General features: G+C 75.0%; 111 protein-coding genes and 1 pseudogene (2 of these 112 only partly in view). 62 read left to right on the top strand and 50 right to left on the bottom strand.

Annotated elements, in window-relative coordinates; translation table 11 throughout:
- The 3 genes from ACZ58X_RS01775 to ACZ58X_RS01765 all read left to right on the top strand — a co-directional run.
- On the top strand, positions 1-917 hold the 3' portion of the coding sequence (locus ACZ58X_RS01775; protein ID WP_470331670.1) for a beta-propeller fold lactonase family protein. It extends 733 nt beyond the left edge of the window; only the last 917 of its 1,650 coding nucleotides appear in the window; its start codon lies beyond the left edge, outside the window; the stop codon is at positions 915-917.
- A gap of 145 nt (positions 918-1,062) precedes the next feature.
- The gene (locus ACZ58X_RS01770) at positions 1,063-1,707 is read left to right on the top strand and encodes a helix-turn-helix transcriptional regulator (protein ID WP_470331669.1); all 645 of its coding nucleotides are present in this window, start codon (positions 1,063-1,065) and stop codon (positions 1,705-1,707) included.
- Positions 1,708-1,717: 10 nt separating this feature from the next.
- The gene (locus tag ACZ58X_RS01765; protein WP_470331668.1) at positions 1,718-2,848 is read left to right on the top strand and encodes an aminotransferase class I/II-fold pyridoxal phosphate-dependent enzyme; all 1,131 of its coding nucleotides are present in this window, start codon (positions 1,718-1,720) and stop codon (positions 2,846-2,848) included.
- 171 nt (positions 2,849-3,019) lie between these two features.
- On the opposite strand, the gene nagB is transcribed toward ACZ58X_RS01765, so the two are convergent.
- The gene (gene nagB, locus ACZ58X_RS01760) at positions 3,020-3,802 is read right to left on the bottom strand and encodes a glucosamine-6-phosphate deaminase (RefSeq protein WP_470331667.1); all 783 of its coding nucleotides are present in this window, start codon (positions 3,800-3,802) and stop codon (positions 3,020-3,022) included.
- A gap of 295 nt (positions 3,803-4,097) precedes the next feature.
- Positions 4,098-4,505 (bottom strand): hypothetical protein, encoded by a 408-nt coding sequence (locus tag ACZ58X_RS01755; RefSeq protein ID WP_470331666.1) that lies wholly within the window; start codon positions 4,503-4,505, stop codon positions 4,098-4,100.
- A gap of 513 nt (positions 4,506-5,018) precedes the next feature.
- Between ACZ58X_RS01755 and ACZ58X_RS01750 the strand changes: the two genes are divergently transcribed.
- From ACZ58X_RS01750 to ACZ58X_RS01740, 3 genes are all read left to right on the top strand, one after another.
- The gene (locus ACZ58X_RS01750; protein ID WP_470331665.1) at positions 5,019-5,780 is read left to right on the top strand and encodes a serine/threonine protein kinase; all 762 of its coding nucleotides are present in this window, start codon (positions 5,019-5,021) and stop codon (positions 5,778-5,780) included.
- Positions 5,777-7,378 carry a serine/threonine-protein kinase gene (locus ACZ58X_RS01745; RefSeq protein ID WP_470331664.1) on the top strand — a complete coding sequence of 534 codons (1,602 nt, stop codon included), beginning with the start codon at positions 5,777-5,779 and terminating at the stop codon, positions 7,376-7,378. The genes ACZ58X_RS01750 and ACZ58X_RS01745 overlap by 4 nt, the downstream gene beginning before the upstream one ends.
- 90 nt (positions 7,379-7,468) lie before the next feature.
- Entirely contained in the window at positions 7,469-8,578 is a 1,110-nt protein-coding gene (locus ACZ58X_RS01740; protein ID WP_470331663.1) for a calcium:cation antiporter, read from the top strand.
- A gap of 263 nt (positions 8,579-8,841) precedes the next feature.
- Here ACZ58X_RS01740 and ACZ58X_RS01735 read toward each other — a convergent pair whose 3' ends face one another.
- Entirely contained in the window at positions 8,842-9,885 is a 1,044-nt protein-coding gene (locus tag ACZ58X_RS01735) for an LPXTG cell wall anchor domain-containing protein (protein ID WP_470331662.1), read from the bottom strand.
- A gap of 496 nt (positions 9,886-10,381) precedes the next feature.
- Here ACZ58X_RS01735 and ACZ58X_RS01730 point away from each other — a divergent pair, with 496 nt between their 5' ends.
- The 4 genes from ACZ58X_RS01730 to ACZ58X_RS01715 all read left to right on the top strand — a co-directional run bounded on the left by ACZ58X_RS01730 (position 10,382) and on the right by ACZ58X_RS01715 (position 13,912).
- The gene (locus ACZ58X_RS01730; protein WP_470331661.1) at positions 10,382-11,695 is read left to right on the top strand and encodes a geranylgeranyl reductase family protein; all 1,314 of its coding nucleotides are present in this window, start codon (positions 10,382-10,384) and stop codon (positions 11,693-11,695) included.
- 213 nt (positions 11,696-11,908) lie between these two features.
- Positions 11,909-12,562 (top strand): TNT domain-containing protein, encoded by a 654-nt coding sequence (locus tag ACZ58X_RS01725; RefSeq protein ID WP_470331660.1) that lies wholly within the window; start codon positions 11,909-11,911, stop codon positions 12,560-12,562.
- A gap of 127 nt (positions 12,563-12,689) precedes the next feature.
- Positions 12,690-13,301 carry a GNAT family N-acetyltransferase gene (locus ACZ58X_RS01720; RefSeq protein WP_470331659.1) on the top strand — a complete coding sequence of 204 codons (612 nt, stop codon included), beginning with the start codon at positions 12,690-12,692 and terminating at the stop codon, positions 13,299-13,301.
- 68 nt (positions 13,302-13,369) lie between these two features.
- Positions 13,370-13,912: a DUF6896 domain-containing protein gene (locus tag ACZ58X_RS01715; RefSeq protein ID WP_470331658.1), complete on the top strand. Its 543-nt coding sequence runs from the start codon at positions 13,370-13,372 to the stop codon at positions 13,910-13,912.
- Here ACZ58X_RS01715 and ACZ58X_RS01710 read toward each other — a convergent pair.
- Together ACZ58X_RS01710 and ACZ58X_RS01705 are read right to left on the bottom strand one after the other, a co-directional pair.
- Positions 13,884-14,273, bottom strand: a complete 390-nt coding sequence (locus ACZ58X_RS01710) for a VOC family protein (protein ID WP_470331657.1) — start codon at positions 14,271-14,273, stop codon at positions 13,884-13,886. The two genes, ACZ58X_RS01715 and ACZ58X_RS01710, sit on opposite strands and share 29 nt — an antisense overlap.
- A 13-nt stretch (positions 14,274-14,286) precedes the next feature.
- Positions 14,287-15,309 (bottom strand): hypothetical protein, encoded by a 1,023-nt coding sequence (locus tag ACZ58X_RS01705; RefSeq protein WP_470331656.1) that lies wholly within the window; start codon positions 15,307-15,309, stop codon positions 14,287-14,289.
- Positions 15,310-15,509: 200 nt separating this feature from the next.
- On the opposite strand from ACZ58X_RS01705, the gene ACZ58X_RS01700 reads away from it, so the two are divergent.
- From ACZ58X_RS01700 to ACZ58X_RS01685, 4 genes are all read left to right on the top strand, one after another.
- On the top strand, positions 15,510-15,953 hold the full coding sequence (locus ACZ58X_RS01700) for an HAD family hydrolase (RefSeq protein ID WP_470331655.1): 444 nt from the start codon (positions 15,510-15,512) through the stop codon (positions 15,951-15,953).
- Positions 15,954-16,019: 66 nt separating this feature from the next.
- Complete coding sequence (locus ACZ58X_RS01695; protein WP_470331654.1) at positions 16,020-16,466, top strand: hypothetical protein; 447 nt, start codon at positions 16,020-16,022, stop codon at positions 16,464-16,466.
- Positions 16,467-16,516: 50 nt separating this feature from the next.
- Entirely contained in the window at positions 16,517-16,813 is a 297-nt protein-coding gene (locus ACZ58X_RS01690) for a PRC-barrel domain containing protein (protein ID WP_470331653.1), read from the top strand.
- A 17-nt stretch (positions 16,814-16,830) separates the two neighbouring features.
- Complete coding sequence (locus tag ACZ58X_RS01685; RefSeq protein WP_470331652.1) at positions 16,831-17,415, top strand: type 1 glutamine amidotransferase domain-containing protein; 585 nt, start codon at positions 16,831-16,833, stop codon at positions 17,413-17,415.
- A 214-nt stretch (positions 17,416-17,629) separates the two neighbouring features.
- Here the strand turns inward: ACZ58X_RS01685 and ACZ58X_RS01680 are convergent, their stop codons facing one another.
- The 5 genes and pseudogenes from ACZ58X_RS01680 to ACZ58X_RS01660 all read right to left on the bottom strand — a co-directional run bounded on the left by ACZ58X_RS01680 (position 17,630) and on the right by ACZ58X_RS01660 (position 21,305).
- Positions 17,630-18,484, bottom strand: coding sequence for an ATP-dependent DNA ligase (locus ACZ58X_RS01680; RefSeq protein ID WP_470331879.1), 855 nt, complete (start codon positions 18,482-18,484; stop codon positions 17,630-17,632).
- 111 nt (positions 18,485-18,595) lie between these two features.
- Positions 18,596-19,474 (bottom strand): annotated as a pseudogene (ligD, locus tag ACZ58X_RS01675) (non-homologous end-joining DNA ligase); the annotation flags it as partial.
- 115 nt (positions 19,475-19,589) lie between these two features.
- On the bottom strand, positions 19,590-19,976 hold the full coding sequence (locus tag ACZ58X_RS01670) for an MmcQ/YjbR family DNA-binding protein (RefSeq protein WP_470331651.1): 387 nt from the start codon (positions 19,974-19,976) through the stop codon (positions 19,590-19,592).
- Positions 19,973-20,395 (bottom strand): VOC family protein, encoded by a 423-nt coding sequence (locus ACZ58X_RS01665; protein ID WP_470331650.1) that lies wholly within the window; start codon positions 20,393-20,395, stop codon positions 19,973-19,975. The genes ACZ58X_RS01670 and ACZ58X_RS01665 overlap by 4 nt, the downstream gene beginning before the upstream one ends.
- 25 nt (positions 20,396-20,420) lie before the next feature.
- On the bottom strand, positions 20,421-21,305 hold the full coding sequence (locus ACZ58X_RS01660; RefSeq protein ID WP_470331649.1) for a helix-turn-helix domain-containing protein: 885 nt from the start codon (positions 21,303-21,305) through the stop codon (positions 20,421-20,423).
- A gap of 133 nt (positions 21,306-21,438) precedes the next feature.
- On the opposite strand from ACZ58X_RS01660, the gene ACZ58X_RS01655 reads away from it, so the two are divergent.
- Positions 21,439-21,873, top strand: a complete 435-nt coding sequence (locus ACZ58X_RS01655) for a CBS domain-containing protein (protein ID WP_470331648.1) — start codon at positions 21,439-21,441, stop codon at positions 21,871-21,873.
- A 137-nt stretch (positions 21,874-22,010) separates the two neighbouring features.
- Positions 22,011-22,613 (top strand): pyridoxamine 5'-phosphate oxidase family protein, encoded by a 603-nt coding sequence (locus ACZ58X_RS01650; protein ID WP_470331647.1) that lies wholly within the window; start codon positions 22,011-22,013, stop codon positions 22,611-22,613.
- A gap of 118 nt (positions 22,614-22,731) precedes the next feature.
- Here the strand turns inward: ACZ58X_RS01650 and ACZ58X_RS01645 are convergent, their stop codons facing one another.
- A complete protein-coding gene (locus tag ACZ58X_RS01645; protein ID WP_470331646.1) occupies positions 22,732-23,127 on the bottom strand; it encodes a transglycosylase family protein in 396 nt (131 codons plus the stop codon).
- A 476-nt stretch (positions 23,128-23,603) separates the two neighbouring features.
- On the opposite strand from ACZ58X_RS01645, the gene ACZ58X_RS01640 reads away from it, so the two are divergent.
- The 7 genes from ACZ58X_RS01640 (at position 23,604) to ACZ58X_RS01610 (ending at position 30,777) form a co-directional block, all read left to right on the top strand.
- The gene (locus tag ACZ58X_RS01640; protein ID WP_470331645.1) at positions 23,604-24,149 is read left to right on the top strand and encodes a universal stress protein; all 546 of its coding nucleotides are present in this window, start codon (positions 23,604-23,606) and stop codon (positions 24,147-24,149) included.
- Between the two features lie 95 nt (positions 24,150-24,244).
- A complete protein-coding gene (gene pdxR / locus ACZ58X_RS01635; RefSeq protein ID WP_470331644.1) occupies positions 24,245-25,699 on the top strand; it encodes a MocR-like pyridoxine biosynthesis transcription factor PdxR in 1,455 nt (484 codons plus the stop codon).
- A gap of 204 nt (positions 25,700-25,903) precedes the next feature.
- Positions 25,904-26,416 carry a hypothetical protein gene (locus ACZ58X_RS01630; protein WP_470331643.1) on the top strand — a complete coding sequence of 171 codons (513 nt, stop codon included), beginning with the start codon at positions 25,904-25,906 and terminating at the stop codon, positions 26,414-26,416.
- 128 nt (positions 26,417-26,544) lie between these two features.
- Positions 26,545-26,841 carry a hypothetical protein gene (locus ACZ58X_RS01625; RefSeq protein WP_470331642.1) on the top strand — a complete coding sequence of 99 codons (297 nt, stop codon included), beginning with the start codon at positions 26,545-26,547 and terminating at the stop codon, positions 26,839-26,841.
- Between the two features lie 300 nt (positions 26,842-27,141).
- Complete coding sequence (locus ACZ58X_RS01620) at positions 27,142-28,551, top strand: family 2B encapsulin nanocompartment shell protein (protein ID WP_470331641.1); 1,410 nt, start codon at positions 27,142-27,144, stop codon at positions 28,549-28,551.
- Positions 28,552-28,780: 229 nt separating this feature from the next.
- Positions 28,781-29,911 (top strand): hypothetical protein, encoded by a 1,131-nt coding sequence (locus ACZ58X_RS01615; RefSeq protein ID WP_470331640.1) that lies wholly within the window; start codon positions 28,781-28,783, stop codon positions 29,909-29,911.
- A gap of 95 nt (positions 29,912-30,006) precedes the next feature.
- A complete protein-coding gene (locus ACZ58X_RS01610; protein WP_470331639.1) occupies positions 30,007-30,777 on the top strand; it encodes a bestrophin-like domain in 771 nt (256 codons plus the stop codon).
- Positions 30,778-30,852: 75 nt separating this feature from the next.
- Here ACZ58X_RS01610 and ACZ58X_RS01605 read toward each other — a convergent pair whose 3' ends face one another.
- Positions 30,853-33,240, bottom strand: a complete 2,388-nt coding sequence (locus ACZ58X_RS01605) for a glycosyl hydrolase family 18 protein (protein WP_470331638.1) — start codon at positions 33,238-33,240, stop codon at positions 30,853-30,855.
- 250 nt (positions 33,241-33,490) lie between these two features.
- Between ACZ58X_RS01605 and ACZ58X_RS01600 the strand changes: the two genes are divergently transcribed.
- The 3 genes from ACZ58X_RS01600 (at position 33,491) to ACZ58X_RS01590 (ending at position 35,542) form a co-directional block, all read left to right on the top strand.
- Positions 33,491-34,126, top strand: a complete 636-nt coding sequence (locus ACZ58X_RS01600) for a class I SAM-dependent methyltransferase (protein WP_470331637.1) — start codon at positions 33,491-33,493, stop codon at positions 34,124-34,126.
- Positions 34,123-34,776: a hypothetical protein gene (locus ACZ58X_RS01595; protein WP_470331636.1), complete on the top strand. Its 654-nt coding sequence runs from the start codon at positions 34,123-34,125 to the stop codon at positions 34,774-34,776. Before ACZ58X_RS01600 ends, ACZ58X_RS01595 begins: the two co-directional genes overlap by 4 nt.
- A gap of 178 nt (positions 34,777-34,954) precedes the next feature.
- Entirely contained in the window at positions 34,955-35,542 is a 588-nt protein-coding gene (locus ACZ58X_RS01590; protein WP_470331635.1) for a TerD family protein, read from the top strand.
- 22 nt (positions 35,543-35,564) lie between these two features.
- Here ACZ58X_RS01590 and ACZ58X_RS01585 read toward each other — a convergent pair whose 3' ends face one another.
- Positions 35,565-37,226: an ABC transporter permease gene (locus ACZ58X_RS01585; protein ID WP_470331634.1), complete on the bottom strand. Its 1,662-nt coding sequence runs from the start codon at positions 37,224-37,226 to the stop codon at positions 35,565-35,567.
- The gene (locus ACZ58X_RS01580) at positions 37,223-38,149 is read right to left on the bottom strand and encodes an ABC transporter ATP-binding protein (RefSeq protein WP_470331633.1); all 927 of its coding nucleotides are present in this window, start codon (positions 38,147-38,149) and stop codon (positions 37,223-37,225) included. Before ACZ58X_RS01580 ends, ACZ58X_RS01585 begins: the two co-directional genes overlap by 4 nt.
- 95 nt (positions 38,150-38,244) lie before the next feature.
- Between ACZ58X_RS01580 and ACZ58X_RS01575 the strand changes: the two genes are divergently transcribed.
- Positions 38,245-38,814 (top strand): GbsR/MarR family transcriptional regulator, encoded by a 570-nt coding sequence (locus ACZ58X_RS01575; protein WP_470331632.1) that lies wholly within the window; start codon positions 38,245-38,247, stop codon positions 38,812-38,814.
- 133 nt (positions 38,815-38,947) lie between these two features.
- On the opposite strand, the gene ACZ58X_RS01570 is transcribed toward ACZ58X_RS01575, so the two are convergent.
- On the bottom strand, positions 38,948-40,468 hold the full coding sequence (locus tag ACZ58X_RS01570) for a lytic transglycosylase domain-containing protein (protein ID WP_470331631.1): 1,521 nt from the start codon (positions 40,466-40,468) through the stop codon (positions 38,948-38,950).
- 495 nt (positions 40,469-40,963) lie between these two features.
- Here ACZ58X_RS01570 and ACZ58X_RS01565 point away from each other — a divergent pair, with 495 nt between their 5' ends.
- Both ACZ58X_RS01565 and ACZ58X_RS01560 read left to right on the top strand, forming a co-directional pair.
- Positions 40,964-41,350, top strand: a complete 387-nt coding sequence (locus ACZ58X_RS01565; protein ID WP_470331630.1) for a hypothetical protein — start codon at positions 40,964-40,966, stop codon at positions 41,348-41,350.
- 18 nt (positions 41,351-41,368) lie between these two features.
- Positions 41,369-41,701, top strand: coding sequence for a hypothetical protein (locus tag ACZ58X_RS01560; protein WP_470331629.1), 333 nt, complete (start codon positions 41,369-41,371; stop codon positions 41,699-41,701).
- Between the two features lie 54 nt (positions 41,702-41,755).
- Here the strand turns inward: ACZ58X_RS01560 and ACZ58X_RS01555 are convergent, their stop codons facing one another.
- The 3 genes from ACZ58X_RS01555 to ACZ58X_RS01545 all read right to left on the bottom strand — a co-directional run bounded on the left by ACZ58X_RS01555 (position 41,756) and on the right by ACZ58X_RS01545 (position 45,178).
- The gene (locus ACZ58X_RS01555; RefSeq protein WP_470331628.1) at positions 41,756-43,294 is read right to left on the bottom strand and encodes an alpha/beta hydrolase; all 1,539 of its coding nucleotides are present in this window, start codon (positions 43,292-43,294) and stop codon (positions 41,756-41,758) included.
- Between the two features lie 186 nt (positions 43,295-43,480).
- Complete coding sequence (locus tag ACZ58X_RS01550; RefSeq protein WP_470331627.1) at positions 43,481-44,119, bottom strand: NAD(P)-dependent oxidoreductase; 639 nt, start codon at positions 44,117-44,119, stop codon at positions 43,481-43,483.
- 135 nt (positions 44,120-44,254) lie between these two features.
- Positions 44,255-45,178: an EamA family transporter gene (locus tag ACZ58X_RS01545; protein ID WP_470331626.1), complete on the bottom strand. Its 924-nt coding sequence runs from the start codon at positions 45,176-45,178 to the stop codon at positions 44,255-44,257.
- Positions 45,179-45,289: 111 nt separating this feature from the next.
- Here ACZ58X_RS01545 and ACZ58X_RS01540 point away from each other — a divergent pair, with 111 nt between their 5' ends.
- Together ACZ58X_RS01540 and ACZ58X_RS01535 are read left to right on the top strand one after the other, a co-directional pair.
- A complete protein-coding gene (locus ACZ58X_RS01540; protein WP_470331625.1) occupies positions 45,290-45,790 on the top strand; it encodes a MarR family winged helix-turn-helix transcriptional regulator in 501 nt (166 codons plus the stop codon).
- 88 nt (positions 45,791-45,878) lie between these two features.
- The gene (locus ACZ58X_RS01535) at positions 45,879-46,178 is read left to right on the top strand and encodes a hypothetical protein (RefSeq protein WP_470331624.1); all 300 of its coding nucleotides are present in this window, start codon (positions 45,879-45,881) and stop codon (positions 46,176-46,178) included.
- Here ACZ58X_RS01535 and ACZ58X_RS01530 read toward each other — a convergent pair.
- Both ACZ58X_RS01530 and ACZ58X_RS01525 read right to left on the bottom strand, forming a co-directional pair.
- Entirely contained in the window at positions 46,156-46,740 is a 585-nt protein-coding gene (locus tag ACZ58X_RS01530; RefSeq protein ID WP_470331623.1) for a hypothetical protein, read from the bottom strand. The genes ACZ58X_RS01535 and ACZ58X_RS01530 overlap by 23 nt on opposite strands.
- A gap of 71 nt (positions 46,741-46,811) precedes the next feature.
- Complete coding sequence (locus ACZ58X_RS01525) at positions 46,812-47,648, bottom strand: L-histidine N(alpha)-methyltransferase (protein ID WP_470331622.1); 837 nt, start codon at positions 47,646-47,648, stop codon at positions 46,812-46,814.
- On the opposite strand from ACZ58X_RS01525, the gene pdxR (ACZ58X_RS01520) reads away from it, so the two are divergent.
- Positions 47,647-49,215, top strand: a complete 1,569-nt coding sequence (gene pdxR / locus ACZ58X_RS01520) for a MocR-like pyridoxine biosynthesis transcription factor PdxR (protein ID WP_470331621.1) — start codon at positions 47,647-47,649, stop codon at positions 49,213-49,215. The genes ACZ58X_RS01525 and pdxR (ACZ58X_RS01520) overlap by 2 nt on opposite strands.
- Positions 49,216-49,651: 436 nt before the next feature.
- Here pdxR (ACZ58X_RS01520) and ACZ58X_RS01515 read toward each other — a convergent pair whose 3' ends face one another.
- Complete coding sequence (locus tag ACZ58X_RS01515; protein WP_470331620.1) at positions 49,652-50,044, bottom strand: hypothetical protein; 393 nt, start codon at positions 50,042-50,044, stop codon at positions 49,652-49,654.
- Between the two features lie 113 nt (positions 50,045-50,157).
- Between ACZ58X_RS01515 and ACZ58X_RS01510 the strand changes: the two genes are divergently transcribed.
- The 4 genes from ACZ58X_RS01510 to ACZ58X_RS01495 all read left to right on the top strand — a co-directional run bounded on the left by ACZ58X_RS01510 (position 50,158) and on the right by ACZ58X_RS01495 (position 52,989).
- Positions 50,158-51,330 carry a glycoside hydrolase family 3 N-terminal domain-containing protein gene (locus ACZ58X_RS01510; protein ID WP_470331619.1) on the top strand — a complete coding sequence of 391 codons (1,173 nt, stop codon included), beginning with the start codon at positions 50,158-50,160 and terminating at the stop codon, positions 51,328-51,330.
- A 336-nt stretch (positions 51,331-51,666) separates the two neighbouring features.
- Positions 51,667-52,140 carry a hypothetical protein gene (locus ACZ58X_RS01505; RefSeq protein ID WP_470331618.1) on the top strand — a complete coding sequence of 158 codons (474 nt, stop codon included), beginning with the start codon at positions 51,667-51,669 and terminating at the stop codon, positions 52,138-52,140.
- Between the two features lie 239 nt (positions 52,141-52,379).
- A complete protein-coding gene (locus ACZ58X_RS01500) occupies positions 52,380-52,724 on the top strand; it encodes an ArsR/SmtB family transcription factor (RefSeq protein WP_360240416.1) in 345 nt (114 codons plus the stop codon).
- A 124-nt stretch (positions 52,725-52,848) separates the two neighbouring features.
- Entirely contained in the window at positions 52,849-52,989 is a 141-nt protein-coding gene (locus ACZ58X_RS01495; protein ID WP_470331617.1) for a DUF6126 family protein, read from the top strand.
- A 25-nt stretch (positions 52,990-53,014) separates the two neighbouring features.
- On the opposite strand, the gene ACZ58X_RS01490 is transcribed toward ACZ58X_RS01495, so the two are convergent.
- Positions 53,015-55,582, bottom strand: a complete 2,568-nt coding sequence (locus ACZ58X_RS01490; protein ID WP_470331616.1) for a cytochrome P450 — start codon at positions 55,580-55,582, stop codon at positions 53,015-53,017.
- A 405-nt stretch (positions 55,583-55,987) separates the two neighbouring features.
- Here ACZ58X_RS01490 and ACZ58X_RS01485 point away from each other — a divergent pair, with 405 nt between their 5' ends.
- From ACZ58X_RS01485 to galE, 5 genes are all read left to right on the top strand, one after another.
- Complete coding sequence (locus ACZ58X_RS01485; protein ID WP_470331615.1) at positions 55,988-56,752, top strand: sigma 54 modulation/S30EA ribosomal C-terminal domain-containing protein; 765 nt, start codon at positions 55,988-55,990, stop codon at positions 56,750-56,752.
- Between the two features lie 110 nt (positions 56,753-56,862).
- Positions 56,863-57,339 carry a hypothetical protein gene (locus ACZ58X_RS01480; protein WP_470331614.1) on the top strand — a complete coding sequence of 159 codons (477 nt, stop codon included), beginning with the start codon at positions 56,863-56,865 and terminating at the stop codon, positions 57,337-57,339.
- A gap of 456 nt (positions 57,340-57,795) precedes the next feature.
- Positions 57,796-59,997, top strand: a complete 2,202-nt coding sequence (locus ACZ58X_RS01475) for an RICIN domain-containing protein (protein WP_470331613.1) — start codon at positions 57,796-57,798, stop codon at positions 59,995-59,997.
- 144 nt (positions 59,998-60,141) lie between these two features.
- Positions 60,142-60,798 (top strand): hypothetical protein, encoded by a 657-nt coding sequence (locus ACZ58X_RS01470; RefSeq protein ID WP_470331612.1) that lies wholly within the window; start codon positions 60,142-60,144, stop codon positions 60,796-60,798.
- Between the two features lie 148 nt (positions 60,799-60,946).
- Positions 60,947-61,963, top strand: a complete 1,017-nt coding sequence (galE, locus tag ACZ58X_RS01465; protein WP_470331611.1) for a UDP-glucose 4-epimerase GalE — start codon at positions 60,947-60,949, stop codon at positions 61,961-61,963.
- A 7-nt stretch (positions 61,964-61,970) separates the two neighbouring features.
- Here the strand turns inward: galE and ACZ58X_RS01460 are convergent, their stop codons facing one another.
- Both ACZ58X_RS01460 and ACZ58X_RS01455 read right to left on the bottom strand, forming a co-directional pair.
- Positions 61,971-62,681 (bottom strand): lytic transglycosylase domain-containing protein, encoded by a 711-nt coding sequence (locus ACZ58X_RS01460; RefSeq protein ID WP_470331610.1) that lies wholly within the window; start codon positions 62,679-62,681, stop codon positions 61,971-61,973.
- A gap of 82 nt (positions 62,682-62,763) precedes the next feature.
- Positions 62,764-62,970 carry an antitoxin gene (locus ACZ58X_RS01455; RefSeq protein ID WP_360240392.1) on the bottom strand — a complete coding sequence of 69 codons (207 nt, stop codon included), beginning with the start codon at positions 62,968-62,970 and terminating at the stop codon, positions 62,764-62,766.
- Positions 62,971-63,227: 257 nt separating this feature from the next.
- On the opposite strand from ACZ58X_RS01455, the gene ACZ58X_RS01450 reads away from it, so the two are divergent.
- Together ACZ58X_RS01450 and ACZ58X_RS01445 are read left to right on the top strand one after the other, a co-directional pair.
- Positions 63,228-63,800 (top strand): DUF6542 domain-containing protein, encoded by a 573-nt coding sequence (locus tag ACZ58X_RS01450; RefSeq protein ID WP_470331609.1) that lies wholly within the window; start codon positions 63,228-63,230, stop codon positions 63,798-63,800.
- On the top strand, positions 63,793-65,409 hold the full coding sequence (locus ACZ58X_RS01445; RefSeq protein ID WP_470331608.1) for an LCP family protein: 1,617 nt from the start codon (positions 63,793-63,795) through the stop codon (positions 65,407-65,409). The genes ACZ58X_RS01450 and ACZ58X_RS01445 overlap by 8 nt, the downstream gene beginning before the upstream one ends.
- Positions 65,410-65,568: 159 nt before the next feature.
- Here the strand turns inward: ACZ58X_RS01445 and ACZ58X_RS01440 are convergent, their stop codons facing one another.
- A complete protein-coding gene (locus ACZ58X_RS01440) occupies positions 65,569-66,375 on the bottom strand; it encodes a nucleotidyltransferase (RefSeq protein WP_470331607.1) in 807 nt (268 codons plus the stop codon).
- A 113-nt stretch (positions 66,376-66,488) separates the two neighbouring features.
- On the opposite strand from ACZ58X_RS01440, the gene ACZ58X_RS01435 reads away from it, so the two are divergent.
- On the top strand, positions 66,489-66,926 hold the full coding sequence (locus ACZ58X_RS01435; protein WP_470331606.1) for a DUF4259 domain-containing protein: 438 nt from the start codon (positions 66,489-66,491) through the stop codon (positions 66,924-66,926).
- A 13-nt stretch (positions 66,927-66,939) separates the two neighbouring features.
- Here the strand turns inward: ACZ58X_RS01435 and ACZ58X_RS01430 are convergent, their stop codons facing one another.
- The gene (locus tag ACZ58X_RS01430; protein WP_470331605.1) at positions 66,940-68,163 is read right to left on the bottom strand and encodes an MFS transporter; all 1,224 of its coding nucleotides are present in this window, start codon (positions 68,161-68,163) and stop codon (positions 66,940-66,942) included.
- A 131-nt stretch (positions 68,164-68,294) separates the two neighbouring features.
- On the opposite strand from ACZ58X_RS01430, the gene ACZ58X_RS01425 reads away from it, so the two are divergent.
- Positions 68,295-68,738 carry a winged helix-turn-helix transcriptional regulator gene (locus ACZ58X_RS01425; RefSeq protein WP_470331604.1) on the top strand — a complete coding sequence of 148 codons (444 nt, stop codon included), beginning with the start codon at positions 68,295-68,297 and terminating at the stop codon, positions 68,736-68,738.
- 63 nt (positions 68,739-68,801) lie between these two features.
- Here ACZ58X_RS01425 and ACZ58X_RS01420 read toward each other — a convergent pair whose 3' ends face one another.
- Complete coding sequence (locus ACZ58X_RS01420; RefSeq protein ID WP_470331603.1) at positions 68,802-70,127, bottom strand: DUF6777 domain-containing protein; 1,326 nt, start codon at positions 70,125-70,127, stop codon at positions 68,802-68,804.
- A 408-nt stretch (positions 70,128-70,535) separates the two neighbouring features.
- On the opposite strand from ACZ58X_RS01420, the gene ACZ58X_RS01415 reads away from it, so the two are divergent.
- Positions 70,536-71,906 (top strand): streptophobe family protein, encoded by a 1,371-nt coding sequence (locus ACZ58X_RS01415; RefSeq protein ID WP_470331602.1) that lies wholly within the window; start codon positions 70,536-70,538, stop codon positions 71,904-71,906.
- Positions 71,907-71,943: 37 nt separating this feature from the next.
- Here the strand turns inward: ACZ58X_RS01415 and ACZ58X_RS01410 are convergent, their stop codons facing one another.
- From ACZ58X_RS01410 to ACZ58X_RS01395, 4 genes are all read right to left on the bottom strand, one after another.
- Positions 71,944-72,318, bottom strand: a complete 375-nt coding sequence (locus ACZ58X_RS01410; protein ID WP_380398094.1) for a DUF1304 family protein — start codon at positions 72,316-72,318, stop codon at positions 71,944-71,946.
- 22 nt (positions 72,319-72,340) lie between these two features.
- Positions 72,341-73,330 (bottom strand): serine/threonine-protein kinase, encoded by a 990-nt coding sequence (locus ACZ58X_RS01405; RefSeq protein ID WP_470331878.1) that lies wholly within the window; start codon positions 73,328-73,330, stop codon positions 72,341-72,343.
- 95 nt (positions 73,331-73,425) lie between these two features.
- Positions 73,426-74,058, bottom strand: a complete 633-nt coding sequence (locus ACZ58X_RS01400; RefSeq protein ID WP_470331601.1) for a hypothetical protein — start codon at positions 74,056-74,058, stop codon at positions 73,426-73,428.
- 109 nt (positions 74,059-74,167) lie between these two features.
- The gene (locus ACZ58X_RS01395; protein WP_470331600.1) at positions 74,168-76,552 is read right to left on the bottom strand and encodes an ABC transporter ATP-binding protein/permease; all 2,385 of its coding nucleotides are present in this window, start codon (positions 76,550-76,552) and stop codon (positions 74,168-74,170) included.
- A gap of 125 nt (positions 76,553-76,677) precedes the next feature.
- On the opposite strand from ACZ58X_RS01395, the gene ACZ58X_RS01390 reads away from it, so the two are divergent.
- Complete coding sequence (locus ACZ58X_RS01390; protein WP_470331599.1) at positions 76,678-78,027, top strand: acyltransferase; 1,350 nt, start codon at positions 76,678-76,680, stop codon at positions 78,025-78,027.
- Positions 78,028-78,046: 19 nt separating this feature from the next.
- On the opposite strand, the gene ACZ58X_RS01385 is transcribed toward ACZ58X_RS01390, so the two are convergent.
- The 12 genes from ACZ58X_RS01385 to ACZ58X_RS01330 all read right to left on the bottom strand — a co-directional run bounded on the left by ACZ58X_RS01385 (position 78,047) and on the right by ACZ58X_RS01330 (position 89,901).
- A complete protein-coding gene (locus ACZ58X_RS01385) occupies positions 78,047-78,832 on the bottom strand; it encodes a DUF3050 domain-containing protein (RefSeq protein WP_470331598.1) in 786 nt (261 codons plus the stop codon).
- A 130-nt stretch (positions 78,833-78,962) separates the two neighbouring features.
- Positions 78,963-79,931, bottom strand: a complete 969-nt coding sequence (locus tag ACZ58X_RS01380) for an alpha-ketoacid dehydrogenase subunit beta (protein ID WP_470331597.1) — start codon at positions 79,929-79,931, stop codon at positions 78,963-78,965.
- Positions 79,928-80,965, bottom strand: a complete 1,038-nt coding sequence (locus tag ACZ58X_RS01375; RefSeq protein ID WP_470331596.1) for a thiamine pyrophosphate-dependent dehydrogenase E1 component subunit alpha — start codon at positions 80,963-80,965, stop codon at positions 79,928-79,930. The genes ACZ58X_RS01380 and ACZ58X_RS01375 overlap by 4 nt, the downstream gene beginning before the upstream one ends.
- The gene (locus ACZ58X_RS01370) at positions 80,962-81,876 is read right to left on the bottom strand and encodes a phytanoyl-CoA dioxygenase family protein (protein WP_470331595.1); all 915 of its coding nucleotides are present in this window, start codon (positions 81,874-81,876) and stop codon (positions 80,962-80,964) included. The genes ACZ58X_RS01375 and ACZ58X_RS01370 overlap by 4 nt, the downstream gene beginning before the upstream one ends.
- A 26-nt stretch (positions 81,877-81,902) precedes the next feature.
- Positions 81,903-82,964, bottom strand: coding sequence for a 4-hydroxyphenylpyruvate dioxygenase (gene hppD / locus ACZ58X_RS01365; protein WP_470331594.1), 1,062 nt, complete (start codon positions 82,962-82,964; stop codon positions 81,903-81,905).
- Between the two features lie 80 nt (positions 82,965-83,044).
- Positions 83,045-84,298, bottom strand: a complete 1,254-nt coding sequence (locus ACZ58X_RS01360) for a beta-ketoacyl-[acyl-carrier-protein] synthase family protein (protein ID WP_470331593.1) — start codon at positions 84,296-84,298, stop codon at positions 83,045-83,047.
- A complete protein-coding gene (locus ACZ58X_RS01355; RefSeq protein ID WP_470331592.1) occupies positions 84,295-85,926 on the bottom strand; it encodes a class I adenylate-forming enzyme family protein in 1,632 nt (543 codons plus the stop codon). Before ACZ58X_RS01355 ends, ACZ58X_RS01360 begins: the two co-directional genes overlap by 4 nt.
- A gap of 217 nt (positions 85,927-86,143) precedes the next feature.
- Positions 86,144-86,665, bottom strand: coding sequence for a beta-ketoacyl synthase chain length factor (locus ACZ58X_RS01350; protein ID WP_470331591.1), 522 nt, complete (start codon positions 86,663-86,665; stop codon positions 86,144-86,146).
- 16 nt (positions 86,666-86,681) lie between these two features.
- Complete coding sequence (locus ACZ58X_RS01345) at positions 86,682-87,860, bottom strand: beta-ketoacyl synthase N-terminal-like domain-containing protein (RefSeq protein WP_470331590.1); 1,179 nt, start codon at positions 87,858-87,860, stop codon at positions 86,682-86,684.
- Entirely contained in the window at positions 87,857-88,138 is a 282-nt protein-coding gene (locus tag ACZ58X_RS01340) for an acyl carrier protein (RefSeq protein WP_470331589.1), read from the bottom strand. Before ACZ58X_RS01340 ends, ACZ58X_RS01345 begins: the two co-directional genes overlap by 4 nt.
- Complete coding sequence (locus ACZ58X_RS01335; RefSeq protein ID WP_360243150.1) at positions 88,135-88,410, bottom strand: acyl carrier protein; 276 nt, start codon at positions 88,408-88,410, stop codon at positions 88,135-88,137. Before ACZ58X_RS01335 ends, ACZ58X_RS01340 begins: the two co-directional genes overlap by 4 nt.
- A 57-nt stretch (positions 88,411-88,467) precedes the next feature.
- Positions 88,468-89,901: a class I adenylate-forming enzyme family protein gene (locus tag ACZ58X_RS01330; RefSeq protein ID WP_470331588.1), complete on the bottom strand. Its 1,434-nt coding sequence runs from the start codon at positions 89,899-89,901 to the stop codon at positions 88,468-88,470.
- Between the two features lie 188 nt (positions 89,902-90,089).
- On the opposite strand from ACZ58X_RS01330, the gene ACZ58X_RS01325 reads away from it, so the two are divergent.
- The 4 genes from ACZ58X_RS01325 to ACZ58X_RS01310 all read left to right on the top strand — a co-directional run bounded on the left by ACZ58X_RS01325 (position 90,090) and on the right by ACZ58X_RS01310 (position 94,509).
- The gene (locus ACZ58X_RS01325) at positions 90,090-91,190 is read left to right on the top strand and encodes an alpha-hydroxy acid oxidase (RefSeq protein WP_470331587.1); all 1,101 of its coding nucleotides are present in this window, start codon (positions 90,090-90,092) and stop codon (positions 91,188-91,190) included.
- Positions 91,191-91,232: 42 nt separating this feature from the next.
- Positions 91,233-92,039 (top strand): class I SAM-dependent methyltransferase, encoded by an 807-nt coding sequence (locus ACZ58X_RS01320; RefSeq protein ID WP_470331586.1) that lies wholly within the window; start codon positions 91,233-91,235, stop codon positions 92,037-92,039.
- A 128-nt stretch (positions 92,040-92,167) separates the two neighbouring features.
- A complete protein-coding gene (locus ACZ58X_RS01315) occupies positions 92,168-93,103 on the top strand; it encodes an alpha/beta hydrolase (protein WP_470331585.1) in 936 nt (311 codons plus the stop codon).
- A 131-nt stretch (positions 93,104-93,234) separates the two neighbouring features.
- Entirely contained in the window at positions 93,235-94,509 is a 1,275-nt protein-coding gene (locus ACZ58X_RS01310) for an aminotransferase-like domain-containing protein (RefSeq protein WP_470331877.1), read from the top strand.
- An 81-nt stretch (positions 94,510-94,590) separates the two neighbouring features.
- Here ACZ58X_RS01310 and ACZ58X_RS01305 read toward each other — a convergent pair whose 3' ends face one another.
- From ACZ58X_RS01305 to ACZ58X_RS01290, 4 genes are all read right to left on the bottom strand, one after another.
- A complete protein-coding gene (locus tag ACZ58X_RS01305; protein WP_470331584.1) occupies positions 94,591-95,355 on the bottom strand; it encodes an ABC transporter permease in 765 nt (254 codons plus the stop codon).
- A 42-nt stretch (positions 95,356-95,397) separates the two neighbouring features.
- Positions 95,398-96,372, bottom strand: a complete 975-nt coding sequence (locus tag ACZ58X_RS01300) for an ATP-binding cassette domain-containing protein (RefSeq protein ID WP_470331583.1) — start codon at positions 96,370-96,372, stop codon at positions 95,398-95,400.
- A gap of 161 nt (positions 96,373-96,533) precedes the next feature.
- Positions 96,534-97,706, bottom strand: a complete 1,173-nt coding sequence (locus tag ACZ58X_RS01295; protein WP_470331582.1) for a glycosyltransferase — start codon at positions 97,704-97,706, stop codon at positions 96,534-96,536.
- Positions 97,703-98,002: a hypothetical protein gene (locus ACZ58X_RS01290; protein WP_470331581.1), complete on the bottom strand. Its 300-nt coding sequence runs from the start codon at positions 98,000-98,002 to the stop codon at positions 97,703-97,705. The genes ACZ58X_RS01295 and ACZ58X_RS01290 overlap by 4 nt, the downstream gene beginning before the upstream one ends.
- Positions 98,003-98,200: 198 nt before the next feature.
- Here ACZ58X_RS01290 and ACZ58X_RS01285 point away from each other — a divergent pair, with 198 nt between their 5' ends.
- The 5 genes from ACZ58X_RS01285 (at position 98,201) to ACZ58X_RS01265 (ending at position 103,111) form a co-directional block, all read left to right on the top strand.
- Positions 98,201-99,133: a 3-oxoacyl-[acyl-carrier-protein] synthase III C-terminal domain-containing protein gene (locus ACZ58X_RS01285; RefSeq protein ID WP_470331580.1), complete on the top strand. Its 933-nt coding sequence runs from the start codon at positions 98,201-98,203 to the stop codon at positions 99,131-99,133.
- A gap of 92 nt (positions 99,134-99,225) precedes the next feature.
- Entirely contained in the window at positions 99,226-99,516 is a 291-nt protein-coding gene (locus ACZ58X_RS01280; RefSeq protein WP_360243117.1) for a phosphopantetheine-binding protein, read from the top strand.
- Between the two features lie 4 nt (positions 99,517-99,520).
- Entirely contained in the window at positions 99,521-100,405 is an 885-nt protein-coding gene (locus tag ACZ58X_RS01275) for a hypothetical protein (RefSeq protein ID WP_470331579.1), read from the top strand.
- Complete coding sequence (locus tag ACZ58X_RS01270; protein ID WP_470331578.1) at positions 100,402-101,079, top strand: 4'-phosphopantetheinyl transferase family protein; 678 nt, start codon at positions 100,402-100,404, stop codon at positions 101,077-101,079. Before ACZ58X_RS01275 ends, ACZ58X_RS01270 begins: the two co-directional genes overlap by 4 nt.
- 100 nt (positions 101,080-101,179) lie before the next feature.
- The gene (locus ACZ58X_RS01265) at positions 101,180-103,111 is read left to right on the top strand and encodes a condensation domain-containing protein (protein WP_470331577.1); all 1,932 of its coding nucleotides are present in this window, start codon (positions 101,180-101,182) and stop codon (positions 103,109-103,111) included.
- A 29-nt stretch (positions 103,112-103,140) separates the two neighbouring features.
- Here the strand turns inward: ACZ58X_RS01265 and ACZ58X_RS01260 are convergent, their stop codons facing one another.
- Both ACZ58X_RS01260 and ACZ58X_RS01255 read right to left on the bottom strand, forming a co-directional pair.
- Positions 103,141-103,809, bottom strand: a complete 669-nt coding sequence (locus ACZ58X_RS01260) for a hypothetical protein (RefSeq protein WP_470331576.1) — start codon at positions 103,807-103,809, stop codon at positions 103,141-103,143.
- Between the two features lie 104 nt (positions 103,810-103,913).
- A complete protein-coding gene (locus ACZ58X_RS01255) occupies positions 103,914-104,546 on the bottom strand; it encodes an RNA polymerase sigma factor (RefSeq protein ID WP_470331575.1) in 633 nt (210 codons plus the stop codon).
- 223 nt (positions 104,547-104,769) lie between these two features.
- On the opposite strand from ACZ58X_RS01255, the gene ACZ58X_RS01250 reads away from it, so the two are divergent.
- The 6 genes from ACZ58X_RS01250 to ACZ58X_RS01225 all read left to right on the top strand — a co-directional run bounded on the left by ACZ58X_RS01250 (position 104,770) and on the right by ACZ58X_RS01225 (position 109,212).
- Entirely contained in the window at positions 104,770-105,573 is an 804-nt protein-coding gene (locus ACZ58X_RS01250) for an SAM-dependent methyltransferase (protein WP_470331574.1), read from the top strand.
- Between the two features lie 216 nt (positions 105,574-105,789).
- Entirely contained in the window at positions 105,790-106,677 is an 888-nt protein-coding gene (locus ACZ58X_RS01245) for a hypothetical protein (RefSeq protein ID WP_470331573.1), read from the top strand.
- A 79-nt stretch (positions 106,678-106,756) separates the two neighbouring features.
- Positions 106,757-107,563, top strand: a complete 807-nt coding sequence (locus ACZ58X_RS01240) for an SDR family NAD(P)-dependent oxidoreductase (protein WP_470331572.1) — start codon at positions 106,757-106,759, stop codon at positions 107,561-107,563.
- Positions 107,560-108,330 carry a polysaccharide deacetylase family protein gene (locus ACZ58X_RS01235; RefSeq protein WP_470331571.1) on the top strand — a complete coding sequence of 257 codons (771 nt, stop codon included), beginning with the start codon at positions 107,560-107,562 and terminating at the stop codon, positions 108,328-108,330. The genes ACZ58X_RS01240 and ACZ58X_RS01235 overlap by 4 nt, the downstream gene beginning before the upstream one ends.
- A 64-nt stretch (positions 108,331-108,394) precedes the next feature.
- The gene (locus tag ACZ58X_RS01230; protein WP_470331570.1) at positions 108,395-108,649 is read left to right on the top strand and encodes a hypothetical protein; all 255 of its coding nucleotides are present in this window, start codon (positions 108,395-108,397) and stop codon (positions 108,647-108,649) included.
- A 299-nt stretch (positions 108,650-108,948) separates the two neighbouring features.
- Positions 108,949-109,212, top strand: coding sequence for a hypothetical protein (locus tag ACZ58X_RS01225; RefSeq protein WP_470331569.1), 264 nt, complete (start codon positions 108,949-108,951; stop codon positions 109,210-109,212).
- 7 nt (positions 109,213-109,219) lie between these two features.
- Here the strand turns inward: ACZ58X_RS01225 and ACZ58X_RS01220 are convergent, their stop codons facing one another.
- On the bottom strand, positions 109,220-109,473 hold the end of the coding sequence (locus ACZ58X_RS01220) for a glycosyltransferase family protein (protein WP_470331568.1). It continues 826 nt past the right edge of the window; the window shows 254 of its 1,080 coding nt (coding positions 827-1,080); its start codon lies beyond the right edge, outside the window; it ends in the stop codon at positions 109,220-109,222.

Genomic DNA, 109,473 nt, shown 5'->3' with positions numbered 1-109,473 from the left:
CCGGCGCCAACGCCCTGGTCGGCACCGTCGCCGTCGGCAACGGCCCCTACTCGGTGGCCCTCTCCCCGGACGGCTCCACCGCCTACGTCTCCAACTACGCCGACAACACGCTGAGCGTCATCGACGCGGTCGGCCGGACCGTCACCGGGACCGTCCCGGTGGGCGCCGGCCCGTACACCCTGGCGCTGAGCGCCGACGGACGGCGCGGCTACCTCGCCGACTTCACCGGCGACGCCGTCGACGTGCTGAACTTCCCGCTGCCGGTGCCGGCGGTGACCGGGATCAGCCCGAACGGCGGCTCCGGGGTGGGCGGCACCACGGTGACCATCACCGGCACCGACCTGAACGGCGCCACCGCCGTCACCTTCGGCGCGGCCGGCCCGGCCACCTCGTTCAGCTGCACGAAGACCAGCTGCACCGCGACCGCTCCCGCCACCACGGTGACCGGCCCGGTCGACGTCCAGGTCACCACGCCCGGCGGCACCAGCGCCGCCGTCGCCGCCGACCGCTTCGGCTACACCGCGCCCAGCGCCCACCTCGCGGTCGCGCTCACCGCGACCCCGGTCACCGACCTGCTCTCCAGCCGGGTCGACTACACCGTCACCCTCACCAACCAGGGCCCGGACCCGATCACGGCGGCCACCGTCGGCGCGGCCCTGCCCACCGGGCTGACCACCACCTCCACCGACTGCGCGGTCGCGGCGGGCAAGCTCACCTGCACCTTGGCCGCTCCGCTCGCCAAGGGCGCCGGCACCACCCGGCACTTCTCCGTCCGGGTCGGCCTGCTGAACCTGGCCACCTCCTGGGACGTCACCGTGGCCCGCACCGCCGGCGCCCCCGCCGACCCCTCGCCGGCCACCAGTCGGGCGACCCGCAGCTGCACCTCCGTCCTCGGCCTGCTGATCACCTGCCGCTGATCACCTGCCGCTGATCACCCGCTGCTGATCACCCGCCGCCGGGCGCCCCTCGGAGGCCCCGTCCGGAACGCCGGACGGGGCCTCTCCCGTGCCTGGCCCCGCGCACTGCTGGACCAAGTGTCCGAGTCGGACGTACAGTCCATCCATGCCTGCCGAAACCCCCGACCCACGCGTGCGGACCTGGTCGCCGGTCTGCCGCGCGGTCGCCCAGCTGCTGGGGCCGTACGCCGAGGTGGTGCTGCACGACACCGCCACCGACCGGGTGCTGGCCATCTGGAACCCGATGACCCCGCGCGCCCCCGGCGACCCGTCCCTGCTCGGCGAGCTGGACGGACTGGACCCCTCCGCCCCGGACGTCTACGGGCCGTACGAGAAGCTGCTGCCGGACGGCCGGCGGCTCTCCTCGGTCAGCGCGGTGCTGCGCGACGACGCCGGCCGGCCCTCGGCCGTGCTCTGCGTCAACCTGGACCGCGGCCCGCTGGACCAGGCCGCCGCCCTGCTGACCAGCTTCGCCGCCCCCACCGCCCCCCGCCCCGAGCCGCTGTTCGAACGCGACTGGACGGAGCGGATCAACGACGTGGTCGGCGGCCACGTCCGCGCCCAGGGCCGCCCGCTGGAGCGCTTCACCCGCGAGGACCGGCTCGCCGTGCTGCGCGAACTGGACACGGCCGGGGTGTTCGCCGTCCGCCGCGCCGTCCCCGCCGTGGCCGTGGCGCTGCGGATCTCCCGCTCCACCGCCTACGCCCTGCTCGCCGAGCTCAAGCACCCCGCCGTGCCCAGGAAGAACTGAGGACCGCCCGATGACCCAGCTGCCCGACTTCCGGCTCGAAACCTACTTCACCCGCTGGGAGTTCACCGCCCGCCACCACCTCACCGCCTCCGACGCCCAGACCATGACGATGGCCGAACTCCTCGCCCTGGCCGGCCCCGAGGACCGCGAGGCCTGGGACACCCTGGCGCTCGGCTACACCGAGACCTTCGGCGACCCGGGCCTGCGGCAGGCGATCGCCGGGATGTACGAACGGGTCGACGCGGACGACGTGATCTGCTTCGGCGGCGCTCAGGAGGGGATCAACCTCGCCATGCAGGTGCTGCTGGAACCGGGCGACCACGCGGTGGTGGTGACCCCCAACTACCAGTCGGCGGAGACCATCCCGCTCTCGCTCTGCGAGGTCACCGGCGTCGCCCTGGACGAGCGGCAGGACTGGGCGCTCGACCTGGACGCGGTCGAGGCGGCGCTGCGCCCGAACACCAAGGTGCTCTCGGTCAACTTCCCCAACAACCCGACCGGCACCCTGATCGACGCCGCCGACCTCGCCCGGCTCGCCGAACTCTGCGAGGAGCGCGGCATCCGGCTGTTCTCGGACGAGGTCTACCGCGGCCTGGAACGCGACCCGGCCCGGATCCTGCCGCAGGCCGCCGACCTCTCGGCCACCGCGCTCTCGCTCAACGTGACCTCCAAGTCGCTCGGCCTGCCCGGACTGCGGATCGGCTGGATCGCCTGCCGGGACCGTGAGCTGCGCACCCGGCTGGAGCGGGCCAAGCACTACACCACCATCTGCAACTCCGCGCCCGGCGAGGTGCTGGCCCGGATCGCGATCACCGCCCGGGAGTCGATCCTCGCCCGCAACCGGGGGATCATCGCGGCGAACCTGCCGCACTTCGACGCCTTCTTCGCCGAGTTCCCCGAGCTCTTCGACTGGCGCGCCCCGGACGGCGGCTGCGTCGCCTACCCGCGCTACCTCGGGCCGGACGGCGTGGAGGACTTCTGCACCGCGCTGGTCGAGCAGGCCGGCGTGCTGCTGATGCCCGCGAGCATGTTCCGCTCCGAGCTCACCCCCACCCCGGCCGACCGCTTCCGGATCGGCGTCGGCCGCCGCGACCCGGGCCCGGCCCTGGAGGCCTTCGCCGCCTGGCTGCGCAAGCGCTGAGGCGGCCCACCCCGCCGGCGCCGGCCCGGCGGGGACGGTCGGGCCGGGACGGTCGGGCGGGGACGGGGGGGGGGGGGGGGGGGGGGGGGGGGGGGGGTGGGGGGGGGGGGGGGGGGGGGGGGGACCCCCCCCCCCCCCCCCCCCCCCCTCCGCCGTCGGTGACCGCAGGGGTCAGAGCTTCTGCCAGGCCGGCTTGGCCGCGTAGGTGTCGCGGAAGTAGTCGGCGAGCTTGAGGCGGGAGGCGGCGGCCTCGTCCACCACCACGGTGGCGTGCGGGTGCAGTTGCAGCGCCGAGGCGGGGACGACGGCGGCCAGCGGGCCCTCGACGGCCAGCGCGACGGCCTCGGCCTTGGCCTCGCCGGTGGCCAGCAGCACCAGGTGGCGGGCCTCCAGGATGGTGCCGATGCCCTGGGTGATGACGTGGTGCGGGACCTCGTCGATGCTGTCGAAGAACCGGGCGTTGTCGACCCGGGTCTGCCGGGTCAGGGTCTTGATCCTGGTCCGGGAGGAGAGCGAGGAGCAGGGCTCGTTGAAGCCGATGTGGCCGTCCGTGCCGATGCCGAGGATCTGCAGGTCCACGCCGCCTGCCTCGGCCAGCGCGCGGTCGTAGGCGGTGGCGGCCGCGGCGATGTCGGCGGCGTTGCCGTCCGGGCCCAGGAAGGACTCCTCGGTCAGGCCGAGCGGCTCCACGACCTCCTTCAACACCACCGAGCGGTAGGACTCCGGGTGGCCGGCCGGCAGGCCGACGTACTCGTCGAGCTGGCAGACGCGCGCCCGGGAGGCGTCCAGGCGGCCGTCGCGGACCCGCTCGGCGAGGGCCTGGTAGATCGGCAGCGGGGTCGAGCCGGTCGCGACGCCGAGCAGGGCCTCGGGCTTGTCGGCCAGCAGATCGGTGATCGCCGCGGCGATGAGTTCGCCGGCCGCTGGGGCGTCAGGGACGATCACGATTTCCATACTGGGTCCACCGTTCTGAGGCGAGGCTGAGGTCTAGACCTCCGAGGTCTAGACCAGTTTGCCGTGAACGGGGCCCCCAGGTCCACCCGGGCCCGGTGCCGGACCCGGATGTTCTGCCTGGTGGGGGCTCTCCGAGGAGCCCGGGTCGCCCGGGAAGCCCGAGGAGCCGGCGCCCGAAGGCCCCGGCTCCCGGTGCCCGGAGGGCCGGGCTGCCCTGTCTTACGGAGGTGTCCTTCCGGACGGCGCCCTTCCGGTGGCCGATCGGGGCCGGCTCACCGGAGTGGAGCGCGCCGGATCAGAACGGGTTGGTACAGGTGGTCACCTGCTTGGCGGCGTCCAGCGCCGGGCCGGCGGTGGCGCAGATGATGCGGGGGGCGGTGGCGGTGACCTTGGGGGTGACGGCCTGGGCGGAGCCGAGTCGGACGGTCGTCGCGCTGGCGACCGTCTCCCACGGGCTGCCCCAGGCCTGCTGGGTGCGCACCTCTACCTGAACCATCGTCAACTGGGTGGGGTCCGCGTTGACCTGGGCGATGCCGACGATGCCTGCACCGTCGGCCTGGTGCGTGATGCAGGGGCGGTTGAGCACCGTGGCGCAGGCGACGGTGCCGGCCTCGGACGTCGCCGTGGCGGCCACGGCGGGGGCGGCCGACAGCCCGGCGATCCCTGCCACCGTCATCATCACGGCTGCAATCCGAGTGCGCATGATACGAACCTCCTTGGAAACAAAGGGAATCTCACTTCTTGAGATGAGTCTTGCACACATCATGAGATCGGCAAGTGTGCGTTGCGTCACACCCATGGTGACGGTTCAACTACTGGCTGCAATCGTTCGCCGGATGTTCAGCGCACGGACAAGTCGCGGCCTGACGGATGATCAGTCGATCCGCACCGTCCGGGCCTTCCACCAACTTCCCCACCTGCGAGGGTTCGTGGCCGACCTCGACCGGCGCCGGCATCCCGCCGGGGACGGCGGGATGCCGGGCGGAGACCGGCCCGTGTGCCGGGGGAGGGCTGGAGGGGCTCCGGGGCCAGGTTCCCCGTACTCCGACTCCCCCTCTTTGACCAGGCCTTGAACCGCCCTTTTGTCGACGGCGACCGTCCGGGGACGCGGCCGGCCCCGTCACTCGCCCAGGTCCCTTCACCCGTCCGGGTAAGTGCCTTGCCACCGGGGCGAATCGGACGGATACCATCGAACCGATCCCACGGAGGTGGCGGCGTGGACACGGTCATCGTGCAACTACCCGGCCAGAGGCCGGAGTCGGCGTCCGGCACGGCGCCCGCACTGCTGCGGATGGGCCCCGGTGAGACCGCGGTGTTCGGCCGCGGCGAGCCCGCCCGGCCCGTACCCATCCCGCTGCCCGACCAGGGCGTCTCCCGCCGGGCCGGCGAAGTGGTCGCCGCCGAGGACTACTGGCTGCTGTCCAACTTCTCCACCACCGCCACCTACGTGGTGGAGAACCTCGAAGGCGCGGGGGAGCACGTCAAGGTCGCCCCCGGACGGCTCGGCGCACCCGTCCCCTTCGAGCTCTCCCGGGTCCTGCTGCCCGCCCTGGGCGAGCCCGCCGCCTTCAAGGTCTTCGCCCCGCAGCACTCCTACCTGGACGGCCACCCCGCCGGCGCGGACGGCGAACACACCGTCAGCCCCTTCGCCCTGGACCCGACCGCCAAGTACTTCCTGGTGCTGCTCGCGCTCTGCGAACCCCGGCTGCGCTCGCCCTCCACCGCCGCCGTCCCCGGGGTGACCGAGGTACTGGCCCGGCTGCGCGCCCTGCCCGCCTGCCACGGGCTGACCCGCTCGGCGGTGAACTACCACATCGACTACCTGGTCGGCGCCAAACTGCGGCTGCGCGAGCCGTACGAGGAAGGCCCGGCCGGGGGCAAGCGCGAGGAACTGGTCGCCCTGGCCCTGCGCTTCGACCTCGTCCGGGAGGAGCACCTCTCGCTGCTGCCGCCCCGGCGCCCGGTCGTCCGGCCGTGATCCCGGCCGACCGACCGGACCCGGACCGGCCCGACCACGACGAGCCCGACTACCAGCGGCCCGACTACCAGCGGCCCGCCCCCGAGCGGCCCGCCCACGACGGGCCGCCGCTGGAGGAGCGGTCGGCACGGCGGCCGCCCTTCGAGGTCCCCCCGGGCTACCCCCTGGCCGGCTACCGCACCGGAGCCTTCCTCGGCGCGGGCGCCTGGGGCAGCGTCTACGCGGCCGAGGGCCCGGACGGCACCCCGGCCGCCGTCAAACTGCTCGGGCCGTCCCGCTCCAGCCCCGGCCAGCGCCGCACGGTGGCCCAGATGGCCGCCGGGGAACTGCGGTTCAGCCGCCGCGCCGACCACCCCCACCTGATCCGCACCCTCGCCGTGGTCACCGTCGACGACCCCGACCACCCCGAACTCGACGGCGCCGTCGCGCTGGTGATGGAACGCGCGGCCCGCAGCCTCCAGGACCTGCTCGCCACCGCGCGCCCCGGCCGGGCCGTTCCCGGCGCCGAGCGGATCCTCGCCGGGGTGTGCGCCGGACTCACCCACATGCACCGGGTCGGCTGGGTGCACGGGGACCTCAAACCGGCCAACATCCTGCTGATGCCCGACGGCACCGCCAAGATCGCCGACTTCGGCCTGACCGCCGAGCTGGAGGGCACCCACGCCTACGCCCCGCCGCTCGGCTCGCCCGACCACGTCCCGCCCGAGTGGTGGTCCGAGCGCACCGGCGCGCGCGGGGTCGCCGTGCGCCCCAGCGCCGACGTCTGGGCCTTCGGGGTGATCGCCCACCAGCTGCTCACCGGCGGGCTGCACCCCTTCCTCGGCGCCACCGCCCGGGCCCGCTCGCTCGCGGCCCAGGCGTACGCGCGCGGCGCGGCCCCGCTGCGGCTGGACCAGGCGCTGTCGGCCCGCTGGCGGCCGGTGGTGGCGGCCTGCCTGGCCCCGGACCGGGAGGAGCGCGCCCGCACCGACCTGGCCGCCCTGGTGGCCCGGGCCGGCACCCGCCCGGCCGCCCGCCGCCGGGTGCTGCGGGCCGGCCTCGGGGTGCTGGCCTGCACGGCCGTCCTGCTCGCGCTCACCGGCGGCCCCGAGCCGGTCGGCCGGGGTGGGCCGGGCGGCCACCGCGCCGCGCCGCTGCCCGGGGCGATCCCGGCCGGCTCCGACGTCCCGGTCGCCTACCGGGGCATGGTCGAGGACGCCGCCCGGCGCTGCCCGGAGCCGGAGGTCACCCCCGTCCTGCTGGCCGCCATGCTCAAGGCGGAGAGCGGCTTCGACCCGAACGCGGCCCGCCCGGAGACCGGCGAGTACGGCATCGCGATGTGGACGCCCGCGGTCTTCGAGGCCTGGGCCAAGGCCGCCAGCCACCCCGGGCCGAAGTCCTACTTGGACCCGGGCGACGCGATCGCCGCGATGGGCAACTACGTCTGCTGGCTCGACCAGCAGCTCAAGCGGCAGGGCTTCACCCGCGACCTGCCCGCGCTGGTCGCCGCCGCGTACCGGACCAGCGACAAGACCGTGACGGCCGCCGGGGGCGTCCCGGAGCGGGTCCGGCCGCACGTCGACAAGGTGCTCCGGTACCTGGCCGACTACGGGGGGTGACCGCGCAGAACGGGATGAGTTGTGCCACATCCACCCACCTCCGGCGCGGGCACCCGGGCGACCGGGCTCCGGTCTGGGATCCTCGGGCGCATGATCACGAAGCTCCGCGCCGCCTCCGCGCAATGGACCGTCGTCGTCCCGGTGGCGGCGTTCGTCGTCCTCGCCCTCACCTGGCACGAGGACCTCCCCGGCTGGATGGTCGGCGTCGTCGCCGTGTTCCTGGTGGGGGCGGTGCTGGCCGCCGTGCACCACGCCGAGGTGATCGCGCACTGGACCGGGGAGCCGTTCGGATCCCTGGTGCTGGCGGTCGCCGTCACGGTGATCGAGGTCGCGCTGATCGTGACGCTGATGGCCGACGGCGGGGACAAGTCCTCGACCCTCGCCCGGGACACCGTGTTCGCCGCCGTGATGATCACCTGCAACGGGATCCTGGGCCTGTCCATCATCGTGGCCGCGGTCAAGTACCGCACCGCCGTCTTCAACGCCGAGGGCACCGGCACGGCGCTCGCCTGCATCGCCACCCTGGCCACGCTGAGCATGGTGCTGCCGACCTTCACCACCAGCACCCCGGGTCCGCAGTTCTCCACCACCCAGCTCACCTACGCGGCCATCGCCTCGCTGGTGGTGTACGGGCTGTTCGTGACCACCCAGACCCTGCGGCACCGGGACTACTTCCTGCCGGTCACCCCGGAGGGCAAGGTCCGCCGGGAGGAGGACGAGGAGGACCACGCGGCGCCGCCCACCGTCCGGGCCGCCGGGATGAGCCTGCTGCTGCTCGCCGTCGCGCTGGTCTCGGTGGTCGGCCTGGCCAAGGGTGTCTCGCCGACCATCGAGTCCGCGGTGGACAGCGCCGGACTGCCGCACGCCGTGGTCGGCGTGGTGATCGCCATGATGGTGCTGCTGCCGGAGACCATCGCGGCGCTGCGTTCGGCCGTGCGCAACCGGGTGCAGACCAGCCTCAACCTGGCTCTCGGCTCGGCACTCGCCAGCATCGGCCTGACCATCCCGGCGGTCGCGATCGCCTCGGTCTGGCTCTCCGGCCCGCTCGTCCTCGGCCTCGAACCCTCGCACCTGGTGCTGCTGACCCTGACGGTCGTGCTCGGCACCCTGACCGTCATCCCGCGCCGGGCGACCCTGCTCCAGGGCGCGCTGCACCTGGGGGTGCTGGCGGAGTTCGTGGTGCTGGCGGTGAATCCGTGACGGGAGTGAACCACTGAGGCCCCGGTGGCCGTGGAGATGAACGGAAGCCCCTGGCACGTCCCCCCGTGCGGTCAGGGGCTTCCGTCGCGTCCCCGCCCCTGATCTGACGGGATCACGGACGAACCTGATCCGGCGGGATCAGGGACGACCCCGGCCCCGCCGACGGACGTCGACGGGGCCGGGCGCTTCGGTGCCGCGGCTCAGACGCGGCACCGCGGCCCCCGGAGGGCTCAGACCCCCGGGGACCGGCGTACCGGGGTGCCTCAGGCGGAGGTGCGTCGACGGCGGGTGTAGACCACCGCGCCCGCACCGGCGACCAGCAGGGCGGTGCCGGCGCCCGCGTACAGCAGGGTGCCGTCGCTACCGGTGGTGGCCAGCTTCTTGCCGTCGGAGGCCGCGCCCGGGATCGGGGTCGGGACGCTGACCTTGGCCGGCACGACCAGCGGCTGGCTCGGGCTGACCTTGGTGCCGTTCCCGGGGTGCACCGGGACGGTGGCGGTCGGCGGGGTGGACGGCCCGGCGCTCGGCACCGTGCTCGGAGCGCCGGTCGGAACCTCGGCGGCCGGGGTGGTCGGCGGAGTGGTGGCCGGGGCGGTGGCCGGGGCGGTGGGCGCGGGCGTCTTCGCGGGCTCGGTGGCCGGGGCGGTCGGCGCGGGGGTGGTCGGCACCGGCGGCAGCGGGGTGGTGGACGGCGTGGCCGAGTGCGAGGGCGCGGGGGTGTGGCTGGGCGCCGGGGTGTGCGACGGCGTGGCCGAGTGCGACGGTTCCGGGGTGTGCGAGGGCGCCGGGGTGTGCGACGGGCTGGTGCTCGGCACGGCGGTCGGCTTGCCGGTCGGGGCCGGGGTCCGGCCGCCGCAGTCGACCTTGAAGACCTTCTGCTTGGGGTTGCTGACGTCCGGGTTCTCCGGCAGCTCGCCGTCGACCAGCGGGACGGCCGCCCAGAACAGCTTGTAGTGGCCGTCCGGGAGGTTGATGTCCTCGGTGCGGACGTGGCCCTGGTCGTCGACCGGGAGGTCGCCGTACACCAGCGGTTCGGTCATGTCGCCGTTCATGTCGAAGATCGCCCAGAGCACGTCCTGGTTCGCGTCGAAGCCGAAGGAGTCCAGGTAGAAGGTGCAGACCTTGGGCTCGTTGCGCACGTCCTCCTGACCGGTGGTGGCGTCGTGGATCTTCACGGTGCCGTTGTTGCCGGGGGCGCCCTTGCCGTTGCCGCCGGCGACGGCGTGTGCGGCGGGGGCGAGCAGCAGCAGGGCGGCGGCGGTGGGGACGGCCACCAGGGAGCGGGCGGCGGTGGAGCGGAGGTGCATGGTGATCCATCGGGTACGGCGGGCCGGGACGAGTCCGCGCGGTGGGTGGGGGCCTTCGGTCGCCCGCCGGACGGGAGCCGGCTGGGTACGACGTGAGGGGCACAAAAGTTCCCGCAGTACGAAAGGTGACGCAAGGGGGATTTGGCTGGAATGCAACGCTGAGAGCGATTGGTCCGACTAGTTCCCCACAACGATCCGATCACCCGATTGTGGTGAATTCATGTGCGCCACAGGCCTCTGACGTGGTGATTTGCCGACCGGGGCCGGGCTCGGCGGGCTGCAGCGGGGCTCGGCGGGGCGACGGCAGGGCGCTCGGCGGGTGGCCGGTAATGGCCGCTTCGAGACCCGGGTCCGCGTGTCATGGCGGCGGGCGGTGGGCCTGGTTCTCTATCGTCCGTCTGGAACCGCCCAGCCCGCCGATTCCGTTGTGCGTGCGGCCGATCGCGTCAGCCACCGGTCGAGCCAGCAGCCGATCCGACCCCAGGGGGAGTGCTCGATGACCGGCCCAGAGCAGCAGCTGCGAGCGGAGCGGCAGCGGCCCGCCCCGACCGAGGACAGTGCCGACGTCATCGTGGTCGGCGCCGGACCGGCCGGCTCCACCGCCGCCTACCACCTCGCCCGCACCGGCCTGGACGTCCTGCTGCTGGAGAAGTCCGCCTTCCCACGCGAGAAGGTCTGCGGCGACGGCCTCACCCCGCGCGCCGTCAAACAGCTGGTCGACATGGGCATCGACGTCTCCGAGGAGGCCGGCTGGCTGCACAACCAGGGCCTGCGGCTGATCTCCGGCCACCGCTCGCTGGAGTTCGACTGGCCCGAGCTCTCCGCCTTCCCCGGCCACGGACTCGTGCGCCGCCGCGCCGACTTCGACGAGCTGCTCGCCCGCCGGGCCGCCGCGGCCGGGGCCCGGCTGATCGAACGGGCCAACGTGGCGGGCCCGTTGACGGACGAGCGGTCCGGCCGGATCACCGGTGTCACCGCCAAGCTGGGCGAGGAGCGCAAGCCCGTCGAGTACCGCGCCCCGCTCGTGGTCGCCGCCGACGGCAACTCCACCCGGCTGTCCGTCGCGATGAAGCGCTACCGGCGCACCGACCGCGCGATGGGCGTCGCCTACCGCACCTACTTCACCACCCCGCGCCACCAGGACCGCTACCTGGAGGCCTGGCTCGACCTGCGCCACCCCGACGACCCGGCCCGCCGGCTGCTGCCCGGCTACGCCTGGGTGTTCGGCATGGGCGACGGCACCGCCAACGTCGGCCTCGGCGTCCTCGACACCGCGAAGACCGACCTGGACTGGCGCGAGCTGCTGCGGCGCTGGTGCGCCGACCTGCCGCCCGGCTACGGCTACCACCCCGAGGCTGTCACCGAGCCGATCCGCGGCTCCGCCCTGCCGATGGGGCTCAACCGCCAACCCCACTACGCCGACGGCCTGTTGCTGATCGGCGACGCCGGCGGCACGGTCAGCCCCGGCACCGGGGAGGGCATCGCCTACGCGATGGAGTCCGGCCGCTACGCCGCCGAGACCGTCGTCCAGGCGCACGCCCGCCGCACCGACCGCGGCCGTGAACTCGCCCTGCGCGCCTACCCGCAGAAGCTCCGCTCCGCCTACGCGGGCTACTTCGCGCTCGGCCGGCTGGCCGCCGACCTGCTCGGGCGCCCCCGGCTGCTCGGCGCGGCCGGGGCCGCCGGGCTGGGCCACCCGGCACTGTTGAAGGTGGCGTTCCGGCTGATGGTCAACCTGACCGAGCCCGACTCCAAGGACGCCCTGGACCGGCTGCTGCACCTGCTCGGGCGGGTCGCCCCGGGGCGGTGAGTCCGGCGGCCGGACCGGGCCGGTCATCCGTCCGGGTGAGCGGCCCGGAGGCCCGGGCCTCGGCCGAAATCGGGGAAACAGGTCGGCCTTCGGCCAAGTCGTGTTGACGAATGATCAGTGAATCCGCTTGCCTGGTGCCGAACCGGCCACGGAGGGTGAGCAGAACGCCCTCCGTGGCTCCGCTCCCACCGATCCTCGTTCGACGGAGACACCGTGCGCCTTCGCCTGTTCGTCGCGCCCCTCGCCGCGGCCGCCGCCCTGACCGCCGTGAGCCTTCCCGCCGCTGCCGCCGACACCAGGGCGGCCACCCCGTCCGACCAGTGCTCCGCGACCTTCTTCGACGGCGACTCGCGCCTCGGCCCCGAGGACCTCCCGACCACCGGCCCGGTCGGCCGCCAACTCGCCGGCTACCAGCGCACCGGCGGCGCCGGCGAGCAGGACTTCCTCGCCACGTACTACGACCCGGCCGCCAACGGCGGCAAGGGCGGCTGGATCTACCCGCCGTCCGACGGCTACGTCACCCTCCCCGACGGCAGCCCGGTCGAGTTCGACCTCACCCTCTACCCGAACCAGAACATCGACCGCTACGGCAGCGAGTACGGCTCCTTCCTCGCCCCCGAGGGCCTGCCCTACGCCAACCGCGCGATCCCCCCGCAGAGCCTCGACAGCACCCCGGCGGCCGGCTGCAACTACCACGACTACAAGGTGGTCAAGTCGTTCAAGGTGCACGCCGGCCCGATCGCCCCGTGGTTCAACCAGCCCGGCTGGGGCCTCCAGTACCAGCTCGACGCCACCCTCGTCCCCGGCGGCCCGGCGAAGCTGAACGTGCTCTGGCTGGTGGAGAACGGCTACCTCGCCCGGATCTGACCGGACCCCGCACCACCGCGCACCCGGGCCCGGCCCGGGTGCGCGGTCGTGCCCTTGCCCGGGCCGGCCCGGTCGCCGCCGGATTAATCACTGGCGGGAGCGGCGCGGCGGGAGATAGGAAGACGGGGTGACCACCAGCGACCCGGCGACCGACCGGCACCCCTTCCAGCCCGAGGTCCTCGACCTGGGAGCCTTCCTGCTGCGCCCCTGGGGCCGCGCCCTCGACCTGCCCGGCGGCACCGTCGCCGCCGTGACGGCGGCCGCCGCTGACGCGGAGATCGCCCGCTGGAACCCGCTGCACGACGCCGTCCATCCGGCCGGCGCCGAGGCCTACCTCGACCGCGCCGACCAGCGCTGGGCCGACGGCAGCACCGCCTGCTTCGCCGTCACCGACCGCGCCGACGGCCGGCTGTGCGGCAACGTCGCGCTGCTCTGGACGGACCAGGGCGAGGGCGTCGCCATGGTCGGCTACTGGCTGCTCGCCGCCGCCCGCGGCCGCGGCCTCGCCACCCTCGCCACCGCCGCCGTCACCGACTGGGGCGTGCGCACCGCCGGAGTGCGCCGCATCGAGCTCTACCACGCCGTCGGCAACGAGTCCTCCTGCCGGGTCGCCGCCCGGGCCGGCTTCCCGTACGAGGGCACCCTGCGGAGCTCCTACCGCTACGGCGACGGCCCGTACAACGACGAGCACCTGCACGCCCGGCTGGCGACGGACCCGGCGGTCGCCCTCGGCCACTGAGGGCTGCTGCGCGGTGGGCGTCCGGAAAACCGGGTGACGGCCCCTACCGGCCCGGCGATCATGGGCCGATGAACGGTACCGACCGTCCCGGACGGGACTTCCGCGAAGCCGTCGCCCGCTGGGGCGCGGGCCTGGCCTGGCGGCTCGGCGCCCACCCGGAGCTCGGCCCCCGGCGGCGCCGGGTGACCACGGCCGCCGAGCTGGTGGCGGACTACCTGGCCGAACTCACCGGGATCCTGGACGAGTTGACCCGGCACGACCCGCCCGCCGAGGACCTGGTCGAGTGGCTGGCCCTCGCCCGCAGCCGCTCGATTCCCCGGATCGGGTTGATCGGCGGAAGGCGCTACCAGGTCCACGGCGCGGGCTGCTGGTTCACCGGCCCGGACGGGGTGCTGGTCGACGCCGACACCGCCGGGCCGGGTGCGGTGGCCTTCGACGCCTGGCGGCTCCGGTGCTACGGCGAGAGCCTGCCCGAGCCGTTCCGCGCGGCACCCGAAGAGCTGCGGGCCGCCGCCTCGGCGGTCCCGCAGCTCACCGAGGGGGTGCCACCCGGCTGGTTCGTGCTGACCCGCACGTCACGCCCTACCCGTGGAACTGGGCGAGCTGGATGAGGTTGCCGCAGGTGTCGTCCAGCACCGCGACGGTGACCGGGCCCATCGCGGTGGGCTCCTGGGCGAACCGCACCCCGAGCCGGTGCAGGCGGTCGTACTCGGCGTGCACGTCGTCCACCGCGAACTGGGCCGCCGGGATGCCGTCCTCGACCAGCGCGGTCTTGTACGGTCCGACGGCGCGGTGGCTGTCGGGCTCCAGCAGCAGCTGGGTGCCGTCCGGTTGCTCGGGGGAGACCACGGTGAGCCAGCGGTAGGCGCCGAGCGGGACCTCCTGCTTCTTCACGAAGCCCAGCACCTCGGTGTAGAAGCGCAGCGCCTTGTCCTGGTCGTCGACGAACACGGTGGTCAGGTTGATCCTCATGGGGTGTGGCCTCCTATGCGCCCGGGTGGTGGCGGCGGTCGCCGAGCCGATCGTAGATCGCCCGCAGCCAGGGCCCGCGGACGGCGGGCAGCCGGGCGAGGCGGTGGCGCAGCAGGTACCGGTCGGGTTCGAACAGGCGGGAGGGGCGCAGCGGCAGCGGATCGTCCCGTTCCTCCCCGGCGGGCAGCCTGCTGGCGAGGCGGGGCGGTGGGAACGCCAGGTAGGTCCACACTCCGGCGTCCAGCGGGACGGCCACGGTGCCGGGCGGCGCCGGCCAGGCGGCGCCGGTCCACGGGTGGCGGGGCACGAGGGCGATGTCCGGGGCCGGGACGGCGGCGAGACCGGGCCCGGCCGGGCGCAGGGTACGGGCCGGGGGACCGGCGGGGAGCAGCCGGTGCAGGGTACGGCCGAAGGTCTCGGTCAGCAGGCCGGGGGCGGTGGCCACCGGCTCGCCGCCGGAGGCTGCCAGCACCTCGGCCAGGGCCGCCCCCACGGCGGCGCTCCAGCGCTCGCTCCACCAGCCGCCCGGCTCGACCGGGGGCGCCGGCGGCACCGTCCAGCCGTCCCCGGCCGGCCGGGCCGGGCCCTCGACCGGGAGACGCCGGACGGCCCGGGGGTGGAGCCACACCGCCTGCCAGCGGTAGCAGTCGTCGACCCGGGCGCCCACCTCGCGCCCGCAGCCCGCGCAGGCCAGGTTCGGGCCGCCGGCCGCCGCACAGCAGCCCTCGCACTGCTCGGGGAGCAGCACGGTGGCCCGGGTGTCCCCCGGGGCCAGCAGCACCGCGCCGCCGGGGCCGCTCCACAGGCCGTCGACCGGGGCGTACAGGCCGCGTTCGGCGGCCTCCGCCGCCGTGATCGCGGACCAGGGCCGCCAGGGCCCTTCGGTCGGCTCCGGGTCGAGGGCGAAGGTGCCGGGCTCCAGCAGCGGCGGCAGGTACCGGTCGCCGCCCTCCCGGTGGGCGTGCGGCGGCAGTGCCACCTCCGCCACCGGCACCGTCAGCTCCGTGCCGCACCGGGCGCACGCGAACACCGCCACCCGCGCTCCTCCCCGTCGACGGACCTTCGGAGTATTCCGGCCCGCGCGGCGCCCGCCAAGCGGTTTTCCGGTGCCCGGGGCGGCCGTTCCCGGCAGGCTGCGCGCCGGGCCGGGGAGCGTCCTAACCTGGAAGGGCACGCGGTGCGTGACCTGCGCGGGGCAAGCCCCGAGGCAGGGCCCGGAGCACGGGAGAGGTGGCCATGACGGTGATCTCGGCGGCCCTGATCGGCACCGACTGGCGGCCCCGGCTGCCCGGCGGCGCCGAGCTGTTGCGCGAGTGCGCCGCGCGGGGCTGGACGGTGGTGCTGACGGGCCCCGGCCCGGCCGGGGCGCGGGCACTGACCGTGACCGCCCCCGGTGGCGACGCCGTGCGGGCCGCGCTGACGCTGGTGGGCGGCGGACCCTCGCACGCGGTGGCCGTCGCGGGGAGCGTGCGCGAGGTGCTGGCGGCGCGACGGGCCGGGGTGCCCTGCGTCGCCCTGGAGGCCGGCGGGGACGCCGGCCCGGAGCTGCGGGCGGCCGGCGCGGTCGAGGTCCACCGCGACGCCGCCGCCCTGCTGCGCGTCCTGGACGACAGCCTGCTCGCCCGTCCCCGGGCCTTCGGGCGCGTGGCCGCCGGAACCGGCGGCCCCCGGAACGGTTAACGCCGGCCCGTACCGGGCAACCGCCCGGATGCGAGCACGTCACCCGAAGTGTCGGAGGTGACCGAGATGGACGGACCCGCGTTGAGCGGCTGGGAGCGGCGGCTCCTCGAGGAGATCGAGTCCGATCTGCGCCAGGACACGCGCCTCGACCGGAAGTTGAGCACGATGGGGGCCAAGCGGCCGAACCGGCTCCTGGGCGCCCTGCGCGGCGTCGGGCGCCGGATCTCGGTCGGGGTGCTGCTGACCGTACTGGTGATGACGTCGATCTGCGTGGGCATCGGCGTGCGCACGCCGACCACCGCCGTGCTGACCGCCCTCGGGGTGGTCTGGGCCGCTTCGGTGGCGGCCTCGGTGGCTGCCACGGCGCTGCTGCGGCGGCGCCGGGGCCCGGGCCGGGGCGACGGCATCGTCGGCGGTGCCGGCTCGGACCGGGAGGACGGGCGGGAGCGCCGCGATCGCGGGGAGGGCCGGGACGGACGTGAACGTCGGCCCTGGGACCGCCCGGAGGCGTGACGCGACGGGGGCCGACCATCGAGACGGGGGCCGACCATCGAGAGGTGCGCATGACTACCGACCTGTGGGAGTACCGCCCGGGCTCCCACCCCGCCGCCGACCTCGGCCTGGTCGGGTACGAGGTGCAGGCCACCGACGGACCGGTCGGCCGGGTCGAGCAGGACGCCGGCGACCACCTGGCCGTCGACGCCGCCTCCTGGGTGCCGGGTGCCAGAATGCTCGTCCCGGTCGGTCTGGTCGCCCGGATCGACCACCTGGACCGCGCCGTCCACCTGGACTGCCCGCGCGCCCGGCTGGGCACCGTCCCGCCGCCCGCCGAGCACCTCACCACCGCCCGCCGGCGCTGAGCCGGGGACCGCTGACCATGGGCTGGCCCGCCACCACCCTGACCGGCCGGACGGTCGCCTTCCTGGTCGCCCCGTACGGTGTCGAACAGGAGGAACTCGCCTCGCCGTGGCAGGCGGTGCTCGAAGCCGGCGGCCGCCCGCGCCTGCTCTCCACCGCACCCGGCCGGGTCCAGGCCGTCCGGCACCGCGCCCCCGGGGACACCTTCGCCGTGGACGCCCAGGTGGCGGAGGCGGACCCGGCCGACTACGCCGGGCTGGTGCTGCCCGGCGGCGTCGCCAACCCGGACGCGCTGCGGCTCGACCCGGCGGCGGTCGCCTTCGTTCGGGACTGCTGCGCCGCCGGCCGCCCGGTCGCGGCGATCTGCCACGCCGCCTGGACCCTGATCGAGGCCGACGCCGTCCGCGGCCGCACCCTCACCTCCTGGCCCAGCCTGCGGACGGACCTGGTCAACGCGGGCGCCCACTGGGTCGACCAGGAGGTGCAGGTCTGCCGGGAGGGGCCGGGCCCGCTGGTGACCAGCCGAGCGCCGGGCGACCTGCCGGTGTTCGAGGACACCCTCGTCACCGAGTTCGCCCACGCGGCGGCCCGGCGGCGGAAGTGACGCGGGTTCAGGGGCGTACCGGCGTCCAGGGGCGGACGAGCGTGAACGCGCTTCGGTAGCTGCCGGAGCCGTCGGGGTCGGGCGCCTGCCGGCCGGTGGCTGCGGATTCGTCCGGGACCTGATGCCGAACCAGCGCCCCGAAGGCCTCCATGGCCACGAACTCGACCCATTCGCCGGGCAGTTGGAGCGGTGGCGGCCGAGCCCGCGCCGGGGGTCAGTCCCCGCGCAGGCGGACGAAGGCGGCGGTGGGCGGGCGGCCGGTGAGGGTGACCTCGGCGCGCAGCGGGGCGGTGAGCGGGTGCACCCGGCCGTGGTCGGGGTCGGCGGCGGGCGGGCCGAGCAGCGGCCCGGCCGCCCGGGCGACCTCCCGGGCCTGCACAGGGGTGAGCCGTGGGGTGGTCAACAGCACGCGGCCGTCGTCGAGTTCGAGCACCAGGGCGTGCGGCCGGTCGGCCGGGCCGGTCAGGGCGCGGACGGTGGCGTCCTCGGTGTCGCTGCGCCGGTACTTGACCCAGGCCCGGCCCGCGCCGCGCGCCCGGTACGGGGAGGCGGCGGCCTTGCACACCAGGCCCTCCACCCCGGTGTCGGCCAGTTGGGTCATCCACGCCACGGCCTCGGCCCGGTCGGTGGTGGCCAGCACCGGCTGGATCGGCGGCGGGACGTCGGCCAGCGCGGCCAGCAGGAGCCGACGCCGGTCGGTGAGCGGCAGGCGCCGGACGTCCCGGCCGGGCAGGGCGAGCAGGTCGAAGGCGATCAGCCCGAGTGCGACGTCCGGAGCGGTGGCCCGGGCCTGCCGGGTGTGCAGCAGCTCCTCGAAGGCGAACCGCCCGGCCCGCCAGGCGACCAGTTCGGCGTCCAGCACCAGCCCCTCGGGCAGCCGGGCGACGGCGGCGGCGATCGGCGGGAACTCGGGGGCCAGGTCACGGCCGCTGCGGGACTGGAGGAAGGCCGGCCGCTCGCCACGGGCGAAGGCGACGCAGCGGAAGCCGTCCAGTTTCAGCTCGTACTGCACGCCGCCCCCGCCCAGCCCGTCGGCGGGCGGCACGGCGGTGACGGCGGCGGGGCGCATCACCTCGACGGGCGGGTGCAGCACCTGCCGGGGCTGGGAGGCCTGCGCGGGGGCTGCGGGCGCGGCACGGGCCGTGGGCGGCGAGGGCGCGGCACGGGCCGTGGGTGCCGGGGGCAGCGGCCGGGCCTGCTCCGGGTCCAGCAGCGGCGCGAACAGGTCGCCGTGCGCCGCCAGCCGGCCCGGCAGCTCGGCGAGGGTGAACACCAGCTCCGCCTCCCCGCGGGCCCGCTCCAGCTCGGCCCAGGCCAGCGGCGCGGAGACCGTCGGCAGCGGCCGGGCCCGCAGGGTGTACGGGGCGGCGGTGGTCTTCTTGGCGTTGTTCTGCGACCAGTCGACCAGCACCCGGCCGCGCCGCCGGGCCTTGGCCATGGTGTGCACCACCAGCTCCGGGTGCTCCGCCTCCAGGGCGGCGGCCAGCGCCTTGGCGTACCCGGAGACCGCGGCGCTGGGCGTGGGCTCGATCGGCACCAGCAGGTGCAGGCCCTTGGAGCCGGAGGTCTTCACCCAGGCCGACAGGCCGTCCGCGGCCAGCCGCTCGCGCAGCAGCAGCGCGACCGCCCGGCAGGTGAGCACGTCGGCGCCCTCGCCCGGGTCCAGGTCCAGGACCAGCCGGTCGGCGAGCCCGGGCGCGGCGGCGTGCCACTGCGGGACGTGCAGCTCCAGGCAGCCCAGGTTGGCGACCGCCAGCAGCGCCGCGCCGTTCTCCAGCACCACCTGCCGGAGCGCGCCGGCGGTGCTCGGCACGTCCACCGTGCGCACCCAGTCCGGGGTGCCCGGCGGCGGGTTCTTGGCGACGAACACCTCCGCCTCGACACCGTCCGGGCAGCGCAGGAAGGAGACCGGGCGGTCCCGCAGGTGGGGCAGCAGGGCGGTGTGCACCGCGGCGTAGTAGCGCAGCACCTCGCCCTTGGGGGTGCCGATGCTCGGGTAGTACACCTTGTCGAGGTGGGACAGGGCGAGGGTGTGCCCGTCGACCGTCATCTGCGGCATCGGCGCTCTCCGGGGAGTGCTGCGGTGGCCCCCCAGCCAGTCTGCCCCGCCCCCGCCGCCCCCGCCCGGGACGACGGCCGCCGTCCCGGGCGCCCCCGGGTGGCGCGCGCTGCGCCTAGCCGCCCGGGCCGACCAGGGCGTGGGCGTCCGCGACCAGGTCCTCGATCCGCGGCCAGTCCGGCGCCGGGACGTCCAGGTGGACGCCCAGCCACCCCCGGTGCCCCACGTACGGCGGCCGGAAGTAGCGGGTCGGGTCCTGTCCGACCAGCCGCTCCTGGGCGCCGCCGGGGGCCGCGCACCAGAAGCCGAGCCGGTCGTCGTGGTGGTGGTCGGCGAGCATCACGAACATCCGGGCCCGGCGCCCGGAGCCCGCGAACCAGGTCGGCTCCCCGTGGCTGACCCGCTCCTCCGTCTCCGGCAGCGCCAGGCACAGCGCCCGCAGCCGTTCCACCGCGGCGGCGCCCACGGAGCCGGGGGAGCCGGCGGCACCCACGGCGTTCACGCCGCCGGGGCGGGCCGGGGCGCGCCCGGGTAGGTGCCGAAGTACCAGTGGTTGCCCTCCGGGTCGGCGGCGGCGAAGTCGCGCGAGCCGTAGTCGGTCTCGGTCAGGCCGGTGGTGATCCTTGCCCCGGCGGCCACGGCCCGGGCGTGCACGCCGTCCGGGTCGGCGGTGACCACGTACGCGCTGAACGTGCCCGGCTCGCCCCGCCACTGGCCCGGCGCGGTCTCCCGCACCGAGCCGAGCATCACGCCGCCGCCCTCCGGCCAGGCCAGTTCGGCGTGCGCCACGAAGTCGCCCTCGCCGTAACCGACCACCTCCTGGAAGCCGAAGGCCTCCACCAGGAAGCGGATCAGGGCGCGGGCGTCGGTCGCGCGCAGGGTGGGCCAGACCTGCGGGGCGGGGGTGGTCTCGGTGTCCATGTCTCTCACTCCTCGGGTGGGGCGGTTACGCCTCCCACTCTGCGGCGGCCCCCGCCGCCCCGCCTTGGACGTTTCGGAACTTGCCCTCCTCCGGCCCCTCCGCCGCCAGCCAGGCGCTCGGTGCCGCCCCCGCCAGCGCGCGGAACTCCCGGGCCAGGTGCGCCTGGTCGAAGTAGCCGCAGCGCACCGCCAGTTCCGCCAACCGGGGCGGCGGCGCACCGGTCGCCAGCAGGTGCCGGGCCCGGTCGAAGCGGATCACCCGGGCGGCGGCCTTCGGGGTGAGCCCGGTCTCCCGGCGGAACCGCTCCTGGAGGTGCCGGGCACTCCACCCGGTCTCCCGGGCCAGCTCGGCCACCGGCAGGGCCCCGCCGCTGCGCCGCAGCGCCCGCCAGGCCCAGCCCACCTCCGGCGGCACCCGCCCGGACGGCCGGGCGGCCCGCAGCAGCGCCCCGTCCAGTGCGGCGAACCGCTCCGCCCAGCCGTCGGCGGCCCGCAGCCGCTCCTGCAACTGCGGGCCGAGCCGGCCGAGCACCTCCTCCGCCGGGACGTCGATCCCGGCCAACTCCCCGGCGGGCAGCCCGAACAGCGCCCGGGCGGCGAGCGGGTGCACGGCGATCTGCACCCCGGACTGGGCGCCCTCGTGGGTGATCAGCGCGGGGGAGGTGTGCAGCCCGCCGAGCAGCGTCGGGTAGCTGCCGGGCGGCTGCGCCGGATCGGGGTGGCCGGCGATCACCAGCGGCTCGTCCAGGGTGAGGATGAAGGTCAGGTACGGGGAGGGCAGGCCGCGGTGCACGGCCGGGGCCAGGCCGCGCTGGCGGTAGCCCGAGTACCAGGCCACGTACGGGCGCAGCGCCGTCGCGGGCCGGGTGCGGACGGCCTCGTCGACCGACCCGGTGGCTTGCGTGGTCACGGGTTCCAGTATCGGCGCCCGGGGTCGCGGGCGGGAGCGCGGTCGCCTACGGTGAGGGCACGGTCACCCTGTGAGGGCGCGGTGCGCCGCCGGGGGATGGCCGCCGGGGGGTAACACCGACGAAGGAGTCCCCGTGACCACTGCCCGAGACATCATGCACACCGGCGCCCAGTGCATCGGCGCCCACCAGACGCTGGACGAGGCCGCGAAGATGATGCGTGACAAGAACGTCGGCGCGCTGCCGATCTGCGGCGACGACCAGAAGCTCCACGGCATCATCACCGACCGCGACATCGTGGTGCGCTGTCTCGCCGAGGGCAAGGACCCGGCCACCATGACGGCCATCGAACTGGCCGGGCACCTGCACTGCGTGCGGGCCGACGACAGCATGGACGTGGTGCTCAAGAAGATGGAGCAGCACCAGATCCGGCGCATCCCGGTGATCGACGGCGACCGGCTGGTCGGCATGATCAGCGAGGCCGACCTGGCGATGGGTCACCGCGAGGGCCACCGGCTGACGGACCAGCAGATCATCGAATTCATGGACAGCGTCTACATGAAGCACTGACGCGCCCGCCTGCTCTGCACGACGGCCCCGTCCGGGCCCGCTGACCGAGTACCGTCGCGGGCCCGGGCGGGCCGCTTGCCGTCTCATGGGCTGGATTTTCCTTTCTCGGAGAGCGAGATGCGGGCACAATTGCGCACATGGGAAAGCAGTACGAAAGCATCGACGGCCGGCTGCGGCAGTTCATCGAACGCCAGCCCGTCTACTTCGTCGCGACGGCGCCACTGGCCGGCGACGGGCACGTCAACCTCTCGCCCAAGGGCCGCTCCGGCACCCTCGCGATCATCGACGAACTCACCCTCGCCTACCTGGACTTCGGCGGCTCGCAGGCCGAGACCATCGCCCACCTGCGGGAGAACGGCCGGATCACCCTGATGTGGTGCGCCTTCGACGGCCCGCCCACCGTGGTGCGGGTGCACGGCCGCGGCGAACCGGTCTTCCGGGACGACCCGCGCTTCGCCGACCTGCTCGCCCGCTTCGAACCCGGGGTGGACGGCTCGGGCCTGCGGGCGATCGTGCTGGTCCGGGCCGAACGGGTCAGCGACTCCTGCGGCTACGCCGTGCCGTTCATGGACTACCGCGCCGACCGCGACCTGCACGCGCAGTACTTCGACCGCAAGGACGAGGAGGAGTTCGGCGCCTACTGCGAGCGCAAGCCGCTCGTCGGCACCAGCCTCGACGGCCTGCCCGCCCTCCCCCTGCCACTCCCCGACCGCCCGGCCCGCTCCACCCAGCCGGCCTGAGGGCCCGGGGGAGTCGGGGGCTGGGGCCTGAGGACTGGCGGAGCGGGGCGGTTCGTGAGGCGACGAAGCCGCCGCACCCCGGGGGGTGCGGCGGCTCGTGGGCGTGGGTGCGGCGGGCTTACTTGCCCAGGCCGGCCTTGACGGAGCAGATCGGCCAGGCGCCGGGGCCCTGGGCGGCGAGGACCTTCTCGCCGATCGCGATCTGCTGGGCCTTGGAGGCCAGGTGGGCCTGGGGGGCGTACGCGGTGCCGCCGAAGGCCGCCCAGGTGCTGGAGGTGAACTGCAGGCCGCCGTAGAAGCCGTTGCCGTTGTTGATGGCCCAGTTGCCGGTGGCCTCGCAGGAGGCGACCTTGTCCCAGACCGACGCCGGCGCGGCGGAGGCGCTGGTGGCCGTGACGAGGCCGGCCACCGGGAGGGCGGTGAGCGCCCCGGCCATCAGAGCCATCCGGACGCGGTTGCGGCGCTTCGGGGTGGCGGTGGTGGTGGCAGCGGCAGTCTCGTTACGGAAGGTCATGCGTGTCCTTTCGGAGGGGGTGTGCGGGCGTGCGGAACCAGGGCCTCGGAAGGCCGTCGGTTGCGGGGTCGCATCGCTCGCGCGGTCCGGCACCGTTCCTGCCCGGGGGCGGTGGGGCCCGGCCGGAGCGGAATCGCTCGGTGCAACGGGTTCGAAGGTACGGGGGCGGTCGTGGCGGTTTCAAGGAATCGCAGGTTCGAGCACGTCAGAGCCCTGTTACCGCAGGTAGCGATCACGAAAATAAGGCGATTTCGACCGATTTGCAGCTATTTCCAAGATCAAACCACCCCTGGAAGTGGCCCCGGTCACCGCGAAGGCCGTGTGAGGCCGCGCACACCGTCGACAGCGCGTGACGGCGCGCCCGCCGCCGGTACCGGCCCGGCCCCGCCGCGGGCCCGCCCGGGTGGCCCGCGCCACAGCCCTCACCCGGAGTGCCCCCGCCGGCCACCCACGGTGGCGGGCATAGCCTTCCGCCCATGACCAATGACAGCGATGCGGCCGACACCGGGGCCGTCGAGGGCGCGGGCCGACCGGCGGGCGCCGAGCACGGGGAGCACCAGCCGGCCGTCGCGCCGAGCGGCTTCGAGCTGGGGACCGACGGACCCAAGGTGATCCTGGCGGGCCTGGACGGCTCCGACTCCTCCTGGCGCGCCACCGCCTACGCCGCCGGACTGGCCCGCCGGCAGGGCGCCCAGCTGGCCGTCGCCTACGTCCAGCCGATACTCGGCGCCGCCACCGCCCTCGCCGGGGCCGCCGTGGAGGAGACCACCCAGGAGGTCGCCGACGAACTGCTGGCCGCGCTGCGCGAGGCCGAGCAGCGGGTGAGCGAGGTCTGGCGGGTGGAGTGGCGCTTCCTCACCCTGCGGGGCGACCCCTACACCGGGCTCGCCAAGCTCGCCGACGAGCTGCGCGCCGACGCCGTGGTGGTCGGCGTCTCCGAACAGGCCGGGCACAAGGTGATCGGCTCGGTCGCGGTCCGGCTGGTCAAGGCCGGGCGCTGGCCGGTCACCGTCGTGCCGTAGCCGTCACGGGCGGGCCGTGGCCGCAGCAGTACGGTCGCGGCCGGGCCCGGGCCGCCCGCCGGGCGGCGCCGGAGCGGCGGGTAGGGTGCGTGACCATGACGGAGACGTCGGGCGCGCACCCCACCGAGCCGGCCCACCCGACCGGTAACGACCTGCACCTGGACCTGCCCGCCACCGGCGGCCGCCGCGCCGCGCTGATGGCCGCGCTGCGCGAGGCGATCCGCAGCGGCAGACTGGCCCCCGGCACCCGGCTGCCGCCCTACCGGGCCCTCGCCACCGACCTCGGCCTGGCCCGCAACACCGCCGCCGAGGCCTACACCGAACTCGTCGCCGAGGGCTGGCTCACCGCCCGCCAGGGCTCCGGCACCACCGTCGCCGACCGTGCCGCACCCGTCCCGCCGACCCGGGCCCGCCGCCCCGCGCGCCGCCCTGGACCGGCGCACGACCTGCGCCAGGGCCAGCCCGACGCCGCCTCCTTCCCCCGCACCGCCTGGCTGGCCGCCGCCCGCCGGGCCCTCACCGCCGCCCCGAACGAGGCCTTCGGGCCGGGCGCCCCCCAGGGCCGGCCCGAACTGCGCGCCGTCCTCGCCGACTACCTCGCCCGCGCCCGCGGCGTGCGCACCGACCCCGACCGGATCGTGGTCTGCTCCGGCTTCGCCCACGCGCTGCGCCTGCTCTTCGACGGCGCCGCGCCCGCCCTGCCGCCCGCCGACCAGGGGCCGCTGGCCGTCGAGGCGTACGGGCTGGGCTTCCACCGCGGGCTGCTGGCCGCCGCCGGCGTCACCGCCGTCCCGCTGCCGATCGACGAACAGGGCGCCCGGATCGAGGAGTTGGCCCGGCACCCGGAGGTCCGGACGGTCCTGCTCACCCCCGCCCACCAGTTCCCGACCGGCGGCCCGCTGCACGCCGGGCGCCGCGCCGCGGTGATCGACTGGGCGCGCGGACGCGGCGGGCTCGTCCTGGAGGACGACTACGACGGGGAGTTCCGCTACGACCGCCAGCCGGTCGGCGCCGTCCAGGGGCTCGACCCCGACCGGGTCGTCTACCTCGGCAGCACCAGCAAGAGCCTGACCCCGGCGCTGCGCCTCGGCTGGATGGTCCTGCCGGACCACCTGGTCGACCGGGTGCTCGCCGCGAAGGGCGAACGCGAGGCCTGGGTCAGCGCGTTGGACCAGCTGACCCTCGCCGAGTTCATCGACTCCGGCGGCTACGACCGCCACCTGCGCCGGATGCGGCGCCGTTACCGGGACCGCCGTGACCAGCTGGTGACCGCGCTGGCCGCCCAGGCCCCGCACATCGAGGTGTCCGGCATCGCGGCCGGCCTGCACGCCGTGCTGCGGCTCGCCCCCGGCACCGAACGGTCCGTCCTCAAGGCCGCCGCCTACCGGGGCCTGGCGGTCGAGGGGCTCGCCGACTACCGGCACCCGGGGGCCGATCCGGCGGCGACACCCGCCGTCGACGGCCTGGTGGTCGGCTACGCCACGCCGCCGGACCACGCCTGGCCGGCCGCGCTCCGGGTGCTGTGCGACATCCTGCCGGCACCGGCCTGAGCGCACTGCCCGGCCGCGCGGCCCGGCCGGGCCGGGTGCGCGTCCGGCCGGTCCGGGTGCGCGGCGAAGGATAGGGCACCGGCGGTTCCGCCGGGCCGGAACGCGGACGGTCGGTCCCCGGCGTCCGCCCGCCGCTCGTACGCGAGTACGGGTTCGGGCCGAGGAGGGCGGCCCCGGCGGCGGCGCCCCCTACGCTCCTTGGACATGCGCAGAACACATCTGAGCCGTGCCGCGCTCGCCGTCGGCCCGGCCCTCGCCGCCGGACTGCTGCTGACCGCGGCACCCGCCGGGGCCGCCGACAACCCGCTGCCCCTGACGGCCGTCTCCGACCACCAGACGACCGCCCGGGGAGGTGAGTTCACGCTGACCCTGACGCTCACCAACCCGTACGACACCCCGATCCAGTTCGTCTACCAGAGCGTCCAGGAGACGTACGACACCAGTCTGGTGAAGGGGCTCAAGTTCACCGCCACGGCCTGCGGCGCCCAGACCAACGGCTGCAGCGACAACGTGCACGGCGGCATCGCCCGCTACGACGTCCCGCTCGCCCCGGGCGCCAGCAGCACCTTCACGGTCACCTACACCGTGGCCCCGGACTCGGCCTGCGGCCAGGACGTCCGGATCGACTTCTACTCGTACCTGTACTACGAGTACCAGGGCGGTCTGGCCAACAACTCCGGCATCCTGGGCATCCCCGGCACCCAGGTCGCCTGCTGAACCACCCCCTCCCCCCGGCGCGGCCCTCGCGGCCGCACCCCCCGTACACCCGTCAGGTGCCGGCCACCCCCGTACCGGCACCTGACGGGCCTTCCGCGTGTGCCGGAGCCGGGTGGCAGGATCGGCCCGTGCCCGACCACGCACGGATGCCGTACCACCCCGGACCGGACGACGGCCTGCCGCTGCCGTACGCGCGCTGCGCCGCACTGTGCGAGCGGGTCGGCCCCGCGCACACCTCCCGGGTCGGCGGGCTGCTGCGGCCCTCGCTGGAGCTGCGCCCGGACATCCCCGAGGACGCGCCCGGCTGGACGCGCCCGGCCGGACGCCGCTCGGGCGGACCGGCGGAGCCGCCGCGCTGCCGCCCGGCATCGACCGGCCCGCGGGCGACGGCCACCCGATGGAGCCGGGTCGGGCGGGGCGGGTGAGGCGCAGGGGGTACGGGGTGCGCACCCGCGAACGGGTGTTCCGGTGACGATCGCGGCCCGTGGGGGCGGATCACCGGAGATTCACCCTATCGGGGGGTAGTGGGCCGCCGTACGGGCTCCGTCGGGTTCTGGTGATCTAGGGTTCCGGATGGACCGCCGGGCGATGGCGGTCGTCCTCTCGAAACTCGCCAACTTCCCCACCAGCTCGCGGATCTGAGGATCCGTCGCGGAGCATGCCCCGGGACGGCGCGGTACCGGCCCGGCTGCGTGATCCGACCACACGAATGGAGACCCCTGCCGATGTCCGTGGACACGACGAGCCCGGAGACACAGCAGGACCGGCAGCAGAGCCTCGCGACGGCCGCTGCCCGCAACCTTGCCACCACGACCAAGTCCGCCCCGCAGATGCAGGAGATCACCTCCCGCTGGCTGCTCAAGGTGCTCCCGTGGGTCGAGGCCCACGGCGGCGCGTACCGGGTCAACCGACGGCTCACCTACACCGTCGGCAACGGCGTGGTGGAGTTCATCAAGACCGGCTCCCAGGTCCGTGTGATCCCGGCCGAGCTGGGCGAACTCGCCCTGCTGCGCGGTTACGAGGACGAGGAGGTGCTGACCGCCCTCGCCGACCGCTGCCAGCAGCGCGACTTCGGCCCCGGCGAGGTGCTCACCACCCAGGGCGAGGCGGCCGACCGGATCTTCCTGATCGCGCACGGCAAGATCAACAAGATCGGCACCGGCAAGTACGGTGACGAGACCGTGGTCGGCGTGGCCGCCGACGGCGACCGCTTCGGCGACGACGCGCTGCTGAACCCGGACGCCGTCTGGGAGTACACGGCGAAGACCACCACCTCCGGGGTCGCCCTCACCCTGAGCCGGGACGACTTCGCCCGCATCCGGGACAACGCGCCGAGCCTCCAGGAGCACCTGCAGACCTTCCTGTCCCTGCCGCTGCAGGCCCAGAACGAGCGCGGCGAGGCCGAGATCGCCATGTCGGCCGGCCACCGCGGCGAGTACGAACTCCCCGGCGCCTTCGTGGACTACGAGCTCAAGCCGCGCGAGTACGAGCTCAGCGTCGCCCAGACCATCCTCAAGATCCACACCCGCGTCGCGGACCTGTACAACCAGCCGATGAACCAGACCGAGCACCAGCTCCGGCTGACCATCGAGGCCCTGCGCGAGCGGCAGGAGCACGAGATGATCAACAACCCGGAGTTCGGCCTGCTCAACAACGCCGACTTCGACCAGCGGATCCAGACCCACTCCGGCCCGCCCACCCCGGACGACCTGGACGAGCTGCTCAACCGCCGCCGCGACCCGGACTACCTGCTGGCCCACCCCAAGGCCATCGCCGCGATCGGCCGCGAGTTCAACGCCCGGGGCATCTACCCGCACCACGTCGACCTCGGCGGGCAGCAGGTGCCGGCCTGGCGCGGGGTCCCGATCCTGCCGTGCAGCAAGATCCCGATCACCAAGGAGAACACCAGCTCGATCCTGGTGATCCGTACCGGTGAGGACAACCAGGGCGTGATCGGCCTGCACCAGACCGGCCTGCCGGACGAGTACCAGCCCTCGCTCTCGGTCCGCTTCATGGGGATCGACGAGAAGGCGATCATCTCCTACCTGGTCAGCGCCTACTACTCCTGCGCGATCCTGGTGCCGGACGCGGTCGGCGTGCTGGAGAACGTCGAGATCGCGCACCGCCGCCACTGAGCGCGCGGAACGGCGGGCGCGGGCCGTAACCGGTCGGCTCGAAGATCGTTTCACCTGATGACGGACGGCCCGCCCCAGAGGCGGGCCGTCCGCCTGATCACGTCTGAATGCGCATGGTCGCACCCGATCGGCTCTGATCCGGATCCGACCACTGCTGTCCGTTCCCGTCGGCTGATCAGCCAGATCCCCTTCCGTCCTCCCCGGACGACCCGAGAGGTGTGTGGAGCCCATGCCGCAGCGCCGGCAGTACCGACGGATACCGCGGCACGGCGCCGGGGGCGCGGCCCCCGGTCGACGGGCGCGGCTGATCGGCGCGGCGGTCGGCGTGGTGGCGATGTGCGCGCTGGTCGGCGGGGCCAGCGCCTCGGGAGCCGAACGGCCCGGCGGGCACCCGAACGGCGCGGCCGTCGACACCTGCGTGTGCACCGGGACGGACGTGTCCACCACGGTGGGCCCCGGCGGCAGCGTGGACGTCGGAGTGGACGTGGACGTCCAGGTCGGCGTCACCGTCGCCCCCGATGTCGGCCGGCACCACGGACCCCGGCCACCGCACGACCACCACCACTGCCACCGGCCGCTGACGGCCGGAACGCTGCCCGGGGTGCCCTCGCCCTCCGGCACGGCCGGACTCCGGCCCGAGCCGGGGCGACCGGCCGACGGCCACGGGGCCGGTGGCGACGGGGCCGGTGACGACTGGTCCGGCGACGACGGGCAGGGGGAGCACGGGGGCGGCTGGTGGCACTGGGGCCACGGGGGGCACCACCACCATCACCACCATCCGCACCCGTGCCCGAGCCCCACGCCGAGCCCGACGCCGACCCCTACGCGCACGCCGACCCCGACGCCGACCCCGACCCCGACGCCCACGCGCACCCCCAGCCCGACGCCGACGGCCACCCCGAGCCCCACCCCCAGGCCGTCCCCGACCGCGGTGCCGTCGCCCCCGGCCCCCACCCCGCCGGCGTCGCCCCCGGCCCCGCCCCCGGCGCCCGCGCCGCCGCCCGCCCCCGCACCGGCGCCACCGCCCCCGGCGGTCCTCGGCGTGCCCGCGGCTCCGGCCCCCGCGGCCCCCGCCCCGCAGCCGCCACCGCCCGCGGTGCTGCCGGTTCCGGTGGACCCCGCCCCGACGGACCCGGCCGTGGTGGCGCCCAGCCCCGTGCTGCCGAGCCCGGTCTGGCCCGCGCCGTCGGCGGATCCGTCCTTCAAGGTGGTGCGGGCCGCCAAGTCGTCGCCCGTCGCACCGCCGCACCACGGCGCCTCGACCACCACCACGATGCTGCTGATCACCGTCCCCGCGGTGCTCGCGGCGGCCTCGCTGCGTCCGGGTCGCGGCCGTGGCCGTGGTCGCTCCGGGTCCTGACGGCCTCCCGTTCCGACCTTCCCCCGGTTCCTCCTGCCGATTGGGCCCGGGGTTCACCTTTCACGTCACGAGCCAAGCCAGAGAAGGGAGTTCCCATGTCCGAGTGGGTGGCGCTGATCATCGCCTTGGCGGCGGCCTGTGCCGTTGTGTCGGCGGTGGTGGTGCTGCGGCGCCGCGACGCCGGTGTCGTCGAGAACGCCGACGAGACGCCGGACGTCATCGAGTACATCACGATGATGATCGGCGTGGTCTACGCGATCGTCCTCGGCCTCGCCATCGCGGGGGTCTGGGAGGCGCGCGGCGCCGCCCAGGACGACCTGTTCCGTGAGGCGCAGTCGCTGCGGGAGGTCAGCGACCGGGCGGTGGTCTACCCGGTCGAGTTCCGCGACCAGGTCCGGGCCGATGTCGACGCCTACGTCACCTATGTGGTGAACGTCGAGTGGGACTACATGGGCAAGAACGGCGAGATCACCGACAAGGGCACCCAGTTGCTGGACAAGATCCAGAACGAGGTGGTCTCCCGGGCGCCGGCCTCGGAACTGGAGGCCCAGGCCTACCAGCCGATCACCGACCGGATCAGCCAGGCCTCCGACTCCCGCAACCAGCGCGGCCAGAACGCCGGGCCGACGATGCCGGGCGTGGTGTGGTTCGGGCTGATCGGCGGGGCGGTGGTGACCGTCGGCATGCTGTTCGCGCTGCAGATCCAGCGCACCTCGCGGGAGTTGATCCTGGCGGGCTGTTTCAGCGTACTGATCGCCTTCCTGCTGTTCATGATCTGGGACTTCGACGATCCGTTCGCCCGGAGTGTGTCGGTCACCACCCAGCCCTTCACGGACCTCTTCCCCTCGCTCAACCTCAAGAGCTGAGCCGAAGCGACGCCGTGGCCGACGCCGGTGGCCCCGAACGGGGGCCACCGGCGTCGGCGTCCAGCTGAGTGGACGTCAGCGCAGGCTGCTGTCCATCGAGTTGAGCATGGTTCCGGAGGCGTCGTCGTTCTCCAGGGAGAAGGCGAACAGGCCGCCCAGGCCCTTGCCCTTGGCGTAGGCGCCGCGGGCCTGGACGGCCTGCGGGGTGTCACCGGTCCAGAAGTTGGTGCCGTCGTAGACCCAGCTGCTCTCCGTCACCGGGTCCCAATGGGTCTGCGCGGCGGTCGGGTTGAGCTCCTTCCAGGCGGCCAGACCGGCCTCCTGGCTGAGCGGCTTGGCAGCCGTCGGGCCGGTCGCGCCCTGGTAGAGGCCGTAGTTCGAGCCGGCCGGGACGCCGGTCCAGCCGCGCCAGTAGAACGGGATGCCGAGCACGATCTTGTTCGCCGGGAAGCCGCCGGGGATGCCGTACTCGGGCAGGCCGGTGGTGTACGCGGTGAGCGTGGTGTCCACGTTGTACTTGCGGGTGCCGGGGGTGATCGGCGTGGTCGGGTCCGCCGGGCTGTCGTGCAGCGGATCCTGGTGGTTGGTCGGGCCCTTGGCGTCCCAGGAGCCGTGCATGTCGTAGGACATCACGTCGGCGTAGTCCAGGTAGGCGCCGATCTTGTCGGTCTCCAGCTGGGCGATCTTGTCCTGGCCGCTGGGCAGCGCGGCGCTCAGCAGGTAGCGCTTGCCCTGGGCGGCGCCGAGGGCGTCCAGCTGGGTGCGGAACTCCTTGAGCAGCAGGGTGTAGTTCTGCTTGTCGGCGGGGGAGTAGTGGTTGCCCGCGTGGCCGCCCGCCGAGCCCGGGTACTCCCAGTCGATGTCGATGCCGTCGAAGATGCCGGCCGCCGAGGCCGCGCCGCCGGAGGCGTCCCCGGCGACCCCGGTCGGCAGGTTCCCCTTGAGGAACATGTCGACGCAGGAGGAGACGAAGGCCTTCCGGGAGGCGTCGGTGGCGGCAGCGTCCGAGAAGTACTTGGAGTACGTCCAGCCGCCGATCGAGATGGTGAAGCGCAGGTTCGGGTACTTGGCCTTGAGCTGGCGCAGCTGGTTGAAGTTGCCCTTGAGCGGCTGGTCCCAGCCGTCGGTGCTGCCGTCCACGCTGGTGGCGGAGGTGTAGCCGTCCTGGTAGTCGGCGTAGGCGTCGCCCGCGCCGTCACCGGCGTTGGGGTCGGAGTCGTTGGCCGAGTCGGAGGCCTTCACCGCCTGGAAGCAGGTGAACTTCGAGGGGTCGATGTTGGCGAAGGCGTAGTGGATGACGTCCAGCTTGTTCGCGGCGCCGCTGGTGTCGACATTCTTCGGGTAGTAGGCGTTCTCGTAGATGCCCCACTGGTCGAAGTAGGCTGCGCGGACCGGCTGTTGGGCGGGGGCGGCGGCGGTCGTGGTGCTCACCGGGGCGGACTGGGCGGAGGCGTGGCCGCCCGAGTAGCCCTGGACGCTGAACGTGTAGCCCTGCCCTGCCCGCAGCGAGCTGACGGCGACCGAGGTGCCCATCGAGGTGGCGACCAACTGGCCGTTGGACCACACCTTGTAGGCGACCGGGCCGTCGCCGCCGTTCAGGGTGGACGGCTGCCAGTTGAGCACCACGGCACCCGAGGTGACCTTGCTGACCGTGACTCCGGTCGGGGTGGTGACCTTGCCGTCCCCGGCCGGGCCGCTCGCGGTGGCGGTCGCTGTCGGGCTCCCGCTGGGGGTGCCGCTCGGGCTCCCGGTGGGCGATCCGCTGGGGCTCCCGGTCGGGGAGCCCGTCGCGGTCGGACTGCCGCTGGGCGAACCGGTGGCCGTGGGACTGCCCGAGGCGGTCGGGCTGGTGGACGCCGTGGGACTGCCGGTGGCCGTCGGGCTGGTGGAGGAGGTCGGCCCGCCCGGCCCGGTCAGGGTGAGGTCGTCCGCGTAGTACGTGCCGGTGCCGTACCAGCCGTGGGTGAAGACCGTGACGGAGGTCGTGGTGGCGCCGGTGGTGAAGGTGCTGCTGAGCTGGCTCCAGCCCGTCCCGCCGGGCGTCCAGCTGGATGCGTTGACGCCGGTGCCGGTGGCGCCCAGGTACACGTAACTGCCCTGGACCCAGCCGGCCAGGGTGTAGCTGGTGTTCGGCTGGACGGAGACGGTCTGCTGGCACTGCGCGGTGTCGGAGCCGGAGGCGGCGCCGCTGAGCGCGTAACTCCCGCCGTGCACCGGGGTGGTGACCACCGAGCCGTTGGAGCAGCTCCAGCCGGACAGGGTGCCGGTCTCGAAGCCGCCGTTGGCCAGCAGGTTGACCGGCGAGGCGGCGGCGGAGCCGAGGGTGAGGGCGAGGGCGGCGCCGCTGGTGGTCAGCGTGGCGGCCAGGGCCAGTGCGGTGGCCCGTCTGTGCCGGGCGGCCCGACGAGCGGCTCGCCCCTGGGCGGGCAGGTCGGGCCGTGCGGGCAGGACGCGGTCGTGCATGCGGGGTGTCCTCCGGATGTGTGGGGGTTCCGGCGGTGCGTGGCCCGGACGGGCCGTGGGGAGCCGGCCCGGGCGCGGTGGGGGCGACCGGGCGGGGTGACACGTGCTTGACGGGTGCTCGACTGAACAGATTGGACTGGACCAATATTCGCCGTCAAGGGTGTCCACCCGCTGGACCGACCCGGGCCGCTGACACTGGCCGACCGGTAGGTTGACCGGGACGGAACAGGCCCACCGAACGGAGGAGCGCATGGACAGTCAGGGCTGGGACGACCGCTACGCCGCGACCGAACTGGTCTGGGGCGCCGCCCCCAACCGGTGGGTGGTGCGCGAACTGACCGGCCGCACCCCCGGCCACGCCCTCGACCTGGCCACCGGCGAGGGCCGCAACGCCATCTGGCTCGCCGCCCAGGGCTGGGAGGTCACCGGCCTCGACTTCTCCGCCGTCGCCCTCGAACGCGCCGAACGGCTCACCGCCGAACTGCCCGACGAGGTCGCCGACCGCCTCACCTGGCGCCACGGCGACGCCCGCACCCACGAGGCCCCCACCGTCGGCTACGACCTCGTCCTGGTCGCCTATCTCCAACTGCCCGCCGCCGACCGCCGCGCCGCACTGCACCGCGCCGCCGAAGCACTCGCCCCCGGTGGCACCCTGCTGGTGATCGGACACGACCTGAGCAACCTCACCGAGGGCGTCGGCGGCCCGCAGGACCCGGCCGTGCTCCTCACCCCGGAGGACGTCCTCGCCGACCTCGCCCCCTACGGCCTGCACACCGTGCGGGCCGAACGCGTCCGGCGCGAGGTCGACACCGAACCCGGCCACCGGGGCGGTGCGACGGGCGTCGCGATCGACGCCCTGGTGCGACTGGAACGGGGCGCCGCATGACCGCCCGCCCCGCCCGCCGGCTGCTCCTCACCGGCCTGGCCGCCGCCCCCCTGGTGCTCGCCGGCTGCTCCTCCGGCAAGCAGGGCAAGGCCGACAAGAACGGCCCGGTGGCCAGGGCCAGTGACCCGGGCGGCGACGCCTTCGTGATGATCATCCGGCACGGCGAGAAGCCCGACGGCAACCAGCCCGGCCTGGACGAGAACGGCAAGCACGACGGCAAGTCCCTCACCCAGCGCGGCTGGGACCGGGCCAAGGCGCTGCCTGCCCTGTTCACCCCGCCCGCGACCGGCCTGCGCACCCCCGCCCGGATCTACGCGGCAACCGACCAGGGCCCGCTGGCCGGAGCCCACCGGATGCGGCAGACCGTCACCCCGCTGGCCGGCACGCTCGGGCTGACCGTCGACACCACCTACGCCGAGTCCCAGGAGTCCCAGCTGGCCGGCGCCGCCCTCGCCGGAACGCAGCCGGTGCTGATCTGCTGGGAGCACTCCCGGATCCCGCGGATCGTCGAGGCACTCGGTGCGGCCGGCAGCGGGGCGCCGGGCACCTGGCCGGACCGGTTCGACCTGGTCTGGGTGTTCTCCCGGCCGGCCGGCGGGGCCTGGACCTTCCAGGAGGTGCGCCAGCACCTGCTGGAGGGCGACGCCTGACCCTCCCGGTCGCCCCCGGTCCGGTCCGGTCCGGTTCGGTCCGGCCCCGCCGCCCGGGGGTGGAGTCCGCTGCCCGCCGCCTGGGTAGGGGACCTGGACGGACGCCGTCCGATGATCAGAGTTTCTCTGTGTGCGATAGGTTCGCGGCACCGACGGCGGCAGGAACGAGGAGGGCACGATGGCCGTTTCGCTGGCCAAGGGGCAGAAGATCAGCCTGGAGAAGCCGGGCGGTGGGCAGTTGAGCGTGGTCCGGATGGGCCTCGGCTGGCGGGCGGTGCAGCGCAAGGGCTTCCTGGCCAAACTGCTCTCCGCCGGGCAGGAGATCGACCTGGACGCCTCGGCCGTGCTCTTCGCCCACGGCAAGCCGCTGGACGTGGTCTTCTTCCAGCACCTCACCAGCAACGACGGCTCGGTCCGGCACAGCGGGGACAACCTGGTCGGCGGCTCCGGCGACGCGACCGACGACGAGTCGATCACCGTGGACCTGACCAAGGTGTCCGCCGAGGTCGACCAGATCCTCTTCACGGTGAACTCCTTCACCGGGCAGACCTTCCAGGAGGTCGAGGCCGCCTTCTGCCGCCTGGTGGACGAGACCACCGGCGTCGAGCTGGCCCGCTACACCCTCACCGGCGGCGGCCCCTACACCGCCCAGATCATGGCCAAGGTGCAGCGCACGCCGGGCGGTTGGCAGATGGCCGCGATCGGCCGGCCCGCCGGCGGGCGCACCTTCCAGGACCTCATGCCGGAGCTGGTCAAGCACCTGTGACCCGACCCCGGGCTCCGGCGCCTCAGTCGAGGTCGCGGCGCCGGAACCCGGCCAGGGCCAGCGCGATCAGCGCGGCCGCGACCAGGGTCAGCACGGCCGGCGGCGCCCAGTCCATCCGGGCCGCCGGAAGCCGGGGCACCTGACCGAACGGGGACAACCGGTCCAGCCCCCGGGGCAGTTGCAGCAACGGACCCAGGTACCCGATCACGAACGCGTACGCCGGGACGGCCCAGGCCGACGCCGTCGCCCGGGGCAGCCAACCGTGCACGGCGGCCGCGAACCCCACCGTTACCCACAGTGCGGGCACGAAGGCCAGCGCCGCACCCAGCAGCCGCGGGAACACGGCCCCGTCGCCGGTCGACAATGCCCCGGCCAGACCGAAACCCGTACCCGCCGCCAGCATCACCACGACGGAGCCCAGCAGCGCCGCCGCCAGGTGCCCGCCCAGCCAGCCGGACCGCGACACCCCGGCGGCCAGCACGGGCACCGCCCGCCCGGCGCTCTCCTCGGCGCGCGCACGCTGCGCCGCCAGTACCGCGTAGACGCCGCCGACCACCGCGACCACCAGCATCGTCAGGGCCGCGAAGGAGTCGGCCGGCGAGTGGCCGCCCAGCCGGGCCAGCGCCTCCTTGATCCGGTCGACGTCCCGGAGCATCGAGTCGGCCGCGCCGAGCAGCGAGCCGTACATCGCGCCGAGCAGCAGCAGGGCCGCCGCGAAGCCGCCGATCAGCCCGCGGTGCAGCCGCAGCGCCAGGCCGAACGGGGTGCCCAGGAAGGCGCTGCCGGTGGCCGGGCCCGGGCGGGCCGCCCGCAGCCCGGCGCCGAAGTCGCGCCGGGTGCTCAGCGCGAACCCCGCCGCGGCCGTGCCGGCGGTCAGGGCCAGCGCGGGCAGCAGCGGCCACCAGCGGTCCTCGACGAAGGGGTAGCTGTGCTGGAGCCAGCCGATCGGGGAAGCCCAGGAGAGGCCGGCCCGGCCGGCGTCCCCGGCGGCGCGCAGCGCGTAGGCGGTGCCGAGCACGGCGAGGGCCGACCCGGAGGCCGTCCGGGCGTGCGCGGAGACCTGCGCGGTGACGGCGGCGACAGCCCCGAACAGCAGCCCGCCGACGGCCGTGGCGGCGCCGTAGAGCAGCGCGCCGCCGGCGTCCAGCCCGGGGATGCCGAGGGCGGGCAGGCCCAGGGCGAGCAGCAGGCCGAGGGCGAGGTCGGCGACCGCGGCGGCGGCCAGCGCGGCCGCGAGCGGGGCGTGCCGTCCGACGGCGGCCGAGCGGACCAGCTCGGCGCGGCCGCCCTCCTCCTCGGCCCGGGTGTGCCGGACGACGGTCAGCACGTTCAGCAGACCGGCCAGCACGACCAGCAGGCCGAGCAGCCGGTGGCCGAGCATCGCGCCCCAGGTGTAGTCGGCCAGGTACCGGGCCGGGCCGGTCATGGCGAGCACGGCCGGACTGGCCGAGCCGTGCGCGATCGAGGCCCGGTCGGCGGCGGTCGGGTAGACGGAGCGGACGCTGTCGGCGGTGGCCAGGGTGAGCAGCCCGAGGCCGAGCACCCAGGCCGTCAGCCGCACCCGGTCGCGGCGCAGGGCGAAGCGCAGCAGGGTGGCGGTGCCGGCCAGGGTGGCGGGGCGGCCGGGGCGGCCGGGGCGGTCCGGGGCGGCGCGCCGGGCGGTGGGGGCGGTGGTGGCGGTCATCGGACGGCCTCGGGGTCGGGGTGGTGCCCGTTGGCGGCCAGCTCGTCGCCGTAGTGGCGCAGCATGAGCTCCTCCAGGGTGGGCGGGTGGCTGACCAGGCTGCGCAGTCCGGCCTCGCTCAGCATCCGCACCGCGGCGTCGAGCCGGGCCCCGTCCACGGCGAAGCGGACGCGGCGCCCGTCGGTGCGCAGGGCGTGCACCCCGGCCAGCGCGTCCAGTCCGGTGACGGGCCGGTCGGTCTCCGCCTCCACGGTGGTGCGGGTGAGGTGGCGCAGCTCGGCGAGGGTGCCGCTCTGCACCGTCCGGCCCCGGCGGATGATGCTGACCCGGTCGCCCAGCTTCTCCACCTCGTCCAGGACGTGGCTGGAGAGCAGGACGGTGCGGCCCTGGCCCTTGGCCTGCCGGACGACGTCCTGGAAGACCACCTCCATCAGCGGGTCCAGGCCGGAGGTCGGCTCGTCGAGCAGCAGGAGCTCGGCGTCGGAGGCCAGGGCGGCGACGATGGCGACCTTCTGCCGGTTGCCCTTGGAGTAGCTGCGGCCCTTCTTGGTCGGGTCGAGGTCGAAGCGTTCGATCAGTTCGTCCCGGCGCCGGCGGTCGGGCCGGCCGCGCAGTCGGCAGAGCAGGTCGATCGCCTCGCCGCCGGTGAGGTTGGGCCACAGCTCGACGTCCCCGGGGACGTAGGCGAGGCGGCGGTGCAGCTCCACGGCGTCGCGCCACGGGTCCAGGCCGAGCAGCCGGGCACTGCCGCCGTCGGCGCGCAGCAGGCCGAGCAGGACGCGGATGGTGGTGGACTTCCCGGCACCGTTGGGGCCGAGGAAGCCGTGGACCTCGCCGGTCTCGACGGTGAGGTCGAGGCCGTCCAGCGCGGTGGTCCGGCCGAAGTTCTTGCGCAGGCCGGACAGGATGATGGCCTTGGTCATGCTTTCGAAGCTACCGTAGTTTCAGAAAAACGTGAATATTGGGAAGACGTTAAAGTTCGGTCAGTGGACGGATGATCTCCGGGAAGGGGAGAGCGGTGGAACGGGAGCCGGAGCGGGGCGCCGAGCGGAGTGCGGAGCAGGGCGTGGAGCGGGGCGCGCGGCAGGGGGCGGAGCGGGCGCCGGGCAGGTGGCACGAGTACCAGGCCGTGGCGGACTTCGTGGAGCGGTTCGCGGCCGAGCTGGTGGTCGCCGGCATGGGCCGGATGCCCGCGCGGATCTTCTCCTGCCTGATGGCCGAGGAGAGCGGCGTGCTGACCTCCGCCGAGCTTTCCGAGCGGCTGCAGATCAGCCCGGCGGCCGTCTCCGGCGGGATGCGCTACCTGATCCAGATCGGCCTGGTCGCCAAGGAGCGCGAGCCCGGCTCCCGCCGCGACCGCTACCGGGTGCTCAACGACGTCTGGTTCGAGTCGCTGACCCGGCGCGACGAACTGCTGCTGCGCTGGATCAGGGTGTTGAAGGAGGGGGAGCTGACCGTCGGCAGGGGCACGGTGGCGGGGGAGCGGCTCGCGGAGAGCGCGGCCTTCTTCGAGTTCATGATCGACGAGCTGCACGGGATGCTCGGCCGCTGGCGCGTGCACCGGGCGGCGCGGCACCTGGAGCTTTGAGGCCGTGTCCGACGCGCCCCGGCGTCGCTGACGGCGTTCCGGATGCGCGGACGGCGTTCCGGATGCGCCGACGGCGGCAGTCCGGCCGGTCGGGCCGTGCTGCCGCCGTCGGCGGTCCGGTGCGTGCGCGGTGCTACTTCTTCGCGCCCGCCGAGGGGGAGGGCGAGAGCGAGGCGCTCGGCGTGCCGCTCGGCGCGGCGGAGGCGCTGGGGGTCGCGGTGGCGCTCGGGCTGCCGCTGGGCGTGGGCGTCGGGCAGTTCGGGGCGGTGGTCGGGGTGGCCGACGGAGTCCCGGTGGGGGTGGCCGTCGCGCCGGCGGTGGGCGAGGGCGAACCGCTCGGCGTGGCGGTTCCGGTGGGCGTCGCGGTCGCGGTCGGGCTCGGGCAGGACGTCGGCGTGCCGGTCGGGGTGCCGGACGGCGTGCCGCTGGGCGTGGCCGTCGGGGACGCGCTGCCGGACGGCGTGGTGGGCGGAGCCGTCGTCGGCGTGCCGCTCGGGGTGGCCGTCGCGCCGGCGGTGGGCGAGGGCGAACCGCTCGGCGTCGGCGTGCCGGTGGGCTGCGCGGACGGCGTCGGAGTCGGCGTCACCGGAGGCGGCGTCGGCTGACCGCCCGGCGTCGGGCCGTTGCCGCCGCCGGTGACGCCGCCGTTGCCGCCGGTCGGGGTGGTGCCCGGGGTGCCGGTGCTGCCGGACGGCCGGAGGAAGGGCGAGGGCGTGGAGCCGGGCACGGTCGGGACGCCCGGGCGGTCCGCGACCGTGGTCACCTGGCCGCTGCCGAAGTGCGCCATCCAGTTGCGGACGGTGCGCAGGTACTCGGTGGAGTTGTTGTAGCTGAGGACCGCCCGGTCCAGCTGGGACGGGTCGGAGAGGTCCCGGCCGCCCGCGCACAGGTAGCGCCCGGCGGCCTCGGCCGCGTCGAAGATGTTGTTCGGGTCGGCCGTGCCCTTGCCGGTGGTGTCCACGCCCCAGGAGGCCCAGGTGGAGGGGATGAACTGCATCGGGCCGACCGCGCGGTCCCAACGGGAGTCGCCGTCGTAGCGGCCGCCGTCGGTGTCGGGTATCGCGGCGAAGCCGTTGCCGTCCAGCACCGGGCCGAGGATCGGGGTGAGCGTGGTGCCGGCGGCGTCCACCTTGCCGCCGTTCGCCTGGCCGGACTCGACCTGACCGATCGCCGCCAGCAGCTGCCAGGGCAGGTGGCAGCCCGGCGAACGCTGCGCCAGTGAGGCCTCGGCCTTCTGATAGGCGGCGAAGACGGTGGCGGGCAGCGAGGGCCCGTTGGCGGTGAAGGGGCCGGCCGCGGGCAGGCCGGGCTGGGTGCCGGGGGGCTGCGGCAGCTGGACGGCACTGCCGCCGTCGGCCGCAGTGCCGGGGACCCCGGCGGCCGGGCCGCCGAAGGGGGTGGCGGAGCCGCCCGAGGACTGCGCGGCGGCGTCCTGCGCCTGACCGGCGTCGGCGGCGGCGGCCGGGGCGAGCCCGAGGCCCGACACCTGAGAGCCGGTCAGCGCGGCCAGCGCGGCGAAGGCCGCCGCCGTGCCGGTGACCCGCTTGCCGATCCGTACCTTCCGCCCGCCCATGGCACTGCCGATCCTCGCCGCCATCTGCTGCCCCTCCCCGTCGCCGTCCGGACCCTCCCGGAACGGTTGAGCTTTCGTCATCGTGCCCACCCGCCGATCCGCGGGCGCCCGCCGCCGCAACGATTAGTATCACGACGATCTGACAGGGACAGGATGGACGGGAGGCGGCCGCGAACCCGACGGCGGGTGAACGCGGCGCCCCGGCCGAGGGCCGGCCGTCCGACCGCTGTGGCGCGGCGGCCGCTCCCCGCGCCATCTCCGGTTCCGGTAACGGGAGTTGACCGCAGAGCCAACGCCGGGCGGCCGGGCGCCCCGGCGGTCGGACGGGCGGTTCGAAGCGCGGGGGTGGTGCGTGGGCGTCGTTTCGGGCTCCCCGGCGGCGCCCGTCGCCGACCCCCCTGACCTGGCCCGATGCCCACCACCGCGCGCGGTCCCCACTAGCAGGGTGGACGGTCCGGCGCCAGGGGGCGTCCCCAACTCGGCCCTGGACGGATGACGTTCAGGTGAAAGTGGGCATGCCAGGAATCCCGGTCCGGCATGCTGTGCCGCGTGACCATGTGGATGGAGGCCGAAACCGTGAGCGCGAACCTGCCGGAGACCGTCGCCGAGGGGGCGGTGATCCTGCCGGCACCCCCTCGGGTGGTGGACGACCTGGCCCGTGACCTGACCCAGGCCGCCGCCGCCGTCCGGGCGGTGTCACGGAACGGCCGTGCCACCGGCGGGGACGTCGCGGTCGCCGCCTACACCGCCGTGGTGTGCACCGGGCGTTCGGCCGCGCGCGCCCTGGAGGAGGCCGCCGCCTGGTGCCGGCAGGCCCCGGAGGCCGAGGTGCACTCGCTCGCCTGGGCGCGGGTGCCCGGGCACCGGCACGACGTCTTCGAGTACCGCGTCACCATGGCCGTCAGCTTCCCCGACGACGAGACCGGGGAGCACCTCGGGGACACCCACCACTCCCGCCGGTGAGGCCGTATCATCACCTGCATGGGTGATCGGGGTACGAACGAGACGGTCGGCGCGGCGGTGGACGACGCGGCCACCGGGGCTGCGGCAGAGGCGACTTCGGATGCCGGCGAGCACGGTGACGACGGCCCGCGCGAACTGTCGCGGGTCGCCGCCGTCGGTGCCACCGTGCTGGCGATCGTCTGCGGCTGTGCGGCGATGCTGGCCGCGCTCCACTGGTTGGGCTGGACCGTCCCGGGCATCGGCTGGATCGTCGCCAAGGCCGGGATCAAGCTGTCCGTGGGCGGTTTCCTCGTCCTGGCCGTGGCCGCCGACCACCTGCGCGGCAAGCTCCGGCCGAAGGCCCGCTCCTGACCGGCCCGCTCCTGTCCGGCCCGGCCGGGCCGGACGGCCACCGTGCCCCGGGGCTCAACCGGCCTTCGGCGCCGGGCAGGTGAGGTCGTGCTCGGGCGCCCGGCCGTCCAGCAGGTAGCGCTCGACGATGGCCGTGACGCAGGGGTCGGAGCCCGGGTACTGGCCGTGGTTGCCGTTGCTGGTGACCGTCACCAGCTCGGAGCCGCGCAGGGCCCGGTGCGCGCCGAGCGCTGCCTCGTAGTACGTCGCCGGGTCGTGCAGCGAGTTGAGCATCAGCACCAGCGGCAGGTGGGCGCCGGTGACCTTCACCTCGGGCGCCGGGGCGGTCGGCCAGAGCGCGCAGACCGAGCTGAACGCGAGCGTGCGGGCACCGATCAGCGGGTAACGCGCGGTGTTCTCCGCGCCGCGCTCGATCCAGGTGTCCAGGTCCTTGGTCCACGGGGTGTCGCCGCACGTCACCGAGAAGTACTCGGCGAGGAACTCCGGGCTGAGGTACTGGCCGAACAGCCGGCGGGCGGTCTCCTTGGCGGCCGGATCGGCCTGCTGCCAGTCGTCCAGCGCGGTCAGTCCGCTCGCCAGGAGCGGGAAGGCCTGCTCGCTGTAGATCGCGTTGATCGTGCCGTTGTCCAGCTGGTTGGGGCCGAGCGTCAACGACCCGTCGGTGATCGGCCGGTCGTGCAGGGCGGCGCGCCGCTGCTCCCAGTGCGCCCCGACCTCCGCCGGGGTCGAGCCCCAGTGGTAGGTGGCGTCCCGGGCGGCCATCCAGGGCAGGAAGTCCTCCTCGAAGCGGCGCTGGAAGCTCATCGGCTGGCCCAGTTCGTACTGCTCCCAGGTGCCGTCGAAGCCGATGTTGCTGTCCAGCACCATCCGCTCGACCCGGTGCGGGAAGAGCGTTCCGTAGTAGGCGCCGATCATGGTGGCGTAGGAGGCGCCGTAGTAGCTGATCTTCTTCTCGCCGAGCAGCGAGCGGTAGAGGTCCATGTCGCGGGCGGTCTGCTCGGTGGTCAGGTAGGGCAGCAGGTCGCCGCTGTTCTTCTCGCAACCCTCGACCAGCTTGCGGGAGTTGGCGATGACCCGGTCGGTCGCCTCCGGGGACCGGTCGCGGTAGTCCCCGGCCAGGAACTCCTGGAACTCCTCCGGGGTCTGGCACGCGACGCGGGTGCTGCGGCCGACGCCGCGCTGGTCGAAGCTGACGATGTCGTACGCGGCCGCCACCGCGGGGGCGCCCTGGGCGAGGTCCATCGGCCGCAGCAGGCCCTGCCCGCCCGGGCCGCCGGCCGTCTCCATCAGTGCGCCCTTGCGGTGGGCCGGGTCGGTGGCGCGGTGCCGGGAGACGGCGATGCTCAGGTCGGCGCCGACGCCGGGGTGGTGCCAGTCGCGCGGGACGGCCATGGTGGCGCACTCCAGGGCCGGTTGCCCCGCGCAGGGCTGCCAGTCGAGCGTCTGCCGGGCGTAGCGGGCGGGGGCGCGGGCGGCGTCCCCCGGGTTGCGGCCGGAGTCGGCGTTCGCGGTGGCGGGCAGGGCGAGGCCGGCGAGGAGGGCGGCGGCGAGGGCGGCGGCCGCGCGGCGGCCGTGGGACGCGGTGGTGTTCACGGGAACGATCATGTCCCGCCGGGCGGCTGACGCACGATGAGGCAGGAGACCGTCTTCGGGGTGGTGCTGGATACACCCCTGGGGCGGGGGTATCCAGCACCACGGGCCCCGGTTGGGCGGCGTCTCGGCGGCCGGGTCGGCGGCCGGGTCGGCGGGCAGTTCCGGCCGGCGGTCCCGGCCGGCGGTTCAGTAGGCGGCGGTGAACCGGGCGCGCCGGTGCACGGGCTGCTCGGCCTCGTCCAGCAGCGCGACGGCGAGGTCCTCCATGGAGATCGCCGAGTTGCCGTCGGCGTCGACCAGCAGCTCGTCCCGGCCGAGCCGGAACCGGCCGGTGCGCACCCCGGGTTCGAGCAGGGCCGCCGGGCTCAGGTACGTCCAGTCGACCTCTCCGTCCGCGCGGTAGAGGTCCAGCTGCTCGCCGCAGGCCAGGGCGATCGGCCGGATCTCCGCCGGGAAGCCGGGCGACTCCACCAGGATCGTGCCGTCGGTGCCGGGCACGGTCAGGCTGCCGGCCCCGCCGACGGCGAGCAGGCGCACGCCGGTTCCGGCCAGGCCGGCCAGCAGGCCCCGGGTGGTGGCGGCCAGTTCGTGCTCGCGGCCGGGTGCCGGGCGGGTGGCGGTGACCACCAGGTCCTGGCCGGCGGCGATCCGGGCGACGTCGGCGGGCTCGCCGGCGTCGCCGACGGCGAGCGTGACGGTGGCCGGCAGGCCGTGCGGCTTGGCGGGGTTGCGGACGACGGCCGTCACCTCGTGGCCGCGGGTGAGCGCCTCGGCCACGACCCGCCGGCCGACGTTGCCGGTGGCGCCGAACACGGTGATGCGCATGAAGGTTTCTCCTCGGTTCCTCTGAACGGGACTGCGATGGGGCACGGGTGGTGCCTGGTACGGGGTGCGGAGCACGCGCTGCGGGGTACGTGCTCCGCGGTGTGGGGCGCGCGGTGTGGGGCGCGTGTCGCGGGGTCAGGCGTTCTCGCGCACCGGGTCCGGCCGGGACTCCGGCCCGGGGCCGGCGGACGTCGGGGCGGCCCGGCGGGGCCGCTGGGTCTGGGCGACGATCAGCGAGCCGAGTACGACCAGCGCCCCGAGCGCCTGCAGCGGGCTCAGGTCCTGTCCGAGCACCAGCCAGCCGGCCAGGGTGGCGACCACCGGGCTGAGCAGGGAGAGGAAGGACAGCGAGGTCGGCGGCAGCGAGCGCAGCCCGCGGAACCAGACGGCGTAGGTGAGGGCCGCGCCGATCAGGCACAGGTAGGCGTAGCCGAGCAGGTTGTCGGCGGTGTAGTGGGTGGGTGGGGCGCCCTCGCTCAGCAGGGTGACCGGCACCAACAGCAGGCCGCCGGCCGTGAGTTGCCAGCCGGTGGTGGCGAGCAGCGGCGCGGGGGAGACCCAGCGCTTGGAGAGCACGACGCCGAAGGCCATCACCACCGCACCGCCGAGCGCGGCGGCCACCCCGGCCGCGTCCAGCCGGGCGCCGGCGCGCAGTACCAGCAGGCTGACGCCCGCCACGCCGGCGATGCCGGAGAGCACGGTGCGCAGGGTGAGCCGGTCGCCGAGCAGGGCGGCCGAGAGCCCGGCGGTGACCAGGGGCTGGACGGCGCCGACGGTGGCGGCGATCCCGCCCGGGAGGCGGTAGGCGGCGATGAACAGCAGGGCCTGGAAGGCGCCGATGTTGAGGGCGCCGAGGACGAGTGCGCGCCACCACCAGCCGCCCTTCGGCAGGGTGCGGGTGAGGGCGATCAGTAGCAGTCCGGCGGGCAGGCAGCGGATGACGGCGGCGAGGAGCGGGCGGTGGGGCGGCAGCAGTTCGGTGGTGACGAGGTAGGTCGTCCCCCAGACCGCGGGGGCGAGGGCCGTCGTCAGCAGGACGGCGAGGCGATTGCTTAGCACTAAGCCAATGTATCTCAGTGCTAAGGCATTCTTCGGTGGATCCCGCCGGTGATGTGGCTCACAGTTACCTCATCGCTAAGGAATCCGGTGGGCATCGCTTACCCTGAACCTGTGGCAGATCATCTCGACCGCGTCGTCGCGCAGTGGGGCGCCGAGCGCCCCGACCTGGACGTCTCCCCGATGGAGGTGTTCGGCCGGCTCAAGCGCCTCTACCGCCTGGTCGACGCCGAACTCAACCGCACCTTCGCCGAACACGGCCTGGACGCGCCCTCCTTCGACGTCCTCGCCACCCTCAAACGCAGCGGCCCGCCCTACCGCCTCACCCCCACCGGCCTGATGCAGTCCGCCATGGTCACCTCCGGCGCCATCACCCAGCGCCTCGACCGTCTGGAAGCCCGCGGCCTGGTCACCCGCACCCGCAGCGACCAGGACCGCCGCAGCCGGGACGTCGAACTCACCCCCGAGGGCCACGCCCTGATCGACCGCGCCCTCCCCGACCACATCGCCAACGAGCACCGCATGCTGGCCGGGCTCGACGAGGCCCGCAGGACCGCGCTCGTCGACGCCATGCGCGCGCTGCTCGCCGACCTCGGGGACGACCCGGCCGGCTGACCGGCCCGGCTGACCGGCGGGTTGGCCGGCGGTTCGACCGGCCGTTAATCGATTGCCGGGGCGGGCCGCCCCGCCTTGGATGGCGGCCATGGACCACCCCCTCTGGACCGCGCTCCCCGCCGACGTGCGCCGCGCGGTCGACGAACACCTCGCCGTGCGGCGCCACGTCCACGCGATGAAGGCGATCCGCGACGCCTCGCCGCAGCCCGTGCCCGGCATCCGCGAGTGCGTCGACCTGATCGCCGACCGGATGACGGAACTCGGCCTGCTGCCGAACGGGCCGACCCCGGCACCGGGCCCTCCGGCGGGTGCTCCGACGGACCTTCCGGCCGCGGACCTTCCGCCGGACCCTTCGGCGGCGGGCGCTACGAGTCGAACCACACCGTGAGCCGCACGTTGTCCGGCCCGTGCAGGTCCGCCAGGGTGCGCATCACCGCGAACACCGGCGCCCACGGCCCGTCCGGCGGTACGGCGTCGCGCCGGGTCAGCCGCTCGATGCGGTGGAGCCGGTCGCCCACCCACCACTCGTCCCCCTCGACCCGGCCGACGTGGTCGACGGAGTACTTCGCCTCCCGGACCAAGGCCCCGTCCGGCCCCGGGCCGTACACGTGGACCCGTTCGTCCGCCCGCTCGGCCGGTTCGTCCCAGTCCACCGCCGCCAGCTCCGCCCAGCTGATCCAGGTCGGGTCGTGGAAGCCGGCCTCGGACGCCCCGAAGGCCGCCCGCGTCTCCTCGGACAGTTCCTCGGGCAGGCCCCGGTCCGGGGCGAGCGGCCGGAAGCCCGCGAGGTTGCGGACCCCGAAGAGGCAGCCGAACTCGTCGTAGTTCCGGCCGCAGTACAGCGCGTAGAGGTCCATCGCCATGCTCCACGCGGCGTCCTCGTCGTCCTCGTCCACAGGTGCGCCGTGTGTGCAGCGGTACTCGATGAAGCCGTGGATGTCCGTTCCCATTCCCCGGATCCTCGCAGTGCGCCGGGCCCGGGTGCGAGGCGTTTTCCCGACGTGCGGCGGTGGTCGGGGGTCTACTCCGGCTTGACCGCGACCGCCTTGAAGAAGGTGTAGTGGAAGGTCCCGCCCGGTTCGGCGGCCCGGCGCAGGTCGGCGATGCCGAGGTCGAAGGCCTCCGGGGTGGTCAGGCCGGCGGCCAGGGCCTCCGTCCGGGCGGCCTCGACCATCGGGACGAAGGTCCGCCGGGTGAAGCCCTCCACCAGGGCCGGGCGGCCGTCGTCGGCGTAGACCGTCCGCGGGCGGACCGTTACGTCCGTGAACCCGGCCGCCGTCAGCAGCGGGTGCAGCCGGCGCCCCACCAGGGCGTCGCCGCCCGCCCCGGCCTGGAGCCGGACCAGGTGGTCGACGGTGCGGCGGGCCGCCGGGGTCTCCGGGTGGAAGAAGGCCGAGCCGTGGTCGCCCTCGATCACCGTGATCGTCCCGCCCGGCCGCAGCACCCGCCGCAGCGCGGCCAGCCCGGCCGTCGGGTCGGGCAGGTGCTCCAGCACGAAGCACAGGAAGACGTGGTCGAACGCGCGGTCCGGGAAGGGCAGTCGGTGCAGGTCGCCGTGGTGCCAGGTGACCTGGGCCTGCGGCGCCGTGGTGGCGATCCGGGCCCGGGCCCGGGCCAGCGACTGGGCCGAGACGTCCGCCGCCGTGAGCAGCACGCCCGGGCTGGCGGCGAGCAGGTGCGCCGTCTGCGCACCCACCCCGCAGCCCGCCTCCAGCACCCGGCTGCCCGCCGGGTAGGCGGTGCCCGAGTGCAGCAACTCGGCGAGGGTGTCGGCCTGGTCGCCGAGGCGCTGCGCCTCGGTGTCGGAGTAGCCGTGGACGTACGGGGTGGCGGGGAGCGGGGTCGTTTCGGTGGTCATGGCTCAACCCTCGCGTCAGTATGGACCGGTGAACAGGTCCAAAGCCGCCGTGAACGGCCGGTCCAAAGAGGCCGGACCGGCCGGGGAGACCGGTGTCGACTTCCTCCAGCTCGATGCCGCCGAGGCCCCGCCCGGCGGCCTCACCGACTGGCTGGCCCGCCGGTTGCGCGAGGCCGTCGCCGACGGGCGGCTGCCCGCCGGTACCCGACTGCCCGCCAGCCGGGTGCTCGCGGCGGAACTCGGGGTCTCCCGGGGCGTGGTGACCGACGCCTACCGGCGGCTCGCCGAGGCGGGGCAGCTCGCCGGACGGGGCCGGGGCGGTACGGTCGTGGTCGCCCTCGCGCCCGCCGCGGCTCCCGCGGTTCCGCCGGCCCGCCCGGCACCCGCGCTGTTCCGGGACGACCCCGACCCCGAGGTGTTCGACCACCTGCGCGCCACCCCCGCCCGGATCGACCTCACCCCCGGCGTGCCCGACCTCGCCGCCTTCCCCCGCGCCGCCTGGCTGCGGGCCGAACGGGCCGTCCTCGACGGCCTCGCCGCAGCCGACCTCGGCTACGGGGACGTCCGCGGCACCCCCGCCCTGCGGCAGGCCGTCGCCCACTGGCTCGCCCGCAACCGGGGCATCCGCGTCGACCCCGAGGAGGTGCTGGTGGTCGCCGGGACGGCCCAGGCGCTCGCACTGCTCGGCCGGGCCCTCGGCCGGGCCGGCATCACCGAGGTCGCCGTGGAGGATCCGGGCTCGCTCGGCGCCCGCCAGCACCTCGCCCACTGGCTCGCCGCCACCCCGCCCGTCCCGGTCGACGCCGAGGGCATCCGGGTCGACGCGCTGCGCGCCACCGGCGCCCCCGCCGTGCTGCTCACCCCGGCCCACCAGTACCCGACCGGCGTCGTCCTCGGCGGCGACCGGCGCCGCGAACTCCTGCGCTGGGCGGACGAGGGCGGTCTGGTCATCGAGGACGACTACGACGCCGAGCACCGCTACGACCGCCCGCCCGTCCCCGCCCTGCGGGCCGAACTGCCCGGCCGCGTCTGCTATGCGGGCAGCACCTCCAAACTGCTCGCCCCGGCGCTGCGCACCGGCTGGCTGCTGGTGCCGCCGCCGCTGCGCGCGGCCGTGCTCGACGCCAAGCGCTTCGCCGACCTCGGCAACCCGGTGCTGCCCCAACTGGTGCTCGCCCGGCTGATGGAGTCCGGCGAACTGGAGCGCCACCTGCGGCTGTTGCGCCGCCGCCACCGCCGCCGCCGGGACGCGATGATCACCGCCATCCGCACCCACCTCCCCGCCGCGACCGTGCACGGCGCGGCCGCCGGGCTGCACCTGATGCTCACCCTTCCTGAGCAACTGGGATGCAGTGACGTGGAGTTGGCCACCGGCGCGCTCGCCCGCGGCGTCAAGGTCCAGCCCCTGTCCTGGCACGCCCGCCTGCCCTACCCACCCGGCCTGGTCCTCGGCTACGCGGCCGGCCCACCGGGTGACCTCGCCGAAGGCATCGCCGTCCTGGGGGAGTTGGTCCGCCGGGCCGGAACCGGCGGCGGCACTCCAGGTGCCCGCCCGGCTCCCGCATGAGCGAATCAACCACCACGGGCGTGACAGAATCCACGGCTCCGGACCGAGCCGACATCCTGGCCAGGACGGCACGGAACCCGGTCGCGCACGCCTGTCACCTGCACCGCCCCACCGCGCGCAGGACCGTCGCCGACGCGGCGGACCCGACGGTCGCCGACAGCGGCCTCGCCGACCACACCCTCGACATCGTCGCCCCGGCCCACTTCCGCCCGGACACCGCCGACGCGCGCATCGCCACGTGCGCATCGCCGACCGAGCGGCCAGGCGACGGCCCGCGACCACGGCCACCGGGTCGCCGTCCTCCAGGCCTCGGCGGAAGGCCGCGCGGTCTACCGCCGCCCGGGCTTCCACGACTGCGGCCAGTTCGTCGAGCACGCTGCCTGAGGCCCCCCGCACGCGGCCGGGGGCCATCGGAGGCTTCGCGCCCCCGGGAGGTTCAGCCGCTCACCCGCCACCAGGGGTCGGCCTCGGCGCGGTCCACCTCGGCCTCGTACCGAGCGGCCTCGAAGCTGTACTCCGGCGGGCGGCCCGCGTCGGTCGGCAGTTCCCAGGCCGACCAGACCACGACGTCGCCGATCCGCTGCACGACGGCGGACAGGTACCCGCAGCAGCCGCCGGTGCAGTCCGGCTCGCCCAGCCTCACCCGGCGGGGCCAGGCGCTCGCCCGCAGCGGGCTCGGTCGGCTCCCGGGGAAGAGGACCGGGAGCCGCAGGCCGCGGCCCCAGGGGCCGATCGACCCGGCGACGAGGTCCTCCGCGTTGACCAGGAACCGCGCCTGGTCGCCGAGGCCGTCCTGCCGCGCCGACAGGATCTCCAGGTGATCGAACATGCGAGCACCCTAAGGGCTGGCCCGCAGTGATCGACACGTCCTGGACGGTCGCGCCGGGTGCGGGGGTGTGCGGGCTGCCGGGGGGCGGGTTCCTGGGTACGCTGACGGACCGTATGCCGTTGGTGACCCTGGAGGGACGGATGGCCCCGTTGCGGCGGATCGCCCAGTTCACGTCGGTGCTGCTGGTGGTGGCGGCCGCGCTCGGCCCGGTTCCGGCCGGGTCGGTGACGCGTGGGAGTGGGCTTCCCGGTGAGAGGAACCTGGAGATGACCGGACGGCACCAGGACTCGCGTCAACTCGCGGGCCGGCGCATCGTGCTCTCCTATCCCGGGCCGACGCCGCCGCCCGGGGTGCTGCGGGCGATCCGGGAGGGCCGGGCGGCCGGGGTGATCCTGTTCGGTGAGAACGTCACCGGTCCGGAGCAACTCGCCGAGGCGGTGGCCGCGTTGAAGCAGGCCGCCGCCGAGGCCCCGGAGGCGCGCCCGCTGCTGCTGATGACCGACCAGGAGGGCGGCAGGGTGCGCCGGCTGCCCGGGGCGCCGGAGCTCTCCGCCCGCCGTACCGGGACGGCCCCGGATCCGTTCGCCGCCGCCGTGGACTCCGGTGCCGGCGCCGCCGCAACGCTCGGCGACGCCGGGTTGAACGTCAACCTGGCCCCGGTGCTCGACGTCTACGACACCCCGGGCAACTTCATCGACCGCTACGAGCGCTCCTACGGCCAGGACCCTGCCACGGTGGGCGAGTTGGGCAGTGCCTTCCTCGCCGCCCAGCAGGGCCGGGGGGTGGCGGCCACCGCCAAGCACTTCCCCGGTCTGGGTGCGGCGGCCCGCGACGAGAACACCGACGCCCGCCCCGTCACCCTCCCCGTCCCGCTGGACCGGCTGCGCTCCCGCGACGAGGCCCCGTACCGGGCCGCCATCGCCGCGGGCGTGCGGATGGTGATGGCCTCCTGGGCGGTATACCCCGCGTTGGACCCGGACCGCCCGGCGGGGTTGTCCCCCACCGTGGTCCAGGGTGAACTCCGCGAGCGCCTGGGCTTCGAGGGCGTCACCGTCACCGACGCCCTGGAGGCCGACGCCCTGACCCCCTACGGTCCGACCGGCCCACGGGCCGTGGCCGCCGCGGCGGCCGGGATGGACCTGATCCTCTGCTCCGCCCGCGACCCCCAGCAGGGCGAGGACGCCACCACCGCCCTGGCGGCGGCCCTGGACTCCGGTGACCTCGACCGCGCCGCCTTCACGGCGGCCGTCGCCCGGGTGGACGCACTGCGGGAGGATCTCGGCTGACGGCGGCCCGGGCGGACCGAGCGGTCCGGGCGGCCCCGCTGCTCGGCCCCGCTGCTCGGTCCGGCCGCCGGGCCAGCCGCCGGGCCAACGGTTCATCCCGGGTTCAACGGGCCGATGCCCGGAGAGGTACGGGGGTTCGCCCTGCCGGATGGGAACACGCCATCGTAGGCGTGCTTTCGGTCGGAGGCGTCGGTTCGAAGGGGAAATGGCGCTTGGGGGTTTGAATCGCATGGCAGAGTTGCGGTCAAGGCACACATGAAATGTCACATGTGCCATGACACATTGCTCGATCCCCGTCCCACGAGTTCATTCCTCACACCCTCCGAAGGAGGAGCCATGAACCGCATCACCCGCATCACCCGCATCACCCGGATCGCGGCGGGCGCGGCCGGTGCCGTCGCGCTGCTGGGCGCGCCGCTGCCGGCGTTCGCCGCCGGGCAGGAGACCGCCACCGTCACCACCTGCGGGCGCTCCGGCCTGCAGGCCGGACTGTCCACCAGGGTCTGCGCGGACGTCACCGGTGACGCCGTCGTGCTGTACGGCCTGATCGGGCTGGCCGGGCCGCCCTCGCCGGGAACGCCGTGGCCGCCGGCGCCGCAGGAGCTGGTCACCCGGCTGTCGGCCGACCTGGCCGGCGTCGGCCCGCTCGGCGCGGTGGCCGGGCGCACCGAGTTCAGGGTCAGCACGGTCAGGGTGGAAGGGGTCGGCGCCACCGTGCCCTGCGGGTCGGTCCTGCACGCCTCCTTCTCGGTGGAGGGCAGCATGCGCGGACCGGCCCCGGTCACCCTGGAACTGCCTGTAGGCTGCTGACGGCGCGTCACCCGGACTGCCGGGCCCGGGAGTTGGCAGCGTCCCGGGCCCGGCTCCGGGCCGTCCCGGCCCGGCCGTCGATGTGGGAGCGGTCACCTTCCCTTGTGGCGACTTGAAGAAATCTTCATCTGTCGCGATGATGCCTACCGGCCGCGGCACCACCCTGCCCGGCCGTGTCGACCGTACGACCGGGCAACCCCGGACGACCACCGAGCCGGATCCGAGGGAGGGAACGGGCCATGCCGGTCCCGCTGTACCAGGCCAAGGCGGAGTTCTTCCGCACCCTCGGCCACCCCGTCCGGATCCGGGTCCTGGAGCTGCTCCAGGACGGCCCCCGGCCGGTGCGCGAGCTGCTGGCGGAGATCGAGATCGAGCCGTCCAACCTCTCCCAGCAGCTCGCGGTGCTGCGCCGCACCCAGCTGGTCACGGCCACCCGCGAGGGCAACACGGTGGTGTACGCGCTCAGCACCCCGGACGTCGCCGAGCTGCTCAGCGCGGCGCGGCGGATCCTGACCGAGCTGATCACCGACCAGGGGGCGCTGCTCACCGAGCTGCGCGCCGCCGGGAGCCGGTCGCCCCGCTGAGCCGGTAGCAGCCCGCCGCCCGCGCCCGCAGCCCGTAGCGCGAACCCCCGCAGTCCACGCCGGCAGCCGGGGGCGCGCACCGGCCGGGCGACCGTGACCGTGACCGACCCGAGGAGAACAGCCCATGGGCGACAGTGCCGACGGCACCAGCGAGGAGAAGCGCCGCCGCAAGGCGATGCTGATCCGCGCCGGCGTCTACATCTTCGCCACCCACCTGTTCGCGGGCTTCGTCCTGCTGCTGTTCGCGCTCGGCGACCGCAAGTAGCCGTACGGCCCGTCAGCGAGGTCCGTCAGCGAGCCCGGTCGCCCGGCACCAGGTAGCGGTCGCTGGTGCTGGTCCAGGCCTGGACGCCGGCGACCAGTTCCCGGGTGCCGTCCAGGTACCAGCGCCCCGCCGGGTGGCGGCGGCCCAGGTCGCGACGCAGCCGCTCGTTCTCCCGGTGCAGGGTGCTGACCCGGGTGCGCACCGCCCGGACGGCCCGGCTGCGGGTGCAGCCGCGGACCCGCTGGAGGGTGAGGACGGTGTTGAACGCGGCGGCGCTCTGGCGTTCCTCCCGCTCCAGCGAGTAGAGGTCGTTGATCAGCGTCGCGGCGTCGGCGGTGTTGGCGCGCAGGCGGTGCAGCGCGGGTTCCGCGTGCAGGGCGGCGGGGGCGTCGGCGCCGTGGACCCGTTCCAGTATGTTCATGAACGGGTAGACGCAGCTGCCGTGGCGGCGCAGCCGCATGGTGTCGGCGAGCCCGAGGCCGAGCGCGGGGACGGTGCCCCGGGCGCGGTGTTCGGCCTCGGCGGGGAAGGTGGCCAGGCAGGCGCGCCACTCGCGGGCCGCCCGGGCGCGCCAGGCGGGGGAGGTGGACCGGCGCTGCCGTTCCCACAGTTCCTGCCAGGCGGTGAGGAGCAGGTCGCCCGGTGCTGCGGGGCGGGCGTCGCCGTCGAGGGCGGAGATCAGCGGGTCGACCAGTGCGTGGGCCTCGGCGGGCCGGCGCCCGGGTGGGCCGTCGAAGCGGTCGTCCAGGACGGTGAACCAGCCCAGCATGTCCACCAGCAGGTCCAGTTCGGTGCCCCGGGCGCGGGGGAAGGCGTGGCCGATCAGCTCGTGCAGGGCGTAGGCCCGGTAGTCGGGGAGTTCGGTGGGGGCGAGCAGGCCGTGGCGGACCGCCCAGTCGGCGTGCCGGTCGGCGGCGGCGCGCAGTTCGGCGGGCGGCCGGGGGAGGGGGACGGCGGCGGGCGCGCCGGGGCGGGCCGTGGCGCCGGTGAGCGGACAGCCGCCGGCGTGCGGCCGGTCGGCACCGGTCCCGGCCGGTGCGAGGCCCGCAGTGACCGCGAGGCCCGTGGTGACCGTGGTGACCGCGGTGGCTGCGGTGACTGCGGCGTCCGCCGCCACGCCGCGCCCGGTCGGGGCGGAGGTGGGGACCGCCGCACTCGGCGCGGCGGAGCCACGCGGCGCCAGCCGGACCCGCAGGCCGTGGGCCTGGACGGTGGTCCACACCACCTCGCGGGCCCGCGCCCCCGGCACCGCCACCGGCCGCCAGCGGCGCAGGATCGCGGCGGCCGCGACGGTCAGCTCGGCCCAGGCGAAGGCCTCGCCGATGCACTTGTGCTTGCCCGCCCCGAAGGGCAGGAAGGACGGCCGCCCGAGCCCGCCGCCGTCCTGCCAGCGCTCGGGCCGGAAGCTCGTCGGGTCGTCGTAGCGCAGCGGGTCGCGGTGCAGGGCGGTGAGGCTGTACAGCAGCTCCGTCCCGGCCGGGATCCGGTACGGGCCGAGGTCGACGGGCACCCGGGCGGTGCGCATCAGGAAGGCGTTGGGGGCGTGCAGCCGCACCACCTCCTGGGTGACGCCGCGGGTGTACGTGAGCCGGGCGAGCGCCTCGGGGGTGGGGGTGGCCCCGGCGGGCAGGTGCTCGTCGAGTTCGGCCAGCACCCGGGCCTCGACCTCGGGGTGGCGCAGGAGTTCGTCGAGCAGCCAGGTGAGGGTGGTGGAGACGGTCTCGGTGCCGGCGCCGAACATGGTGATGGCCTCGGAGCGGACGTCGGCCTCGGTGAGCGGACGGCCGGTGGCCGGGTCGGTGGCGGCGCGCAGCAGGGCCGGCAGGGTGCCGCCGCGCTGGTCCGGCCGGGCGGTCCCGGGGCGGCCGTTGACGGCCTGGTCGACCACCCGGTTGAGCACCCGGACGGCGGCGTCGAAGCGTCGGTTGACGGGCAGCGGGAGCCGGGCGAGGGCCGGGTGGGGGTAGAGGGACTGGACGATCTGGCCCTTCACCAGGTCGGGCAGCGCCCGGTGGAAGGCGAGGGTGGCGTCCTCGCTGAGCCGGGCGTCGAACAGTGAGCGGGTGACGATCTCCAGTGCGAGGTGGTTCATCTCCTTGGCCACGTCGAGGACTTGGCCGGGGCGCCAGCGGCCGGCCCGCTCCTCGGTGACCTGGTGCATCACGGCCAGGTACCCGGCCATCCGGTCGGGGCCGAAGGCGGGCTGGATGATCCGGCGGCGGTCGCGGTGCGCCTGCCCCTCGGACATCAGCAGGCCGTCGCCGAAGGCGGTCTTGAGGGTGTCCTGGACGGCGCCGCGCGGGCAGTCGTGGGCGAGGGCGACGAGCAGGGTGTGGACGAGTCGGGCATCGGTCACCACACAGACGGTGCGGGGTCCGAGCCGGATGCGGACCACGCCGCCGTGGCGGGCCAGCGAGCCGAGGAAGCCGAGCGGGTCGCGCAGCAGGGCGGCCGCGTGGCCGAGTCCGGGCAGGGCGCCGGGGGCGAACGGGGGGACGGCGGCGCGGGGGGCGGGTGCGGGGGGCGGCGTGGTTCTCGGGGGGACGATCCGTTTCCGTGTCTCTGCCAGTAGGGCGTTGGTCGGCAGGGTCATGACACTTCCTCTCACCAGAGGGGCCGGTGCGGGCGGTACCGGGGGAAGGCACCGGCCGGTCGGCCGGGTGGCGGGGACCGGCGAGCGCGGACCCCGCGTGCGCCAGGGGCAGAGGGCGCACGCCATGGAAAACGCGCCGGTCGGACGGGCGTTGCGCCGAACGCGCCCGGATCACTCCAACGGACGATCATCGTGTCGGCCCTGCGCACGGTCCTGCGTCCGCCCCTCCGTCAGCTCCGCCGCCCGGCCCGTCCGCCGGCGTCGACCGGGCCCGCTCCCATCGCCCTGACCTGCACCGATGTCCTCCGCCCGGCGGCTCGTCCCGGGCCCCGACGGGAGGGTCTTTGGACCCTCGCCGCACGGCCGTGGGGGCGCCAGCATGGTGGGCGGAGAAGGAGGAACCTGATGACCCGTCTGCGCCGCCGGCCCGCCCTGGACGTCCGGCTGGAGATCCGCGGCGAGCTGCCGCGCGAGGACGCCGAGTACGCCCGGAGCCGGGCGCAGGACACCGCAGCCCTCCTGGGCCCCGACGCCCACGGGTTGCGGCTGCGGCTCACCCGGGCCCGCGACCGCGGGCTCACTCGGCCCGCGCTCGCCCAGGCCGACGTCGAACTGGACGGCACCGGACCGCTCCGGGTCCAGCTGGCCACCGGCACCGCCCGGGAGGCCGTCGATCCGGTGCTCGGCACCCTGGCCGGCCGGGTGGTCCGGCTGCGCGAACTGGGCGACATCGGTCCGGCCGCCGTCCACGAGAGCGCCTACCGCCCGCAGTACGCCGACCGTCCGCTCGCCCGGCGGCGGATCGCCCGGCACAAGACGGTCGTGCTCGCCCGCCGCACCCCGGCGCAGGCGGCCCGCGAACTGCTGCTCCTGGACCGGCGGTTCCACCTCTTCCTGGACGCTGACACCGGACGGGACGGCCTGGCCCACCGCTGCCCGCTGAGCGGTGCGGTGGAGCCCTGGCCCACCGGCGGCGACGGGGTGCCGGTGCTCGACCTCGCCGGGGCGGCCCGCCGGCTCTGGCTCACCGGGCGCCCGTTCGTCTGCCACGCCGGCCCCGAGGACGGCCGTGCCCGGGTGCTCTACCGCCGCTACGACGGGCACTACGGCCTGATAACGCCGGTAGCGGACGGCGGTCGCGGGGCAGGAATGCCCTCGGCGCGCGATTGAGTCCGTGAGGTTCGACCGCCCGCCGTAGCGCACCGCCCGGCGGACCGCACCACCCGCCGGGCTCCACGACCCTCCAGACTCCACCAATTCCACGACAGGGGAACGGGACCATGGACTGTGATGACGAGGTCATGCTGACCGTCCGGATCACCGCCGCCGAACGGGCGCTGCTGCGGGACCTCGCGCGCGGCCACGGCGGCGACGTCTCCGGCGTCGCGGTCGACGGGCTGCTGGAGGTCATCCCCTCGCTGCACGACGACGGTACGGTGCTGCCGCTGCTGCGGGTCCTGGCCCGACCCGCGCCCTGTGCGGTCACCCTCTGGCTGCCCGCGCCGGTCGCGGACCTGCTGCCGCTGCTCGGCGAGCGGCTGATGCGCACCGGCGGGCCGTCGGCGGGCCCGGCCAGCGCCGCGCTCTCCGCCGCGCTGCGGCTGTGGCTCGCCGGGGACCGGGCGGTGCTCGCCGCCGGGCTGGCCCGGTTGCACGGCGGCTGCGGTGCGGTGGGGGCGGCGGGTGCGGCGGGGGCGGCGGGGGCGGTGGGCGGACCGGCGGTCGGTGGTCCCGCCCGGGTCGAGGTCGCGGCCTGAGCGCCGGAGTCGGGGCCGGGGCCGGGGCCGGCTGAGGGCTGGAGTGAGCCAAGTGACTGGTCGTCATATACCTGAGGGCGATGGCATGTCCGAGGCGGAAACTTCGCTGTTCGGGGCGCTGGCCAGCTCCCGGCGGGAGGTCTAGCATTCGACACGGCCGCCGGGGCCCAGGCCCCGGGGGTTCCGGCCGGGTGGCCGCCACCACCCCTGTGCCGGGGAGCGCGTACCCCCCGAGTGCGCTCCCCGGCACTTCGCCGCCCGGGCGACTGGGCCCCGCCCCGCCCCGCCCGGCCCCGCTCCGCCCGGCGACGCTCCGCCAGGCCACGTCTCGAACGGGCTCGGGAATTTCGCAAGAGGTTTCTGTTATTCCCCGCCGCCCCACCCGCTCTCCCTCGTGTCGGAAGGTTCGGACCCCTCACCACAGGGCCCGGACCGTCGCACGAGGAAAGGAACGCGATGGGACACCGGAGCAGCGAACTCCGCCGGCGCAGGCGCCGCAGGTTCACCCGTAGGAGCGCCCTGGTCGCCGTGGCGGTCGCGGCCGGACTGGTCGCGGGCACCCTTGGCCTGCGCACCGCGCTGGAGCCCGGGGCGATGCGCAGCACCGTCACGGCGGCGGACGCGCCGCTCGACGCGGTCGCGGACGACGGTGGCCCGGGGGAGACCGGCACCGCCGAGGGCGCCACCAGGGCGCCCGCCCCGAAGCGGGACGAGAAGGCCGCTCCGCCCAAGGCGATACCCAAGGACCAGCCCGACCGCGGCCTGGTCTACGCGGGGTTGAACCTGCCGACCGGTGACCGCTGCGGCAACATGCTGGAGGTCACCGGCAGCGCCCAGTGCAGCCACGGCCCGGACGCCCCGCCCAAGGACGTGGACATCCACAAGGACGTTGCGCCGGTCGCCGCCCCGGCCGCCCGGGTGCCCGCGCTCACCCCGCCCGCCGGAGCCCAACCGCCCTCGGCAGCGGACCTGTTGAAGGGCGGCGCTCCCGTCCTCGACGCCGCCCAGAAGGCGCTGCTCGGCGAGGCCGGCCAGGGCTCCGCGGGGCAGGACGCCGCCACCCCGCCCGCTGCCGCCCCGGCCGCCGGATCGGGCCTGGTCTGCGAGGGGGACGGCAGTAGTGGCAACCGCGTCCAGGTGGTGTACGTGCACACCCCCGGCAACGACCGGTTCGCCCAGTACCTGTCCTCCTTCAAGAAGTGGGCCGCGGACGTCGACGTCATCTACGACGCCAGCGCCGCCGAGACCGGCGGTGTGCGGCACGTCCGCTTCGTCACCGAACCCGACTGCACCGCATCGGTGTTGAACGTGCAGATCTCCGACTCCGAGATCCAGGACTTCAACGCGAGCAACCGCGCCCTGGCCGCGCAGGGGTTCAACCGCAAGGACCGCAAGTACATGATGTTCACCGACGCCAAGGTGTACTGCGGGATCGGCACCTTCGCCGGTGACGAGCGCCCGGGCCAGGACAACCTCAGCAACTTCGGCCCCTCGTACGGACGGACCGACTCCGGCTGCTGGAGCGGCACCACGGCCGCGCACGAACTCGGCCACAACCTGGGCGCGGTGAACAACAGTGCACCCAACTCCAGCAAGGCCGGTCACTGCACGGACGAGTGGGACATCATGTGCTACTCGGACGCCCCGAACTACCCGCAGATGCGGATCGCCTGCCCGGACCGCGCGCACGACGACCGGCTCGACTGCAACCACGACGACTACTACAACACCTCCCCGGCGCCCGGCAGTTACCTGGCCACGCACTGGAACGTCGCGAACAACCGCTTCCTCATCGCGGGCAACGGCGGCGGGACCGGTCCGAACCCCACCCCCACCCCGACCCCGACCTCTGGCCCGACCCCCACGGGAACGCCCACCCGCACGCCCTCGCCGTCCCCGACGCCCACCGGCGGCCCCACCGCCACGCCCACCGGCTCCCCGTCGCCGACCAGGACCCCGACCCCGGGCGGCACCGGCCCCGATGTGACGACAAGTCAGATCACCCAGAACTCGGTCGTGCTGAGCTGGAACGCCGTTCCCGCCGCAGCCGGTTACGACGTCCAGCTGAACGGCCAGACCATCGGCACCGTCCGCTCGACCGTGGTCGGCGTGGTCCGGCTGGCTCCCGGCACCGGCTACACCGTGGCCGTAGCCGTCCGCGACGCCGCCGGATCGGTCGGCAAGCCCGGCCGCGCGGCGAACTTCCGCACCCTCGCCGACGCCGGCCGCCCCCAGCCCGGGGCCCACTACAGCATGGTCAACGGCCTCACCGGCCAGGCCGCCGACCTGTGGGGCAGCTCGATGAACGACGGCACCGTGGCGATCGGCTACCAGCGCACCGGCTACGCCAACCAGAAGTGGCAGTTCGAGGATGCCGGCAACGGTGCGCTGCGGATCAAGTCCGCGCGCTCGGGCAAGTGCCTGCAGCTCGGCGGCACCCCGGTGGCCGGACAGTACGTGGCGCAGCAGCCGTGCTCCGACGCCGCCGCGCAGAAGTGGCAACTCGCCGCCACGGACGGCGGGTTCACCCTCGCCGCCGACGGGACCGGGCTGGTGCTCGGGCTCAGCGACCGTTGGTACTACGGTGGTTGGCTGCTGGAGTTGCAGCAGCCGAACGGCCGGCCGTACCAGAACTGGTCGCTGGTGAAGACCTTGTAGCCGGTACGACCGCACGATCCCGCACCACCCCGTTCCACCCCGCACGATCCCGCACCACGGGTGCGGCCGCCGTCACCGGACGGCGGCCGCACCCGGCGCCGCCGCTCCACGAACCCTCACCCCACCCGCCGAGGACCGCCCGACATGCGAACCCGCACCCGCCCGCTGCTCGCCTCCCTAGCCCTCGCCGCCGTCGCCGTCCTGCCCACCGCCGCACCCGCCGCCGCCCACGGTGACACCGTCCACCTGGACGTGACCGGTCAGCAGGACGGCCGCGTCAGCACCGTCGCCACCTGGGAGAACGACCACGACCCGGTTACCGAGGAGTTCGCCGGCACGCTCTCCGCGACCGCCGCCGACGGCCGGACGGTCGGCCCCTGGCGGCTGGTCGCCGTGCCGGGCCGCCCGGGCACCTACACCACCCGGGAGCTGCTGCCCGCCGGGCACTGGAAGATCTCCGTCGACTGCGCCTTCCCCTCGCTGGGCCACGGCGAGCGCGAACTCGACGTCGAGGCGGCGGCGATCAGCGACCCGGTGCCACTGGACGCGGCCCCCTCCGCTGCGGCCTCGGCCTCCGCTGCGGCCTCGGCCGCCAACTCCTCGGCCTCCGCAGGAGCCTCCGCCGCGTCCGGCGCCACACCCACCGCGGGCCCGACCGTGGTGGCCGCCGCGGCCACCACCGCCGCGCCCGCCCACGAGACCACCGACGACGCCACCACCTGGGCGGCCATCGGCACCGCCACCGCGGCCGTGCTGCTGGTCGGCACCGGCTTCTGGCTGCGCGGACGCGCCCGCCGCTGACGGGCCGGAGCAGGGCGCGCCCCGGCCGGCCGTCGGCGACCGTGATCCATCACGCACGGCAAACCGGGAACCCGTGGCGTACGAGACACGTCTGAGCGATCACCGGGCGTCACCGGACGCCCGGCCGATCGCGAGGGAGCGTCCGCGCATGAGGAAGGTCCTGATCACCGGCGGTGCCGGCTTCATCGGCAGCACGGTGGCCTCGGTCCTGCTGGACCGGGGCATCACCCCGGTCGTCCTGGACGACCTGTCCAAGGGCCGCGCCGAGTTCGTGGAGAACCGCGTCTTCTACGGGGGCGACATCGCCGACGCCGCCCTGCTGGAGCGGATCTTCACCGAACACCCGGACATCGACGCCACCGTGCACTGCGCGGCCAGGATCGTCGTCCCGGAGTCGGTGGCCAAGCCGCTGTTCTACTACCGGGAGAACGTCGCCAAGACCGTCGAGCTGCTCGACGCCCTCCAGCGCCACGGCTGCACCCGGGTGGTGTTCAGCAGCTCCGCCTCGATCTACGCGCCCACCCCGGACGGCCGGGTCGACGAGGACTCGGCGCTGGAGGCGAACAGCCCGTACGCGCGCACCAAGCTGATGATGGAGCAGGTGCTCCAGGACTGGACCCGGGGCGAGGGCGCCGAGCGGCAACGGGTCATCACCCTGCGGTACTTCAACCCGGTCGGTGCCGACTCCCGGCTGCGCACCGGCCTGCAGAACCTCAACCCCAGCCACGCCCTGGGCAAGCTGATCGAGGCCCACACCGAGGGTACCCCGTTCACCGTCACCGGCGTGGACTGGCCGACCCGGGACGGCTCCGGCATCCGCGACTACGTCCACGTGCAGGACCTGGCGGAGGCCCACGTCGCGGCGCTGCTCCGGTTCGACGAGGTGATCGCCCCCGACGCCGCCGACCGCTTCCGGGCGATCAACGTCGGGACGGGCGAGGGCACCACCGTCCGCGAGCTGGTCGCCGCCTTCGAACAGGCCGTCGGTGGCAAGCTGGACGTCCGCGAGGCGGGCCCGCGTCCGGGCGACGTGATCGGCTGCTACGCCTCCGTCGACGCCGCCCGCGAGCTGCTCGACTGGACGCCGCGGCGCACCCTCGCCGAGGGCGTCGCCGACGCGCTCGCCTGGCGTGCCAAGTGGGCCGACCGGCTCGGCGCGAGCTGACCGGCCGTCACCGCTGCTTCACGGCCTCGCCGGACTTCGCCCAGTTGTCGTGCAGGCGGTCCAGGTAGGACTGCGCCTGCGGGCCGATCTTGACGCCCCGGGCGAAGGCGAGCATGTTGCCCGCCCCGGCGTTGTAGCCGAGGGCGAGCAGCTCGTCCTGGTCCAGCGGGGCGCTCACCTTGGCGGGGAGCTGTTCGGCGAGGTCGTGGAGGTGCCAGGCGGCTGCCTGGACGGCCAGGTTGCGGTCGTCCGGCAGCTCCTCCCAGCGGCGGGAGGCGAACGGGCGGCCCGGCTTGGTGTCGTCGAAGGCGGCCCGGTGCATGTTGGCGATGCCGAAGGCGGCGTCCGGCTTGCCGCGCTGCCAGGCCCGCTCGAAGTCGGGGTCGTGCGGCTTGTACGCCTCGTTGTAGAGGATCGCCATCAGCAGCTGGGGGTTGATCCCGGCCTCGGCCGCGTACCGGCGCACCGGCGCCGCGTAGTCGGCGGGCTCGTAGGGGCCGGAGGGCTTCGACGGGACCGCCGACGGCCCGCCGGACCCGGCGCCCGCCGAACCGGAGGCGACGGACGACGGGGCGGTGGCGGACGACGAGGACGAGGGCGTCGCCGAAGCGGCCCCGGGTTCGTGGCCGCCGCTGCGGACGATGCCCCACCCGGCCGCCGCCAGGACGCCGATCACGATCCAGCGCCCCCAGCGCGGACCCTTCTGCTCTTCGCTCATCGCCGTCGGCCCTCCCCGTTCGCTCGTCATCCAGTTCGACCGTCGTACGCTCGCTCGCGCCCCGCGGGAGGCCCGGCCGGTCCTACTCGGCGGACTTCGCGTCGCCGTCGAGGTTGCGCAGGAAGTCCTTCGCCTTCTCGACGCCGGTGTCGATCTGCCCGCTGTACTTGCCGTCCGTGCGGTCGTCGATCACGTCGCCGACCTTCTCCAGGCCCTGCCCGAGCACGTCGCTGTGCTCGCGGGCGAGGTCGGTGGCCTTGTCCGCGATGTTCTTAAGACTTTCAAACATGGTGACGCTCTACTCCTCTGGTGCGTTCCTGTTGGTGTGCCGACGTGGCGGGGATCATGGTCATCCTAACGAGGGCCGGCCGGGCGGTCCGCCGCTGCGGAACGGCGGCGAGTGACTTTGCTGAAATGGGTTTGTATGCTCCACACCAGCCTCTACAGGCCTGTAGACGGCGGGAATTGCCAGCGGACGGATGGCGTCCCGGCACGAGGGGCGGCGTGGTCGCGTCGCCGCAGCCGCAACGATCGAGGGAAGTGCGCATGGCCGGCCAGCGGGCGAGAACGCCGTACCAGGACGCGGGACCTCGCACCGAGGACCCCGCCGTGCCCGCCCAGCGCTCCCGAGCGGCCGGCGGTGACCCCGACCCGTCGCGGGAGGCCCACCCCCAGCGCGCCGGGGCCTCGCGCCGCAGGCAGCAGGCCCGTCGGCGCGGCGGACTGGTCGCCGCGCTCGCCGCGGTGGGGCTGCCGCTGCTCGGCGGGATCGGCGACGAACTGGGCGGCCCCGGCGTCGGCATCCTGTTCGCGGTCGGCGCGGTGCTCGGCACCGGTGTCGCGGCCGTGCTGTGCAGCCGGAGCGGCCGCTGGTGGGTGCTGACCGCGACCCCCGTGGTGGTGCTGCTGACGGCCTCGGGCGTCGAGTACGTGGCCAATCCCGACAAGTACCAGGGCAAGGGCCTGGGCACCGGCGCGGTGCGCTGGGTGGTCGGGGCGTTCCCGGTGATGGCGACGGCGCTGGTGGTCGCGCTGCTGGTGATCGTGGTGCGCACGGTGCTGGACCGCCGCCGGCCCCCCAGGGCCGGTGCCCCGAGCGGAAGGGGCCGCCGTGGCTGACCGCACCAACCGCACCAAGCCCACCAACCGCACCAAGCGCCCGCGCGGCCGGTCCCCGCGCCGGGGATCCGCCCCGCTGACCGTGGCCGGCCGCACCCTGGCCTGCACCGTCTCGGCCGCCGTGCTCGGCGCCAGCGGCTTCACCTGGTACGAGTACCGCAGCCTGGACGACGGCATGATCAAGTCCGGTGCGCTGAACGAGGCGAAGAAGAACGCCCCGCCGCACCTGGACAAGTCCGTCAACCTGCTGCTGATCGGCCTCGACAGCCGCAAGGACATGGACGGCAACGACCTGCCCAAGCAGTTCGTCGAGGACGAACTGCACGCCGGCTCCAGCGAGATCGGCGGCTACAACACCAACGCCCTGATCGTGCTGCACATCCCGGCCAACGGCGGGAAGGTCACCGCGCTGTCCGTGCCGCGCGACGACTACGTGCAGACCGTCGGTGCCGACGGCAAGATGCACAAGATCAAGGAGGCCTACGGCATCGCCAAGGAGGCCGCCGAGGCGAAGCTCGCGGGCAAGGGCCTCTCCAAGGCGGATCTGGAACGCCAGAGCCGGGAGGCCGGCCGCTCGGCCACGATCCAGACCGTGCAGAGCTTCCTGGACGTCCCGATCGACCACTTCGCCGAGGTCAACCTGATCGGCTTCTACGACATCGCCAAGGCCGTGGAGCCGATCCAGGTCTGCCTCAACCACCCGGTCGACGATCCGATCATCGCCCGGACCGCCGCGCACGAGGGCGGCGGGACCGGCCTCAAACTGCCCGCCGGGATCAGCTCGTTGGACGCCGCCCAGGCGCTGTCCTTCGTCCGCCAGCGCCACCACCTCACCAACGGCGACCTCGATCGCACCCACCGGCAGCAGGCGTTCATCTCCTCCGTCGAGTACAAGCTCAAGCAGCAGGGCATCCTCAACGACTTCGGACAGATGCAGAAGCTGTTCGGGGTGGTGAAGAAGGACGTCGTGATCGACAACGAGTGGAACATCCTCGACTTCGCCCAGCAGGCGCCCAACCTCACCGGCGGCAACGTCGAGTTCAACACCCTGCCCATCACCGGGTTCAAGACCATCGGCGGGCAGGAGGTCAACACCGTCAACCCGGACCTGATCAAGAAGATCGTCCGGCAGCTGTTCAACCGCGAGCAGGCGCCCGCCGCCCCGGCCGCGGCACCCGGCGACGCCCCGGGCGAGACGGCCTCGCCCTCGCCCAGCGCCGCGCCCAAGTCCGTGGTCGACGTCAACGCGGCGGCGGGCGCGGGTGCCGCCGCCACCGAGTCCAAGGCGCTGGTCGACCTCGGCTACCAGCCCGGCCGGATCGGCGACGCGCCCGCGCGGATCCGCACCACCACCGTGGCCTACGGCACCGGCGCCAAGGCGGACGCCCAGACGCTCGCCGCCCGGTACGGCGTCACCGCCGCCCCGTCCTCGGCCGTCCCGGCGGGCCACGTCCTGGTCACCCTCGCCGCCACCCGGACCGCGACCCCCACCCCGGCCGCGCCCGCCTCGGGCGCCCCCGCGCCGGCCGGCGGCTCCGCCGACCCGGCTGCCGGGCTGCCGATGCAGGGGCCGGCGGTGAAGGCCGGCGGGATCCCCTGCGTGGACTGAGCGGGGCGCCGCGCGGTCACCGGCCCGGCCGGTGACCGCGTCTCACCGGGGGTGCGTCACCGGGGTGCGGCGGTGGCCGAGCATCGCACCGGGGGTGCGGTTGCACCCGGAGGTGCGGTCGGACCCGGGCGCGCTGTCGGCCCGGCCGGGCTCCGCCGGTCAGGGGCGCGGGGTCTTCTCGCCGTGGACGGCGGTGTACTCGGCGGCCAGCCACGGGGCCAGTCCGTCGATGAGGGCGGCCAGGACCGCCCGGTCGGTGGTGGGGGTGCGGGCGACGACGGCGGCCAGGCGCATCCGGTCGGCGTGGTCGGGGTAGTGGGCGGCGAAGGCCTCGGCGGAGGCGGTGAGGTCGCTGGTCCAGCCGCCCCAGCGGGGCATCACCAGGGTGAAGCCGGTGCGGACGAGCCGGCGGGAGACCGCGCGGCTGAGCGCGGTGAGCTGCGCGTCCGTGTCGGCGGAGGCCAGTCGCTCGCGCCAACGGGGAAGAACGCGCGCGAGGTCGCCGTTGGTCTCGCGGGCGAGCAGGGAGTCCGGGCGGTAGCGGGGGAGTCGCCCGGCGAGGTCCTGGCCGAGCAGCGGGGTGCACAGGCAGGCGACGAACCAGCCGAGGTCGTGCCGCTCCAGCTCGCTGAGCAGCGTGCCGGTGCCGAACAGGAGCACGCCGACGCCGTCGACCTGCGGGAAGTCCGCGTCGAGGGCGGCTTCGAGGGCGTCGGCAGCGCGCCGGTCGTCGGGCGTGGGCTCCCGGTGCAGGGCGAGCAGCAGGTCGAGGTCGGAGACGCCGGGGACGGCCGTGCCGCGCGGGATGCTGCCGTACAGGTAGGCGCCGTGCAGGCGGTCCGGGCCGAAGGCGGCGGCGATCCGCGCCCGGGCGGCGTCGACCACCGGCGCGAACTCCGGCCGGACGCGCTCCAGCGAGCCCTCCCGCGCGATGTACCCGTCCTCGTCCAGCCCCTGAGTGTCCATGGGGCGAACCCTGCCGTACCGTCACGTGGTTGACCAGCGTATTTCCGGGGTCCGGGCGAATTGTCAGTGGGGCGTGCCAGCATCCATTGCACACGAACACGAGGGGAATTCTCATGGGCACCTGGGACATCGGCCATTTCGACAACGACACTGCGGCGGATTTCGCCGGTCACCTCGACGCCGCCGTGCCGGGTGAGCGTGCGGGCCTCGTCCGGGCGGCGCTGGAGCGCGCCGCCCGGAGCTCGGAGTACCTGGACGGCGACGAGGGAGCGCAGGCCGTCGCGGCTGCGGCGCTGGTGGCCGCGCAGTGCCCGGGTGGAGCGGCGGTGACGACCGCCTACGGTCCCAAGGAGCCGATCGGCCCGCTGCCCGCCGAGCTGCGCCCGCTCGCGGTCGGAGCGCTCGACCGGGTGGTGGCGGAGGGGTCGGAGCTGGTCGCGCTGTGGGACGAGGCGGGGGCCACCGGGCTGTGGCGGGAGCTGATACGTGCCCTGCGGGAGGTCCTGGCACCGGCGGAGCCGACGGCGGCCGTTCCGCTGCCCGGCGTGTGACGTCGGCTCAACTTCACTGTGCCGTCAGCCAGTAGGCGAGCGCGGCGAGGCTGGTGGCGGCCCCGAGCGCGCAGACGGCGTGCCAGCCGCCGTGGTCGTACACCAGGGTGGAGGCGATCGCGCCCGCTCCGCAGCCGACGGAGTACAGCAGCATGTAGCCCGCGGTCAGGCGGCTCCGGGCCTCGGGACGGACCTGGTAGAGGAGGTGCTGGTTGACCACGTGCACGGACTGGAGGCCGTAGTCGATGACGACCACGGCGAGCACCAGCCACCACACCGAGTGCGGCAGCAGTGCGGCCGGGAGCCAGGCGGCGAGCATGGCCACCAGGCCGAGGCCGGCGGTGCGTTCGGCGTGACGGCGGCCGCGGTCGGCCTGGCGGCCCGCGTGCCCGGCGCCGAGCGCACCGGCGGCGCCGGCCAGTCCGAACAGGCCGATCTGGGTGTGGCTGAGATCGAAGGGCGGCGCGGCGAGCGGGAGGACCATCGGGGTGAGCAGGACGGTGACGGAGGTGAAGGTGAGCAGGGCGAGTACGGCGCGCACGCGCAGCACGCGCTCCTCGGCGAAGAGCGTGAACACCGAGCCGACCAGGCGCGGGTAGCGGATCCGCCCGGCCGGGCCGCGGCGTTCGGGCGGCAGGACGGCCGCGACGGCGAAGGCCATGGCGCCGGTCGCGACGGCGGAGGCGAGGTAGACGGCGCGCCAGCCGGCCAGGTCGCCGATCGTCCCGGCGACGGTGCGTGCGAGCAGGATGCCGACCACGATGCCGCTGGTGACGGTGCCGACCACCCGGCCCCGGTCGCCGGGCGCGGCGAGCGAGGCGGAGTGGGCGACGACGACCTGGGCGACGACGGCCAGCACCCCGACGGCCGCCATCGCGGCGAGCAGCAGCGGAGCGGAGGGTGCGACGGCGACGGCGAGCAGGGCGAGGACGGACAGCCCGAGTTGGGCGGTGGCCAGGGTGCGGCGGTCGACGTGGTCGCCGAGCGGGACGAGCAGCAGCAGGCCGAGCCCGTAACCGACCTGGGTCAGGGTGCCGACCAGGCCGATGGTGGCCGGGTCGATGCCGTAGTCCCGGGCGATCAGGTCCAGGAGTGGCTGGGAGTAGTAGACGTTGGCGACGGCCAGGCCGCACGTGACGGAGAGCAGCCAGGCCGCGGCTGGTGACAGGCTGCGCGGCGGCGTGGCCGCGCGCGTCGCGTCGGTGGTGGGCGGGCCGGTGGGAGCGGGGGAGGTCATGAGCGGGAACCCCTCGACGGGCAGAGTTGGTTTCAATGTGCTACCACGCCACCCTGGCATATCCTGGTTTCAACAAGCAACCACGCGTTCGGCGGTACGCTGGCCGCCGACCGGTCGAGAGGTGGGACGAAGTGCCGAAACGCACCACGCACGAGGAGTCGACCTGCCCGGTCGCCCGCCCGCTCGACGTGGTCGGCGACGGCTGGACGCTGCTGATCGTCCGGGACGCCTTCGACGGGCTGCGCCGCTTCGGGCAGTTCCAGAAGAACCTGGGGCTGGCCAAGAACATCCTGTCGGCGCGGCTCGCCAACCTGGTCGCCAACGGGGTGTTCGAGCTCGCCCCGGCCTCCGACGGCAGCCCCTACCAGGAGTACCTGCTCACCGAGAAGGGCCGCGCGCTGTTCCCGGTGATCACCGCGCTGCGGCAGTGGGGTGACGAATGGTTCTTCGCCGGAGGTGAGCCCCGGGCCAGGCTGGTCGACCGCGCCTCGGGTGCCCCGGTCGCCCCGGTGGAGGTGCGCTCGGCGGACGGGCGGTTGCTCGGCCCGGACGACGCGAAGGTGCTGCTGCCCTGAGACGTGCCGCCGCCACCGGCCGACGGACGGACGGTGGCGGCGGGGTTCCGGCTCGGGACTACGTCAGGGTGTGGTCGTGGTCGGACAGGGCGGCAGGGTCGACGGCGCCGTGCTGGCGCAGGTCGCGCCCGGCGTCCTCGGCGCGGTGCCGGTCGAGGTCGTCGTGCCGGACGAGGTCGTGCCCGTCGAGGTCGTAGTGCCCTCGCTCGTTGTGCCGGTCCCGGCCGTGGTGGTCTTGCTGGTCGGCGCCTCGCTGAGCGTCGTCGCGGACGAGGAGTGCGTCGTCGCGGTGCTCTCGGACGGCTTGCCCGACGTGGTCGACGAGGTGGCCGAGGCCGAGCCCGTCCCGGTGGAGGCGCCGGAGGACGTCGCGCCGCTGGACGTCGCCCCGGAGGAGGTGGCCCCGGACGACGTCGCGCCCGAGGAGGTCGCGCCCGAGGTCGAGGACGTGGCACCCGAGGAAGTCGCACCCGACGAAGTCGCGCCCGAGGAAGTCGCGCCCGAGGACGTGGCACCGGACGAGGTCGCCCCGGAGGAGGACGAGCCCGAGGTCGAGGCCGTCGCCGTCGGCGACGTGGGCTTCCACGGCACGGGCGGCGGAACGCCCGGCACGAGTTGCTTCGGCGGCTCGACGCGCTTGTCCACCACCTCGATCCGACCGGTCAGCCGGGAGAACCAGCCGCCCGTCTCGATGTTCACCAGGATGATCTCGGTCACCGGCTGCGGGGCCGGCACCACCACGATCAGCGTGGTCGGCTCGAAGCCCGTCCAGGCCTTCCCGGTGTACTTGGCGTTGCTCACCAGTACCGCCGGCTTCAACGGGTTGCCGCAGGCGCAGCGCACCCGGGGCACGCCCTGGGCGTCCACCAGGACGGCGGTGCCCGCCTGCAGCACGGACTGGTACTCCACCACGGCGCCGCTCTTGTAGCTGTGGTTGGTCACCCGGGTGTCCACCCGCAGGTAGGCCGAGGTCAGCGAGCGCAGGTAGGACGGGATCGCGGACTGTTCGATGCCCGCCGCCGAGGCCCAGGCCCGTCCGGCGTCACCGCTGGAGACCATGCCGATCAGCCGCTCGGTGTCGCAGCTGGGCCGGCTCATCGTCCCGCCGTACAGCCCCGCCGAACTGCCCTGCACGCTGTGCAGGACGGCCGGGGAGCTGCTCTTGGAGGTGCCGCCCGGTTGCGCCGCCGCGCTGGTGGGAGCGGGGGCCGGGGCGCTCACGCCCTGGGTTTCCACCGATGGGGTGAACGGCGCCGGTCCGGGGTCGGCCGGGGCCTGGAGGGCGACCTCGTTGGCGGTCGGGACGGCCTCGTTCTTGCCGCCCTGGTTGTTGACGATCAGCACCGTCGCCACCACGGCCGCCACCACCACGCCCGCCGCGACCGACAACCCCTTCCCGGAGCGCCACCACGGCGTGCGCGGACCGCGCCCGCTGCCCGCGCTGGAGCCGCCCCCGCCGCCCGGCGACGGGCCCGAGGGGCCCGAGGGCGGCGGCGGCACGGACGGCGGTCCGCCCGTGCCGCCACCCGACGGGGGACCGGCCAGCGGGCCGGACGGGGGACCGGAGGGCGGCTCGCTCGGCGGGCCGGACGGGGGCGGTTGGGAACTCATCGAGGCTCCGTTTCGCAGGCGGCCGACACGAACGGTCGGCACGGGAAGCTCCTGCCACTGGGTTCCATTTCTCCCCCGGTGCCCCGTTCGCCGCAACAGCAGGTGGTCCCGCCGTCGCCGAGCGTGCCCCGCGGCGGTCGGTCACTCTGGGAACGGACCAGGCCCGTTCGAGCAGAGGGAGGCGGCATGCAGCAGCCCACCACCGGGGCCGCCGGCCCGCCCGGAGCCGTCCGCGGCTGGCTGGACGCGCTCGCCGTGGTGCTGGCCGGACTCGTCGCGATGGCGGCGGTGGCCGCGCTGGGCCTCTGGCTGGCCGGCGCGAGCGACCTCCCGGAGGGCGGCTTCCCGCCGGTGCTGGCCGCGACGCTGGCGCTGGCCGTCGGCGGTTCGGTGCAACTCGACGGCGGGGCGGGCAGCTTCGCGGCGGTGGACGCCGGGGTCACTGCGATGCCGCTGAGCGTCTCGCTGGTCGGCGCGGTGGTGATCGCCGAGGTGTTCCTGCGTCAACTGCGGTTCCGCGCGGTCGCGGGCGGCGGTGAACTGCTGGGCCGGATCGCCCGGACGGTGGTGCTCTGGCTGATCGCCCTGGTGGTGATCACCGTCACCGCCAAGCACACCTTCGTGATCCAGCTCGGCGGCAGCTTGGTGGAGACCATCGGCGGCGCGCTCGGACTCACCCCGGAGGTCGGCTTCCACGCGGACGGCGCCACCACCATCGGCATCGGGCTGGCCTGGCTGCTGCTGGTGTTCGCCGCGGTCTTCGCGGTCTCCCGCCGGGCGCCGCTGCCGCGCGGCCTGTTGCGCTACCAACTCGCCGTCCGCCCGGCCGCGTTCGCGCTCTGGACGGTCCTGCTCGGGTATGTCGCGATCGGCGCGGTGGCCGGGGTCGTCACCGCGCTCGTGCACGGCAACGCCCGCTCGACCATGGCCGTGCTGCTGCTCGCCCTGCCCGACCTGGTCTGGCTGGCCTTCGGTCTCGGCCTCGGTGCCGTCTGGCACGGCCGGCTGGTCGGCGCGCTCGGCCTGCCCGTCCCCCAACCGCTCAGCGCGGTGCTGCGCGCCCCCGGGGGGAAGGAGGCGACCATCGACCTCGCCGCCCTGGCCGACCACGACGCGCGCAGCTGGTGGCTGCTGCCGGTGGCCGCCGTGCTGCTGACCGCCGCCGCCTTCCTGGCCGCCCGCCGCTCCCCGCGCGGCGTCCGGCTCTGGCAGCACTCCGTGCGCTTCGCGCTGGCCACCGCCGTCACCGTCCTGCTGGTGGGCCTGTGGACCCGGATGGACGCCGACTATGGGCTGTCCGTGCTGGGCGTCGGCCTCGGCCAGGGCGGACTCGGGGACCTGCTCGGTGCGGTGCTCGGCGGGGACAACCCGGTGTCGGCGCTGGGCAGCGGCAGCCTGACGCTGCGCCCGGAACTGTGGACGGCGGTGCCGCTGGCGGCCGGCTGGGGGCTGCTGACCGGACTGCTCGGGGCGCTGCTGGCGGCCCGGGTGCGGCACCCCGGGGAGGTCACCGGGGAGGGCGCCGCGGAGAGCACCGGAGCGGGCACCGGCCGCTGAGCCCGGAGCGGATACCGGCACCGGGGCCGCCCCGGCCTCAGAGCAGTTCGGCGAGCAGGACGGCCGCCGCCGGGACCGCCTGGCCGAGGGCGCCGCGCCACAGCTTCGGCTCCGAGACGAACAGGGTGGTCCCGCCGGCCACCATGAAGGCCGCGATGTAGAGGATCACCGGCCGCCCCGCCCCCGAGTGCCCGGTGTGCAGCAGGACCAGCCCGGCGACCAGCCCGAGGGCCAGGAACAGGTTGTAGAAGCCGACGTTGAACCGCCACAGCCGGACCTCCGGGGCGTCCGCCGTGCTGCCGGTGAGCAGGTAGCGCACCCTCGGGTGCCCGTACAGGTAGCTCTCCAGTGGCCACACCACGAGGTGGATCGCGGCGGCGAGCATCGCGAAGACCTGGCTCACGGCGTTCATGGTCGACGGCTTTCCAGAGCTTCTAGGACGGGGCCCGACGGTCCCGGGACGGCGGGTGGACGACCGGGCCGGCCCAGTCGGGCGGGTCCGGCACCGGGGTGGGGCCGGGGGCCCGGGCGACCGCGGGGACGATCCGGGTGGGCGGACCGTCCGCCGTCCAGGGCGCGGGCCCGTTGGCCGCGCGCAGCTCGGCGACGAACTGCAGGCAGCTGTCGTACCGCTCCCCGGGCGACTTGGCGAGCGAGCGGGCCACCGCGGCGTCGACGGCCTCGGGGAGGTCCGGGCGGTGCCGGCGCAGTTCGGGCGGCGGGTCGTTGAGGTGGGCCCAGAGCAGCGCGAGGTCGCTCTCCCGGCGGAACGGCGGGGTGCCCGCGAGCATCTCGAAGACCACGCAGCCGAGCGCGTACTGGTCGCAGCGCCCGTCCAGCGGCCGGCCGGAGATCTGCTCGGGCGCGGCGTAGTCGAGGGTGCCGACGATCTGGCCGACGCTGGTCAGCCCGCTGAGCGAGAGGGATTTCTTGGTGAGCCCGAAGTCCGCCAGGTAGAGGTGCTCGGGGTGTTCGCTGTCGGTGCCGGCGGCGACCAGGACGTTGCCGGGTTTGACGTCCCGGTGCACCAGTTCGTGGTCGTGCGCGGCGTCCAGGGCGGAGGCGATCTGCAGGGCCAGCCGGGTGGCGCGCTCGATCGGGAGCGGGGCGTCCCGGTTGATCAGCGCGCGCAGGTCGCCGCCCTCGACGTAGCGCATCGCCAGGTAGAGGATGCCGTCGTGCTCCCCGGCCTCGAACACCGGGACGATGTGCGGGTGGTCGATGCCGGCGGCGGCCTCGGACTCGTGCATGAAGCGCCGCCGGAACACCTCGTTGCGGGCCAGCTCGGGGGCCAGCAGTTTGACCGCGACGGTCCGGCCGAGCCGCAGGTCCTTGGCCCGGTAGACCACGGCCATCCCGCCGCGCCCGATCTCCTGCTCCAGCCGGTAGCCCGCCACCTTCCGCCCGACCAGGCCGGCGGGCAGCCCGCTGTCCGAGGTCGGGGTCGAGGTCGAGGCCGGGGCTGGGGTCGCGGCAGCTGCCGGGGCGGAGGCCGTGGCCGGGGGCGGTTCGCCGGGCGTCACGGCTCACCCGTCCGGGTGGGCGCGTACGGGCCCTGCTCCTGCGGGTCGGGCACCGGTGCGGCTCCCGGCGCGACCGCGGGCCCGACGGCCGCCTGCCGATCGGTGGCCGCCTGCCGATCGCCGGTCGCCCGCCGATCGCCGGCCGGCTGCCGGTCGGTGGCCGCGTACGTCTGCAGCTGGAGCCCGTCGCAGTAGCACCAGCGGTCGTGCACCGGGTCGAACACCCAGAGCGCCTCGCCGTCCGCGACCAGGCCGATCCGCAGGCCGCGGGTGCGCTCCCGGAAGGACTCCAGGTCCAGGGCGCCCGCGGCGAGGTCCTCCAGCAGGGCGCGGTGCCGGGCGAGTGCGGCGCCGGCCTCGGCGAGGGCGGGCCGGGGGTCGGCGGTGCGGGCGGGCGGCCCGTCCGCGGCGGGGGGTGGCTGGGGCAGCACGACCAGTAGCCGGGCGTCCACCCAGGCGGTCCAGCCGTTGGAGCAGAGCACCTGGGCCCAGTCGCCCTGCCGGGCGATCAGCCGGACCGGGAGCAGCGGGTCGAGCCGGGCGGAGGGCCGTGCCGGGTCCGGCGCCGTCCAGGTCGCCAGGCCGTCCGGCGGGGCGACGTGGGTGGGGCGGAACGCGAACTCGTCCATGGGCGGGTACATTCCCTCCGCCGCGCCGACCCGGTGCCGGGGGGCAGGGGTCGCGAGCGGCATTCGCACCGCAGTTCGTCTCCCACTCTACCGGCGGGGGCGGGGGCGGCTACTTGCGCATGACGGTCGGCTCGTGCCGCCGCAGCAGGGCGAGCACCGCCAGGCCGTACGCCGCCGCGAGGGCGGCCAGCGCGCCCATGGAGACCAGCCAGCCGGTGCGCTCGGGGCGGAACATCGGGTCCGCGGTGATCGGGCTCGGCACGGTGAGCCGGTTCAGGTCGACGGTGCGGGCCATCGCCGACAGGCCCCACCGGGACGGCACCAGCCAGGCGAACTGCTCCAGGCCGGGCACGCCGTGCAGCCGGAGCATCAGGCCGCTGAACACGACCTGGACGATCGCGAGGAGCACCAGCAGGGGCATGGTGGTCTCCTCCTTGGCGACCAGCGCGGAGACCACCAGGCCCAGCATCATCGAGGTGAACGCCAGCAGCGCGACCGCGACGATCAGCTCCGGCAGCTGGGGCATTAGCACGCCGCTGGTCACCGGTGGCGGGGCGTTCGGGCGGGGCTGCGCGGTGAGCGTGACCCCGGCCAGGCCGACCACCGTCAGCACCGCGGCCTGCGCCACGGTGACCGCGCCGAGCACCACCACCTTCGACACCAGGTACGCCGACCTGGACAGGCCGACCACCCGCTCCCGCCGGTAGATCGCGCGCTCCTTGACCACCTCGCGCACCGCGTTGGCCGAGCCGGTGAGCACCCCGCCGAGACAGAGCGTGAGCAGGCAGTTGATGGCGTTCTCGTCGGTGAGCCGGCTGCCGGCCATCGCCCGGCACATCAGGCCGATGATGAACGGCAGCGCGACCATCACGGTCAGGAACAGCCGGTCGGCGGCGAGCACCGCGGCGTACCGGCGCACCAGCGTGCCCAGCTGGGAGAACCAGCCCTGCGGCTTCTCCCGGCCGACGGGCGACCCGGCCCGCCCGGCCGGCTCCGGTGGGCGCGCCGGGGGCACCGGGTGCGCCGCCTCGGCCGTCACGTACCGCTGGTACTGCGGCGAGGCGAGGAAGCGCTCCCGGCAGAGCCCTTCGGTGTCGTTCTCGAAGGCCTCGAAGGCCTCCGGCCACTCCGCCTCGCCGAAGTACGCCAGCGCCTCGGTCGGTGGCCCGTAGTAGGCGGTCCGGCCGCCGGGGGCGAGCACCAGCAGGCGGTCGCACACATTGAGGCTCAGCACGCTGTGCGTGACCACGACCACCGTGCGGCCGTCGTCGGCCAGGCCGCGCAGCAGCTGCATCACCGAGCGCTCCATGCCCGGGTCCAGCCCGGAGGTCGGCTCGTCCAGGAAGAGCAGCGAGGGCTTGGTGAGCAGTTCCAGCGCGATGCTGACCCGCTTGCGCTGGCCGCCGGAGAGGCTGGCGATCACCTGCTGCTCCCGCGCCTCCAGGCCCAGTTCGCCGATCACCTCGGAGACCCGGTGCTCCCGCTCCTCCTTCGCGGTGTCCCCGGGGAAGCGCAGCTCGGCGGCGTACGACAGGGCGCGGCGGACGGTCAGCTGGGTGTGCAGGATGTCGTCCTGGGGGACGAGGCCGATCCGGCGGCGCAGCTCCGCGTAGTCGCGGTAGAGGTCGCGCCCGTCGTACAGGACGGTGCCCTCGTCGGCGGGGCGCAGTCCGGTGAGGGCGTTGAGCAGGGTGGACTTGCCGGCGCCGCTCGGGCCGGCCACCGCGAGCAGGGCCTTCTCGGCGAGCGGGAAGCCCACGTCGTCCAACAGCACCCGGTGGTCCGGGCCGACCCGGACGACCAGGTGCTGGACGTCCAGCGAGACCTCGCCGGTGTCGGTGTACTCGACCAGCCGGCCGTCGGCCAGGCAGAGCGAGGAGTGGCCGATGCCGACCAGGTCGGCCGGGCCGACCGGGGCGCGGCGGACCGGGCGGCCGTTGAGGTAGGTGCCGTTGTGGCTGTCCAGGTCGACGATCTCGTGCCCGCCGTCCGGCAGTTCGCGCAGCTCGGCGTGGTGCCGGGAGACCACCAGGTCGTCCAGGACCAGGTCGTTGTCGGGGGCGCGGCCGATCCGCAGGGCGCGGCCGGGCAGTTCCAGCACCGCGCTCGGGCTGCGGAAGGTGCCGGAGCTCCGTGGGGCGAGCAGCACCGTCCGCTCGCCGGGGGCGGGGCCGGGCAGGCCGGCGAAGGTCGCGGACGGGCCGGTGGCCGGGTCGCCGAAGCGCAGCCGGGTGCCCGGGCCGACGTCCTCGTGGTCGATCCGGTGGCCCTGGTCGTAGGTGCCGTTGGTGCTGCCGACGTCCTCCAGCAGCCAGTGGCCGTCGGTGGCGCGCAGCACCGCGTGGTGCCAGGAGACCCGGGGGTCGTCCAGCACGATCTCGCTGGTCGGGTCCCGGCCCAGGTGGTAGGCCCGGGTGGGCTCGATCAGCCGGGATTCGCGGTCGGTGACCAGGACGAGGGGCGGCGCGGTGGGTGCGCCGGGGCGCTGTCCCATGCTCGGCATTCTATCGTCGGCGGGCCCGAACGGCCTTTCCGGATCCTGACATTGGACTGGACCACTGCCTCGGCGCGGCACTATCGTTCGGCGTGCCCGCAGGCCGAACCACCGGATGGGAACCCATGACGATCTGGCCGCATCCGCGCAGCTCCCGGACCGTCCGCGCCGGTCGGGCCGACGGCCGGGTGCTGCGCCTGGGCCTGATGGACACCATGCTCGCCGACCTCGCCGTCTCCGTCGTGCTCTGCTTCGACCGGCCGCTGGACGAGGACCGGCTCGCCGCCGGACTCGCCCGCGCCCTGGAGCGGGTGCCGGTGTTCGCCGGCCGGCTGCGGACCGAGGACGGCGCGCTCCGGGCGGTCTGCGACGACTCCGGGGTGCCGCTGGCGGTCTACACGGTGGACGGCACCCTCGCCGAGGCGATGGCCCGGGTGGTCGCGGCCGGCTCCGAACTGGTCGACCCGGTGGACGCCGTCGCCGCGCGCACCGGCGCCGCCCCGCTGTTCACCGTCCGGCTCACCCGGACCTCCGACGGCGGGACGGTGCTCGGCTGCTCCTGGCACCACGCGATCGGGGACCTGCACAGCTTCGCGCTGCTGCTGCGGATCTGGTCCGCGGCGGTCGAGGGCGAGCCGCTGCCGGAGGCCGAACTCGTCGACGACCAGGACGCGTTGCTGGCCGCCGTGCTGCCGGCCGAGGACTGCGGGCGCCCCGGCTTCCGGCTGCCGGAACCGGCGGAGGCGGAGCAGCTGGCCCGCGAGGTCGCGGCCGGACCGCGCGCCAACCGGACCGTCCGGATCGCCTTCACCGAGGCCGAGGTCGACCGGATGCGCGAGGAGTTCGGGGCGGCCGCCGGGCGCCGGCTCTCTGCCGGGGACGTGCTCTGCGCCCATGTGCTCGCCACCCTGCGGGAGTTGGACGGCGACCAGGCCGAGCGGATGCTCACCGTCCCGGTCAACGCCCGCCGCTGGCTCGGCCTTTCGCCCGCCCTGGTGGGCAACCTGCTGAGCGAGGTGCACGTGCCGCACCGGCCGAAGGACGGCCCGGCGGTGCTGGCGGCCGCGCTGCGGACGGCGGTCGAGGAGTTCCCGACCGCCCACCTCAACCTGCGCTCCAACCTGGACTTCCTGGCGGGGCTGGGCCGTTCGCGGCTGGGCGAGTGCGTGCCGCTGGGCTTCGACCCGCAGCAGCGCCGGTTCAGCTTCTCCAACTGGAGCCGCTTCGGCGTCTACCGGGTGGCCTTCCAGGGCTGCTCCCCGGTGTTCGTCAGTCCGGCCGCCAACTACCCGCTGCCCTGGGTGAGTTGGACGATCGAGGGATACCGCGGCGAGGGGTGGCTCACCACCGTGGTGCTGCCCGCCCGGCTCGCCGCCCGGGTGCGCGGGGCGGACGGCCGGGCGGCGCTGCACCGGTTCCGGGCGGCGGGCGACGAGCCGCCCGCCTCGGCGGCGGTGCTGCCGAAGGTGCTGTGACGGCGGGCCCCGGGAGGGTCTAGAAGGACTGCTCGATCGCGGTCCACAGCCGCAGTCGGGCCTCCAGCGCCGTCCGGACGGTCTCGGCGCAGGAGTCCCACAGGGCCTGGTCGTCGCCGCACAGGTCGATCAGCATCTGCATCGCCATCGGGGTGTGCTGCTCGCCGTCCACCTCGATGTGGCGGGCCAGGTAGTCCTTGAAGACGGTGAGCACGCCGTCGGGGTCGTCGATGCCGACCACCTGGGTGAACATGTCCGGGATCAGGTCCTCGCGGCCGAACGCGAAGGCGGCGGCCCGGGCGTGCACCGGCGCGTTCTCCACGATCGACCAGGTGACGGAGGTGAAGTCCACCGCCGCGGCCGGCACCCCGGCGCCCTTGAGCGCCTCGGGCACGGCCGTGCCGGAGCCCAGCAGCGCCAGGAAGTCCGCCACCGGGCGGGGATCGGCGCCCGCCTGGCGCATGCCCTCGACGTACAGCTCGAAGTGGCTGGTGTAGCCCTCGCCCAGCTCGTCGCTCTCCTCCACCAGGACGATCTCGTTGATCAGCCGGCGGCTGGCGGTCGGGCCGCTCGGGACCCACGGCACGTCCACGCAGGTGAGGTCGCGCTGGAGGCTCTTGAGCAGCGACATGAAGTCCCAGACCGCGAAGACGTGGCTGTTCAGGAAGGTGCGGACGCGCGCGATGCTGGTCAGCGAGCGGTAGACGGAGTGCTCGACGACCTCGCGGCGCAGCGGGTCGATGGCCTGCTGGAGGCTGGTGAGGCCGGGGTGGGAACGGTCCCAGTGGTAGCGGTTGGTCGACATCGGTGCTCCTGTTCTCGGGGCGGGGGGATTGCCGTCGCGGTGGTGGCCGGGGAGCCGTGACGGGGGTCGGGGGTGTCGTGACGGTGGGTCGGGGGCGTCGCGACGGTGGGGCGGGGGTGTCGTGACCGGGTCAGCGGGTCTTCATGACGGACCGCAGCGCGTGCCGCAGCTGCTCGCGGCCGGGCTGGACGGCCCGGTCGAGGGCGGGCGCGAAGGGCAGCACCGCGCCGTCCGGGCGGGTGATCCGGCGCGGCGGGGCGATCAGCCGCATCTCCTCGGCGGCGGTGGCGAGCACCTCGGCGCCGAAGCCGCAGCTGCGGTTGGAGTCGTCCACGACGACCAGCCGGCCGGTGCGCTCCAGCGACTCGGCCAGCGCCGGCCAGTCGAAGGGGTGGACGGTGCGCGGGTCGAGCACCTCGACCGAGAGCTCCGGAGCCAGCTCCTCGGCGACGGCCAGGGCGTCGTGCACCAGGTGCCCGAGGGCGACCAGGGTGACGTCCGTGCCGGGTCGGTGGATCCGGGCCCGGCCGAGCGGCACCGGGGCGAGTTCCCAGGTCACCGTCTCGCGCACCGGCAGCGCGGCCGCCGGGGCGAACACCACTACCGGGTCCGGGTCGCGGATCGCCGAGCGCAGCAGCCCGTAGGCGTCGGTCGGGGTGGCGGGGACCACGGTCTTCACCCCGGCGTGCGCGAACAGGCTGTACGGGTGGTCGGAGTGCTGCCCGGCCCAGCCGTCCCGGGAGCCCGAGCCGGGCACCAGGCAGGTCAGCGGGACGGCCGCCTGGCCGCCGGTCATCAGGGAGAACTTGTGCGCCTGGTTGACGAGTTGCTCGAAGACCAGGAAGAGCAGCGAGGGGATCTGGAACTCCAGCACCGGCCGCCGCCCGGCCAGTGCGGCGCCCATCGCCATCGCGGTGAAGGCCTGTTCGGAGAGCGGGGTGTCCACGATCCGCGCCGGGCCGAAGCGGTCCAGCAGGCCCAGGGTGGGCCCGGCCAGACCGGCGCCGATGTCCTCGCCGAACACGCAGACCGCCGGGTCCGCGGCGAGTTCGTCGGCCAGTGCCCGGTTGAGCGCCTTGGCGTACGAGAGCCTGGTCACGCCGACACCCCCGCCCGGGGTCGCAGGCCGTCGGCGTACAGGTGGTCCAGCGCGCCGGCCGGGTCCGGGTGGGCCGAGGCCAGGGCGAACTCCTCGGCGGCGGCGAGCTGTTCGGCCACCGAGCGGTCCAGTTCGGCGACGACGGCCCGGTCCAGTGGGGCGGCGGCCCGGTCCAGCGGGTCGCGTTCGCGCCAGGCCGTGACCTCCTCGGGGGTGCGGTAGCGCAGTTTCATCCGGCGTTCCATGGTGTGGTGGCCCTCGTAGCGGTAGGTGCGGCACTCCAGGAAGCCGGGGCCGCCGCCCGCGCGGGCCCGCTCGACGGCGCGCAGGGCGGCGGCCCGGACGGCCTCGGTGTCCATGCCGTCCACCTGTTCGGCGGGGATGCCGAAGGCGGCGGCCCGGCCGGTGGCGGTGCCCGCGACGGCGGTCGCGGCGGGCAGGGTGGTGGCGTAGCCGTTGTTCTCGCAGACGAAGAGCACCGGCAGCCGCCACATCGCCGCGAGGTTGAGCGACTCCAGCAGCACGCCCTGGTTGAGCGCGCCGTCGCCGAAGAAGGACACCGCGACCGGGCTGCCCGCGGCGCCGACTCCGGTTCCGACGCCGGCAGCAGCACCGGCGTGCCTGGCGGCCCAGGCGGCGCCGACCGCGATCGGCGCGCCGGCACCGACGATGCCGTTGGCGCCGAGGATGCCCAGCGAGAGGTCGGCGGCGTGCATCGAGCCGCCCCGGCCTCCGTTCAACCCGTCGACCCGGCCCGCGAGTTCGGCGAGCAGCCGGTCCGGGGCGGCGCCCCGGGCGAGCACGTGGCCGTGGCCGCGGTGGGTGCTGGTCAGCCGGTCGGCCGGGCCGAGCGCCGAGCAGACGCCGACCGCGACGGCCTCCTGCCCGATGTACGGATGGATGCCGCCGGGGATCGCGCCGGACTTCACCAGGCCGAGCGCCAGCTCCTCGAAGCCGCGGATCAGCCGCAGCATCCGGTAGCGCTCGGCCGGGGTGGCCAGCGGGGCGATCACGGCAGCGGGCGGTGCGGTCACAGCGTTCCCCGCCAGACCGTCGGGCAGAACGCCGGGTCGGCGTAGTCCGGTCGGCCGTCGGCGGTGCGGCGCACCAGCACGTCGTGGTTGTACACCACCGGGCCGCCGTCCGGCCGTTCGTGCCGGCGGTACTCGTTGGCGCCGTCCTGGAGGTGCAGCGAGACGGCCCGGCGGGGGAAGGAGGCCAGGTTGGGGCCGCTGCCGTGGTAGGTGCGGCAGTGGTGGAAGGACATGTGGCCGCGCGGGATCAGCATCGGGACCTTCCGCACCTGCTGCCCGTTGAACGCGGCGTTGGCGTCCAGGATGGCGTCCAGCTCGGAGTTGTCGCGGTCGGCGAAGTGCCGGGTGGAGTCCTCGCCGGAGGGCATCTCACGCCAGCGGTGGCTGCCGTCGACCATGGTGATGGTCCCGTTCTGCTCCCGGCAGTCGTGGAACGGGATGAAGGCGGTGAGCATGTTCTGGGAGGTCGAGGTCTGCCAGTAGTGCTTGTCGAAGTGCCAGGGCACGTGGTTGCTGGGCTCCCCGGGCACCGGCGGCTTGTAGATCAGGGTGGCCTGGAAGATCCGGATCTCCTCGGCCCCGGCGAGCAGCGCGGCGACCGCGCCGACCAGCGGCTTGCGCAGGATCGCGCCGATCGCGTCGCTCTCGTGGTGGACGTAGTCGTTGTGCCGCTGGACCGGCCCGTGCGAGGGCTCCCAGGCGGCCAACCGGGGCGGGCGGACGGGGAGTTCGCGATCCCGGTGGCCCGCGTAGTAGAGCTCGGTGGCGGCCTGGAGGGTGTCCAGCTCCTCGTCGCTGAACAGCCGGCGGGAGAGGTACCAGCCGTGCTCGCGGTAGTGCGCCACCTCCTCGGGGGTGGGCAGCAGGGCGTACTCGGCGTCGGTGAGGCGGAACTCGGTGGCGGTGGTCATCGGTGGTGCTTCCCTTCTGGGGGCGGTCAGCGGGCGGCGGCGGAGGTCTGTCGCTCGACCGCCTCGTAGAGCGCCTTGATGTTCGCGGTGCCGAACGTGCCCGCACCCTGGCGCTCGATCAGTTCCAGGAAGGAGGTGCGCCGGGGGTGGGTCGAGCGGGCGAAGATCTGGAACAGCTGGCCGCCGTGGTCCTGGTCCACCAGGACGTGCAGGTCGCGCAGGGTCTCCACCGGGATGGCCGTCCCGCCGAGCCGCTCGGTGAGCGCGTCGAAGTAGGCGCCCGGGGTGGTCAGGAACTCCACGCCGCGGGAGCGGGCGGTGCGCACGGCGGTGGCGATGTCGTCGGTGCTGAACGCCAGGTGCTGCACCCCGGCGCCGCCGTGGGCGGACAGGAACTCGTCGATCTGGCCCGGGCGGCGGGCGGTGTCGGGCTCGATCAGGGTGAAGGTGACCAGGCCGGAGGCGCTCTGCACCACGGTGGAGTCCATGGCCTGCTCGCCGACCTCGATGTACTCCTCGAAGATCGCGTGGAAGCCGAGCGCGGCCTCGCAGAACCGTACGGTGTCGGCGAGTTCGCCGCCGGGCAGGCAGATCGCTACGTGGTCGAGGGCCTCCAGCAGCCCGGGACCGGCGGGACCGGCGGGACCGGCGGGGCCGGCGGGGCCAGCGCCGTCGGGCCGGTCGGGCCCGGTGGCCCCGGCGGCCGCGTCCGTCCCGGCCGCGTGCATCGAGGTGAACCGCAGGGCGGTGTCGCCGAATCCGGCGATCAGGCCGGCCTCCCGGTCCAGCACCCGGGCGCCGTGCCGTTCGGCCCGCTCCAGGGCGGCCCTCGGGTCGGTGCAGCCGAGGGCGAGCGCGGCGACGCCGTCGCCGTGCCGGGCGACGTAGGCGGACACCGGGTGGCCGGGGTCGGCGGCGGAGGTCAGACGCAGCCGGATCGAGCCCTGGGCGAGGTCGACGGAGCGGGTGCCATCCGCCGAGGTGGTCGGGGGTGCGGCGGTGAAGTCGTAGTCGGCGTGCAGTTCGGCGGCGGTCTTGTCGGCGTCCGCGCAGTGGAACTCGACGCGGGCGATGGTCTGGATGGACAACGGGATCTCCCCCCGGAGGGATGGTGGTTCGAGGAGCGGCGCGCTGCCGGGCGGCGCTGCCCGGCGAGGACCCGCAGGAGCTAGCGCGTGCGGACGGAGGCCGGGCCGAGGATGAGGCTGAGGTTGTGGCCGCCGAAGGCGAAGGCGTTGCTCAGCGCGGCGCGCACCGGGGTGGACCGGGCGGTGCCCCGGACGTGGTCCAGGTCGCAGGCCGGGTCCGGGTCGACCAGGTTGAGCGTCGGCGGCAGCGTCCCCCTCGCCACCGCCAGGGCCGCCACCGCCGCCTCCAACGCGCCTGCGGCGCCGAGGAGATGGCCGGTGGCGCCCTTGGTGGAGCTGACCGCCGGCCGGTGCGCGCCGAAGACAGCGTGCAGGGCGGCGGTCTCCGCCACGTCACCGAGCTTGGTGCCGGTGCCGTGGGCGTTCACGTAGTCGATGTCCGCCGGGGCCAGGCCCGCGTTGGCGAGCGCGGCGCGCATCGCGTCGGCGGCGCCGGCGCCGTCCGGGCGGGGCATGGTCGGGTGGTGGGCGTCGGTGGAGGCGCCCCAGCCGAGCACGTCCGCGTAGCCGGTGGCGCCGCGCGCGGCGGCGTGGCTCGCGCTCTCCAGGACGAGGACGGCGCTGCCCTCGCCCAGCACGAAGCCGTTGCGACGGCGGTCGAAGGGCCGGCTGGACTGTGTTGGGTCCTCCCAGCCCTGGGCCAGCGCGCGGGCGTTGGTGAAGGCGGCGGCGATGGTCGGGTGCAGCGAGGACTCGGTGCCGCCGCACACCACCACGTCGGCGTCGCCCGCGCGGATCAGCCGCAGCCCCTCGGCGATCGCCTGGGCGCCGGCGGCGCAGGCCGTCACCACGGCCGAACTGTAGCCCCGGATGCCGTACTTGATGGCGATCCGGGCGGCGGCCATGTTGGAGAGCATGCCGGGCAGCAGGTACGGGCTGACGCCGGGGCGGCCGCGCTCCAGCCGGCGGTGCGACTGCTGCTCGAAGGTCTCCAGGCCGCCGCCCCCGGTGGCCAGCACCACGGCGGTGCGGTGCGGGTCGGCGTCCCGGCCGACCACCAGGGCGGCGTCGGCGAGCGCGTCGTCGGCGGCGGCCAGGGCGAGCAGCACGAAGCGGTCCACGCAGCGGGTCTCGGTGGGCGGCAGCACCTCGCGGCCGTCCACGGCGGGGGCGATCCCGGCGGCGGGCAGCCAGCCGTACGCGGGGTGGTCCTCGGGGACGGTCCGCAGGCCGGAGCGGCCGGCGGCCAGCGCCTCGAACACCTCGGCGGGCTTGCGGCCGAGCGGGGAGACCAGGCCGATGCCGGTGATGACGGCGGCTTCGCGGGTGGTCATCGGGCGCTCACCGCCGCCAGGTGGCGCTCACGCAGCAGCACCTTGCGGACCTTGCCGGTCGGGCCGAGCGGGATGTCGTCCCCGGTGACCACCAGGACCTGGCGGACGGTCCGGGCGGTGGCCTCGTCCAGGGCGGCGACCACGGCCTCGGCGCGGTCGGCGTCCGGGCCGGCGCCGCGTAGGGCGTCCTGGGCCAGGAGCAGCAGCACGTCGGTGACCACCTGCTCGCCGTCCCGGACGGCGACCACCGTGCAGTCCAGCACGTCCGGGCGGGCGGCCAGTACCCGTTCCTCCGACATCGCGGTGAACAGCCGCTTGCCGTCGGCGAGTTCGAGCGAGTCCACGGCCCGGTCGACGTGGTACCAGTAGCCCTCCTCGTCCCGGTACATCAGGTCCCCGGTGAGGAAGCGGCCGCGCAGCCGGGTGCGGAAGGTGGTGGCCGAGTCGTTCCAGTAGCCGAGCGCCAGGGTCGGTGAGGCGGTGGCGAGTTCGCCGACCTCGCCGGGGCCGAGCGGTTCGCCGTCCGGGCCGACCACCTCGCAGTCGACGAAGGCGTGCGGGCGGCCGACGCAGCGCCCGTAGCGGTCGGTGCCGGGGCCGTGGGTGATGAAGAAGTGCGAGTGGCCCATCTCGGTGGAGCCGAGGCCGTCCACGAACAGCGAGCCGGGCAGCCTGGTGCGGCCCTGGCGGGTGACGGTCTCCCGGCTGCCGGTGGCGATCAGCCGGCGGATGTGCACCTCGTGGGCGCAGTCGCCGGTGTTCCACCAGAGTGCGACGGAGGCCAGGTCCCGCGCGGCCAGGTCGTGGTGGGCGAGGTCGGCCCAGGTGGCGGCGAAGCCGATCACCCCGGTGGGGTGCCACTGCTCGATCGCGTCCAGCACGCCGGCGCCCGACTGGCCGGAGAGGCAGGCCAGTTCGGTGTGGGAGCTGAGCGCGAGGTTGAGCGCGATCAGGGTCGCGGCGTGCGGGGCGGGCAGGGCGCTGAGCATCCGGTCCTGGCCCTGCGGGCGGGGCAGCCGCAGCCGGTGGCGGATCGCCGCGTACAGGCTGGCGTGCGAGTGCACGACGGCCTTCGGCATGCCGGTGGTGCCGGAGGAGTGGGTGATAGCCACCGGGTCGCCGGACCAGTGCCGGTAGGGCTCCGGGGCGGCGTCCGGGTCGCCCGCGCCGAGGGTGGAGATCTCCGGGAGCAGCGGTGCGCCCGGGTCGTGCTCGGCCAGGGCGGCGAGGTGGGCCGGGTCGGCGAGCACCCCGGCGGCGCCGAGCCGGGCGATGTAGCGGGCGGCGCGCTCGGCGTCCAGGTTGGGGTTGAGCAGGGCGGGGACGGCGCCGAGCCGGGCCAGGGCGAGGAAGGCGAGCACGTGGTCGGCGGCGCTGCTCGCGTGGACCACGACCGGGTCGCGCCGGGTGATGCCGAGGCCGTGCAGGGCGGCGGCGCGGGCCCGGACGGCGCGGTCGAGTTCGCGCAGGGTGAGCGGCTGCCAGGCGGGGTGGTGGTCCACCGGGGTGTCGAAGGTGAGCAGCGGCTCGTCGAGCCCCTGGCCGAGGGCGATCCGGGCGGTCAGCACGTTGCCGGCGCCGACGTCGGGGTCGTCCGCGAGTTGGGTGCGGAGACTGCGGATGGTCACGGGGGTGGATCCCTCCCTCGGGGCCGGGGCGGCCCGGGCGGCTGATCGGGTGTCGGGGTGCGGCCGGCGCGGACGGCGGCCGGGCGGTGGTGGGGGCGTCGGCCGTGGTGGGGCGTCGGCGCTGCGAGGGTGGGCCGGGTGGTCGCCGGTGTGCCGGGTACGGCTGCGTCGGGCGGCGGGCCTCATCCGTGGCTACGGGCCCCGCCGGCCCGCGGGTTCAGTCGGCGGGCCGGGTGAGCAGCACGGCCACGGCGTGGTCGCCGTCGGTGCCCTGCTCGGCGGCGATCACCAGGACGTGGTCGGCGTCCCCGTCGGCCAGCAGCAGCGCGGCCAGCTCGTACGCGTCCGCGGGGACGGTGCCGGGGACGGCCTCGGCCGGGCTGATCGCCACGACGGGGCCGGTCAGGCCCCAGCGGGCGGCGATGTGCCCGAGGACGGCGTTCGGGTTGGACTGGAAGAACAGCAGCGGGGCCGGGCGGTGTCCGGGCTCCGCGCTCCGGTCGATGGCGCGTGCGGTGGCGAGGTCGCCGCTCGCGCTGGCGAGCAGCAGGGCGGTGCGCCCGGGGGCGGGTGGCGGGCCGTGGTGGGCCCGCAGGCAGCGGTCGGCGGTGTCGGCGATCAGCGGGGCCAGCCCGGCGGGGGTGAAGCCGGGCAGCGGTGGCGGGGGCCCGGGGAGGTCCGGGCCGGGGCGGCGGGCCTCGGCGAGGACGTGCGGGGCGGTGGTGGCAGGGGTGGTCATGGTGTGGGTGTCCGGGTCAGGCGGCGGCCAGCAGCAGGGCGGTGTTGGCCCCGCCGAAGGCGGAGTTGAGGGTGAGCGCGTAGTCGGGGCGGGCGGTGTGCGGGCCGTCCAGCACGAGGTCCAGCCGGACGTCGGGGTCGGGGCCCAGCCAGCCGGCGTTGACCGGGGTCAGTCCGCTCTCCAACGCGCCGACGGTGACGGCGAGTTCGAGCAGGGCGGAGGCCTCCAGGGCGTGGCCGTGGACGGATTTGCTGGAGCTGACCGGCAGGTGGTCGGCGTGCGGGCCGAACACCGTGCGCAGGGCGGTGGCCTCGGCCCGGTCGGCGAGGTCGGAGCCGGTGCCGTTGGCGTTGACGTAGCCGACTCGCTCCGGGGCGATGCCCGCGCGGCCGAGCGCGGCCTCGATCGCCCGGGCGACCCCGGCGCCGTCCGGCTCCGGGCGGCAGACGTGGTGGGCGTCCCCGGCCCGCCCCCAGCCGGCCAGCCGGGCGAGTGCGGGGGCCGAGCGCCGTTCGGCCGCCGGGGCGGACTCGACCAGGACGGCGACGGCCGCGTCGCCGAGCAGGGTGCCGGTGCGGCCGGTGCTGAACGGGCGCAGTTCGCCGTCCCGGGCCAGGGCGCGTCCGGCGTCGAAGACGGCGAACACCCCGGGCTCGACCAGGTGGCCGGCCGCGACCAGGACCCGTTCGTGCCGACCGGCGGCGACCAGCGCGGCGGCGTCGGCGACCGCGGTGGCGGCCGCCACGCAGGCGCCGGTGTACACCCGGGTGACGCCCGGCGCGCCCCAGTGCGCCCGGATCCCGGCGGCCACCGCGTCGGCGGTGGCGCGGGTGCGCTCGTCGCTGTGCAGGGCGAGCAGGACGGGCATCGCGGCGCCCTCGGCGGCGGTCAGCCCGGCCTGTCGGCCGGCCTGTCCGATCGCCTCCAGCACGGCCCTGGCCAGCGGGAAGGTGCTGGCCAGAGGCACCGTTCCGGGCAGCAGGGCGGCCCGGGTGGTGCGGCGGCCGCTCACGTCGAAGCGGGCCACCTCGGTGAACGCGGCCTTGCCGTGGGCGGCGGCCTCGGTCAGCGCGGCGAGCCCGCGCCCGGTGGCGCTGAGCACCCCGACGCCGGTGACGACCGGGCGGTCGGCGGCCGCCAGGGGCCCGGGCGCGGCGGGCCGGGGCGCCGGGACGGGCGTGTCGGCGCCGGTCACGGCCGCGCTCCGGCGCGTGCGGCCAGTACCGTCTCGCGCAGCAGCTCGGTGGCGTCGTCGACCGTCCGCACGGCGCCGAAGTGCTCGTCGTCCAGGTCCAGCTGGATTCCGTAACGCTGCTCGAACTCGGCGATCAGCCAGGTCAGTTCGAGTGAGCCGAGTTCCTCGGGCACGGTGTCGGCGGCGCGCTGCCCGAACGCCGCCAGCATGGTCAGGACCTCGGCCCGGTCGGGGAGCGCACCGGGGGCGGAGTCCGCGGGGCGGGCGGAGGAGGTCACGCCGCGCTGCCGGTGGCGGCGGGGAGGGCGTCGATCCGCTTGACCACGTCGGCGGTGAACTCGTCCAGCGTCATCATCGCGGTGGTCTCCATCTCGTCCAGGTCGAACTTGATCCCGAACTCGTCCTCGACCTGCACCGAGAGTTCGGCCAGCGCGAGCGATTCGAGGTCCAGCCCGGCCGGGCCGAGGTCGGTGTCCCCGGTGACCTCGGAGACGTCGTACTGCATCTCGGTGAGGGCGGCCAGAACGAACGCGCGGATGCGGTCCTGCATGATGGTGGGCTCCTTGTCGGGGTTGTCCGGAGGGTGTCCGGCGGGCGGTGCGTCCGGTCAGCGCACGGCGGCCGCGGCGGTGTCGCGCAGGGCGGCCGGGTCGCGCAGCAGCTTTCCGGTGGCGGTGCGGGGGAGGGCGGGCAGCAGGACGAGTCGGCGCGGCCGCTTGTAGGCGGCGAGCCGGCGGGCCAGCCCGTCCTGGACGAGGGCGGGTTCGGCCCCGGCCTCGACGGACAGGTACGCCTCGATCGCCTCGCCGTCGAAGACGACGACCGCCTCGCGGACCTCGGGCAGCGCGGCGAGGGTCTGCTCGACCTCGGTGAGGTCGACCTTCAACCCGCCGATCGAGACCTGCGAGTCGAGCCGGCCGTGCACGGTGACCAGGCCGGTCGCCTCGTCCAGGGCGGCGGCGTCGCGGGTGTGCAGCCAGCCGTCCGACCAGCGGCCCGGGTCGTCCAGCCCCGGGTACGGGGAGGCGGCCGCGCCGAGCTGCAGCTCGCCGGCGACCAGTCGCATCCGCATGCCGTGCACGGGGCGCTTGGCGGGGTGCAGCGTGCCGTCGAGGTCGGTGGCGATGACCCCGGTCTCGGTCATGCCGTACATGGTGCCGAGCGGTACGCCGTACCGTTCGGTGAACAGTGCGGGCAGGCCGGGGCGGACCAGTTCGCCCGCGACGACCATCCGGCGCAGCTGCGGCAGTGCCGGGGGAGTGACCGTCCCCGCCAGCAGTTCGGCGTGGAAGGGCACTCCGATGACGGTGGTCGGCCGCTGGTCGGCGGCGACCGCGGCGAGGATGCCGGCCGCCGTCATCCGTTCCGGGACGGTGAGCGCGGCCCGGGCGTGCAGGGCGTTGAGCAGCCCGCCGACCAGCCCGAGCACGTGCACCACCGAGGACAGCAGCACGACCCGCTCGCCCTCGCCGGGGAACTCCACCAGCCTGCGGTAGCAATCGAGTTCGCGCAGCAGGTCGGCGGCTGTGCGGGCGATGACCTTGGCCGGGCCGGTGGACCCGGAGCTGAGTTGGATCAGGGCGTGTCCGGTGCGGGCCGGGAGCCCGTCCGGCAGCGGGACGGCGACCGGTTCGACCTCGGAGAAGCCGCGCAGCGCCGCCGCCGGCCGGTGGGCGGAGCCTACCAGCACCTGCGGGGCCAGCCGGGCCACCGCCGCGTCCACTTCGTGGTCGGTCAACCGGTGGTCGAGCAGTGCGACTTGGGCACCGAGCCGCCAGCAGGCCAGCAGCACGGCGACGAAGGCCACCGAGGGCGGCAGCCGCAGCGCGGCGGTGCCGCCCGGGCCGAGCCCGGCGGCGGTCAGTCGGTCGCACTGGTCCTCGACCAGGGCGCGCAGGGCGTCCCGGTCGAGGGGTGCGCCGAAGCGCAGGCACTCCTCGCCGCCCGGTCCCGCCAGCAGCGACCGTTCGACCCAGTCCGGCGGGGCGTCGGCGTGCGGCGGTGCGGAAAGCGGAAGGGAAAAGGAGGAAAAGCCGGTCAACGCGGCTCCACAACAAGTGAGGGGATTTGACATGGACGCAATGGGCGTCGTTCTCAACCAATACGGTCAATTCCGTTGCCAGACCTTGGCACAGACGTTTGGTCAAATCAAGGTCTATACCAATGTGCTCGTTGCTCCTACGCTGCCGAACCGGGACCGGCCCGCGCGTGGCCGTCCGGGAAACGAGGATGCCCGTGGGAGCACTCACGCTGGCCGGGATCGAGCACGCCGCACGCGACCGACTCCCCCCGGAAATCTGGGACTTCATCGAAGGCGGCAGCGGTGCGGAACGCACCCTGACGGCGAACCGGGAGGTGTTCGGGCACTATGCACTGCGCCCGCGCACCCTGGTCGACGTCTCGGTCTGCGACCCCGCGCTGACCCTGCTCGGCGCACCGCTGCGGATCCCGCTGGGCATCGCCCCGATGGCCTACCACCGGCTGGTCGACCCGGAGGGCGAGACCGCCACCGCGCGCGCCGCCGGGGCGGCCGGCGCCCTGCTGGTCGCCGGGATGTTCGCCAGCCGCACCCTGGAGGAGATCGCCGCGGCCGCCACCGGCCCGCTCTGGCTCCAGCTCTACTGGCTGCGCCGCCGCGCCGCCCTGGCCGCCCTGGTGGAACGCGCCGAGGCGGCCGGCTACCAGGCCCTGGTGCTGACCGTGGACGCGCCCAGGATCGGCCGCCGGCTGCGCGACCTGCGCAACGGCTTCGCCGTCCCGCCCACCGTCCGCGCGGTCAACCTGGACGAGACCCTGATGTCCGCCAGCCACCGCGCCGCCGACGGCAGTTCCGGCATCGCCGAACACGCCCGCGAGCAGTTCGACCCCACCCTGAGCTGGTCCGACCTGGCCTGGCTGCGCGAGCGCACCCGGCTGCCACTGGTCCTCAAGGGCGTGCTGACCGCCGAGGACGCCCGGCTCGCCGTCGAGCACGGCGTGGACGCCCTCCTGGTCTCCAACCACGGCGGCCGCCAGCTCGACGGCGCGCTGCCCGCCCTGGCCGCCCTCCCCGAGGTGGTCGACGCGGTGCCCGCCGAGCTCCCGGTGCTGCTGGACGGCGGCGTGCGCACCGGCACCGACATCGCCGTCGCCCTCGCCCTCGGCGCCCGGGCCGTACTGATCGGCCGCCCCGCGCTCTGGGGCCTCGCCCTCGACGGCGAGGCCGGGGTGCGCCGGGTGCTCCGCCTGCTGCACGAGGAACTCGACCACACCCTGGCCCTGTTGGGCCGCCCCCGGCTCGCCGACCTGGGCCGCGACGCCCTCGCGCGCTGGCCCGGCCCGGTCGGCTGAACCACGCCGCACCCGCAGCACGTTCCTCCAGAAGGAGAACCGATGACCGAACCGACGAGCAGCCCGAACGACCGCTTCCCCGGCTGGGACTGGGACGACCCGGAAGGGCTGGAGACCCGCCTGGACGCTTTCAGCGCCCAGGTCGCCACCTGCAGGACACTCGAAGCCCGCCCCGGCGCACTGCCGCACGACCACCACGACTTCCGCGAACTCGGCCTCACCGGAATCGAGTTCGCCGCCTTCCGGACCGCCCACCCGGAAGGCCTCGGCACCGACCTGGCCACCCTGCGCAGCACCGCGGCCGAAACCGGGCCCGGCCTCGCCACCGAGCCCGGCACCCTCTACCGGGTCGACGGCGACCGCTGGTTCACCCAGCTGGACGTCTCCCGCCCGCTGCCCTTCGCCGACGCCAGCGTCGACTGGGTCTACGCCGAGCACCTGATCGAGCACGTCACCCTGCCCGTCGCGGTCGGCTGGCTGCGCGAGGCCCGCCGGATCCTGCGCCCCGGCGGCGTCCTGCGCCTCACCACCCCCGACCTCGCCCGCTACCTGGTCGGCTACGCCACCGGCGACGGCTTCCTCGGCAAGCACCGCCGCCGGCTCAGCACCCTGGGCTTCGGCCCGCCGATGCCCGCCCGGCCGGCCTTCCTGGTCAACCAGATCTTCCGGTACTACGGCCACCAGTGGATCTACGACCTGGACGAACTGCGGCACGTCCTGACCCTGGCCGGGTTCACCCCCGACCGGATCCGGCACTGCGCCTACCGCCAGGGCCTCCGTTCGGACGTCGCCGACCTCGACACGGCCTTCCGCACCGACGAAACCGTCTACGTCGAGGCCGACCGCTGAGCCGCCGCCGAACCCCCGGCTGAACACCGCCCGCTGAACACCGCCCGCCGAACCCCCGCCGAAACCCCGCCGAACCCCTGCCGAGCCGCCGCCCGGCCCCGGCCGGGCCACCGAACGGACCGCCACCCATGCCCCTGCACCCCCAGGCCGAGGCCTACCGCGCCCACCGCGCGCGCAGCGGCGCACCGCCGCTCTACACCCTCACCCTCGCCGAGGCCCGCGCCGCCGACCTCGCCGACATCCGCGCCGCGGCCGGCACCCCCGAGCCGGTCGCCGCCGTCGAGGAGCACCGCATCCCCGGCCCCGGCGGCGACCTCGCCCTGCGGCTCTACCGGCCCGAACCGCCCGGCCGCCCGCTGCCCGCCCTGCTCTACCTGTTCGGCGGCGGCTGGACGCTCGGCTCGGTCGACACCAGCGACGCGATCTGCCGCCGCCTCACCAACGCCGTCGGCTGCGTCACGGCCTCCGTCGGCTACCGGTCGGCCCCCGAATACCCCTTCCCCGCCGCGCTGCACGACTGCCGCGCCGCCCTGGAGCAACTGGTCGCCGGGGCAGCGGGGTTCGGCATCGACCCGGACCGCCTCGCGGTCGGCGGCGACAGCGCCGGCGGCAACCTCGCCGCCGCCCTGACCCTGCTGCTGCGCGACGGTGGTGGCCCGGCACTGCGCCACCAGCTGCTGGTCTACCCCAACACCGACCACGCCGCCGACACCCCCTCGCTGCGCGAGCACGACGACCCGCTGCTGTTCAACCGCCGCTCGGCCGCCTGGTACTGGGGTCACTACCTGGCCGACCCGGCCGACGGCGCCTCCTCGTACGCCTCCCCGCTGCGGGCCGCCGACCTCTCCGGCCTGCCGCCCGCGACCGTCCTCACCGCCGAGTACGACCCGCTGCGCGACGAGGGCGAGCAGTACGCCGAGGCGCTCCGCGCGGCCGGGGTGCCGGTGGACCTGCGCCGCTACCAGGGCATGCCGCACGGCTTCTTCGCCATGACCGGCACCCTGGACGCCGCCGCCGAGGCCCAGGCCCACGCCGCCGCCCGACTCCGGGAGGCCCTGCGGTGACCGACCACGACCCGACCGGCGACGACCCGACCGGCGACGACCCGACCGGCGACGACCCGACCGGCGACGACCCGACCGGCGACGACCCGACCGGCCACGGCCCGGGCGGCGAGGACTCGGCCGACCTCGACCTGGCCGACCTGCACGGCTCGCTCGCCGACCCGCTGCTGGATGCGATGACCTTCCTCAACGAAGTCACCACCCGCTACCCCGGCGCCGTCTCCTTCGCCCCGGGCCGCCCCTACGAGGGCTTCTTCGAGCCCGAGGACGTCCCCGCCTACCTGGACGGCTACCTCGACCACCTGGCCGAGCGCGGCCTCGACCGCGACGCCGTGCGCACCGCGCTGTTCCAGTACGGCCCCACCAAGGGCATCATCGCGGACCTGGTCGCCCGCACCCTCGCCAACGACGAGGGCCTCACCGTCGACCCCGCGGCCGTGGTGCTCACCGTCGGCGCCCAGGAGGGCATGCTGCTGGCCCTGCGCGCCCTGTGCGCCGGCCCGCAGGACGTGCTGCTGGTCAGCTCGCCCTGCTACGTCGGCGTGACCGGCGCCGCCCGGCTGCTCGACCTGACCACCCTGCCGGTCCCGGAGGGCCCCGACGGCGGCCCCGACCCGGAGGCGGTCCGCGCCGCCGCCCGGGCCGTCCGGGCCGAGGGCCGCCGCCCGCGCGCCCTGTACGTCGTCCCGGACTTCGCCAACCCCTCCGGCACCAGCATGCCGGTCGCCGCCCGCACCCGGCTGCTGGACGCCGCTGCCGAGGAGGGCCTGCTGGTCGTCGAGGACAACCCGTACGGCTTCTTCGCCCGGACCCCGGGGCCGCGGCCCACCCTCAAGGCGCTGGACCGCCGCCGCCAGGTCGTCTACCTGGGCTCCTTCGCCAAGACCTGCTTCCCCGGCGCCCGGGTCGGCTACGTGGTCGCGGACCAGCGGGTGGCCGGCCCGGGCGGACGCCGTGGCCTGCTGGCCGACGAACTGGCCAAGTTGAAGAGCATGACGACGGTCAACACCCCCGCGCTCAGCCAGGCCGTCATCGGCGGCATGCTGCTGGCCCACGACTGCAGCCTGCGGGCCGCCAACGCCCGCGCCACGGCCCACTACGCGGCCGGGATGGACACCCTGCTGCGGGAGCTGGACCGGCACTTCCCGGCCTCCGAGCGGCGCCGGCTGGGGGTGGACTGGAACCGGCCCGAGGGTGGCTTCTTCGCCGTGCTGACGGTGCCCTTCCGGGCCGACGACGCGGCCATGGAGCGTTGCGCCCGGGAGTTCGGGGTGCTCTGGACGCCGATGAGGCCGTTCTACCCGGCGGGCGGCGGCGAGCACCGGCTCCGGCTCTCAGTCAGTTCGCTGACGCAGGCTCAGATCATCGACGGTGTCGCCAAGTTGGCGGAGTTCATCCGCTCCTGAGCGGTACGGACGCAGGGAGCGGTACGGGGGCGGCAGTGGGGCCCGGCTCGCGGGTGCGAGCCGGGCCCCTTCCGTGCCTCGTCACCGCACCCGGGTGGAGAACAGCCGGGCCGACCAGTAGACCGCCAGGACGGTCATCAGCACGACCACCAGCAGCCCCTGCCAGACCACGGCGTCCCCGGCGTGCCCGGAGAACAGCGCGCGCATGCCCTCCACCGCCCAGTAGAAGGGGTTCCAGTGGGCGAGCTGCTGGAGCCACTGCGGCGCGAGGGTGAGCGGCAGCAGCACCCCGGAGAGCAGCGCGATCGGTTGGGCGATGGTGTTCACCACCGGCGACATGGCGGCGTCGGTGGGCACCATCAGCGCGATCCCGAAGGAGATCGCGGAGGTCATCAGGGCCAGCAGGGCCAGCAGGACGTAGGCGAGCAGCAGGTTCAGCGGGCTGACCCGCAGGCCGAACGGCAGCGCGATCAGGGTGATCAGCACGGCCTGCACCAGCAGTGCCACCATCTCGCGCAGGGCCCGGCCGAGCAGCAGCGCCAGCCGGCTGACCGGGGTGACCCGGGAGCGCTCGATGATCCCGGCCCGCAGCTCGCCCAGCAGGCTGAAACCGGTGAACAGCCCGCCGAAGATGCACAGCACCGCCAACAGCCCCGGCACGTAGACCTGGTAGGCGTCGGCGTAGCTGCCGGCGCCGTCCGGGGCGAGCACCTTCTTCAACAGCGGGGCGAACAGCAGCAGGTAGAACAGCGGCTGGATGATGCCGACGGCGATCCAGATCGGGGTGCGGATCATGAGCAGCAGCTGGCGCTGGAGGATCAGCCAGGTGTCGCGGGCGAGCTTCACGGTCTCCCCAGGGGGTCGGGCAGGCAGGGCAGTGGGGCTGGGTCAGGACTGCTGCAGCGAGCGGCCGGTACGGGCCAGGAACACGTCGTCCAGGCTGGGCCGTTGGAGCTGCACGGTGCCGGGGGTGACGCCCGCCGCCTCCAGGGCGCGCAGCAGCTGCGGGATGGCGGCCGCGCCGTCCTCCAGGTAGAGCCGCAGCCCCTCGTCGCCGTTGGCCTCCAGCCGGTGCAGGTACGGCTGCGGGCGGAGCACCGCCGCGGCGCGTTCGGCGACGTCCTCGCCGGGGACGAGCCCGAGCAGCACGACGTCGCCGGAGATCTCCCGCTTGAGCGCCTCGGGGGTGCCCTCGGCCACCACCTGGCCGTGGTCGACGATGGCGACCCGGTCGCAGAGCGCGTCGGCCTCGTCCAGGTAGTGGGTGGTGACGACCACGGTCATGCCCTCGGTGCGCAGCCGGCGGATCTCCTCCCAGACGTACGCCCGGCTGGCCGGGTCCAGCCCGACCGTCGGTTCGTCCAGGAACAGCACCCGCGGCTGGTGGATGACCCCGAGGGCGATGTCCACCCGGCGGCGCTGGCCGCCGGAGTAGGTGGCGCACGGCCGGTCGCCGAAGTCGCCCAGGTCGAAGGCCTTGAGGGCGTCCTCGGCGGCCCGGGCGGCGGGCGCCTTGCCCGCGCCGTACAGCCGGGACTGGAGCACCAGTTCCTCGCGGGCGCTGACGGTGTCGGTGGTGCCGCCGCCCTGGGCGACGTAGCCGATCCGGCGGCGGACCCCGGCGGGGTCGGTGAAGAGGTCGGCCCCGGCGATGGTGGCCCGTCCGCCGTCGGGGCGGATCAGGGTGGCCAGCATGCGCAGGGTGGTGGTCTTCCCGGCGCCGTTGGGGCCGAGGAAGCCGTAGATCTCACCGGCGGCGACGGACAGGTCGATGCCGCGCACGGCGTCGACGGTGGAGTCCTCGCCGCTGCGGCGGGAGGTCTTCTTGCGGTAGGACTTGCGCAGTCCCGCGGTCTCGATCAACCGGAACTCCCGTACGGGGATGGGCTGCCACGGCACCCGGGAAAGGGCGGGCTCGGCGCCTGGGAAAGGCGGTGTTGCTGCGACACCCTAGGGGTGGACCGGGCCCGGAGACAATGGCCTAGACCAATGGACGTGTGATCACCTGTTCTGCTAAGGGGCGCTCACCGGGGCTGTCGTCGAGGGCCCAGCGCCTCCAGCCGGTCCGCCGCGGCCGCCGCGCCGCCGCCCGCCAGCAGGTCCCGGCCGACCTGAACCGCCCGGTCCCGGTGCTCCGTCGAGTCGAGTACGGCGGTGAGCGCCGCCGCCAGCCGCTCGGGCGTGACCCGGGCGAACGGCACCCGCAGGCCCGCCCCGGCCGCCGCCAGCTGCGCGGCCACGAAGGGCTGGTCGTGCCGGATCGGCGCGGCCACCAGCGGCACCCCGTGCGCCAGCGCCTCGCCCACGGTGTTCATCCCGCCGTGGCAGAGCACCGCGTCCAGCTCGCCGCGCGCCAGCAGCTCCAGCACCGGAGCCCGGTCCACCGCCACGGTGTGCGGCGGGAGTTCGGAGGGCGAGGGCAGCAGCTCGCGCGGCGCCGCGAACACCGCCTGCACCCGCGGGCCGCACAGCTCCAGCGCCCGGACGGCCCGGGCGTGGAAGTCGGCGCCCAGCCCGCCCGCCAGCGTGCCCATGGTGACCAGCACCCGCCGCCGTCCGGGCAGCAGGCGCTGCCAGGGGAAGTCCGGATCGTGCGGGCGCGGCGCGAGCACCGGACCGACCTGCGCGTGGTGCGGCGGCGCGGCGCTCCCGGTCAGGGCGGGCCCGGTGGTGGCCAGCACCAGGGCGGGGGAGAAGCGCGGGTCCAGGTACTCCTCGGCGGGCAGCTTCGCCCGCTCCCAGAGGCCGCGCAGCAGCCCGGTCATCCACGCCTCGACCTGCGGCAACGCCCGGTACGGGCGGCCCAGTTCCATCGCCCCCGGCGCGAAGGACGCCCACGGCAGGCCGTGCCGGTGCGCGACCAGCGCGCCCGCCGGGGTGTGCTGGTCGACCAGCAGCACGTCCGGCCGGTACTCCCGCACGATGGTGTCCAGCGGCTTCGCGGTGAACCGGGCGTACGGGACGATGAAGCCCTCCCAGAGCGAGCGCAGCGCCGCCAGGCCGTGCCCGCCCTGGGCCCGGAAGGCCCGGGTGCCGGTGCCGAGCACCCGCGCGGCCGGGCCGAGCAGCGGGCGCAGCACCGACTCCGTGCCGGTCCAGGCGACTTCGTGACCGCGTGCGGTCAGTTCGGCGGCGATGCCCGCGGCCGGGTTGACGTGTCCGGTGAGCGGCGGCATCACCAGCAGGAACCGGGTCACCGGCGGTCCTCCTCGGGGAGCAGGGCCTGGAGGTCGGCGACGGTCAGTGCCTCCAGGGCGGCCAGGTCCAGTCCGGCCCGCAGGGCGGCCAGGTCGGCGGCGGGGCCGAAGCGTTCGGGCAGCCGGACGGCCAGCTCGGCGAGTTCGCACTCGTCCAGCAGCAGGTCGCCGTCCAGGCGGGCGTCCGGGGTCAGCCGGTCCGCCCAGGTGGGCGGCGCGCCGGCCACCTCGGCCAGCAGGGCGGCCAACACCCGGTTCAACGGCGGCGCGGGGACGGCTGGTTCACGGTCTGACATGGGAGGTTCTCCCGTCCGGTCGACGGTGCGGAGTGGGGTTGCGCGGCGGCCCCCGTGGAGCGGCCCGGCGAAGGGCGTCGGCAAGGGGTGCCGGCGGCCGGGGAGGGCGGTTCCGGGGGGAGCCCGGGGAGGCGGTCGCGCAGGAGAAGGGCCCGAGATCACTTGTGCGACCAGGCGGGCGTCGGAATACTAGCCCGCGTGACCGCACTGGAGGCAGTGGCCGTTCACCTCCCCCCACACGCCGTGCCCATCGAGGCGGTGGGCGAGCGCATCGGCCTGACCCCACGTCAACTCCGTCTCTTCCGCCGCTTCCACGGCCTGGACCAGCTGCGGCTGGATCCGGGCGGGACGCTGCCCGACCTGCTCGACGCAACCCTCGACGACCTGCCGGAGCTGCGCGGACGCGAGCAGTACGTCCGCTTCGTGATCCACGCCCGCAGCATGCCGGTGGCCGTGCCCTACCCGCTCAACCCCCTGCACGAGGTGCTCGCCGGCCGTGGGCTGGCGCACGCGAGCGCCTTCACCGTGACCCACCACGCCTGTGCGGTCGGCCTGCTGGCCATCGACCTGGCGGGCCGGCTGCTGGCCGGCGATCCCGACCCACGGGCCCTCGCCCTGGTGCTGGCGGGGGAGAAGACCTTCACCAGGGACGCCCAGGTGGTGCCGGAGACCGGCATCTTCGCCGAGGGCGCGGCCGCCTGCCTGGTCAGCGCGGACGGGCCGCAGCACCGGGTGCGCTCCTTCGCGGTGCGCCAGCGCCCGGAGTTCGACGGCCGGCTGGCCGAGGACGCGGAACTGCTCGCGCGCTACCAGCGGGAGTACCCGAACGTCATGGTGGAGGCGATCGAGGCCGCCCTCCAGCAGGCCGGTCTGGACCTCTCCGAGCTGGCCGCGGTGCTTCCGCACAACGTCAACCAGGCGTCGTGGCGGATGATAGCGCGGCGGATCGGCTATCCGCTCGACCAGGTGGTGCTGGACAACGTGCTGTCGGTCGGGCACAGTTTCGCTGCGGACAGCCTCATCAATCTTCACGCCGCCACCACGCGGGGGCTGATCCGCCGCGGTGACCACTACCTGATCGCCGCCGCCGGCATCGGGGCCACCTTCTCCGCGATGGTGATGCAGTACTGACGCTCCGTCAGTCCGCCGCCCGAACCGCCGGGCGCGTTTCCCACGTTGTCAAACCAGAGCACACTTCCCACGCACGACGGGACGGGACACCCATGTCAGAACCACTGGTCCAGACCACTGACCCCGAGCTGCGCGAGCGGATCCTGCACGGCATCGGCGAACTCCTGCCACGCGTGCTCAAGCGCGAACTGCCCGAGATCCCCGCGGACGCCTGCCTGTTCGACGACCTCGGCCTCACCTCGGCCGGCACCATCGAGCTCATCCTGGAGCTGGAGGAGTCGCTCGACATCCAGGTGGACGTGGAGCAGATCACCGAGGACGACCTGCGGTCGGTCACCAAACTGGCCGACTACGTCGCCGGGCACCTCATCGCCGAGGACTGACCGGGTGGCCGCCGGTCCCCCCGGTTCCCCTGCTGGTGCTCCCGCTCCGGCCGGTGCTCCCGCTCCGGCTGGTGCTCCCGCTCCGGCCGGTACGCCTGCTCCGGCCGGACTGCGGATCACCCGGGCCCTCGCCCGGTGCTCCGACGGCCGCTCGGAGGCCTCGCTCGACCCCGACCTGCGGGTCTTCGTCTCCGACCTGGTCCGCCCGTACGGCCTGCCGCTGCGCGAGGACCTACTGCGCGAGGGCGTCGGCCACTCCTACGAGGAGCTGGCCGCCGACCTGCTGGGCGAGGCGGTGGGCGAGGACGAGCCGGTGGACCTGCTGATCCTCGCCTTCGACACCCCGGACGTGCGCCCCGGTGCACCGTCCTCGCTCGCGCTCAGCCGGTCCGTCCCCGGTGGGCCGCTGGCCTTCGCGGTCTGCGACCAGGGCAGCGCCGCGGCCTTCACCGCGCTGCGGCTGGCCGCCGAGTACCACCGCACCGGAGCCTGCCGCCGGGCGGTGGTGGTGCTCGCCGAACAGACCGCGCTGCACTACGAGCCGGCCGAGCCGGTGGTGCTGCCCCGGCGGCACGCCGCGGTGGTGCTGGTCTGCGAGGAGGAGCCGGGCACCGGGCTGGCCGTGCGGCAGCAGCGCCAACCCGCCGACCGTGCGGATTCCGCCGACCGTCCGGAGTCGGTGGTCCGGGCGCGGGCGGCGGAACTGGGCCCGGAGGCGGCGGTGCTGGACGCGACCGGCGCCGACGACGGGCCCGCCGCGCAGCCGTTCACCGGCCCGTGGGCGGAACTCGCCGAGCGGCTGCCCGAGTGGCGGGCGCAGCGACGGCCGCTGCTGGTCGCCGGGCTGGACCGCCGACTCGGGGTGCTCAGCACCCTGACCCAGCCGTGACCGCCGTCGAACTGCGGCTGATCGACGCCGATCAACCACCCGAGGTGGCCGCCCGGCTGTGGCGCACGCTGGACGCCGAGGAGCGGGCCCGCGCGGCGAGGGCGGACGCGGTGCGGCGGAGCCGGTTCACCGTGGTGCGTGGCGCCGTCCGGGAGCTGGTCGCCGCGCGGCTCGGCATCCGCCCGGCCGAGGTGGTCTGGCGGCGGGGCCGGCACGGCAAGCCGGAGCCGGCGGGCGCCGACGGGCTGCGGGTGAACTGGTCGGCCGCGGAGTCGCTGGCGGTGCTGGCCCTGACCGAGGGCCGGGCGGTCGGCGTCGACGTGGAGCCGCTGCGGGAGGCCCGGCTCGCCGAGCGGATGGCGGCCCGCTGGTTCCCTTCCGAGGAGGCGCGCTTCGTCGCGGGGGCGGCCGAACCGGCCGAGCGGGCGGCCCGGTTCACCGTGCTCTGGTGTCGTCGGGAGGCCTGCGTGAAGGCGTACGGCGGGCGGCTGGTCCAGGCGCTCGGGGTGTCCGTGGCGGGCCCCTCCCCGCTGTCGGTGGCCGATCCGGGCCCGCTCGGAGCCGGTCCGGTGGGGCTGTGCGACGTGCCCGTTCCGGAGCCGTACCGGGCTGCCGTCGCGGTGCTCGGAGACTGTCCTGATCAGGTCAACTCTCTTGTCTGGTCAGCGAGTTGACGAACCGTCGGCCCGCCTGGACGATCACCGGCGGCCGCTGGTAGCGTCCGCCCGTACTCCCCGCTGAGACCTTCCCGGCGAGCCGAAGGGCACGTACGACGTGACTGCGCACAACGCTGCACCGCGAGCTGCCGAACCGCACGAAGCCGAACCGGGCGGGCCCGAACCGCACAAAGTCGAACCGCACGGCGCGGCACCGCACGACCCGACCCGGGCGCACCGGCGGATCACCGTCCGTTTCGCCGCCACGAGCGGCGGCTCGGGGCCGCTCACCCGGGGCCAGGACAACATGATCCGGTGCATCCGGCGCGACGCCCCCGAGGCGATCAACAAGGAGTCGGTCTGGCCCGTGCCGCCCGGCACCTCGCTCGCCGCCGGCCTGGACGCGCTGCGGCTGCTGGTCGAGCGACACGAGTCGCTGCGCACCTCCTTCCCGCCCGGCCCCGGCCCGGACGCCTTCCCGGTGAGCCAGGTGGTGCGCGGGGACGGCCGGTTCGCCGTCACCGTGGTCGAGGCGGGCGGCCTGTCGGACCATGAACTCGACTCACTGGCCGCCGAGTTGGGTCAGGCCGACGTCGCGGTGCCGGTCCCGCTGGACATCGTGCCGAGGATCCGCTTCACCCTGCTCGCCGACGGGCAGCGGCTGCTCCGGCTGATCGCCGTGGTCTGCCACGCCGGTGCCGACGGCGCTGCCACCGCGCTGCTGATCCAGGACTGGTACGCCCTCGCGGCCGGGCAGGAGCTCCCGCCGGTCACCGCCCCGACGCCGATCCAGATCGCCGCCGCCGAACAGAGCCCGCAGGGCCGCCGCCGGGCGGCCGGGGCGCTGCGGCACTGGGCCCGGGTGCTGGGCAGCGGCCCGCAGGTGGTGTTCGCCGACTCCCGGATCACCGGCCCGCCGAGCGGTCCCGCCGCCCTGATGGTGCGCTCCCGCACCGCGGCCGCCGACCTCGCCGCGGTCTGCCGCCGCACCGGCGCGAGCCCCTCCGTCGTGCTGCTCGCCGCCTTCTCCGCCCTGGTCGCCCACCGGGCCGGGCGTGCGGAGCTGGCCGTCTCGGCGCTCTCCGCCAACCGTCAGCGCGCCGCACTGCTGGACCACGTCGGCACCCTCGCCCAGGACGCCCTGATCCTGCTCGACACCGGCACGGCCGACCTCGACCAGCTGATCGGGCGCACCAAGTCCGCCTCGCTGAGCGCCTATTGGCACAGTGTGCTGGATGCCGAGCAGGTCTGGCAGCTGGTGGAGGACGCCGCGCACGTGCGCGGCTCCCGGTTCGCCCGCCAGGTGGTCGTCAACGACCTGAGCCTCACCATCCCGGCCGCCGTCGCCGACGCCCAGCCGGCGGCCACCGCCGACCCCGAACTCACCCCGCTGCCGGCCCCGCCGCTGCCGGTCCGGCTGATGTTCACCATCCTGCGGATCACCGGCAGCCTCGACTTCGCCCTGATCTCCTGCCCCCAGGTGCTCGACCCCGAGGAGACCGAGCGCTTCGCCCGGGCCCTGCTCGCCCTGCTCGCGAAGGCTGCCGAGGGGCCCGTCCCGCTCGCCGACCTGGACGAGGCCCCCGGCCCGCCGGCCGCCGCCGGCGACGCGGGCGGCGGTGACTGGCAACTCGTCGACGGGGCCCGGATCGACCTGGCGGCCGTCCGCAGCCTGGTCGGTGCCGCACTCGACACCGGCCTGGACACCGGCCTGGACACCGGCCTGGACACCGAACCCGACGACGGCGACGGCTCCGGCGACCGCTCCGGACTCGCCCACGGACCAGGCCCCGGCCTCGCTCCGGGCTCCCGCCCCGCCTGCCGAGTCACCGTCGAGGACGGCAGGTTGACCGTCGACCTGGCCACCGCCGACCCCCACCTGACGCCCGCCGACGTGCACCGCGCCGTGGTCTCCGCACTCCCCGGCCGGGACACCGCGATGGCGCCGCAGCACTACCGGATCCGCCATCTCGGCCCGGAGGGCGAGCGGCTCGCCGCGGGCAGCGGCCGTGACCCGGAGGTCGTCGCCCGGTTCGCGGCGCTCACCTGAACGTGGGACCGCGGCGCCGGCGGTGGTCGTCACCCCAACGGGTCCCGCCGGTCCTCCGGTTCCTCCTCGCCGCACGCCCAGGAGAGGTCCCGGGCGTACGCCGAGGCCGCGCCGGAGGTGAGCCCCCAGGGGTTCGGCACCTCCTCCTCGTCCCCGTCCTGCAACGGCAGCCGGTCGATCACCGCGACCAGCGCGGGCGGCAGTTGGGGGGCCAGCCCCCGGTGCACCCGGGCGAGGATGTCCCGCCGCGCGTCCTCCGGCAGCAGTGGCCGGCTCATCCGCAACGGCCGCGGCCCGGGCGGGCGTTCGGCCGTCGACAACTGTTCGGACCAGGCCCGCCAGTAGTCGGCGTCGTCGGTCTCGCCGAGCTTCAAGTGGTGCAGGTGGAGGCAGTACGCGGCGGTCCCGCTGCCCGAGCCGGCCGCGAAGCGCCACCAGAACTCGGCGCCCTCCTCCTTGCCGGTGGCGTACAGCAGGGCGCCGAACACCTCGGCCCCCTCCGGCTGGATCCGGCGGGCGTTGACCAGCAGGTCCAGCCCGCGGGAGGCGCACGGCGCGCCCAGCACCAGGGCGACCACCAGGCCGAGTTCGAAGGCGGCCTGCTCGTGCTCGGTGGGCAGGTGGGCCGGGGCGGCGGTGACCCGGGCCTGCCGCAGGGCCGCGATCCGCTCGGCGTGGGCACGTTCGGACCGGGGCACGTGGAACACCGCGCGCCCCCCGCCCGCTACCCGCTCCCCGTCGGCCGCGCCCGCTGCTCCCGCCGCTCCCGCTCCGTCGCCGGGACGCTCCACCCCGTCGGCGGTCACGCTTCGCCGCCGCGGTCCGGCAGTTCACCCACCCCGAGCCGGCGGGCCAACCGCTCCCGGGCGTGCCGGAGGTTGGAGTGCACCGTGGCCACCGGCCGTCCCAGGTACGCCGCGATCACCTTGGCGTGCAGGCCCAGCAGGTAGCGCAGGATCACCACGTCCCGCTGCCGGTCCGGCAGTTCGAGGATCGCCGCGTACAGCCGCACCTCGTCCGCCTCGCTGTGCAGCAGCCCGTCGGCGACCTGCTTGAAGGCCCCGATCACCGCCGCGAAGGTGACCGCCTCCACCTCGACCGGCTCCTCGGCCGACACCCAGTCCCCAACGTGCCGGTTCGCCAACCGCCAGGCGTACGCGGCCGGTTCCTCGAACCGCAGCACCTGGGGCCAGCAGCGGGCCAGGTCGGCCTTGACCGCCTCGACCACCAGGACGGCGTCGGCCTGGCTTCCTATCCTGGTCAACGCGAGGGCGTGCCAGGCGGGTTCGTGGGTCTCGCAGAAGGCGGCGTAGGTGAGGTCCAGTCGCAGGCCCGGTTCCATCACCGCCATCCGCTCCGCCCCTGCGGCGCCGGCGTGCTCCACCGCCGTCCCTCCCCGGTACCCGCGCGCGGGGGCACCCCTGTCGATCGTCATCGAGCCTGCTTTCCGTGGCCGTCGGCTGCGCACCGGGCCACCCGAGGGTCGGGCTGTCCGCGCCCATCCTCATTCCATCAGGCCCGTCACTCCAGGCTGCAAAGCGAATACAGATTGTCATCCCATCTGATTCCGTGCGAAAGCGGGTCGACCGGAGGACGATTGGCTCCCGGAAGCGGTGGGCAGCAATCGGACGGTGTCCACGGAGCCGAGGGGAAGGGCCATGAGCCTCTACGACGGGGTCGACCTGCGGCTGAACGTGCCGCACTCGGCCCGGATGTACGACTACTACCTGGGCGGCTTCACCAACTTCGCCGCCGACCGCGAGGCCGCCGGGCACGTCCTCGCCATCGCCCCCTGGCTGCGCGAGGCCGCCCGCGCCAACCGCTCCTTCGTGCACCGGTCCACCCGAGCCCTCGCCCAGGCGGGCATCGACCAGTTCCTGGACATCGGCACCGGCATCCCCACCTCGCCCAACCTCCACGAGGTGGCCCAGAGCGTCCGGCCCGGGGCCCGGGTCGTCTACGCCGACAACGACCCCATCGTCCTCACCCACGCCCAGGCCCTGCTCACCGGCACCCCCGAGGGCCGGACCGCCTACGTCGAGGCCGACGCCACCGACCCGGACGCCCTGCTCGCCGCACCCGGCCTGCGCGAGACCATCGACCTCACCCGCCCGGTCGCGCTCTCCCTCAACGCGCTGCTCCACTTCGTCCCCGACGCCCACGGCGCCCACGAGCTGGTCGAACACCTCAAGTCCGTGCTCGCCCCCGGTAGCGCCCTGGTGATGACCCACGTCACGCCCGACTTCGCCCCCGAGGAGATCCGCCGGATCACCGGCATCTACCAGGCCGCCGGCACCGCCGCCCAGGCCCGCACCCGCGCGGAGTTCGTCCGCTTCTTCGACGGCTGGACGCTTCTCGAACCCGGTGTCGTCCCCACCCCGCACTGGCGGCCGGTGCCCGACGAACCGGCCGTCTCGGCCTCCGACGCCTCCGCCTACGCGGGCGTGGCCCTGCGGCCCTGACCACAGCCGTCCGCGGGTCCAGGGCGTGCCCGGGCGACGCCACCGGGGCGCACCGCCGCCCCCTTCACCCACTCGGGGGACGCCTCGAAGCGTTCCCCGCGCACTCCCGCGCACTCGCGCGTCCGCCCCGGCGGCCCTCGGCCGTCCACCCGTGCGCCGCCGCCGCGCCGGGCCCAGACTGAGTGGTGAACCGCTGCCGCCCCGCGAGGGAGACGCATGCTGCTGGGACTCACCACCGCGCTGGTCGCCACCGTCTGCTTCGGCTTCGGAGCGGTGTTCCAGGCGCGCGGGGCGCGGTCGGCGCCGCGCGCGGACCGGGTGCGGGCGGGGCTGCTGGCCGCGCTGCTGCGGTCCTGGCAGTTCATCCTCGGGACGCTGCTGGACATCCTCGGCTTCGTGCTGAGCATCGTCGCCCTGCGCAGCCTCCCGCTGTTCCTGGTGCAGGCCGTCACCAACGCGAGCCTCGCCGTCACCGCCCTGGCCGCCGTCTGGCTGCTGGGCGCGCGGCTGCGCCGCGGCGACGCGGCGGGCATCGCCGCCGTCGTGGTGGGCCTCAGTCTGCTGGCGCTGGGCTCCGGCAAGGAGGGCCGGGAGTACGCCCCGGCGGCCTTCCACTGGGCGCTGCTGGCGACCACCGCCGTGATGCTGCTCGCCACCCTGGTCCTGGTCCGCCGGGAGGGCACCCCGGCCGCGGCCGGTCTGGGCCTGCTGGCGGGCGTCGGTTTCGGGATCACCAGCCTCGCGGTGCGGGTCCTGGACGCCTCCACGCTGACCGCCGTGCTCACCGATCCGGCCGCGTACGCCCTGGCGGTCGGCGGGCTGGGCGGCTACCTGGCGTACGCGCTGGCGCTGCAGCGCGGCACGGTGACGGCGGCGACGGCGGCCGGGACGGTGGCCGAGACCTTCGGCCCGGCCCTGGTCGGGGTGGTGTCGCTGGGGGACTCCGCGCGCCCCGGGTTCGCCTGGTGCGCGCTGACGGGCTTCGCGGTCGCGGTGGGCGGCACGTTCCTGCTGTCCCGCTTCGGCGAACTGGAGGGCGGCCCGGCCGAACCGTCGGCCCCGCACCCGGACGCCGAGGCCCAGCCCGCCGTGCCGCCCCGGTAGCCCGGACGACTCCGCCGTGCGAAGGTGACTTGCCGGACAAAAAGGACGGCAGAACGCCCACGGACCCGGCAGGTGCGCGATGACGGAGGAAGCCGCGACGTCGGAGGACGCCCAGGCCCGGACCCGGCGTTCGGGACCGGCCGGCCCCCCCGTCGCCCTGATCACCGGCGCGTCCTCGGGCATCGGCCTGGCCACCGCCGCCCGGCTGGCCGACGCCGGCTGGCGGACCCTGCTCTCCGGCACCGACCGCACCCGCCTCGACGCCCTCGCCGAGCGCACCGGCGGCGTCGCCCTCCCCGAGGACCTCAGCAAGCCGGACGGCGCCGCCCGCCTCGCCGAGGCGGCGCTCGCCGCCACCGGGCGGGTCGACGTCCTGGTCGCCAGCGCCGGCCTCGGCTGGCGCGGCCCCTTCGCCGACACCCCGTCCGACATCCTCGACCGGATGATCGAGGTCAACCTGGCCGCCCCGCTGCGCCTGATCCGGCTGCTGCTGCCCGGGATGCTGGAGCGCCGGCACGGCCGGATCGTGCTGCTCGGCTCGATGGCCGGCCAGGTCGGCGTGCGCGACGAGTCCGGCTACTCGGCCACCAAGGGCGGACTGACGATGTTCGCCGAGAGCCTCTGGTACGAGCTGCGCGGCACCGGGGTCGGCGTCCGCCTCGTCCTGCCCGGCGCGGTGGACACCCCGTTCTTCGACCGCCGCGGCACCCCGTACCAGCGCGAACGCCCGCGCCCGGTCTCGGCGGAGCGGGTCGCGGACACCGTGGTCGCGACCATCACCACCGAGCGGGACCGCCTCTACGTCCCGCACTGGCTCGGCTTCCCGGCCCGGATCCACGGGGTCGCACCCGGCGTGTTCCGCCGGATGGCCGCCCGCTTCGGGTGAGCCCCCGGGCCTCCCGGGCCTCCCAGGCCTCCTGGGCGGGCGCGGCCCTCGCCCTCGCGGCCGGCCTGGAGTTCCTGCACCTCGCCCCGGCCGCGGTCCGCCTGCCGCCGCTGCGCCGCACCCTGGCCCGCCGCACCGCCGGGTACGGCACCGCCCCCGGCCACCTCGCCCTCACCTTCGACGACGGCCCCGACCCGCGCAGCACCCCGTACGTCCTGGACGCCCTCGACGAACTCGGCGCCCGCGCCACCTTCTTCCTGCTCGGCGGGATGCTGGAACGGGCCCCGGACCTCGGCCGTGAACTGGTGCTGCGCGGCCACGAGGTGGCCGTGCACGGCTGGCACCACCGGCAGCAGTGGTACCCGGCCCCGGCCCGCGACCTGCGCGAACTGCGCCGAGCCGCCGAGGCGGTGACCGAACTGTGCGGCGCCCGCCCGCACTGGTACCGCCCGCCGTACGGCGTGCTGACGGCCGGTCCGGCGCTGGCCGCCCGCCGGCTGGGTCTGCGCACCGTGCTGTGGACGGCCTGGGGTCGGGACTGGACGGCCGAGGCCACCGGCGAGTCCGTCTACGCCACCGCCCGCCCCGGCCTCACCGCCGGCGCCACCCTCCTGCTGCACGACTCCGACTGCACCTCCGCCCCGGACTCCTGGCGCGCCACCCTGGCCGCCCTCCCGCTGATCGCCGCCCACTGCCGCGCCCGCGCCCTCACCCTCGGCCCGCTGCGGAACCACGCCGTCCCACCCCTTGCCCGCGGCGCACGGTAGTTGGGACGATCGGCGGGTCGCGTCCACCACGGGGGCGGGCGCGCCGACAACGGGGGAGGCACCCATGCCCGACTGGTCAGGCGGACTGGCCCACGCGATCGCGGCGGCCGGCATCGTCACGGCGGCCCTGAGCGGAGTCGCCGCGCCGGACGACAACGCCCGGGCCCAGGCCGGTCCGGACCGCTTCGGCACTGCCGGCGCTCCCGCCACCGCCACCGCCACCGCCACCGCCCGGAGCGAGGTCCTCGGCACCGGCCCGACCTCCTTCTCCGGCACCGCCGCCCAGGACACCCAGGGCCCGAACTACTTCCCGAGCTAGGGCCTGCCCCGGGAAGCGCCTGGACCAGGGCCTTGCCGACGCTTTACCCTTCCTTGAAGTCGTCCGGCCGCGCCGCAGTGCGGCCGGCAGTTCCAGGCGGGGGTCGAAGCGTTGTCGAAGAGCGTCGGTGTCCGCGTCGGGCCGGTGGCCCTGGCGTCCGTGCTGCCGGTCGCGGTCGCGGGGGCGCTCGTCGCGGGCTGCTCCTCGGCCGGCGGTCCGGGGCGACGTGGGTCGGCACGGTGCTGGGCGGCCGGGCCGGTGACTCCCGGGCGTCGGTACCGGGCCCGACCGATGTGAGCGTGGAGGGCTTCGCCGGGATCGAGCCCGCCACGCTCGCCTCGATCACCGGGACCGGGAGGTGGCAGCCGGGGCCGCTCGGCTGTCAGGGCGTCCCGGACGTGCTGGTACGGGAGTTGAACGACGGTCGGCAGGAAACCTGGCTGCACAGCGAGGACTACGACCGCTCGGTCACCCACGGCCGGTACCCGGGGGCGTTCTACTTCGACCGGGAGCACAGCCGGGTCTTCTTCTGCACGGTGAACCCCGAGGCCCACGCCGGCTGAGGGGCGCTCACCCCAGCCCCACCCGGTCCAGGGCCGCCCCGAAGCCCTTGCGCCAGGCGTCCGGGGTGGCGCCGGGCGAGGGGTCGGGCTCCGGCCGGCCCAGCGCGGCCAGCGCGTTGCGGACCACCTCGGCCGGGCGCGCGGTGGCCACGTCGGCGTGGCCGAGCTCCAGTTCGTGCTGGAGGTTGTCCCGCCCGTGGCCCTGGACGACGTCGAGCAGCAGCAGCCGGCGGCCGAGGGCCCGGGCCTCGCTGCAGGTGT

This window comes from Kitasatospora sp. NPDC040550 (assembly GCF_055594965.1).
This window is presented reverse-complemented; position numbering and strand designations above follow the sequence as displayed.

What these genes read in the sequence shown, in the direction of transcription:
- ACZ58X_RS01485 (WP_470331615.1), top strand. Translation starts at nt 55,988, where the DNA reads ATGACCCGTCTGCGCCGCCGGCCCGCCCTGGACGTCCGGCTGGAGATC.
- ACZ58X_RS01510 (WP_470331619.1), top strand. Translation starts at nt 50,158, where the DNA reads ATGCCGTTGGTGACCCTGGAGGGACGGATGGCCCCGTTGCGGCGGATC.
- ACZ58X_RS01570 (WP_470331631.1), bottom strand. Translation starts at nt 40,468, where the DNA reads ATGACGAAAGCTCAACCGTTCCGGGAGGGTCCGGACGGCGACGGGGAG.
- ACZ58X_RS01580 (WP_470331633.1), bottom strand. Translation starts at nt 38,149, where the DNA reads ATGACCAAGGCCATCATCCTGTCCGGCCTGCGCAAGAACTTCGGCCGG.
- ACZ58X_RS01475 (WP_470331613.1), top strand. Translation starts at nt 57,796, where the DNA reads ATGGGACACCGGAGCAGCGAACTCCGCCGGCGCAGGCGCCGCAGGTTC.
- ACZ58X_RS01335 (WP_360243150.1), bottom strand. Translation starts at nt 88,410, where the DNA reads ATGCAGGACCGCATCCGCGCGTTCGTTCTGGCCGCCCTCACCGAGATG.
- ACZ58X_RS01685 (WP_470331652.1), top strand. Translation starts at nt 16,831, where the DNA reads ATGGGCTGGCCCGCCACCACCCTGACCGGCCGGACGGTCGCCTTCCTG.
- ACZ58X_RS01505 (WP_470331618.1), top strand. Translation starts at nt 51,667, where the DNA reads ATGAACCGCATCACCCGCATCACCCGCATCACCCGGATCGCGGCGGGC.
- ACZ58X_RS01290 (WP_470331581.1), bottom strand. Translation starts at nt 98,002, where the DNA reads ATGTCAGACCGTGAACCAGCCGTCCCCGCGCCGCCGTTGAACCGGGTG.
- ACZ58X_RS01710 (WP_470331657.1), bottom strand. Translation starts at nt 14,273, where the DNA reads ATGAGGATCAACCTGACCACCGTGTTCGTCGACGACCAGGACAAGGCG.
- ACZ58X_RS01770 (WP_470331669.1), top strand. Translation starts at nt 1,063, where the DNA reads ATGCCTGCCGAAACCCCCGACCCACGCGTGCGGACCTGGTCGCCGGTC.
- ACZ58X_RS01640 (WP_470331645.1), top strand. Translation starts at nt 23,604, where the DNA reads ATGACCAATGACAGCGATGCGGCCGACACCGGGGCCGTCGAGGGCGCG.
- ACZ58X_RS01650 (WP_470331647.1), top strand. Translation starts at nt 22,011, where the DNA reads ATGGGAAAGCAGTACGAAAGCATCGACGGCCGGCTGCGGCAGTTCATC.
- galE (WP_470331611.1), top strand. Translation starts at nt 60,947, where the DNA reads ATGAGGAAGGTCCTGATCACCGGCGGTGCCGGCTTCATCGGCAGCACG.
- ACZ58X_RS01755 (WP_470331666.1), bottom strand. Translation starts at nt 4,505, where the DNA reads ATGCGCACTCGGATTGCAGCCGTGATGATGACGGTGGCAGGGATCGCC.
- ACZ58X_RS01370 (WP_470331595.1), bottom strand. Translation starts at nt 81,876, where the DNA reads ATGACCACCGCCACCGAGTTCCGCCTCACCGACGCCGAGTACGCCCTG.
- ACZ58X_RS01530 (WP_470331623.1), bottom strand. Translation starts at nt 46,740, where the DNA reads ATGGGAACGGACATCCACGGCTTCATCGAGTACCGCTGCACACACGGC.
- ACZ58X_RS01435 (WP_470331606.1), top strand. Translation starts at nt 66,489, where the DNA reads ATGGGCACCTGGGACATCGGCCATTTCGACAACGACACTGCGGCGGAT.
- ACZ58X_RS01590 (WP_470331635.1), top strand. Translation starts at nt 34,955, where the DNA reads ATGGCCGTTTCGCTGGCCAAGGGGCAGAAGATCAGCCTGGAGAAGCCG.
- ACZ58X_RS01615 (WP_470331640.1), top strand. Translation starts at nt 28,781, where the DNA reads ATGCCGCAGCGCCGGCAGTACCGACGGATACCGCGGCACGGCGCCGGG.
- ACZ58X_RS01410 (WP_380398094.1), bottom strand. Translation starts at nt 72,318, where the DNA reads ATGAACGCCGTGAGCCAGGTCTTCGCGATGCTCGCCGCCGCGATCCAC.
- ACZ58X_RS01600 (WP_470331637.1), top strand. Translation starts at nt 33,491, where the DNA reads ATGGACAGTCAGGGCTGGGACGACCGCTACGCCGCGACCGAACTGGTC.
- pdxR (WP_470331644.1), top strand. Translation starts at nt 24,245, where the DNA reads ATGACGGAGACGTCGGGCGCGCACCCCACCGAGCCGGCCCACCCGACC.
- ACZ58X_RS01730 (WP_470331661.1), top strand. Translation starts at nt 10,382, where the DNA reads ATGACCGGCCCAGAGCAGCAGCTGCGAGCGGAGCGGCAGCGGCCCGCC.
- ACZ58X_RS01280 (WP_360243117.1), top strand. Translation starts at nt 99,226, where the DNA reads ATGTCAGAACCACTGGTCCAGACCACTGACCCCGAGCTGCGCGAGCGG.
- ACZ58X_RS01525 (WP_470331622.1), bottom strand. Translation starts at nt 47,648, where the DNA reads ATGACCACCGAAACGACCCCGCTCCCCGCCACCCCGTACGTCCACGGC.
- ACZ58X_RS01550 (WP_470331627.1), bottom strand. Translation starts at nt 44,119, where the DNA reads ATGCGCATCACCGTGTTCGGCGCCACCGGCAACGTCGGCCGGCGGGTC.
- ACZ58X_RS01665 (WP_470331650.1), bottom strand. Translation starts at nt 20,395, where the DNA reads ATGGACACCGAGACCACCCCCGCCCCGCAGGTCTGGCCCACCCTGCGC.
- ACZ58X_RS01320 (WP_470331586.1), top strand. Translation starts at nt 91,233, where the DNA reads ATGACCGAACCGACGAGCAGCCCGAACGACCGCTTCCCCGGCTGGGAC.
- ACZ58X_RS01450 (WP_470331609.1), top strand. Translation starts at nt 63,228, where the DNA reads ATGGCCGGCCAGCGGGCGAGAACGCCGTACCAGGACGCGGGACCTCGC.
- ACZ58X_RS01230 (WP_470331570.1), top strand. Translation starts at nt 108,395, where the DNA reads ATGCCCGACTGGTCAGGCGGACTGGCCCACGCGATCGCGGCGGCCGGC.
- ACZ58X_RS01455 (WP_360240392.1), bottom strand. Translation starts at nt 62,970, where the DNA reads ATGTTTGAAAGTCTTAAGAACATCGCGGACAAGGCCACCGACCTCGCC.
- ACZ58X_RS01680 (WP_470331879.1), bottom strand. Translation starts at nt 18,484, where the DNA reads ATGCGCCCCGCCGCCGTCACCGCCGTGCCGCCCGCCGACGGGCTGGGC.
- ACZ58X_RS01250 (WP_470331574.1), top strand. Translation starts at nt 104,770, where the DNA reads ATGAGCCTCTACGACGGGGTCGACCTGCGGCTGAACGTGCCGCACTCG.
- ACZ58X_RS01415 (WP_470331602.1), top strand. Translation starts at nt 70,536, where the DNA reads ATGCAGCAGCCCACCACCGGGGCCGCCGGCCCGCCCGGAGCCGTCCGC.
- ACZ58X_RS01645 (WP_470331646.1), bottom strand. Translation starts at nt 23,127, where the DNA reads ATGACCTTCCGTAACGAGACTGCCGCTGCCACCACCACCGCCACCCCG.
- ACZ58X_RS01535 (WP_470331624.1), top strand. Translation starts at nt 45,879, where the DNA reads ATGGACCACCCCCTCTGGACCGCGCTCCCCGCCGACGTGCGCCGCGCG.
- ACZ58X_RS01395 (WP_470331600.1), bottom strand. Translation starts at nt 76,552, where the DNA reads ATGGGACAGCGCCCCGGCGCACCCACCGCGCCGCCCCTCGTCCTGGTC.
- ACZ58X_RS01595 (WP_470331636.1), top strand. Translation starts at nt 34,123, where the DNA reads ATGACCGCCCGCCCCGCCCGCCGGCTGCTCCTCACCGGCCTGGCCGCC.
- ACZ58X_RS01740 (WP_470331663.1), top strand. Translation starts at nt 7,469, where the DNA reads ATGATCACGAAGCTCCGCGCCGCCTCCGCGCAATGGACCGTCGTCGTC.
- ACZ58X_RS01315 (WP_470331585.1), top strand. Translation starts at nt 92,168, where the DNA reads ATGCCCCTGCACCCCCAGGCCGAGGCCTACCGCGCCCACCGCGCGCGC.
- ACZ58X_RS01605 (WP_470331638.1), bottom strand. Translation starts at nt 33,240, where the DNA reads ATGCACGACCGCGTCCTGCCCGCACGGCCCGACCTGCCCGCCCAGGGG.
- ACZ58X_RS01515 (WP_470331620.1), bottom strand. Translation starts at nt 50,044, where the DNA reads ATGTTCGATCACCTGGAGATCCTGTCGGCGCGGCAGGACGGCCTCGGC.
- ACZ58X_RS01765 (WP_470331668.1), top strand. Translation starts at nt 1,718, where the DNA reads ATGACCCAGCTGCCCGACTTCCGGCTCGAAACCTACTTCACCCGCTGG.
- ACZ58X_RS01245 (WP_470331573.1), top strand. Translation starts at nt 105,790, where the DNA reads ATGCTGCTGGGACTCACCACCGCGCTGGTCGCCACCGTCTGCTTCGGC.
- ACZ58X_RS01500 (WP_360240416.1), top strand. Translation starts at nt 52,380, where the DNA reads ATGCCGGTCCCGCTGTACCAGGCCAAGGCGGAGTTCTTCCGCACCCTC.
- ACZ58X_RS01700 (WP_470331655.1), top strand. Translation starts at nt 15,510, where the DNA reads ATGACGGTGATCTCGGCGGCCCTGATCGGCACCGACTGGCGGCCCCGG.
- pdxR (WP_470331621.1), top strand. Translation starts at nt 47,647, where the DNA reads ATGGCTCAACCCTCGCGTCAGTATGGACCGGTGAACAGGTCCAAAGCC.
- ACZ58X_RS01695 (WP_470331654.1), top strand. Translation starts at nt 16,020, where the DNA reads ATGGACGGACCCGCGTTGAGCGGCTGGGAGCGGCGGCTCCTCGAGGAG.
- ACZ58X_RS01400 (WP_470331601.1), bottom strand. Translation starts at nt 74,058, where the DNA reads ATGGACGAGTTCGCGTTCCGCCCCACCCACGTCGCCCCGCCGGACGGC.
- ACZ58X_RS01440 (WP_470331607.1), bottom strand. Translation starts at nt 66,375, where the DNA reads ATGGACACTCAGGGGCTGGACGAGGACGGGTACATCGCGCGGGAGGGC.
- ACZ58X_RS01385 (WP_470331598.1), bottom strand. Translation starts at nt 78,832, where the DNA reads ATGTCGACCAACCGCTACCACTGGGACCGTTCCCACCCCGGCCTCACC.
- ACZ58X_RS01480 (WP_470331614.1), top strand. Translation starts at nt 56,863, where the DNA reads ATGGACTGTGATGACGAGGTCATGCTGACCGTCCGGATCACCGCCGCC.
- ACZ58X_RS01690 (WP_470331653.1), top strand. Translation starts at nt 16,517, where the DNA reads ATGACTACCGACCTGTGGGAGTACCGCCCGGGCTCCCACCCCGCCGCC.
- ACZ58X_RS01560 (WP_470331629.1), top strand. Translation starts at nt 41,369, where the DNA reads ATGGGTGATCGGGGTACGAACGAGACGGTCGGCGCGGCGGTGGACGAC.
- ACZ58X_RS01255 (WP_470331575.1), bottom strand. Translation starts at nt 104,546, where the DNA reads ATGACGATCGACAGGGGTGCCCCCGCGCGCGGGTACCGGGGAGGGACG.
- ACZ58X_RS01325 (WP_470331587.1), top strand. Translation starts at nt 90,090, where the DNA reads ATGCCCGTGGGAGCACTCACGCTGGCCGGGATCGAGCACGCCGCACGC.
- ACZ58X_RS01735 (WP_470331662.1), bottom strand. Translation starts at nt 9,885, where the DNA reads ATGCACCTCCGCTCCACCGCCGCCCGCTCCCTGGTGGCCGTCCCCACC.
- ACZ58X_RS01460 (WP_470331610.1), bottom strand. Translation starts at nt 62,681, where the DNA reads ATGAGCGAAGAGCAGAAGGGTCCGCGCTGGGGGCGCTGGATCGTGATC.
- ACZ58X_RS01430 (WP_470331605.1), bottom strand. Translation starts at nt 68,163, where the DNA reads ATGACCTCCCCCGCTCCCACCGGCCCGCCCACCACCGACGCGACGCGC.
- ACZ58X_RS01360 (WP_470331593.1), bottom strand. Translation starts at nt 84,298, where the DNA reads ATGACCACCCGCGAAGCCGCCGTCATCACCGGCATCGGCCTGGTCTCC.
- ACZ58X_RS01240 (WP_470331572.1), top strand. Translation starts at nt 106,757, where the DNA reads ATGACGGAGGAAGCCGCGACGTCGGAGGACGCCCAGGCCCGGACCCGG.
- ACZ58X_RS01715 (WP_470331658.1), top strand. Translation starts at nt 13,370, where the DNA reads ATGAACGGTACCGACCGTCCCGGACGGGACTTCCGCGAAGCCGTCGCC.
- ACZ58X_RS01470 (WP_470331612.1), top strand. Translation starts at nt 60,142, where the DNA reads ATGCGAACCCGCACCCGCCCGCTGCTCGCCTCCCTAGCCCTCGCCGCC.
- ACZ58X_RS01350 (WP_470331591.1), bottom strand. Translation starts at nt 86,665, where the DNA reads ATGACCACCCCTGCCACCACCGCCCCGCACGTCCTCGCCGAGGCCCGC.
- ACZ58X_RS01490 (WP_470331616.1), bottom strand. Translation starts at nt 55,582, where the DNA reads ATGACCCTGCCGACCAACGCCCTACTGGCAGAGACACGGAAACGGATC.
- ACZ58X_RS01585 (WP_470331634.1), bottom strand. Translation starts at nt 37,226, where the DNA reads ATGACCGCCACCACCGCCCCCACCGCCCGGCGCGCCGCCCCGGACCGC.
- ACZ58X_RS01495 (WP_470331617.1), top strand. Translation starts at nt 52,849, where the DNA reads ATGGGCGACAGTGCCGACGGCACCAGCGAGGAGAAGCGCCGCCGCAAG.
- ACZ58X_RS01630 (WP_470331643.1), top strand. Translation starts at nt 25,904, where the DNA reads ATGCGCAGAACACATCTGAGCCGTGCCGCGCTCGCCGTCGGCCCGGCC.
- ACZ58X_RS01610 (WP_470331639.1), top strand. Translation starts at nt 30,007, where the DNA reads ATGTCCGAGTGGGTGGCGCTGATCATCGCCTTGGCGGCGGCCTGTGCC.
- ACZ58X_RS01620 (WP_470331641.1), top strand. Translation starts at nt 27,142, where the DNA reads ATGTCCGTGGACACGACGAGCCCGGAGACACAGCAGGACCGGCAGCAG.
- nagB (WP_470331667.1), bottom strand. Translation starts at nt 3,802, where the DNA reads ATGGAAATCGTGATCGTCCCTGACGCCCCAGCGGCCGGCGAACTCATC.
- ACZ58X_RS01390 (WP_470331599.1), top strand. Translation starts at nt 76,678, where the DNA reads ATGACGATCTGGCCGCATCCGCGCAGCTCCCGGACCGTCCGCGCCGGT.